Below are 113,075 nucleotides of genomic sequence, written 5' to 3'. Positions count from 1 at the left end.
GTTGACGATGGCGGCGAGCATGTCCAGTTCATCGCGGCGATTGGACAGCGGCAAGCGGTGCGTCAGGTCACCGGCTACGATGGCCTGCGCGCTGTTCTGGATCGCGCGGATGCGCTGCAACGGTCGACGCCGCAGCAGATGCCAACCGGCGACCCCGGGAATAATCGTCAGCGACACCCCCCAGAACAGCGCGTGCAAAATGATCCGCGTCACCGCGAACAGCGAACCGTTGTCACGCAGCAGCACCAGCCAGCGCCCGTCACGGGTTTGCGTGGCCACGGCATCGCAGCTGTCGCTCGGCAGGGTCGGGTCATCGGAATCGGCGCACTCGGCGAGCATATGGATCTTGCCATCCAGCGGCAGTCCTTCGGGAATTTGCTGGAGCGCGCCGCCCAGGTAAACACCGTCAGCGCTGAACAGACCATAGGCGTCGATACCGCGAATATCGAAGGTCATGCTGGCCGCGAGGGCGTCTTCGAGTTGCTCGCCGCGAAAATGCGAGAACAGGTGCTGACGTTGCATCAACGAATGTTTGGCCAGTTTGTCGAGGTAGCCGGACACCTCGTAATACATGACCCCCATGAGGATCGCGCTCCACGCCACGAACAGCGAACTGTACAGTGCCAGCAAGCGGCTGCTGGAGGAGCGCCAGCCGTCAGACGGGTTCGGCAATGACATAGCCCGAGCCCCGTACCGTGCGGATCAGCGGAACGTTGCCGGCTGCGTCGATCTTCTTGCGCAGACGGCCGATGTGCACGTCGATGAGGTTGGTGCCCGGGTCGAAGTGATAACCCCAGACCTCTTCGAAAATCATCATCCGCGAGAGAATCTGGCCGCTGTTGCGCATCAGAAACTCGAGCAGTTTGTATTCGGTGGGCAACAGCGTCAGCACCTGCTCGGCGCGGCGGGCTTCGTGGCTGATCAGGTCGAGTTCGAGGTCGGCGACTTTCAGCGTTGTGGCCTGGATGGCGACGCTGTTCTGCCGGCGCAGCAACACTTCAACCCGCGCGGCCATTTCATCGGTGGCGAACGGCTTGGTCAGGTAGTCATCGCCACCCGCGCGCAAGCCGCGTACGCGCTCATCGACGTCGGAGAGGGCGCTGATCATCAGAATCGGCGTCGCCACGCCCATGGTGCGCAGGGTGGTGACGATGGCCAGACCATCAAGCTCGGGCAGCATGCGGTCAAGGGTGATCAGGTCGTAGTTGCCGCTCACGGCGCGGTCGAGGCCTTCGCGGCCATTGTCGACCCAGTCGACGTCCAGCCCGTGGCTGCTCAGTTCGGCAACGATTTCCCGCGCGGTCACGGCGTCGTCTTCGATGGTCAAGATACGAGTCATAGGCAGGCCTGCTGATCGGTTCAAACGGAATGGCAGCATTTTGCCAAGAATTTGCCGTGACGCTTTAAATTAACTTTCATCTTCGTCGCCTGGTGAATCAGAACTGATCGGATTTGCCACGCTTTGGTTAATGCAGAAAACCCGCAATCGGATGCGCTTTATTGCAAGTTGCACGGTCCGAGGAAGTTCAAGTTTTGTAACTCATTGAAAGAAAAGGGGTTATTAAAAGTGTTTGACTGGCACGGTCACTGCAATTCCTCACCCGACGACTTGTAACACCATTTTTCATGCCTGGAGCACTACAACAATGAATAGATCCCCTGATGGCTATTATCCTGCCTTGGAAGAGTCGAGCAGCGTGTCAGGCGTGTCCTGGGGCGCGATCTTCGCCGGTGCTGCGGCTGCCGCCGCGCTGTCGATGATTCTGGTGCTGCTCGGGTTTGGCCTGGGCTTTTCGGCTGTATCACCGTGGGCCGGAGAAGGCGTCAGCGCCAAGGGCCTGGGCATTTCAACGATCGTCTGGCTGGCGGTGACGCAGATCATCGCTTCCGGCATGGGCGGCTACATTGCCGGCCGTCTGCGCGTTAAGTGGGCCAACATGCACGGTGACGAAGTCTACTTCCGCGACACCGCCCATGGTTTCCTCGCTTGGTGCGTCGCTACTTTAGTGACCGCTGTGCTGGTGGTCGGTTCGGTCAGCAGCGTCGTCAGTGGCGGTGTGCAGGCGGGTGCCAACGTCGTCGGCGGTGCTGCCGGTGCGATGAGCCAGGCCGCCGGCTCTGCCGCAGCCAATACTGACAGCGATCAGTACGGCTACTTCGTCGACAGCCTGTTCCGCGATGATCGTCCTGCTGCCGTCAGCGATGACGCTGCACGCGGCACTGTGACCCGCATCTTCACGCAAAGCCTGGCCAACGGTCAGCTCAGCGCCGAAGATCGCACCTACCTCGCACAACTGGTATCGCAACGTACCAACCTGAGCCAGGCCGATGCTGAACGTCGTGTCGACGAAATCTACGCCAACACCCAGAAAGCCATCGCTGACGCGAAACTGAAAGCTCAGCAAGCGGCCGATACCGCCGCCAAAGTCGCTGCCTACACCTCGCTGTGGATGTTCGTCGCGCTGCTGGCCGGTGCGTTCTTCGCCAGCCTGGCAGCCACCTTCGGCGGTCGTCGTCGCGATGCAGTCGAGTACGTTGAAGTCGACACCTACACCACTACCACTCCGGTCCGTTAAAAAGGAGAGTCACCATGCGCTCATTACTGCTGTTTTTCCTCGGCGTACCGATCCCGATCATCATCCTGATCGCCCTGTTCGTACACTGATCCCTCTGAGGCAGGATGCCTCTGCCGCTTTCATCTTCGGGTGAAAGCGGCTTTTTGCTTTCTGCGGGGCCAGTTCGTTTTCTCCAACTAACCGTTTCCATCCCGCCATTTTCACTGGCCTGGATCAATATTTCGTCTGGCGATATCGCCTACCGTAAATGATCCAGGCCTTTGCTGAGGTATGAGCTACAGTGCTTGTCGCGCACCTTGTTGCGCTGACGAAGTATCCGCGTCGACGTTGAAAACACAGCAATAAAAAGCGTCGACGAGGCGTAGTGCAGCAAGGAGCTGTCACAACCTCAACTGAATCTTCACGGACGAATACCGTAATGAACTGCCTAGAAAGAACCTTCGATATCCAGCCCTTGGTGCAGGCGGACATGACCGTGCACATCAATGGCCAAGCGGTCAGCGCCGCCATCGGTGAAACCGTTCTGAGCGTCATCCAGTCCCTCGGCGTGCGCCAGATCGCACGCAACGATCACGATCAAATCAGCGGCGCCTATTGCGGCATGGGCGTTTGCCAGTGCTGTCTGGTGAAAATCAACGGTCGGCACAAGCGCCGCGCCTGCCAGACCGTAGTGCGCGACGGCATGCTGATTGAAACCCGAGTCAACCGCGTCGTCGGGCAGGAGGTTGTATGAGCCTGCAACCGTTGATTGTCGGCGGCGGGCCGGCGGGAATGGCGGCGGCCATCGAACTGGCGCGCCACGGCGTGCGCTGCACCTTGCTCGAAGAGGCTTCGCGCCTCGGCGGCGTGGTCTATCGCGGGCCGCTGCGTGATGGTGTGCAACTGGATTATCTCGGCCCGCGTTATTCCGAAGCACTGGACAAACTGCACGGTGAATTTCAGCAGCAGTCAGGGCTGATCGACGTGCGCCTCAACCATCGCGTGGTCGGCGCTGAAGGCACTCGCGCTCTGGTGGTGCTCGATGGCGATGAACAGCTGCACGAGATCGCTTATCCGCAACTGCTGCTGGCCGCCGGTTGCCATGAACGCAGCGTACCGTTTCCCGGCTGGACGTTGCCGGGAGTGATTCTGCTCGGTGGTCTTCAATTGCAGATCAAGAGTGGCGTGGTCAAGCCGCGGGGGCCGGTGATCATCGCCGGCACCGGGCCGTTGCTGCCGCTGGTTGCGACCCAGTTGCATGCCTCCGGCGTGCGTGTCGCTGGCGTCTACGAGGCGTGTGCGTTCGGCAAGATCGCCCGCGAGAGTCTGGCGCTGCTGAACAAACCGCAGCTGTTTCTCGACGGCTTGAGCATGCTCGCTTATCTGAAGCTGCACGGCATCCCGATGAACTATGGCTGGGGCGTGGTGGACGCCCACGGCGAGGGCGAATTGAAAAGTGTCAGCGTCGCGCCGTATTCGTCGACGTGGGAGGCGGATCTGTCGCGGGTCGAGCGTTTCGAAGCGCAGACGCTGGCGGTGGGTTACGGTTTTATTCCGCGCACGCAATTGAGCCAGCAGATGGGCCTTGATCACGGCTTCAGCGACGATGGCTACCTGCGTGCCAACGCCAATGTCTGGCAGCAAAGCAGCGTGGCGCATGTGCATCTGGCCGGTGACATGGGAGGGATCCGCGGCGGTGAAGCGGCGATGCTGGCCGGCAAGATCGCCGCCACTTCGATCCTCCTGCAACGCGGTGTGCTCGACGCCGAGCTGGCCCGGGTGCGCCGCGATCGTTACGCGAGCAAGCTCAGAGCCATCGTGCGCTTTCGTGCGGCGGTGGATCGCTACACCGAGCGCGGCGTCGGTCAGACTGCTTTGCCCGCAGCCGACACGGTGATCTGCCGCTGCGAACATGCGACCCGCGCCGATATCGATCTGGCGCTGGAGCAGGGTGTGCAAGACATCGCCAGCCTGAAAATGCGCACCCGCGTGAGCATGGGCGATTGCCAGGGGCGGATGTGCGTCGGCTATTGCAGCGATCGCCTGCGCCAGGCCACCGGACGTCAGGATGTCGGTTGGTTGCGCCCGCGCTTCCCGATTGATCCGGTGCCGTTTTCCGCGTTCCAGTCCCTCGGCAAGGAGGGCGCTTGCCATGAGTAAGTTCTACGACGTGGTCATTGCCGGTGGCGGAGTGATCGGCGCCTCCTGCGCCTACCAATTGTCCAAGCGCAAAAATCTGAAAGTTGCGCTGATCGACGCCAAGCGCCCCGGCAACGCGACCCGCGCTTCGGCTGGCGGTTTGTGGGCGATCGGCGAGTCGGTCGGCCTCGGCTGCGGGGTGATTTTCTTTCGCATGATGTCGGCCAACCGCAAGCGCGAAACCCAGGGCGCAGCGGTGGCGGTCGACGCCAGTACGCCGCATATCTTGCCGGCGTCGTTTTTCGATTTTGCCTTGCAGTCCAACGCGCTCTATCCGGCGTTGCACCGCGAGTTGAAAGACAATCACGGCATGGATTGCAAGTTCGAGAAGACCGGGCTGAAATTCGTGATCTATGACGATGAAGACCGGCTCTACGCCGAGCACATCGTCGGCTGCATTCCGCATCTGGCTGATCAAGTGCGCTGGCTCGATCAGGCGGCGTTGCGCGCGGCGGAGCCGAGCGTCAGCCATGAGGCGCGCGGGGCGCTGGAGTTTCTCTGCGACCATCAGGTCAGCCCGTTCCGCCTCGCGGATGCCTACATGGAAGGCGCGCGGCAGAACGGCGTCGATATCTTCGTCAACACCAACGTCACCGGCGTGCTGCATCACGGCACTCGCGTGACGGGTGTGCAGACGGCGGAGGCGGGGGTGTTCCACTGCAAGACGCTGATCAACGCCGCCGGTGCCTGGGCGGCGGATCTGAGTGAGTGGGCCACGGGGATTCGCATTCCGGTGAAACCGGTGAAAGGGCAGATTCTGCTGACCGAACGCATGCCGAAAATCCTCAACGGCTGCCTGACCACCAGCGATTGCTACGTGGCGCAAAAGGACAACGGCGAAATCCTTATCGGCAGCACCACCGAAGACAAAGGCTTCGACGTCACCACCACCTACCCGGAAATCGCCGGGCTGGTGCAGGGCGCGGTGCGCTGTCTGCCGGAGCTGGCGGACGTCAACCTCAAGCGCACCTGGGCGGGATTGCGCCCGGGCTCGCCGGATGAGTTGCCGATCCTCGGGCCGATGCGTGGGGTAGAAGGGTATCTGAATGCTTGCGGGCACTTCCGCACCGGCATTCTGACCTCAGCGATTACCGGTGTGCTGCTGGATAAACTGGTGAATGACGAGCCCTTGCCGCTGGATATCACGCCGTTTCTGGCGGATCGGTTTGCAGTCACAGCCGTCGAGCCTGCGCCCGCGTTGGAACTGGTCTGACCCAATCCCCTGTGGGAGCGAGCCTGCTCGCGAATGCAATCTGTCAGTGAAGTATTGGGTGACTGACACGACGCTTTCGCGAGCAGGTTCGCTCCCACAGTTGGTTCTGGGCAAGGCACGATCAGGATTTTCGGGCTTCCTCTTCGAGCTGATCCGATTCAAACAATTTGGCCAGTTCCGCCCGGGCTTCCTGGGCGGTCTGCAGGACTTTGGCGGCATCGTCGTAGACGGCGTGTTGCGCCTCCAGCACCTGTTCGTCGTGATGCTTGAAACGCTTGATCCGCGCATCGGCCTGGGCTTGGGTCAGACCGAGGCCGACCAGCGTGCGCCGGCTCATTTCCAGGCTCGAGTAATAGGTCTCACGAATCGCTTCCGCGCCGACATCCACCAGGCGATGCACGTGCTGACGGTTACGCGCGCGGGCGATGATTTTCATGTGCGGATACAGCTTGTGCACCACTTCGGCAGTCTTGATGTTGGTCTCCGGATCGTCCGTGGCGATGACGAAATATTCCGCCTCGCCGACCTTCGCCGCGTGAAGGATTTCCGGGCGCATCGGGTCGCCGTAGAACACCGGTACGCCGCCGAAGCTGCGTGACAGTTCGATGGTTTCCACCGAAGTGTCCAGCGCAACGAACTTGATGTTCTGCGCGCGCAGAATCCGCGCCACGATCTGGCCCATCCGGCCCATGCCGGCAATCACCACGCGCGGCGCTTCGGTGTCGATTTCGCGGAATTTCTCCGGCACTTCCACCGGCTGCACTTTCGGGCTGACCAGACGCGCGCAGATCAACAGCAACAACGGCGTCAGCGCCATCGACAGGGTGATGGTCAGCACCAGCAAATCGTACAGACGCGGCTCGAACAGGCCCTGATCGCGGCCGATCTTGAACACCACGAACGCAAACTCACCGCCGGCGGCAAGGACGATGCCGAGGCGGATTGCGCTGATCTTGTTCAATCCTCCTGCCAAGCGCCCAACCACGAACAGCAGCGGCAATTTCAGACCGATCAGCAACAAGGTCAGGCCCAATACGGTGATCGGCGCGCTCAACAACAGGCTGAGATTGGCGCCCATGCCGACGCTGATGAAAAACAGCCCGAGCAGCAGGCCCTTGAACGGTTCGATCTGCGCTTCCAGCTCATGCCGGTATTCCGAATCCGCCAGCAGCAGACCAGCGAGAAACGCACCCAGCGCCATCGACACACCGACCAGATCCATCAGCCACGCCGTGCCGATCACCACCAGCAACGCGGTGGCGGTGGACACTTCCGGCAGACCGGTTTTTGCCACCACGCGGAACACCGGACGCAGCAGATACCGTCCGCCGATCACCACCACGGCAATGCCGCCGAGCACCTGCAAGCTGTGACGAATATCGTCGGCGGTGCTGGTGTGATGATCGACGCCGGCGAGCATCGGCACCAGGGCGATCAATGGAATCGCGGCGATGTCCTGAAACAGCAGAATCGCAAACGCGAGACGCCCGTGGGGGCTGGTCAGTTCCTTGCGTTCGGCAAGGCTTTGCAAGCCAAAGGCAGTGGAGGACAGCGCCAGACCGAGGCCCAGCACAATCGCGCTGTTCAGCGGCTGGCCGAACACCGCCAGTGCCAGCACGCCGATCACCGACGCGGTCAGCAGCACCTGCGCCAGACCGACGCCGAACACCGATTTGCGCATCACCCACAAGCGCCGCGGCGACAATTCGAGGCCGATGATGAACAGCAGCAACACCACGCCCAGCTCGGAAATATGCGCAACGCTTTGCGGGTTGCCGATCAGACCGAGCACCGACGGGCCGATGATCACCCCGGCAAACAGATAACCGAGCACCGCGCCCAGTTGCAGACGTTTGGCCAAAGGCACGGTGAGCACGGCCGCGAACAGAAACACGACGGCGGCTTGCAACAAATTGCCTTCATGGGGCATGGAACGACTCCTGACTACGGCTACGGCGGGGGTGACGAGGATAAAGGTTACGCGGTCTCCAGACCATTCGAGAACCAATGTGGGAGCGAGCCTGCTCGCGAATGCGCTGGGTCAGCCACCTATCCATTGACTGATGCCCCGCGTTCGCGAGCAGGCTCGCTCCCACAAGGGCAGCTTCCATCAGGTCTGTAATAATTTGCATCAACTGGTTACATTTATAACCCCTGCGCATCAATTTCCGGAAACGCCATGGCCATCAACTTCGACCTAAACGACCTGCAAGCCTTTCGCGCGGTGGTCGAGCAGGGCAGTTTTCGCAAGGCTGCCGACACTGTGCGCCTGTCACAACCGGCGCTGAGTCGGCGCATCGAAAAGCTCGAAGACGCCCTCGGCGTGAAACTGTTCGAGCGCACCACGCGCAAGGTCAGCCTGACCCAGGCCGGGCGCGGCTTCATGCCCAGCGTCGAGCGCTTGCTGGATGATCTCGACATTGCCTTGCTCGGCATCAGCGAAGTCGCCTCGACCCGTCTGGGCCATGTCACCGTCGCCTGCGTGCCCTCGGCGGCGTACTACTTCATGCCCCGCGTGGTCGCGCGCTATCACCAGCAGTTTCCGCGGATCAAGGTCAAAGTCCTCGATTCCAGCGCTCACGATGTGTTGAGTGCGGTGGTCAATGGCGAGGCGGATTTCGGTTTGAGTTTTCTCGGCACGCAGGATGCCAAAGTCGAGTTCGAACCGCTTGTGCAGGAGTGCTACGTTGTCGCCTGTCGTCGCGATCATCCGCTGGCCGGGCGCAGCAGCGTCAGTTGGGACGAGTTCTATCAGCAGGATTACATCGCGCTGGACAAGACCTCGGGTAATCGCTTTCTGCTCGATCAGGCCTTGGGCGGGGTGGTGCCGCAGCGTCAGAGCATCTGCGAGACGCGGCATGTGACAACGATGATCGGTCTGGTAGAGGCGGGTCTGGGCGTGGCAGCGGTGCCGTTGATGGCGATGCCCGGGCCGGATCATCCGATCCTGACGCGGGTGCCGCTGATTGAGCCGCAGGTGATGCGCAGTGTCGGCATCATCAAGCGCCGGGATCGCACGTTGACCCCGGCGGCACTGGAACTGGAGCGGCTGGTCGTGGAGATGCGCGTCCAGCCGCCAGCGATCAACGCTTGACCGAATCCAGCCCGGTGGCCTGTACATCAGCCTGAGCGGCCGGTGCAGCGAGGTAGGCGAGCAGGGCTTTGGCCTCTTCCGGATGCTCGGCCTTGACCGGGATGCCCGCGGCAAAACGCGTCACCGACTGCACCGATTCCGGAATCTTCGCGACGAAGCTTACGCCCGGCACCGGCAGCAATTCGCTGACCTGCTGGAAGCCCAACTGATAGTCGCCAGTGGCAACCACCGAACCGACCGGGATCCTGGCGATCATCTTGGCTTTCGGTTTCAACTGATCTTCGATGCCGAGTTTCTTGAACAGCTGCTGCTCGATGTACACGCCGCTGGCGCTGTCGGAGTAGGCCACCGACTGCGCATCAAGCAGGGTTTTCTTCAGGCCGTCGACGCTGCTGATGTCCGGTTTCGGCGCGCCTTCACGCACTACCATGCCGATCCGCGAATCCGCCAGTTCAACGCGGGAGGCCGGGTCGACCTTGCCTTGTTTGATCAGCTCATCGAGGGCGTAACCGACCATGATCACCACGTCGGCGTGCTCACCGCGTGCCAGACGATTGGGAATCGCTTCCGGCGCCTTGCCCATCGACGGGCCGAGACTGGTGGTTAGCGTGTTGCCCGTTGCGGCGGCGAATTTCGGCCCGAGGATCTTGTAGGCGGCAGTGAAACCACCGGAGGTCATTACGCTGAGTTCTTCGGCCTGGGCCGCGAAGTTGAACGCGAGACCGGCGAGCAGGGCGGTGACAGTAAAGAGTTTTTTCATGGCGAGTATTCCTCAGGCCGCGACAGGTTGCAGACGACCACCGGCACGGCGGTACAAGTAAAGAGTGGCGCACAGAGCGCACAGGGCACCGATGCTCATCCAGTAGCCTGGCGCGGCTTTGTCGCCGGTGTACTGGATCAGGAAGGTCGACATCGCCGGGGTGAAACCGCCGAAGATCGCCGTGGCCAGGCTGTAGGCCAGGGAGAAACCGGCGACGCGCACTTCCACCGGCATGATTTCGGTCAGCGCCGGAATCATCGCGCCGTTGTACAAGCCGTAAATGAAGGACAACCACAGCAGCGACAGCAGCATGTTGGTGAAGCTCGGCGCCTGCACCAGGAACGACAGCGCCGGATAAGTCGTGGCCAGTGCCAGCACGGCCATGCCGATCAGCACCGGACGACGGCCGATACGGTCGGACAACGCGCCGCCGATCGGCAGCCAGAAGAAATTCGACACACCCACCAGCAGCGTCACTAGCAGCGCGTCGGAAGTGCTCAGGTGCAGCACGGTTTTGCCGAAAGTCGGCGCGTACACGGTGATCAGGTAGAACGCGGTGGTAGTCAGCGCGACCATCAACATTCCGCCGAGTACCACGCCCCAGTTCTGGCCGAGGGTGCGGAACACTTCGCGCATGCTTGGACGGTGTTTGCGTGCGGCGAACTCTTCGGTTTCCGCCAGGTTACGGCGCAGGAAGAAGATGAACGGGACGATCATGCAGCCGACGAAAAACGGAATGCGCCAGCCCCAGGCGGCCACGGCTTGCGGCTCCATCCACTGGTTCAGACCGTAGCCCAGCGCAGCCGCGACGATGATCGCCACTTGCTGGCTGGCCGACTGCCAAGCGGTGAAAAAGCCTTTGCGGCCCGGCGTAGCGATTTCGGACAGGTAGACCGAAACGCCACCGAGTTCCGCACCGGCCGAGAAGCCTTGCAGCAGCCGCCCGATCAGTACCAGTGCCGGGGCGAACAGGCCAATGGTTTCGTAGCCGGGCACCAGCACAATCAATATCGTGCCGCTGGCCATGATCGACAGGGTGACGATCAGACCTTTGCGCCGGCCGACGTCATCGATGTAGGCGCCGAGCACAATGGCGCCCAGCGGACGCATCAGGAAACCGGCGCCGAATACCGCGAAAGTCATCATCAGCGAGGCGAACTCGCTGCTCGCCGGGAAGAACACCGCCGCGATCTGCGTGGCGTAGAAGCCGAACAGAAAGAAGTCGAACTGTTCGAGGAAGTTGCCCGAGGTCACCCGGAAGATGGCACCGGCCCGCGAGCCGTTGGTTGGGATTGAGGCTGTCATAGAAAAGTACTCCACCGCTTTTATGACGTGCGCTACGGAGAAGCGGCGCACGGTTTTTATTGAGGTGGATGGTGGCGCAGATGTAACAATCTGTTAATTGCATTGTTGGCATGGATTGATGCGTGGGGCGGATCAATGGATTCAGTGCTTGGCGCATTTGTGGGAGCGAGCCTGCGTCGTGTCGGGCGATGATTTGGTCTGGCTGACCGGGTACATATCCGTTGCTGCGGTCATGGCCGCTTAGGGTTTCGCCCTGACGGCGAGTCACCTTTTCCAAACGCCGAAAAGGTAACCGAAAAGGCTTGCTCCTGCGTTCGGCCCTCGCAGGCTCGGGTTCCTTCGCTGCGGGATCGATCCGGGCGCAGCGGCTACGGTTTGCTTCGCTGCACCTCCTTGCGCTGTGTCTGGCTGCGCCAGACGGTCGCTGCGCTCCCACCCCCGGATCAATCCCTCCACTCAGCCTTCCGACGTCGCCGGTGGGTCAAAATCAAAAGCAGTACTCGAGCTTGCGCTCATTGTTGAGTGGGGCGGCTTCGCCGCGGGCAGTTGCGCTGCTTTGCTTTTCTGGTGGGGGCGAGCCTGATCGCGACGACGGCCTGCAGGTGAACCCGTTTCCATCGAATTCACGCGATCCAACTGTAGGAGCTGCCGAAGGCTGCGATCTTTTGATCTTGCTTTGCTTTGCTTGGTTTTGTAGGAGAGGACCGGAGCTCAGGTCAATAATTGCGCTGTAATACAAAACCCTGCGGGAGCTGGCTTGCCAGCGATGGTGGTCTGATGGGCAAAGCCTTCTAACGGCCACCTCCGGCAAAAAACAAGGAATGTTTCCCGCGCCACGCAGTCGGAGTTCAGGTACTACCCATCTGAAAGAGGTTCACCGATGAACAGCAAAACCCTAATCGCCAGCCTGGCCCTCGTTGCCGGCATTGCCGGGATCACGCCCGTTGTTCAAGCGGCGCAAACCTCCAGCGAACCCGCCGTGCAATCGCCGACCAGCGACCGCCAGTTGAAGGTCAACGACCGCGCACCGGAAATGTACCAGCGCGAAGACAAGGCGCTGAAAAACTGGAAAGCCAAAGGTCTGAAAGCGCCGATCGAGCAGGCGCAGTGGGTGCAGATCAATGACAAGTACGTGATGGTGATGATCACCAATGGCACGATTGTCGAGATGCAACCCGTCGAGCGATAGATCAGGTTTACAATTGGCCACGGATGGCTGATTGCATTCGAACGCCGTTCCAGTAAAACAGCGGATGTCTGGATGAGGAACAAGGGATTGGACAAGAAACCGCTCTATCGCAAAGTGAACACTCGTACGTGGGGTGTTCGTCGCCACGAATCAGTTGCGCATTATCGCGATCAGCGCAACAGCAAAGCTGCAAGCCGTGACGAAGGCATGCGAAGTTCGATGCACGCAGGCAAACAATACGGGCGAGATTACACGCCGTTGTTTCGCTTCCTGCTGTCTCGGGTTGGCGGTTCTTGGGATGCCATTTTCAGCGAAGCTGTGGCCCGACTGGATCAATCAGCGCCGGTTTTCTGGATGGTTGCCATCCATGAGAAGGATCGCGATGAAGTCGTGCGACTGGGTGAGTCCAGTTATTTCAACGGGCTTTATGTCGACGAGAAAAATCTCCTGCAAATGGTCAATCCGAAGCTGCAGGCGCAGGACATGACGCCGCGCTGCGAGTGCTGTACGCACACATTCAACGGTGTCGTATTCGGCCAAACCGCAGGCTTTGGCCCACGCACATCGTCAGTTGTCGACGCAGAAGAGCCGGCAGCATGAATCAGAGCAGCTCCCCCTTGTCCCAAAGCTGCACCAGCTCCCCAGGCGCACGATCCTCTGGCACCTTCAACACCATTTCCCCGGACTGATAGCGCACTTCAATCTGGTAGAAGCGCTGATCCCCACCGCCCGATTCGCTGCTATCGAGTGGCAGGCAACCCTCAAGCACCGAGCATATTCTCGAACGCTGACTGATGTCGCATTGCGCGAATTCGATTTCCCGTGGGCGGCTCAGGCTGTGAATCGCTGCAACGCCACCCTGGCGAGATACGCGCAAAACGGAATCTTTATCCAGCTCGGGTAGCGTTTTCATACGGTCTCCTCGGATTATTCGATACCGACCTGTGCCCAGGCTTGCTGCACTGTGTCGGCTGCTTCGGCGCCGAAGCGCTGGTCAGCATGGTCGATCGTCAGTTTCGCGAACGCGTCGAATGTTGCGTCCTGTTTCAAACGGTCATCACACAGCGTGTCGTACCAGATGTGTCCGGCCTTTTCCCAAGCGAAGCCGCCAAACGCTCGCGCTGCCAGGTAAAACGCGCGGTTGGGAATGCCGGAGTTGATGTGCACGCCGCCATTGTCTTCGCTGGTGATGACGAACTTGCGCATGTGATCCGGTTGCGGATCCTTGCCCAGCATCGGGTCGTCGTATGCCGTGCCGGGGTGCGACATTGAGCGCAGGCCCTTGCCTTGGATCTGTGGCATCAGCAGGTCGGCGCCGATCAACCAGTCTGCCTGCTCGGTGGTTTGGCCGAGGATGTATTGCTTGATCAACACGCCGAATACATCCGAGAGCGACTCGTTCAGCGCGCCGGACTGGTTGGCATAAATCAGCCCGGCTTCGCTTTCGGTGACGCCGTGGGCCAGTTCATGGCCGATGACGTCGAGCGAGCGGGTGAAGCGCTGGAAGATCTCGCCATCGCCGTCACCGAAAACCATCTGCGCGCCATTCCAGAATGCGTTTTCGTAGGCTTGCCCGTAATGCACGCTGCCGATCAGCGCGAATCCCTGATTGTCGATCGAGTCGCGACCAAGCACCTTCCAAAAGAAATCATAGCTGGCGCCCAGCGCATCGTAAGCCTCGTCGACCGCCGGATCCCCCGACGCCGGCTGGCCCTCGAGGCGCACCGGCATGCCCGGCAAGAGCATTTTGTTCTGCGCATCATGCACACTGCGCCGCGCCAGGCCAGGCTTGCTCGCTTCCGGCAGAATCGCGCGCGCCGGCGGCTGCGAAGGGCGGCCGGGGTTGGGCAGCAGGCTGCGCACATGGTTGAGCGTCTGCATCGCGGCGTTGCGCTGCGGCTCGGAACCGTGGGCGATGATGCGGTTGAGGATGTAGGGCGGGATGAAACTGCGCAGCAATCGAGAGTCGGTCATCTAAGCATCCTTGTCGTCATACGATGTCGATACACATGTGAGCGGCAAGGCGCGTTTTCGGTTCCATGGATTGCCATCGACGCCGGATTCTGCGAAAAACGCCGCCTGCGAACATCTCGAGAGCCAACGACATGACAGACGAACTGCAAATCATCGACCTGCAACCGGGCGACGGCAAAGCCGCGGTGAAAGGCGCGCTGATCACCACCCAATACACCGGCTGGCTGGAAGACGGCACTGAATTCGATTCGTCCTGGAGCCGAGGCAAACCGTTTCAGTGCGTGATCGGCACTGGCCGCGTGATCAAAGGCTGGGATCAGGGGCTGATGGGCATGCAGGTCGGCGGCAAACGCAAATTGCTGGTACCGGCGCATCTGGGCTACGGCGAGCGGACCATGGGCAAGATCCCGCCGAATTCGAATCTGGTGTTTGAAATTGAGTTGCTGGAGGTTTTGACGCGGGAGGATTGAAGGGGGGAATCATCCAGCGGAACTCCTGTGCAGCTGGATGATGTCGATGGTTAACTGCGAAGTTGAATGCTATTCAACTCCCTCGATTTCAAAACTCGGAATGCAGGGTGGACATTGCCACGCAAAGCCAGCGTCAGGCCCATTGCAACGGGCCTGACGGAAAGCAAATGTCCACCTCCAGCCTTGCAGCAGCTGACAGGTTGACCAATGCATCGAGCGAGAATTTGTCGATTTTCCCGTTGAGTACATCATTGAGGCGCGGCTGCGAGATTCCCAATCTCTGTGCCGCGTCCTTTTGAGGGAGCTCCCACGCTCGAATGGTCTCGCAAAGCGAACGCATGAGCTTGGCTCGCAGACGCATGTTGGCAGCTTCCTGAGGCGTGTCCTCCAATGCATCCCATACACTGGAAAATCGTTGGGATGAGTCTTGATGTTCCTTCATGGCTTAACCTATTTCCTGATATCTGGCCCGGGCCAGTTCGATGTCTCTAATTTCCGTTTTACGTGTGGTTTTGTGCATGGCGTGAAGCACATAGATTGCTTCAGGTCGATTGACTACATAAAACACGCGAAACGCCCCTGAGTCCTCGGTGATCCTGATTTCGTTAACACCGCGTCCTACGGTTTTCATAGGGCGCCAATCGAGTGGGGCATCACCCTGTTGCAACAGGTCCAGCTGAAACCCCGCCGCTCTTCGGGCATCAACCGGGAAAGCTTTGAGATCTTTCAACGCGCTCCCCACGAACACCACATCCTTGTGTTTCGGCATCGGCTTGTCCTGTGTCAAAAGGAAAAGCGTAATAGCTGAACGTAAGCGGCGACGGTGAGTTTTATTGCAAGAAATGCCAGTGCCGTTTGATTTTCAGGTTATATCAGAATCAATATAAAGCAAGCCGCATTTTCCGTTTCACAATTTTCACCGCGAGCGTTTCTGCCGGCCTCGCCGTCAACGTCAGCGCTTAAAACGCTGCGGGATGGAGCGAAAGCTTGTTGCTTCGCCCAAACCGCTCCCGATAAACCGACGGCGGTACACCCACCACGCTGCGGAATGCCACACGAAAACTTTCCACCGAGCGATAGCCGCAGCGCTGGGCAATTTGCTCAGTGTGATGGTGGGTGCTCTCGAGCAGCTCCCGCGCTCGCGCCAGGCGTTCATGTTGCAGCCAGGCTTTCGGCGATTGCCCGCTGGCTTCGGTGAAGCGCCGCAGAAACGTGCGCTCGCTCATTGCCGCTTCGCTGGCCAGATCGCGGACTTCCAGTGGTTCGTGCAGGCGTTCGCGGGCCCATTGCATGACGCGCGACAGGTCGCTGCGGGGTGTCGGGCTGACCGGGGTGGGGATGAACTGGGCCTGGCCGCCGGTGCGTTGTGGCGACATGACCAGTCGCCGCGCGACGGCGTTGGCGACCTGCGTGCCGAAGTCACGTGTCACCAGATGCAGGCAGGCGTCGATGCCGGCGGCGCTGCCGGCGGAGGTGATCAGTTGACCGGCGTCGACGTAGAGCACGTCCGGATCGACCTCGATGGCCGGGAAGCGTTGCGCCAGTTCACCGGTGTAGCGCCAGTGCGTGGTAGCGCGGTGGCCGTCGAGCAGGCCGCTGGCGGCGAGGACGAACACGCCCGAGCAGATCGACAGCAACCGCGCGCCTCGGTCATGGGCCTGACGCAACGCGTCGATCAGCGCAGGCGGTACCGGGGCGTTGCGGTCGCGCCAGCCCGGAATGACGATGGTGCGCGCTGCGGCGAGCAATTCCAGGCCGCCATCGGCCAGCACCTGAATGCCACCCATGGCGCGCATCGGGCCTGGATCGACTGCGGCAATCGCATGCTCGTACCAAGGGAAATCGAACTCTGGTCGGGCCAGGCCGAAGATCTCCACGGCAATGCCGAACTCGAATGTGCAGAGGCCATCGTAGGCCAGAATGGCAACCAGATTGGGCTGAGTGAGCATTTGGCGGAAAACTCCCGGTCGGTGTCTTGCGCGCCACTGTAGCGGCAAGCGCCGTCTCGATAAAGTCTGTTCATCCCCCACAGACAAAGGAGCAACACAACATGACCAGCCTGGTTCGCGAAATCCCCGTCGCACCTTCGGCGATTGCCCTGATGCATTTCAGCAATCGTCTGACCTTCGAAACCGATTGTTCCGATGTATTCAGTAGCCACGAGGCCGGGGAGGTCGATTTTGTTCTGGTGGATGTGCGCGGCCCATTGGCGTTCGAGCGCGGCCATGTGCCCGGCGCGATCAATATCCCGACACGCTTGCTCACGGCGGAGCGCTTGGCCGATTACCCGAAACACACTTTGTTCGTAGTCTATTGCGCCGGGCCGCATTGCAATGGGGCGAACAAGGCTGCGGTGAAGCTGGCGGCATTGGGCTATCCAGTCAAGGAGATGATCGGCGGCGTCACCGGATGGCTCGATGAAGGTTTCGAACTGAGCGCGGCGTCAGTCGCCAATACTCCTGTCGCCTGCGAATGCTGACGTTTCTGTAGGAGCTGCCGGAGGCTGCGACCTTTTGATCTTGATCTAAAAAAAACAAGATCAAAAGATCGCAGCCTCCGCCAGCTCTACGGGGGATCGGCGTTTCTTGCTCTGAAAACAGTCTTGTCCTACATCCTTCGCACCAACACGGCGCACGCGTTTACTCTCGTCAAAGTGATCGCCGATGTTCTGTAAGTATTTGTCGCTTAAAAACAATTGCCTCCGTGCGCGCCGCCATAGACTGCCGGCCACTTCGGTTTTTGCCGTTAGAACGCCATGACCGAACGCTGACTCGAAAGCTGCCAATAAAAGCCTCCGCACGGGAGTAATAAATGAAAAAGCTAGTGATGTTCGGTGCCCTGGCACTGTCGATGTTGTCCCTGACCGCTGTGGCCAAAGACGACAAGCCGATCCGCATCGGTATCGAAGCCGGGTACCCGCCATTCTCGATGAAAACCCCTGACGGCAAACTCACTGGTTTTGACGTGGACATCGGTGACGCACTGTGCACGCAGATGAAAGTCAAATGCACGTGGGTCGAGCAAGAGTTCGATGGCCTGATCCCGGCACTCAAAGTGAAAAAAATCGACGCGATCCTGTCGTCGATGACCATCACTGACGATCGCAAGAAGAACGTCGACTTCACCATCAAGTACTACCACACCCCGGCACGCTTCGTGATGAAGGAAGGCTCCGGCGTGAAAGACCCGCTGACCGAACTCAAGGGCAAGAAAGTCGGCGTGCTGCGTGCCAGTACCCATGACCGCTACGCGACCGAAGTGCTGGTTCCGGCCGGGATCGAACTGGTGCGCTACGGCTCGCAGCAGGAAGCCAACCTCGACATGGTTTCCGGGCGTATCGACGCGATGCTCGCTGACTCGGTCAACCTCAGCGATGGTTTCCTGAAAACCGACGCCGGCAAAGGCTTCGAATTCGTCGGCCCGACCTACGAAGACGCCAAATACTTCGGCGGCGGCGCTGGCATTGCCGTGCGCAAGGGCGATACCGCACTGGCCGAGCAGTTCAACAAAGCCATCACCGAAATCCGCGCCAATGGCGAGTACAAGAAAGTCCAGGACAAGTACTTCGACTTTGACGTATACGGCCATTAATACGCCGTGAAAAAAAGTGGCCCCGTTTGCGCGGTGGCCACTTTTTTTATGCTTTTTTATTTATGGAAATTCTCTGTAGGAGCGAGCCTGCTCGCGAATGCGGTCTGACATTCGATATCGTCATCGTCTGACCTGACGCATTCGCGAGCTGGCTCGCTCCCACAGGGTTTTACGTAACCCAGCTATTCAGGAGTTTTTCATGCAACGCATCGACCACGTTCTGCCCTGGAGCCACTTGGGCAGCGAGCGCTCCCTCAGCGTGTTCCGCTACGGCGCCGGCAGCCGCAAGGTGTATATCCAGGCCAGCCTGCACGCCGATGAACTGCCGGGCATGCGTACCGCGTGGGAACTCAAGCTGCGCCTGAACGAACTGGAACGGCAGGGCCGTTTGCAGGGTGTTATCGAATTGGTGCCGGTGGCCAATCCGATCGGCCTGGATCAGCATCTGCAAGGCAATCACATGGGCCGCTTCGAACTGGGCAGCGGCAAGAATTTCAACCGCGCGTTCGTCGAACTCAGCGCCCCGGTGGCAGCGCTGGTGGGCGAGCGTCTGGGCGCGGATGCCGAGGCCAACGTCGCGCTGATTCGCCAGGCCATGGCTCAAGTCTTCGAAGAATTGCCGGCACCGGCCTCGCAACTGGAGGCCTTGCACCGCTTGTTGCTGCGCCACGCCTGCGACGCCGACATCACCCTCGATCTGCATTGCGACTTCGACGCTGCGATTCACCTCTATGCGCTGCCGCAACACTGGCCGCAGTGGCAATCGCTGGCGGCGCGGCTGAAGGCGGGCGTGGCATTGCTCTGCGAAGACTCCGGTGGCAGCTCGTTCGATGAGTCCTGCTCGACGCCATGGTTGCGTCTGGCCAAAGCATTCCCGAACGCGGCGATTCCGGCGGCGAATCTGGCGACGACGCTGGAGCTGGGCAGTATGGGCGACACCCGCGTCGAACAGGCTCAGGCCAATTGCGAAGCGATTCTGGGCTTTCTCGCCGAGCAGGGTTTCATCAGCGGCGAATGGCCGGCGGCGCCGAGCGAATGTTGTGAAGGTCTGCCGTTTGAAGGCACCGAATACCTGTTCGCCCCGCACCACGGCGTGGTCAGTTTCTTGCGCAATGCCGGCGAGTGGGTAGAGCAGGGCGATGCGCTGTTCGAGGTTGTTGACCCGTTGCAGGATCGCGTGACCACCGTGCGCGCCGGCATCAGCGGGGTGCTGTTTGCGATTGATCGCGGGCGTTATACCGAGCCGGGGATCTGGCAGGCGAAAGTGGCGGGGCGGGTGCCGTTTCGTACGGGCAAGCTGACCAACGACTGACAGGTTGCGGTGAACGTGCGGGCCTCTTCGCGAGCAGGCTCGCTCCCACAGGGGGAACGCATTTCAACGGTGGGAGCGAGCCTGCTCGCGAAAGGGCCATCAGCCACTCCACAAAATTTGGATCCTCAGCCGAGAATGTTAGGCTCCCCCGCGAACCCGACACTCTGTGAAGGAACGCTGCAATGCTGAAATTGTTCGCCCTGCTGACCCTGCTCGCATCCACCGCCGTCCACGCGCAAACCACCCTGCAATCCGATCTGCCACTCAAGTACCTCGAACAGGTCCACGCCGACGCTGAACCACGTCCGCTGGTGATTTTCCTGCACGGTTACGGCAGTAACGAGGCCGATCTGATCGGCATGAAATTTCAGCTGCCGGCGCAGTACAACTACCTTTCCGTGCGCGCACCGATGACGTTGGGTGAAGGACGTTTCCAGTGGTTTCGCAAGAAAGGTGAAGGCGCCTACAACGGCGAGACCGATGATCTGAAGGTCAGCGGCCAGAAGCTGCGCGACTTTATCGCCCAGGCGGCGAAGAAATATCACGCCGCGCCGGACAAGGTGTACCTGATCGGCTTCAGCCAGGGCGCGATGATGAGCTACGAAGTGGGCCTGCGCGCGCCAGCGGTCGTGGGCGGGTTTGCCGCGTTGAGCGGGCGCTTGTTGCCGGTGCTCAAAGCCGAACTCAAGCCTGGGCAAGCGCCGCTGCCGCTGAGCATTTTTATCGGCCACGGCACCGCTGATGATCCGGTGCCTTACCGTCACGGCACCGAGGCCAACGCGCTATTGCAGAAACTCGATTACAAGCCCGAGTTTCACGCTTATCCGGGCGTCGGCCACAGCATCAGTGCGGCCGAATTGCGCGATCTGAATGGCTGGTTGCAGCGGCTCAATCCTTGACGATGGCTTTGATCAAGGCATCGTGAGCTTTCTTGTCGCTGGCGCGGGAAATCACCTGCACCAGCGCCATCTTCGTCCCCGAGCCGGCCAGCAGCGTGGTGTTCAGGGTTTGGCCACCGCCCTGAGTGGCGGTGCTGTCAACCTGACGCAGCCCCAGGCCGGTGCCTTTCTGGGTCAGGCTTTTCTCGCTGAGCTTGTTGAAGTCCGGCAGGGCCTTGCGCTGATCGTCGATGAAACTCGACACGCTGCCGTCGAGAAACTCACCGTCGTTGTCCTTGACGTTCTGCCCAGCCGGGATCTGGTTTTCGGCGGCGATGACCACGGTCTTGGTGGTCTGGTTGGTGTACATCGTGCCCTTGGCACCGCTCGGGCTGGCGGGCAGCGGGTCGGCGACAAAGCCTTTGGGCAGGACAAAGGCAAACTTGCCGTCGAGCAGCGAGACCTTCTCGGTTTTGACTTTTTCCTTGGCGGCGTGCGCGTTGATCGCGGCGAAACCAGCGACGGCCGCCAGCATCAGAACAACGGCTTTTTTGCTCAACAATGACATGTGAATCTCCGGTGAATGGTCGCGCGAGGCGGGCGATCATCCCACGGAGCGTGCCGGCCGTTCCAGCGCGATTCGTCCAGGCGGTTATTGTGCTTGCGCCTTGGCCACTGGCCGCGCCAGCAGACGCCGGGTCACCCCGAGCATCGCCACCGACACTGCCACTCCCACTGCGAAGCCGCTGAGGCCCATGGTCGGCAGCGTCCAGGCCGACACCAGGCAGAACGCCGAGAACGAATACATGCCGGTTGCCGTTGCGCGCAATAACGCAGCGGTAAACGCCGGGCCGCGGGTTTGTTGCGAGAACACCGCCATGACACTGCCGAGCACCGGGAACACCGCGAGAAGGCCGCTCCAGCGTTCGCCGACGGTGCTGGCGAGCATCGTCACCACCAGCGTCAGCGCCGCACCGGCGATCATCCGCCAGATCAGTTTGTCCGACTTCGGTGCTGGCCCGTTCAATACTGGATGCACCTCAGGGAACAGATAAGGCGAAGCGAGCAGTGCCACCGCTGCCGCAATCACCGAGAACGGCAAGGACGCCGGGATCACCGACAAGACTGCCGCCAGCGCGGCCCACACCGCCAGTGAAATGGTCAACGCCCACGGCCAGTTCGCCCGCTGCGCCACCTGCGCATAAGTGATGCAGAAAGCGATCATCGCGAACATTGCCGACAGCGCCGCGACCGCTGATTGCGCGGCAAACTGCGGCCCTTGTTCGATCGCCAGAAAAAACAGAATCGGCCCGACCACCACCGGCAATCCCGACAGCCACCCGGCCACGCTCGGCCCCCAACGTTTGCCCGCCAGGGAAATCAGCAGGAGAAAACCGGGAATCAGCAGCAATTTCAGGATCAGCACGCGGGTGTCTCCATCGGGTCAGGATGAGCCACGTTAGCACTGCCGATTGAAGATTGCTGCCTATGTTCGCAATTTTTGTATACAAAAATTCAGGCGCGAATCCGTCTATGCTTTGATCATCAGAATGCAGCGGAGACGATACGGCGATGAACAGAACACCCAAGCTCGTTCGGGGCTGTTGTGGCATCGGTTTATGGGCGCTGTTGCTCACACCGACATGGGCCAATTGGCAGGACGCAGTCCCGGGCGCGCAAATTATCGGCAGCGGCGATTTCAGCGTGTTCGGCTTCGACGTTTACAGCGCGCGCTTGTGGAGTGCCGCGCGGCCTCTGGCGGATGGCCAGCCGTTTGCTCTGGAGCTGATCTACCGGCGCAAAATCTCGCGAGACGATCTGGTCAGCACCAGCGTCGATGAGATCAAACGCCTTGCCGGTCCCCGGGTCACTTCAGCGCAATTGGCCGGCTGGCAGACGCAGATGCAGCAATCGTTTGTCGACGTTCAGGCCGGCACGCGGATTACCGGCGTGTATCTGCCGGGGCAGGGCGCGCGGTTTTTTGTCGGCCAGAAGCTCCAGCATGAGATTGAGGATCCACAGTTTGCCAAGGCGTTTTTCGATATCTGGCTGGATCCGCGAACACGCAGTCCCGAGTTGCGCGAGCAGTTGCTGGGGGTGAACCCATAGGTTCAGTGATCTTTGCGCTTCAAGGCATCAGGCGAAACGACTAAGCTGCCGGGCTCCCGTTTTTGTTTCTGGATGTGTGCGTGAAATTCAGTCTGCCCAAAATCGCCACCGCGCCGTTTTGCCCGCCGGAAGTGGCCGGCAGTGTCGCGGTTGATCCGACTGCCTCGTTCTTCAAACGTGTGCTGCGTTTCGCCGGTCCCGGTTTGCTGGTGTCGATCGGCTACATGGATCCGGGCAACTGGGCGACCGCGATCGAGGCCGGTTCGCGTTTTGGCTACAGCCTGTTGTTCGTGGTGTTGCTGGCGAGTCTGGCCGGCATGGTCGTGCAATGTCTGTGCTCGCGGCTGGGCATCGCCACCGGGCGCGATCTGGCGCAGTTGTCCCGCGAGCGCTACAGCACCCCGACAGCGCGCCTGCAATGGATACTGGCGGAGATCTCGATCATCGCCACCGACCTCGCCGAAGTGCTTGGCTGCGCTCTCGCGTTTCACTTGCTGCTCGGTTGCTCGCTGACCTTCGGCATCGCCCTGACGGCGTTCGACACGTTGCTGGTGCTGGCCCTGCAAAACCGGGGCTTCCGCCGTCTCGAAGCGATCATGCTGGTGCTGGTCGCGACCATCGGCGTGTGTTTCTTCGTCGAGTTGTTGTTGATCAAACCGTACTGGCCAGACGTGGCGCTGGGCTTCAAACCTTCGCTGGCGGCCATCGGCGATGCCGCGCCGCTGTATCTGGCCATTGGCATCCTCGGCGCCACAGTAATGCCGCATAACCTTTACTTGCACACCTCGATCGTGCAGACGCGGATGATCGGCAAGGATCTGGCGAGCAAGCAGGACGCGGTGAAACTGGCACGTATCGACACCATCGGTTCGCTGGCCCTGGCGCTGCTGGTCAACGCGGCGATCCTGATTCTCGCGGCGGCGGCGTTTCACCAGTCCGGGCATACCGATGTGGTCGATATTCAGGACGCCTATCACCTGCTCGACCCGCTGGTTGGCGGTGCGCTGGCCAGTGTGCTGTTCGGCGTGGCGCTGCTCGCGTCGGGGCAAAGTTCGACCTTCACCGGGACCATCGCCGGGCAGGTCATCATGGAGGGCTATCTGAACCTGCGCATCCCGTGCTGGCAGCGGCGTTTGATCACTCGCGGGCTGGCGCTGATTCCGGCGTTCATCGGCGTCTGGCTCATGGGCGATAACGCGATCGGCAAGTTGCTGGTGTTGAGCCAGGTCGTGCTCAGCCTGCAACTGCCGTTTGCCTTGTACCCGCTGATTCGCATGACCAACGACCGGCAGTTGATGGGGCCGTTCGTCAACCGCTGGCCCACGCGGGTGCTGGCTTGGGGGCTGTTTGTGTTGATCAGCGGGGCGAACAGCTGGTTGATATTGCAGTGGGCGGTTTGATCACTGAGTTGCGGTGACTGGCAGGGCCTCTTCGCGAGCAGGCTCGCTCCCACAGGTTTTCGCGGGCGGCCACAATTCAGCTGGCCAGCCGACGAGGGGTCATCCATCAACTTGTTTCGCGGCGGGCGAGCCTATACTGTATATGCACACAGTAAAGAGTCCGTGCCATGCAAATCATCGACAAGCTCAGCATCCTCGCCGACGCCGCCAAGTACGACGCCTCTTGCGCCAGCAGTGGTGCGCCCAAGCGCAGCTCCGAGGGCAAGAGCGGGCTCGGTTCGACGGATGGCATGGGCATCTGTCACAGCTACACGCCGGACGGGCGCTGTGTGTCGTTGCTGAAAATCCTGCTGACCAATTTCTGCCTTTACGATTGCCAGTACTGCGTCAACCGCCGTTCCAGCGATGTGCCGCGTGCGCGCTTCACCCCGGAAGAAGTCGTGACGCTGACCATGGATTTCTACCGGCGCAACTGCGTCAGCGGCCTGTTTCTCAGCTCCGGGATCATTCGCTCGGCGGACTACACCATGGAGCAACTGGTGCGGGTGGCGAAGTTGCTCCGAGAAGAGCACGAATTTCGCGGCTACATCCATTTGAAGACCATTCCGGAAGCCGATCCGGCCTTGATCGAAGAAGCCGGGCGTTACGCCGACCGCCTCAGCGTCAACATCGAACTGCCCACCGATGCCAGTCTGCAGACGCTGGCGCCGGAGAAGGACATCACCTCGATCAAGCAAGCGATGAACACCATCTACACCGGCGTGCAAACAGTGTTGAACGAGCCGCGCTCGGCGAAATTCGCCCCGGCCGGGCAGAGCACGCAATTGATCGTCGGTGCCGATGACACCGACGACAGCACCATCCTCCACAGCGCCCAATCCTTGTACGGCAACTTCCGTTTGCGCCGGGTCTATTACTCGGCGTTCAGCCCGATCCCCGACAGCCCGAAAAGCGTACCGCTCGCCGCGCCTCCGCTGATGCGCGAGCACCGTTTGTATCAGGCTGATTTCCTCCTGCGCAGCTACGGCTACAGCGCTGACGAACTGCTCAAAGGCCCGGGAAATCTGGCGCTCGATATCGACCCGAAGCTGGCTTGGGCGCTGGAAAATCGCGAAGTGTTCCCGCTGGACCTCAATCGTGCCGACGCGACGTTGATCGCACGCATCCCGGGCATTGGCTTGCGCACCACCGAGCGCCTGGTCGAGTTGCGCCGTCAGCGGCGAATCCGTTACGAAGACGTGGCGCGGATGCGCTGCGTGCTGGCCAAGGCGAAGCCTTTCATCATCACCAGCGATTACCACCCGCAACAGGCGGAAGTCACCAGCCACATGCTCTATCAGCAATTGCGCGACCGACCGATGCCGCAGCAGATGGGGTTGTGGGGATGATCAGTCTTGATTGCGATGACCTGTTCGACACATGGCGTCAGCAGGCGCGCTGGTTGCTCAGCCATGAAATCGATCCGAGTCTGGTGAGCTGGGCGGCGGAAGGGGTGGGCGATCTGTTTGCCAGTGATGAGCACGTGCCCGAGGGGCAGGGGCCGTTTCAGGCGCGTATTCCCCGCGCGCTGCTCGACACCCTCGAACAAGCGGCGCGCTATCGCGGCGAGCAACGCTGGAGCCTGTTGTATGAAGTGCTCTGGCGCGTCAGTCACGGCGACCGCACGGCGATGATGGCAGGCGACAAACTCGGCAGCGAGTTGCAGCGGCGCATCAAGCAGGTCAGTCGCGAGGCCCATCATCTGCATGCATTCGTGCGTTTCATCGAGCGGTCGAAGGATCTGCCCGGTCCACAATACGTGGCGTGGCACGAGCCGGCGCATGACATCCTGCACAGCGCCAGCGAGCACTTTATCGGGCGCATGGGCCAGCATCGCTGGTTGATCGCCACACCGCGTGACGGCGTTTATTACGACGGTGAGCAATTGATTCACGAGCGGCAGTGCCCGATTGAGTGGCAGCAACTGGCGCAGAACGTCGACGATCCCCACGGCGATTTGTGGTTGACCTACTACAGCCACATCTTCAACCCGGCGCGGTTGAACCCGAAGGTCATGCAAGGGCATCTGCCGGTGCGGTTCTGGAAGAATCTGCCGGAGGGGGAGTTGATACCGGGATTGATCACCCAGGCGCGGATGGGCAAGCAGCAGAATGGGCAGGCGAGCGGGATTTCGGATCGGACGGGCAAGCGCATTGCCTCCAAAAATCAAAAGCAATCCCTCACCCCAGCCCTCTCCCGGAGGGAGAGGGAGCCGACCCAGGTGTTCTCCCGTACTACACCGACCTGAAAGTTCGCGTCGAACTCGGGTTTTGAAAAGCACAAAAATCGGCTCCCTTTCCCCCTCGCCCCCTTGGGGGAGAGGGCTGGGGTGAGGGGGAAAAGATCTCCAGCCCTACACAAAAAAAACCAACAACCACAATCAAAAAAGCCCCCCACCAATCACTCGGTGGAGGGCTTTTGAGCATCAGCAGTCGTCAGATCAAACCTTGACGATCCAGCCCGCTGGCGCTTCGATGTCGCCGGTCTGCACGCCAGTCAGCTCTTTGTAGAGCTGCTGGGTTACCGGGCCTACCTCGGTTTCGCTGTGGAACACATGCAGGTGGTCGTTGTAGCTGATGCCGCCAATCGGCGTGATCACCGCAGCGGTACCGCAGGCACCGGCTTCCTTGAAGTCCGACAGCTTGTCGATCAGCACGTCGCCTTCAACCACTTCCAGGCCCAGACGCGATTTGGCCAGTTCGATCAGCGACAGGCGGGTGATGCCTGGCAGGACCGATGGCGAGTTCGGGGTGACGAACTTGTTGTCGTGGGTGATCCCGAAGAAGTTGGCCGAACCGACTTCCTCGATCTTGGTGTGGGTCATCGGATCGAGGTAGATCGCGTCGGCGAAGTTGGCCTTCTTGGCTTTCGAGCCCGGCATCAGGCTGGCGGCGTAGTTGCCACCGACCTTGGCCGCACCGGTGCCTTGCGGGGCCGCGCGGTCGTAGCTGGAGATCTGGAAGTTGTGCGGGGTCAGGCCGCCCTTGAAGTAGGCGCCGACCGGGATGCAGAAGATCGAGAAAATGAATTCGGGCGCGGTGCGTACGCCGATGTTGTCACCCACGCCGATCACGAACGGGCGCAGGTACAGCGCGCCGCCGGTGCCGTACGGCGGGATGAAACGCTCGTTGGCGCGAACCACGGCTTTGCAGGCTTCGATGAACTGCTCGGTGTCGACCGTCGGCATCAGCAGACGCGCGCAGCTGCGTTGCATGCGCAGGGCGTTCTGGTCCGGGCGGAACAGGTTGATCGAGCCGTCCTTGCAGCGATAGGCCTTCATGCCTTCGAAGCACTGCTGACCATAGTGAAGGGCGGTGGAGCCTTCGCTGATGTGCAGGACGTTATCTTCGGTCAGGGTGCCTTTGTCCCACTCGCCATCGCGAAAGTACGACAGATAGCGCTTGTCGGTCTTGATGTAGTCAAAACCCAGCTTGTCCCAATTGATGCTTTCGTTACCCATGACACCCTCTATCACTGAACAACCGCCGAAACGGTTCAAGGCTTCTGACGTTTTTTTGGATGGGCACAACAATACTTCATTCTTGAGCGGTTTCGCAGCCCGGACTATCGGATGACACACAGATAAATCGTGTTGCCCTCCAGAATTCGCGAGCAGGCTCGCTCCCACATTTGAAATGCATTCCCATTGTGGGAGCGAGCCTGCTCGCGAAGGGGCCATCACTGCCACCGCACATCACATATGCAGCGCATGCCCCAGCGCCCGCAACGCCGCTTCCTGCACCGCTTCGCCCAAGGTTGGGTGCGCATGAATGGTGCCGCCGATGTCTTCCAGTCGCGCGCCCATTTCCAGGCTCTGCGCAAAAGCCGTCGACAGTTCGGAAACCCCAACGCCCACCGCTTGCCAACCGACAATCACATGATTATCCCGACGAGCAACCACGCGCACGAAGCCGCTTTTCGATTCCAGGGTCATCGCCCGGCCGTTGGCGGCGAACGGGAAGCTGGAAACGATGCAGTCCAGCCCCGCAGCCTTGGCCTCGTCCGGGGTTGTGCCGACCACCACCAGTTCCGGGTCGGTAAAGCACACGGCGGCGATGGCGGTCGGGTTGAACTCACGGCTCTTGCCACTGATCAACTCGGCAACCATTTCGCCCTGAGCCATGGCGCGGTGGGCCAGCATCGGTTCGCCGCTTACGTCGCCAATAGCGTAGACGTTGCGCATGCTGGTCTGGCAACGGCTGTCGATCTTGATCGCCGAACCGTTCATGTCCAGATTCAGCGCTTCGAGATTGAAGCCCTGCGTATTGGGTTTGCGACCGACGGCAACCAGTACCTGGTCGGTTTCCAGATTGAGGGTTTCGCCTTCGGGATCGCGCACCTGCAACGTGCCGTCGAAACCGAGCACGCTGTGCTTGAGGTACAGCTTCACGCCCAACTGCTTCAGCGCGTCGTGGACCGGTTGTGTCAGTTCTGCGTCATAGGCCGGCAGAATCCGGTCCTGCGCCTCGACCACGCTGACTTCGGCGCCGAGCTTGCGATAAGCGATGCCCAGCTCCAGGCCGATGTAACCACCGCCGACCACCACCAGACGTTTCGGCACAGACGTCGGTGCCAGCGCTTCGGTGGAGGAGATGATCGGCCCGCCAATCGGCAGGATCGGCAGGTTGACGCTGGTCGAACCGGTGGCCAGCACAAGATGTTCGCACTGGATGCGCGTATCGCCGACTTCCACGGTTTTGCCGTCGATGATTTTCGCCCAGCCATTGATGACCTGGACCTTGTTTTTCTTCAGCAGCGCGGCGACGCCAGTGGTCAGGCGATCAACGATGCCATCCTTCCACTCGACGCTTTTGCTGATATCCAGAGTCGGCGCGGCAACGCTGATGCCCAACGCCGAATGCTGGCTGTGATGTTGCGTCTGATGAAACTGCTCAGCCACATGAATCAGCGCTTTCGACGGAATGCAGCCGATATTCAGGCAGGTGCCGCCCAACGACTGGCCTTCGACCAGGATGGTCGGAATACCCAATTGCCCGGCGCGGATCGCGGTGACGTAACCGCCGGGGCCGCCGCCGATGATCAGCAGCGTAGTGTTCAGAGATTGCATTCGGGCTTACTCCACAAACAAGGTAGCGGGTTGTTCGAGCAAGCCACGAATGGCCTGAATGAAGAGCGCCGCGTCCATGCCGTCGACCACGCGGTGATCGAAGGAGCTGGAGAGGTTCATCATCTTGCGGATCACCACTTGGCCTTTGACCACCATTGGCCGTTCGACAATTTTGTTCACGCCGACAATGGCCACTTCCGGCAGATTCAGCACCGGCGTGCTGACAATGCCGCCCAATGCGCCGAGGCTGGTCAGAGTGATGGTCGAACCGGACAGCTCATCGCGGCTGGCCTTGCCATTGCGCGCGGCGTTGGCCAAACGCGAAATTTCCGCGGCGCTGTCCCACAGGCTGCGCGCTTCGGCGTGACGCACGACGGGCACCATCAGGCCGACATCGCTTTGCGTGGCGACGCCGACATGCACCGCACCGAGGCGAGTGATGACTTGCGCTTCGTCATCGTAACGGGCGTTCATCTGCGGGAAGTCGCGCAGGGCGACGACCAGCGCGCGAACGAGGAACGGCAACAAGGTCAACTTGCCACGGCTGGCGCCATGTTTTTCATTCAGATGCGCGCGCAGTTCTTCGATTGCGGTGACGTCGATTTCCTCGACATAACTGAAGTGCGCGGCACGCTGAGTAGCATCCTGCATGCGCTGAGCGATCTTGCGGCGCATGCCGATCACTTGAATCTGTTCTTCGTCGTGGCGCTGGGCATAAGCGGCAGCGGCCGGCGCCGAAGCGTTCGACTGACCTTGCGCCAGATAGGCCTCCAGGTCGTCATGCAACACACGACCGGCCGGGCCGGTGCCGCGAACCAGACGCAATTGAATACCCAGATCCAGGGCATGTTTGCGCACGGCTGGCGAGGCTAGCGGGCGTTCATCCGCTTCGCGAGCGACCATCGGGCCCTGGCAAACGGCAGCCGGACGTGGTGCGGCGGCTGCGGCGGGCTTGCTTTCGACAGCAGTCTCAACGTTCGGCGCAACCGGTGCTTCTTTGACCGGCGCGGGTGCGGCGGACTCTTTCAAGTTACCGGCACCTTCAACCTCGATGCTGATCAACACACTGCCAACCGCCATGACTTCACCCGGCTGACCACCGAGCGCAATCACTTTCCCGTGTACCGGCGACGGAATATCGACCATCGCCTTGTCGGTCATCACATCCGCCAGCACCTGGTCTTCAACCACCAGATCGCCAACCTTGACGTGCCACTGCGACAGTTCTACTTCTGCGATGCCTTCGCCGATGTCCGGCATCTTGATAACGTGCGTGCCCATTCAGACCTCCATGACCCGTTTCAACGCCGCGCCCACGCGGGACGGCCCTGGGAAATACGCCCACTCCTGCGCGTGCGGGTAGGGAGTGTCCCAACCGGTGACGCGTTCGATCGGCGCTTCCAGGTGATGGAAGCAGTGCTCTTGCACCAGCGATACCAGCTCGGCGCCGAAACCGCAGGTGCGGGTGGCTTCGTGTACCACCACGCAGCGGCCGGTTTTCTTCACCGACTTGACGATGGTTTCCAGGTCCAGCGGCCACAGGCTGCGCAGGTCGATGACTTCGGCATCGACGCCGGATTCTTCGGCAGCGACTTGCGAGACGTAGACGGTGGTGCCGTAGGTCAGCACGGTCACGTCCTTGCCCGGGCGAGTGATCGCGGCAACGTCCAGCGGCACGGTGTAGTAACCGTCCGGCACCTGGGCTTGCGGATGTTTCGACCACGGGGTTACCGGGCGGTCGTGATGGCCATCGAACGGGCCGTTGTACAGGCGTTTCGGCTCGAGGAAGATCACCGGGTCATCGTTTTCGATGGAGGCGATCAGCAAGCCTTTGGCGTCGTACGGGTTGGACGGCATCACCGTACGCAGACCGCAGACCTGAGTGAACATCGCCTCGATGCTCTGGCTGTGGGTCTGGCCGCCGTAGATGCCGCCGCCGCAAGGCATGCGCAGGGTCATCGGTGCGGTGAACTCGCCGGCCGAGCGATAACGCAGACGCGCCGCTTCGGAGATGATCTGGTCGGAGGCGGGGTAGACGTAGTCGGCGAACTGGATTTCGGCGACCGGGCGCAGTCCGTAAGCGCCCATGCCGACAGCCACGCCGACGATGCCGCTTTCCGAAATCGGCGCGTCGAACACCCGCGAGGTGCCGTACTTGGTCTGCAGGCCTTCGGTGCAGCGGAACACACCGCCGAAGTAACCGACGTCCTGGCCGAAGACGACGACGTTGTCATCACGCTCAAGCATCACATCCATGGCCGAGCGCAGGGCCTGGATCATGGTCATGGTGGTCGTGGTCATGGCGGTTTCCAACTGAATATTGTTGTTGTGATCGTTCATGTCAGATCCCCAACTGCTGACGCTGGCGCTTCAAGTGCTCCGGCATCTCTTTGTAGACGTCTTCGAACATGGTCGCGGCGCTTGGAATCTGGCCACCGGCGAGGGTGCCGTACTGTTCGGCCTGTTTCTGCGCGGCAATCACTTCGGCTTCGAGTTCAGCGCTGACGGCGCTGTGCTCTTCCTCCGACCAGTGGCCAACCTTGATCAGGTGCTGTTTCAGACGCGCGATCGGATCGCCGAGGGGGAAGTGGCTCCAGTCATCGGCAGGGCGGTATTTTGATGGGTCGTCGGAGGTCGAGTGCGGGCCGGCGCGGTAGGTGACCCATTCGATCATGGTCGGGCCGAGATTGCGCCGGGCGCGTTCGGCAGCCCAGGCGGAAGCAGCGTAGACCGCGTAGAAATCGTTGCCATCGACACGCAGCGAGGCGATGCCGCAACCGACGCCGCGTCCGGCGAAAGTCGTGGCTTCACCGCCGGCTATGGCCTGGAAGGTGGAAATCGCCCACTGGTTATTCACGACATTGAGGATCACCGGCGCCCGATAAACGTGGGCGAAGGTGAGGGCGGTGTGGAAGTCCGATTCGGCGGTGGCGCCATCGCCGATCCACGCCGAGGCGATTTTGGTGTCGCCCTTGATCGCCGAGGCCATGCCCCAGCCGACGCCCTGAATGAATTGGGTGGCGAGGTTGCCGGAAATGGTGAAGAAGCCGGCGTCCTTGACCGAGTACATGATCGGCAACTGGCGGCCCTTGAGCGGATCGCGCTCGTTGGACAGCAACTGGCAGATCAGGTCGACCAGCGGCACATCACGGGCCATCAAGATGCTTTGCTGGCGGTAGGTCGGGAAGCACATGTCGTCGATGTTCAGCGCCAGAGCCTGAGCGCTGCCGATGGCTTCCTCGCCAAGGCTCTGCATGTAGAACGACATCTTTTTCTGCCGCTGGGCGACAACCATGCGGTTGTCGTAGATGCGCGTTTTGAGCATCGCGCGCATGCCTTTGCGCAGGATCTCGACCGGCACGTTTTCGGCCCACGGGCCGAGGGCGTTGCCCTGATCGTCGAGCACGCGAATCAGGCCACGGGCGAGGTCGGCGGTATCGGCAGGTTCTACATCGACAGGGGGTTTGCGCACCGTACCGGCATCGGTCAGATGCAGGTAGGAAAAATCGGTTTTGCAGCCGGGACGGCCCGAGGGTTCAGGGACGTGCAGGCGCAGCGGTTCATACGCTTGGGTCATGGCTTCTACGCTCGATCTTGTGAATTTCTTGTAGTGAGCTGGCAGTCATTCCCGGGTAGGGGAAATCTTGTCCTACAACAATCATAGGCGTGGCCAAGAAGAATATTTCTCTGTGTTTCGTTGCGCTGGCGACCATTTGCAGATAGAAATTCTGCATAAACATAAAAAACAGGTGGTTTTGTCTCATGCGCAAACTGGACCGTACCGACATCGGCATTCTCAACAGCCTTCAGGAGAATGCGCGGATCACCAACGCCGACCTCGCCCGTTCGGTGAACCTGTCGCCGACGCCGTGCTTCAACCGGGTCAAGGCCATGGAAGAATTGGGCCTGATTCGCGAGCAGGTCACGCTGCTGGATGCCGATCTGCTGGGGCTGCATGTGAATGTGTTCATTCACGTCAGCCTGGAAAAGCAGGTGGAGGAAGCGCTGCAGCACTTCGAGGAAGCGATCTCCGATCGGCCAGAGGTGATGGAGTGCTATCTGATGGCCGGCGATCCGGATTATCTGATCCGTGTGCTGGTGCCAAGCATTCAGTCGCTGGAACGCTTCATGATGGATTTTCTGACCAAGGTGCCGGGGGTGGCGAACATCCGCTCCAGCTTTGCGCTGAAGCAAGTGCGTTATAAGACCGCGTTGCCGTTGCCGGCTAATGGATTGACGTTGGGAACCTGAAGATCAAAAGATCGCAGCCTTCGGCAGCTCCTACAGTTGCACCGTATTCCAAATGTAGGAGCTGCCGAAGGCTGCGATCTTTTGACGTTAAAGTTTGTTGAGCGGAATCTTCAGGTAAACCACGCCGTTGTCCTCAGGCGCCGGCATATTCCCCGCCCGTACATTCACCTGAATCGCCGGCAGCAGCAACGTCGGCATCCCTAGCCCAGCGTCACGTGTCGTGCGCATCTCGACGAACGCCGCTTCATCGATCCCGTCATGCACATGAATATTGCTTTTGCGCTGTTCGCCGACAGTGGTCTGGCACTGCGAGGCGCGGCCCTCGGGCGGATAGTCGTGGCAAACGTAAAGCTTCACGCTGGCCGGAAAAGCCAACAGCTTCTGAATCGACTTGAACAACTGCTGCGCATTGCCGCCAGGGAAATCACAGCGCGCGGTGCCGACATCGGGCATGAACAGCGTGTCGCCGACGAGGATCTGTTCGCCGTCGATCAGGTACGCCATGTCCGCTGGCGTATGGCCGGGGACGTGTAGGGCGGTAGCCTTGAGGTTGCCGATCATGAACGACTCGTTCGGCGCGAACAGATGATCGAACTGCGAGCCATCGACGCAAAATTCCGGCTCCAGATTGAACAGTGCCTTGAACACACTCTGCACTTTGCTGATCGATTCACCGATGGCGATCTTGCCGCCCAGTTCACGACGCAGATACGGCGCGGCGGAGAGGTGATCGGCGTGGGCGTGGGTTTCCAGCAGCCATTGCACTTGCAGCCGGTGCGCACGCACGAAAGCGATGATCTTGTCCGCCTGCGCCGTGCCGGTGCGCCCGGCAGCGCCATCGTAATCGAGCACCGGGTCGACGATCGCGCACTGGCCGCCGTCGGCTTCGTAGACCACGTAGCTGTAGGTCGAGGAGGCGGGGTCGAGGAACGCTTCAATCAGGGCGGGCATGGCGAAAACCTGTGCTGGGTAATTTCGGGTTGCAACACTTTATGTAAAAACATAATGTTCGCAGCTTAAGTGACCTTCAAGGCCTCGTGCAAATGCAATCCAGTCTGACCGAATGTGAAGTCGCCCAACTGCGCGCCTCGGCGTCCAAAGCCTGCGCGCTGCTCAAGGCTCTGGCCAATGAGGATCGCCTGTTGATCCTCTGTCAACTGACCCAGGGCGAGCGCAACGTCGGCGAGCTGGAAAAAATGACCGCCGTACGCCAGCCGACGCTGTCCCAACAACTGGGCATCTTGCGCGATGAAGGCCTGGTCGCGACCCGCCGCGAAGGCAAATACATTTTCTATGGCCTGGCCAGTCACGAAGTGATCCAGGTGATGAAAACCCTCTCGGGGCTGTATTGCGGAGCGGTACTCAAGAGCTGGGAACAGCCATAAATGCCAGCCCTCACAAACATCTCCTGTGGGAGCGAGCCTGCTCGCGAAGGCGGCGTGTCAGCCGACGAATAGTTGACTGAGCCACCGCTTTCGCGAGCAGGCTCGCTCCCACATTGGTTGTTGTGGTGAGCCAAAAAATCCTTGCGTGCAGCAAAAGGAACAAGCAATGAACGATCAACACTGGGGCCTATCCATCAGTGCGGACATCGTGGTCATCGGCGGTGGCACGGCCGGCATCGGTTTTGTCGCCAGCCTGCTCAAGCGTGACCCGCAGCTCCAAGTCACCGTGATCGAACCGAGTTCGCAGCATTACTATCAACCGGCGTGGACGCTGGTCGGCGGTGGTGCGTTTGATGTGAAAGACACCGTCAGGCCGATGAGCAAAGTCATGCCGCGTCAGGCGACGTGGATTCAGGCCAGTGTCAGCGCCATCGACCCGCAAAGCCGCCAACTCACCCTCGACGACCAGCGCACCGTCAGCTATCAGAACCTGATCGTCTGCCCCGGCCTGCGCCTGGCCTGGGAGAAAATCGAAGGCTTGCAGGAAAGCCTCGGTCAGCACGGCGTCACTTCCAACTACAGCTATCAACACGCCCCGTACACCTGGGATCAAGTGCAGAAACTGCGCGATGGCCGGGCGCTGTTCACCCAGCCGGCGATGCCGATCAAATGCGCCGGCGCGCCGCAAAAAGCCCTGTACCTGTCTTGCGATCACTGGCGCAAATCCGCCGTGCTGAAAGACATCAACGTTGAATTCAATCTCGCTGGCGCTGCGCTGTTTGGCGTGCCGACCTTCGTGCCGCCGTTGATGAAGTACATCGAACAGTACGACGCGCAACTGGCGTTCAACTCGAATCTGGTCAAGGTCGACGGCCCGGCAAAAACCGCGTGGTTTGAAGTCAAGGACGCCGACGGCAATGTCAGCCGGGTCGCGAAAACCTTCGACCTGCTGCACGTCGTGCCGCCACAAGTCGCGCCGGATTTCATCGCACAGAGTCCGCTGGCCGATGCCGGCGGTTGGTGCGAAGTCGATCCACACAGCTTGCAGCATCCGCGTTATCCCGACGTGTTCGCACTGGGCGATATCTGCGGCACCAGCAATGCGAAAACTGCCGCAGCGGTGCGCAAGCAGGTTGTCGTCGTTGCGCAAAACCTGCTGGCCGCGCGCAAACAACAGCCGCTGCCGCTCAAGTACGACGGCTACGGTTCCTGCCCGCTGACGGTGGAGAAGGGCAAGGTGATCCTCGCCGAGTTCGGCTATGGCGGCAAACTGCTGCCGACTTTCCCGCTGAACCCGACCGTGGCCCGCCGTTCGGCATGGTGGCTGAAGGCGACGCTGCTGCCGTGGTTCTACTGGCACGGCATGCTCAAGGGCCGCGAGTGGCTGACGCGTCTGTCCAGGGTCGACTGAGAAAACTCCTATGTTGCTGGCAAGTCTGTTTGGCGTGGTGATGGGTTTGGTCCTCGGCCTGACCGGCGCGGGCGGCGGGATTCTCGCGGTGCCGGCGCTGGTGCTCGGGCTCGGCTGGACGATGACGCAAGCGGCGCCGGTGGCCTTGTTTGCGGTCGGCAGCGCGGCAGCGGTCGGTGCGATCGATGGTTTGCGCCATGGCCTGGTCCGTTACCGCGCGGCGCTGTTGATCGCCGCGTTGGGCGCAGTGTTTTCGCCGCTGGGGATCTACTTCGCGCATCAGTTGCCGGAAAAGATTCTGATGATTCTGTTCAGCCTACTGATGGTCCTGGTCGCCTGGCGAATGTTCAGAAAGGACCGTCAGCAAGCGGGGCCGAGCGATCACGGCCACGCCAGTTGGGGCCAGAAAAACTGCATGCTCAACGAGCAGACCGGGCGCTTCGACTGGACCGCCAAATGCACCGCCACCCTGGCTGCATTGGGTGCGATCACCGGTGTGGTCTCGGGCTTGCTTGGCGTCGGCGGCGGCTTTCTGATCGTGCCGGCGTTCAAGCAACTGACCGATGTGCAGATGCGCGGCATCGTTGCGACGTCGTTGATGGTGATCAGTCTGATTTCCGCGATCGGGGTGATCGGCGCGTTTCATGCGGGGGTGCGCATTGACAGTCAGGGTGCGGCGTTCATTGTCGCCAGCATCGTTGGCATGATCGTCGGTCGCAGGCTGTGCGCGCAGGTGCCGGCGCGGGCGTTGCAGGTGGGGTTTGCCAGTGTCTGTCTGGTGGTCGCCGGGTACATGCTGGTGCGGGCGTGAAGATCAACAGATCGCAGCCTCGTTGCACTCGACAGCTCCTACAGGGGTATGCGATTCCTGCAGGAGCTGCGATCTTTTCAGCGGGTTACAACACCAGGTGCGGCAGCCACAGCGAAATCGCTGGAACGTAGGTCACCAGCAGCAGCACCAGGAACAGCACGCCATAGAACGGCAGCAGCGCTTTTACGGTGCTTTCGATACTGACCTTGCCCACCGCCGAGCCGACGAAGAGCACAGCGCCCACCGGCGGTGTTATCAATCCGATCCCCAGGTTGACCAGCATGATCATGCCGAACTGCACCGGATCGACACCGATGCCCATGATCACTGGCATCAGGATCGGCGTGAGGATCAGGATCAGCGGCGCCATGTCCATCACCGTGCCCAACAGCAGCAACATCACGTTGATGCACATCAGGATCACGTAGCGGTTGTCCGACAGGGTCAGGAACAGCGTGGTGATCTTCGCCGGGATCTGCATCAGGGTCATGATGTAGCCGAAGCTGGCGGCGAAACCGATCAGGATCATCACAATGGAGATGGTGCGCACCGTGCGGTGCATCAGCTTGGGCAGCTCGCTCCATTTGTAGTCGCGGTAGATGAACATGGTCACGAAGAATGACCACAGCACCGCGATGGCCGCCGATTCAGTGGCGGTGAAAATACCCGAGAGAATGCCGCCGAGGATGATCACCATCGCCATCATGCCCCACAGGGCTTCGCCGACGATCTTCAGCGCCTGGCGCATCGGGATCACTTCGCCCTTGGGGTAGTTGCGCTTTTTCGCGAAGATCAGGCACAGCACCATCAGGCAGGCGCTCATCAGCAGGCCCGGGACGATGCCGGCCATGAACAGCGAAGCGATCGACACCGTACCGCCAGCGGCCAGCGAGTAGAGCACCGAGTTATGGCTTGGCGGCGTCAGCAGGGCTTGCACCGAACCGCTGACGGTCACAGCGGTGGAGAAGTCGCGCGGATAACCCTTGCGCTCCATCTCCGGAATCAGCACCGAACCCACCGATGCCGTGTCGGCCACTGACGAACCGGAGATCGCACCGAAGAAGGTCGATGCCACGATGTTGACCAGTGACAGGCCACCACGGACGAAACCTACCAGCACGCCGGCACACGCCACCAACCGCCGGGACATGCCGCCCTCGGCCATGATCGCGCCGGCCAGGACGAAGAACGGAATGGCCAGCAGCGAGAATTTGTTCACCCCCGAGGCGACCTGGATCATCACCGCCTGGAAGGGAATGTCGATCCACCATGCGCCGATCAGCGCAGCGGCGCCCAACGCGTAGGCGACCGGCATGCCGATCAGGATCAATACGATAAAACTGCCCAGCAGAATCAGAGCGTCCATTAAGCGGCACCTTCACTTTCTTCAACCAGGTCGAACTGCACGACCCGCCGTTTGCTCTGGTCACCGAGCAAGAGTTTTTCCAGAACAAAAATCAGCGTCAGCAGGCCGCCCACGGGGATCGGCAAATACGTTACGCCAACGCGCAGATCGGGCAGGGCGGCCATGAACTGGTTCCAGGTGGAGATGCACAGCTTGGTGCCCCAGATGGTCATGAAGATGCAGATGGCCGCCATCAGCAGTTGCGAAAAAATCGCTGCTGCGGATTTCAGCTGCGGTGGCATGCGGTCGGTGAGCATGGCCACGGCCATGTGCGCACCGGCGCGGTAACTGGCGGCGGCGCCGATGAAGGTGAACACCATCATCAGCAGGATCGCCGTCGGCTCTGGCCAGCTCGAACCGGTGCCGAGCACGTAGCGGGCGAAGACGCCCCAGGGAATCATCAGGGAAATCGCCAGGACGGAAAGGCCGGCGACCCAGATGCACGTCATGTAGATCTTGTCGTTGATACGCAGCAGCAGATTCTTCATCGGGTTCCACCGTAACCGGGCGCGCCTGAACCGCTGGCGCGCCGGGCCTTTTTCATGAGTACGGAGCGGGAGGTGTTACTGAACGGCTTCGATCTTTTTGATCAGATCTGCGTACTTCGCACCGTACTTTTCACGTACCGGAGCGGTGGCGTCGTAGAAGGGTTTCTTGTCAACGGTGATGAACTCGACGCCGGCGGCCTTGAGTTTTTCTTCACTGGCGGCGGACTTCTTGTCCCACAACACGCGTTCTTCAGCCTGGGCAGCTTTGGCCGCCGTTTTCACCATCTTCTGTTGATCCGGAGTGAGTCTTTCCCAGGTGATTTTCGACATCACGATCGGCTCTGGCAGGATCAGGTGACCGGTCAGGCTGTAGAACTTGGCGTTCTGGAAGTGGTTGTGTTCGAGCAGGGTCGGCGGGTTGTTTTCCGCGCCGTCGATCACGCCGGTTTGCAGGGCGCTGAAGATTTCGCCGGTGTCCATGGCGATGCCGTTACCGCCCATGGCGTTCATCATGTCGATGAACATCGGGTTGCCTTGTACGCGGATTTTCATGCCCTTGAGGTCTTCGAGCTTGCGCACCGGTTTCTTGGTGTAGATGTTGCGCGTGCCGCCGTCCATCCACGCCAGGGCCACCAATTTGAATTCGGAGTTGGTGATCTTGTCGAGAATCTCATCGCCCACCGGGCCATCGATGACGTTACGCATGTGTTGCTGGTCCCGGAAAATGAACGGCATGTTGAACACGTTCACATCCGGCACCACGGGGCCGACGATACCCAGGCTGACCCGGGACATCTGTATCGCGCCGACTTGCATCTGCTCGATGACTTCCTTCTCGGAACCGAGCACTCCGCCCGGGAAGTACTGGAAGGTCAGTTCGCCGTTGGTTTCCTTGGTCAGGGTCTTGCCCATGTTTTCTTCGGCCACCACGGTTGGATAACCGGCGGGGTGGATGTCAGCGAATTTGAGTTTTATTTCTGCCTGAGCGGAACCAGCGAAGGTGAAAATTAGCGGAAGTGCAGCGGCGAGCAAGGTGCGTTTGAAGTTCATGAGGGGTGAGTCTCCAGTCTTGTTATTTTTGTGTTCAAGGCGCAGCGGTGCAGCAGAGGGTCTAAAGCAAATCGTTGAATTGCGGTTCGGCGAGGCCCTTGACGCCTGGCTTCAGGGCGAACACGCCGCCGGCCAGGGATTGCGGGTCGTGGTCATCGCCGGGACGAATCGAGGCGACAAACAAGGTGTCCAGGTTGCTGCCGCCGAAAGCGCACATGGTCGGTTTCTTCACCGGTACTTCCAGCGAGAAATCCAGTCGGCCATCCGGGGCGAAGCGGTGGATCAGGCCGGCGTCGTTGGCGCAGATCCAGTAACAGCCTTCGGCATCCACGGCAGCGCCATCGGGGCGGCCGGGGAAGTGATTCATGTCGACGAAGATTCGGCGATTCGATGGCGTGCCGGTCTCGGTGTCGTAATCGAAGGCCCAGATCAGTTGCACGTTGGGGTGCGAGTCCGACAGGTACATGGTTTTGCCGTCGGGGCTGACGGCGAGGCCGTTGGGCACGATGAAGCCATCCAGCTGCGCTTCGATCACGCCCGTCTGCCCGGCGCCGTAGCGATAGAGCCGGCCTTCAGGCGCGTTCAGGCCCATATTCAGCACCATGCTGCCGGCCCAGAAACGCCCTTGGCGATCGCAGCGACCGTCGTTGAGGCGCATGTCCGCGCGGCTGTGCCCGACGGTGGCGAGCAATTCGCTGTCGAGGCTGCCGTCGCTGTGCGGGTGCAGGCGATAGAAACCGCTTTCCATGCCGGCGACCCAGCCGCCACTGCGGTGGCGGGTGATGCAGGCGAGCATTTGCGGGGCTTTCCACGAGGCGACGTGCCCGGTGTCAGCGCTCCAGCGTTGCAGCCCGCCGTTGGGGATGTCGACCCAGTACAGAGCGTTTTCCTGCGGCACCCAGACCGGGCTTTCACCGACCGCGTTGCGGGCGTCGACGATCAATTCGGCTTGCATACTCATTCCCTTGGTTTTTATTGGAGGGGGATCAAGTCGAGCGATCAATCGCCAAACGGGCCTGCTGCGACGAAGGCGCCGCCCTGATAGATCCGCGCCGGATCATCGTCGGCTGGCATCGGTTGCGCTTCGACCTTTTCGCGGAAGATTTCCGAGGTGTCCTTGGCTTCGAAACCGAGGTGGTTGGCGTAGCGGTTGTCCCACCAGACGTCTTTGTTGGCGGACATGCCGTAGACCACGGTGTGGCCGACGTTCGGTGTGTACAGCGAGCGTTCGAGCAGTTGCGTGAGGTCGTCGAAGCTCAGCCAGGTGTGCATCATCCGGCGGTTCTGCGGTTCGGGGAACGAGGAGCCGATGCGGATGCTGACGGTTTCGATACCGTAGCGATCGAAGTAGAAACTGGCCATGTCTTCGCCGTAGGACTTGGACAAGCCGTAGTAACCGTCGGGGCGGCGTGGAGATATGGCGTCGAGTTTCTCGTCCTGTTTGTAGAAACCGATGACGTGGTTGGAGCTGGCGAAGATCACCCGTTTCACACCGTGCTTGCGTGCCGCTTCGTAAATGTGGAACACGCCGCTGATATTGGCGCCGAGGATTTCTTCGAACGGCCGCTCGACCGAAACGCCGCCGAAATGCAGGATCGCATCGACTCCTTCGACCAGTTGATGCACGGCTTGCTTGTCGGCGAGGTCGCAGAGCACGACTTCTTCGTGGTCATCGACGGCCGGGGCGAGGGCGGCGATGTCGGACAGGCGCAGCACATTAGCGTAAGGGCGCAGGCGTTCGCGCAGGACTTTGCCCAGGCCTCCGGCGGCACCGGTCAGCAGCAGGCGGTTGAAAGGAGCGCGGGGGGTAGAAATAGACGTCATGGCAATCCCTGAACACATTGTTATTAGGTTTGTTGTAGGTTGTCGTATGACTGCGCTGAAGTATCGGTAGGGTTTCCGGATCTTGTCAACGCGACTTTTGGTGTAGATGACGGAAGGGGCGATTCATTTTCTCAACACCCTATACCTGACTTGCAATGCAATCCCCTTGTGGGAGCGAGCCTGCTCGCGAAGGCGTTGTGCCAGTCAGAACAAGTCGACTGGTCCGGCGCTTTCGCGAGCAGGCTCGCTCCCACAGGGCAAACCGCCAACCCTTACAACAACGAAATCGGATAGCTGATAAAAATCCGGTTCTCGTCAAATTCGTTGGTGCTGAAGTCCCGGCGAATGGTCGCGTTGCGCCATTTCACGTTGAGGTTCTTCAGCGGGCCGCTCTGCACGGTGTAGGCCAGTTCCGATTCGCGGCCCCATTCCTTGCCGTCGTTGGTGGTGGCGGTGTGCACGTTATCGCCGCTGATATAGCGGTTCATCAGGGTCAGGCCAGGCACGCCCAGCGCAACGAAGTTGTAGTCGTGACGCACCTGCCAGGAGCGCTCTTTGGCGTTGTCATAACTGGCGTTGTAACTGTCGTTGGCCAGGGTGCCGCCGCTGGTGCCGTTGACGCGCATCCAGGCATCGTCGCCGGTGAGTTTCTGCAGGCCGACGTAGAAGGTGTTGCCACCATATTTCGCCGAGAGCAGGGCGAACGCGGTCTTGTTGTCGAGGTCGCCGGCCTGAGCGCTGCCGTCTTCCTTGCCGGTGAAGAAACCGAGGTTGGCGCCCAGCGTCCAGTCGCCCATCGGCTGGCTGTGGCTGAGGTTGAAATACTGCTGCTGATAGATGTCGGTGAGCTCGGCGTACCACACGCCGACCATCGTGCGTTTTTCGTTGAAGCTGTATTCGCCGCCGCCGAAGTTGAAACGATCGGAGGTGAACGCACCGCGGCCGTTCATCGACATGTCTTCCATGCTCGCGTCGTTGCGCGGGCTGTTGCCACGGAACTGGCCGCCGTACACGGTCAGGCCGTTGATTTCAGTGGACGTGATCTGGCCACCGCGAAAGGTCTGCGGCAGGGAGCGGCCATCGTCGGAGCGCAGGATCGGCAGCACCGGCATCCATTCACCGACTTTCAATTCTGTCTTCGAGACTTTGGCTTTCAGCGCCACGCCGAGGCGACCGAAATTGTCGGCCGGGCGCCCGTCATCATGGATCGGCAACAGTTGCGTGCCGCCAGTGCCTTTGCCGCCATCGAGCTTTTGCGAGTACAGCCCGAGTACATCGAGGCCGAAGCCGACGGTGCCTTGGGTGAAGCCGGATTTGGCGTCGAGAATGAAGCTCTGCGTCCACTCTTCAGCCTTGCCCTGCGGATAGGCCGGGTTGACGAAGTTGCGGTTGAAGTAGGCGTTGCGCAGGTTCAGCGTGGCTTTGCTGTCGTCGAGAAAGCCTTCGGCATCAGCGCTCATGGGCAGGGCCAGGACTAGGCTGCTGCAACCGATCAGGCTGAGGGTCGAACGCGGCTTGAAATGGGCAAAACGTGAAGGGCGGACGGAATTGCGGGCGAGTGGGCTCACTGTGACGCTCCCTGAATCGTTTGTTGTTTTTATTATTTGTCATACGTCGTCGTACAACATCGATGCGGATATTTCCCAGATTTTCAGGGATTGTCAACTGGAAGTTATACGATGACCTCCCATGCGACGCCGAACCCATGTGGGAGCGAGCCTGCTCGCGAATGCGGACTTTCAATCAATGAAGTTGTCGACTGACACAGCGCTTTCGCGAGCAGGCTCGCTCCCACAGGGTTCCTTGGTGTCTGTCGAGTCGTGTGTTGCCCGTGAAATTGCGGCAAACTTCCCTCACCCCCAGCACCAGGCCGATTCATGGATAAATACGCCCCGCGCAACTGGCAACCCCACGAAAAGCCCAGCCTGCCCGGTTCTCCGTCGACACCGCTGCACTCCACGCCCAAGCGCCTGGCGTACGCGGCGGTTGGCGTGCTGGTGGCGGTGACCGGTGGGTTGGGCAACTCGCTGGTGGTTGCCAACCTGCCTTACCTGCAAGGCTCGCTCGGCGCGACCACGGCGGAGATGGCCTGGCTGCCGGCGGCCTATGTGATGACCAACGTGTCGATGAACCTGCTGTTGGTGAAGTTTCGCCAGCAGTTCGGCTTGCGCGCGTTCACCGAAGTGTTTCTGGTGCTGTATGCGCTGGTGACCTTCGGCCATTTGTTCGTCAACGATCTCAACTCGGCAGTGGCGGTGCGGGCTGCCCACGGCATGGTCGGTGCGGCGCTGAGCTCGCTGGGTCTGTATTACATGGTGCAGGCGTTCCCGGCGAAGTGGCGGCTCAAAGCGCTGGTGCTCGGCCTCGGCACGTCGCAACTGGCGTTACCGCTGGCGCGGCTGTTTTCCGAAGACCTGTTGCAGATCGCCGAATGGCGCGGTCTGTACCTGTTCGAATTGGGCATGGCCCTGCTGTCACTCGGCTGTGTGTTGCTGCTGAAGCTGCCGCCCGGTGACCGCTTCAAGACCTTCGAAAAACTCGACTTCCTGACCTTCGCCATTCTCGCCACCGGTGTGGCGTTGTTGTGCGCGGTGCTGTCGCTGGGGCGCATCGACTGGTGGCTGGAGGCGGACTGGATCGGCGTGGCGCTGGCCTGTTCGATCGCGCTGATCATTATGGGCCTGGCCATTGAGCACAATCGCAGCAACCCGATGTTGATGACCCGCTGGCTGGGCAGCGGAACGATGATTCGCCTGGCGCTGGCGGTGACCCTGATTCGCATGGTCACCTCGGAGCAATCCACCGGCGCGGTCGGTTTCATGCAGAACCTCAACATGGGCTATGAGCAGTTGCACAGTCTGTATGTGGTGATGCTGATCGGCAGTATCGCCGGGCTTGCCACCAGCGCACTGACCATCGACCCCAAACACTTGCTGATGCCGTTGATCATCTCGCTGGCGCTGATGGCCACCGGTTCGGTGATGGACAGTTTTTCCAACAACCTGACCCGCCCGCAAAATCTCTACTTCAGCCAGTTCCTGCTGGCGTTCGGCAGTACGTTTTTTCTCGGCCCGACCATGGTCTTCGGCACGCGCAACGTGCTGACCAATCCGCGCAACCTGGTGAGTTTTTCCGTGCTGTTCGGGATCTGCAACAACCTCGGCGGGCTGCTCGGCGCGGCGTTGCTTGGCACTTTTCAGATCGTGCGGGAGAAGTACCATTCCAGCCACATCGTCGATCATCTGGTGATGTCCGATCCGTTGGTGGCGGCGCGCGTGCAGAGCGGCGGTTCGGCCTACGGCGGTTTGCTCGCCGACCCGAGCCTGCGCAATCTGGCCGGCATGCGCAGTCTCGCCAATGCGGCGACACGCGAAGCGAACGTGCTGGCCTATAACGATGTCTTCATGCTGATCGCGGTCATTGCCGTCCTGACCATGATCTGGCTTTCGATTCGCGCGTTGTGGCTGATGAGCACCACCAAAGCCATTGAGCCGACACCTTCCGTACCACCCAGCGGTGCCACTTCTTCATGACCGAACCGACCACCACAACCACCAATGCCATCGCCGCCACGCCTGAAGGGGAAGCGCCGCCATCGTCGCCGAACACTGCGCCGCGTTCGCTGCGGGTGCGGATCATATCTTCGCTGGGCTTTGCCGCAATCGCCATCGTCGGTGTCCTGATCGTGCTGTATGCGTGGCAACTACCGCCGTTCAGCAGTGCGGTCGAAACCACCGAAAACGCCTTGGTGCGCGGGCAGGTGACGATCATCGGCCCGCAGCTCAGCGGCTATGTGTTCGAGGTGCCGGTGCAGGACTTCCAGTACGTCAAGGCCGGGGATCTGCTGGTGCGTCTGGACGACCGCATTTATCAGCAACGCCTCGACCAGTCCCTGGCACAACTGGCGGTGCAGAAGGCCGGGCTGGCCAACGTCGTGCAGCAACGCAACAGCGCTGAAGCGACGATCAAATTGCGCCAGGCGGTGTTGGCCGACAGCCAGGCGCAGTTGCGCAAGAGCGAGGCCGATCTGCGGCGTAATCAGGAACTGGTGCGCGACGGCTCGGTGTCCAAACGCGAGTTCGACGTGACCCTTGCTGCCAACGCGCAGAGCACGGCTTCTGTGGCGCAGGCCAAGGCCAATCTGGAAATTGCCCGGCAGGATCTGCAAACGGTCATCGTCAATCGCGGCTCGCTGGAAGCCGCCGTGGCCAGTGCTGAAGCAGCGGTGCAACTGGCGCGGATCGATCTGTCGAACACGCGGATTGTCGCCCCGCGCGACGGCCAGCTCGGGCAGATCGGCGTGCGCCTCGGCGCCTACGTCAACTCCGGCGCGCAGTTGATGGCGTTGGTCCCGGACCAGAAATGGGTGATCGCCAACATGAAGGAAACCCAGATGGCCAACGTACGTGTCGGGCAACCGGTGCGCTTCACCGTCGACGCCTTGAACCACCGCAGATTCACCGGCCATGTGCAGCATATTTCGCCGGGCACCGGCTCGGAATTTGCCTTGCTGCAGGCCGACAACGCCACCGGCAACTTCGTCAAGATCGCCCAGCGCGTGCCGGTGCGCATCACCATCGATCCCGATCAGCAGGAAGCAGAACGCTTGCGGCCGGGGATGTCAGTTGTTGTCAGCATCGACACCGCCGCCGGCGACACCCAACCCCACTGATCAATGCATAACCCTGTGGGAGCGAGCCTGCTCGCGAAAGCGTCGTATCAGTAACATTTCTTTATCTGACACACCGCTTTCGCGAGCAGGCTCGCTCCCACAGGATTAGTGCTCACGGGGCTCTATTCATTCGGGCGAGGGGGTGACCCGGCAACTTTTGCGGTTGCGGATCTGCTCGTCGCTGGGTCTCTCGCGAACGAATTCGAAGCGCGGTTCGCCTTCGCTGTAATGCACCAGCCAGCCCCATTCCAGTTCGCTTTCGTCCTGTCCGGGATGCGGTGGCCGGGCCCACCAGGGTTCTTTGCTGAGGATCTCGCGCATGGCAGCCTCCGGTTGATGGCAATCCTTGAACTATAGCTTCCTGTCGCGAGTCGTCAGAACAGGCTGTGTAGAATCGGCGCGATCATGACGATATGGGGGGCAGGGCGATGATGGATGAAGTGCGCAGGGATGAACCGTCGAAACGGCTGTTTTTCGCTTTGGACTGCCCGCCAGCGCAGCGCAAGGCAATCGCCCAGTGGCGCGCGGAACTGGGCCTGCGCAGCGGCAAACCGGTGCCGGCGGATAACTTTCATCTGACCCTGCTGTTTCTTGGAGCGGTGCCGCTGGCGCAGATTCATGGCATCTGCGAAGCAGCGGGCAGTGTGCGTATTCCCGGCGAAACGTTGCGCATTGCGCTGGATCGTTTGCAGGTCTGGCATCGCGCCGGTGTGCTATCGCTGGCACCGGAACAGGCGCCGCCCGCGTTGTTGCGCCTGGTCTACGCGCTGGAGCAGGCGATGCTGCCGTTCGGTTTTGACGAGCCCACCCACGAGTTCCGCCCGCACCTGACGCTGGCCCGCGAGTACCGCGCGCCGGAGCCGGAAGCGCGCACGCCGCCGGAGTTTTTCCTGCGCGCTGAACGCTTCGGCTTGTTCGAATCGCACAAGGGTCGCTATCGGGTTGTTCAGGATTGGCCGCTGATCTGAACGGACAAAAAAAGGCGCCCGAAGGCGCCTGCAAATTCACCCGAGCCGAGGGAGCCGGGTGAGGCCGTTCAGAGCAGGGTGCAGCGGTGGTAAGGCGCTGCGTGAACGGAAAATTTTCAGCACTGCATTGCTTCATTGTGGGAGCGAGCCTGCTCGCGAAAGGGTCGGCACATGCGGCATCTCAATCGCCTGACACGACGCCTTCGCGAGCAGGCTCGCTCCCACATTTTGATCATCGGTGTTTTTATTTACCGAGCTTCACCCGCGTCCAGCCGCGCGTCATGATCCGCTGTGTGGCAATCGGCTGATCCGGCACTGCATACAAAGTCGCCATCACCGCTTGCGAGGGATACGAGCCCGGTTCGTTGCGGATCGCTTCGTCCACCAATGGCGTGGCCGCTGCGTTGGCGTTGCTGTAGCCGATGCTGTTGGTGACTTCGGCGATGATGTCCGGGCGCATCAGGAAATCCATGAACAGGTAGGCGTTGTCGACGTTCGCCGCATCACGGGGGATGGCGACCATGTCGTAGAAACTGCCGGCGCCTTCCTTGGGTATGCTGTAGTCGATCACCACCTTGTTGCCCGATTCCACCGCGCGGGCCTTGGCCTGCAGGACGTCGCCGGAGTAACCCACCGCCACGCAGATGTTGCCGTTGGCCAGATCGGAGATGTACTTCGAGGAATGGAAATACGCCACGTAAGGGCGGATTTTCATGAACAGCGCTTCGGCTTCGGCGATGTGCGCCTTGTCCTTGTCGTTCACCGGATAGCCCAGGTAGTGCAGGGCGGCCGGGAGCATTTCGGTTGGCGAATCGAGGAAACTGATGCCACAGGCTTTGAGTTTTTCCGCGTTCTCCGGTTTGAACAGCAAGTCCCAGGAGTTGGTCGGGGCGTTGGCGCCGAGCACTTCCTTGACCTTCGCCGGGTTGAAACCGATGCCGATCGAGCCCCACATGTACGGAAAGGCATGGGCATTGTCCGGATCACTGGCGGCGGCGTTTTTCAGCAGCACCGGGTTGAGATTCTTCCAGTTCGGCAGCTTCGATTTGTCCAGCGGCTGGTAGACGCCGGCTTTGATCTGCTTGGCCAGAAAACTGTTCGACGGCACGACGATGTCATAGCCGGATTTGCCCGCGAGCAGGCGCGCTTCCAGAGTTTCGTTGCTGTCGAAGACGTCGTAGGTCACGCGAATGCCGGTCTCGTCTTCGAACTTTTTCACGGTGTCCGGCGCGATGTAATCGGACCAGTTGTAAACACGCAGCACCTTGTCGTTGGCCTGGGCGCCCATGACCATTGCGCCCATTAAGGACAGTGTCAGCAGAGTCCTGCCAAACATTTTCATCGGTACAACTCCCTTCTTCTTATTCAAAAACACAAAAGCTCGGTGCACTTGAACCTTGTGGCGAGGGGATTTATCCCCGCTCGGCTGCGTAGCAGTCGCAAAACCTGAATACGGAGTCTTCAGGTAGAACTGCAGGGGCCGCTTCGCAGCCCAACGGGGATAAATCCCCTCGCCACAGTCGTTCATCGGTGTTGCTCAGGCAGTCGCCGTTGCCGGCTGTTGCCACGACTCGTTTGCGGTCTGATCCATCGCTTCCTGAATCGCCCGTTTGCGGTTGGCTTCGGCCTTGCGGCCGAAGTACCAGACCAGGAAAGTCACCAGCGATACCGCCAGCAGAATCAGGCTGGCGACGGCGTTGATCTCAGGCTTCACGCCCAGGCGCACCGCCGAGAACACTTCCATCGGCAGCGTCGTCGAGCCCGGCCCGGAAACGAAACTCGCCAGCACCAGATCGTCCAGCGACAAGGCAAACGACATCATTCCGCCGGCGGCCAGCGACGGCGCGATCATGGGAATGGTGATCAGGAAAAACACTTTGAATGGTTTGGCGCCGAGATCCATCGCCGCTTCTTCGATCGACAGATCCAGCTCGCGAAGGCGCGCGGAGACTACCACCGCGACATAGGCTGCACAAAACGTGGTGTGGGCGATCCAGATGGTGACGATGCCGCGCTCCTGCGGCCAGCCGATCAGTTGCGCCATCGCCACGAACAGCAGCAACAGCGACAGACCGGTGATCACTTCCGGCATCACCAACGGCGCGGTCACCAGGCCACCAAACAGCGTGCGGCCCTTGAAGCGCGTCACCCGCGTCAGCACGAACGCCGCCAGCGTCCCCAGTGCCACAGCGGCAATCGCGGTGTAGCAGGCGATCTCCAGCGAGCGCAGCACCGAGCCCATCAGTTGCGTGTTGTCGAGCAGGCCGACATACCACTTCACTGACCAGCCACCCCACACCGTCACCAGTTTCGAGGCGTTGAACGAGTAGATCACCAGAATCAGCATCGGCAGATAAATGAACATCAAGCCGAAGATCAGCATGAATTTGGAAAAGTTGAAGCGTTTCATCCCCGTGCCTCCATCTCTTTGGCCTGGCTGCGGTTGAACAGCAGAATCGGCACAATCAGGATCAACAGCATCACCACCGCCAGCGCGGAAGCCACCGGCCAGTCGCGGTTATTGAAGAACTCCTGCCACAGCACGCGACCGATCATCAGCGTCTCCGGGCCACCCAGCAGTTCCGGAATCACGAACTCGCCGACCACCGGAATGAACACCAGCATGCAGCCGGCAATGATGCCGTTCTTGGCCAGCGGCACGGTGATCTTCCAGAAGTTGTTGAAGTTACTCGAACCCAGATCCTGCGCGGCTTCCAGCAGGCTGTTGTCGTGCTTGACGAGGTTGGCGTAGAGCGGCAGAACCATGAAGGGCAGATAGGCGTAAACCACACCGATATAGACGGCAGTGTTGGTGTTGAGGATCTCGATCGGGTGGTCGGTGAGCCCGGTCCACATCAGAAACCCGTTGAGCAGACCGTTGTTGCTGAGGATGCCCATCCACGCATACACGCGGATCAGGATCGCCGTCCAGGTCGGCATCATGATCAACAGCAGCAGGACATTTTGCGTTTCCTTGCCGGTCTTGGTGATCGCGTACGCCATCGGGAAACCGATCACCAGGCACATCAGCGTGCTCAATGCCGCGACTTTCAGCGAGCCGAGGTACGCCGACAGGTACAGCTCGTCTTCGCCGAGCAGGGTGTAGTTGCCGATGTTCAGCAGCAGCTGGAATTTCTGTTCGGCGAAGGTGTAGATCTCCGAGTACGGCGGGATCGACAGCGCGGCTTCCGAGAAGCTGATCTTCATTACCAGAAAGAACGGCAGCATGAAGAACAGGAACAGCCAGATGAACGGAATGCCGATCACCAGTTTTCGTCCGCTGGGCACCAGGCGCAAGAATTGCTGATTGAAAGTTCTCATGAGCGCAGCACCACGCCGCTGTCGTCTTCCCACCAGACGTAGACCTTGTCGTCCCAGGTCGGCCGCGCGCCACGCCGCTCGGCATTGGCCATGAACGACTGAACGATCTTGCCGCCGGGCAGCTCGACGTAGAACACCGAATGGCCGCCGAGGTAGGCGATGTCGTGGACCTTGCCTTCGGACCAGTTGTAGCGGAACTCCGGTTGGGTGGTGCTGACGAGCATTTTCTCCGGGCGGATGGCGTAGGTGATCGATTTGTCCTGCACCGACGTGCTGACGCCGTGACCGACATAGATCTTCTGCTGCAAGTCGGGGCTGTGAATGATCGCGTGGCCTTCCAGATCTTCCACCACGGTGCCGTCGAAAGCGTTCACGTTACCTATGAATTCGCAGACCATGCGGCTGACCGGCGCTTCATAAATGTCCACCGGGCTGCCGATCTGCGCGATCCAGCCCAAGTGCATGATCGCAATGCGCTGGGCCATGGTCATGGCTTCTTCCTGGTCGTGGGTGACCATGACGCAGGTCACGCCGACGCGCTCGATGATCTCCACCAGCTCCAGTTGCATCTGCGAACGCAGCTTTTTATCCAGCGCGCCCATCGGCTCGTCGAGCAGCAACAGTTTCGGCCGTTTGGCCAACGAGCGGGCGAGGGCCACGCGCTGACGCTGGCCGCCGGACAACTGGTGCGGGCGGCGCTTGGCGTATTGGGTCATGTGCACCAGCCGCAGCATTTCTTCGACGCGGGCATCGATTTCGCTGGCCGGCAAACGATCCTGTTTGAGGCCGAAGGCGATGTTCTGCGCCACGGTCATGTGCGGGAACAGTGCGTAGGACTGGAACATCATGTTGATCGGCCGCTCGTACGGCGGCATGTCGGTGATGTCCACGCCATCGAGCAGAATCCGCCCCTCGGTCGGCCGCTCGAAACCGGCGAGCATGCGCAGCAGCGTCGATTTGCCCGAACCGGAACCGCCCAGCAGCGCGAAGATTTCGCCCTGATGGATCTCCAGGGACACATCGTCCACGGCCACGGTTTCGTCGAACTTCTTGGTGACACGATCGACTTTCACCAACACCTTTTTCGGTTGCTGATGACCTTCGAGTGCCTTGCGGTAAGTGCTGGAGGCGTTTGCCATGTGAAACTCCCAACAGGTGTCGTGTGCCTGGCCAATGTGGCCGGGCTTAAGTGGATTGCGGAACGGTCCGGAATGCCTGTCAGCTCCCACAGAACCTGTGGGAGCGAGCCTGCTCGCGAATACGGAGTGTCAGTCGACATCATCGTTTGCTGATACACCGCTTTCGCGAGCAGGCTCGCTCCCACAGGGGATATGCGTTGACCTGAGTGGCCTTTGTCCGTACCGATCCGGCTTGTTCGGCGCCGCCGTCCTGGCTGCCTGGGTCGTACTTGTTGTTATCACGGGTGTTGCGGTTCACGACTGGCAGATGTGCAAACGCACACCCGCCAGCCGTGGGGGCAGTAAATCGTTATCGAGTCTGGGATTGCGTCAGCGCTGACTGCGCTTCGCCGCCCGTTGCCGGCACGCTGCGCCGAACGCCTGGAAAATCTTCAGGTAGCTCGGGTTGTCCAGCACCTGCCATTCCGGATGCCATTGCACGCCGAGGGCGAAGGTCAGGCTGTGCTCGACCGAGATCGCTTCGATCAAACCGTCCGGTGCCACGGCTTCAGCACGCAGGCCGGGAGCGAGGCGGTCGATGCCCTGGCTGTGAATCGAATTGACCTGAAATTCGTCGGGCAGCTCCAGCGCTTCGAACACGCCGCCAGCGATCACGCTGACCGCATGGGCTGGTGCGTATTGCACGGCCACATCCGGGCTGTCGGCTTCACGGTGGTCGAGCATGCCGGGCAGCTCGTGCACCTTTTGATGCAGGCTGCCGCCGAAGGCCACGTTCATTTCCTGGAAGCCACGGCAGATGCCGAGCACCGGAACGCCCGCCGCGATGGCTGCACGCAATAAAGGAAGGGTGGTGGCGTCGCGGGCCGGATCATGATCCGTGCCGGGGGCGCTGGCCGGGCCTTGATAGTGGAAGGGCTCCACGTTCGAGGGAGAGCCGGTGAGCAACAGACCGTCGAGCTGACCGAGCAGGTCATCGATTTCAGTCAGGTTGCCGAGGGAAGGAATGACCACCGGCAACCCTTGAGCGCCAACGCTGACAGCACGTACGTACTTGTCACCGCTGATGTGATAGGGGTGCAGGCCAATCTGTTTGACGCACGCAGTAACGCCGATCAATGGCTTGAATGCCATTTTTATTCACCTCGAAGTCTGTCACTTGAACGAGCTTTTCCGGAGCTTAGCCTCGTTGATTTTAATTAACAACTGCCATGTAAAAAATTCTAAACGCCATTCATCAAATCACTCAGGTTTACCGGGGTTTGCCGGCGGATATGGCACGAGAGTGTTAAGAAAAGCCCGAAAAATAAAGGCTGCAGGGCAGGGTGTTCGCTATTGACTTCACTTTGCCTTTCGGATTGACTGGCTGCGCAACACAGTGGTGAACATAATAATTAACAGCTAAATAGGTGCATCATGTCGGTCCCTCTGCGTACCGTTCAACTCAACGAAGCCAACGCATTCCTTAAGAAATATCCTGAGGTTTTGTACGTCGACCTTCTGATTGCGGATATGAACGGTGTGGTGCGCGGCAAGCGCATCGAACGCACCAGTCTTCATAAGGTGTACGAAAAAGGCATCAACCTGCCGGCGTCGCTGTTCGCGCTGGACATCAACGGCTCGACGGTGGAAAGCACCGGCCTGGGCCTGGATATCGGCGATGCCGATCGCATCTGCTACCCGATCCCCGGCACCCTGAGCATCGAGCCGTGGCAAAAACGCCCGACCGCACAACTGCTGATGACCATGCACGAGATCGAAGGTCAGCCGTTCTTCGCCGACCCGCGTGAAGTGCTGGCCAACGTGGTGCGCAAATTCGACGACCTCGGCCTGACCATCTGCGCGGCGTTCGAACTCGAGTTCTACCTGATCGACCAGGACAACGTGAATGGCCGTCCGCAATCGCCACGTTCACCGGTATCCGGTAAGCGTCCGGTGTCGACCCAGGTTTACCTGATCGACGATCTCGACGAATACGTCGATTGCCTGCAAGACATCCTCGAAGGCGCGAAAGAGCAGGGCATCCCGGCGGATGCCATCGTCAAGGAGAGCGCCCCGGCGCAGTTCGAAGTCAACCTGCATCACGTCTCCGACCCGATCAAGGCGTGCGATTACGCGGTCCTGCTCAAGCGTCTGGTGAAGAACATCGCCTACGACCACGAGATGGACACGACCTTCATGGCCAAGCCTTATCCGGGCCAGGCCGGCAATGGTTTGCACGTGCACATTTCGATTCTGGACAAAGAAGGCAACAACATCTTCGCCAGCGAGGATCCCGAGCAGAACGCCGCACTGCGTCACGCGATCGGCGGTGTGCTCGAGACCCTGCCGGCGCAAATGGCGTTCCTCTGCCCGAACGTCAACTCCTATCGCCGCTTCGGCGCGCAATTCTATGTGCCGAACTCGCCGAGCTGGGGCATCGACAACCGCACCGTGGCCGTGCGCGTGCCGACCGGTTCAGCGGACGCCGTGCGCATCGAGCACCGCGTCGCCGGTGCCGATGCCAACCCGTACCTGCTGATGGCGTCGGTGCTGGCCGGTATCCACCACGGGCTTACCAACCAGATCGAGCCAGGCGCCCCGGTCGAAGGTAATAGCTACGAGCAGAACGAGCAGAGCCTGCCGAACAACCTGCGCGACGCCTTGCGCGAACTCGACGACAGCGAAGTCATGGCGCGCTACATCGACCCGATGTACATCGACGTATTCGTCGCGTGCAAGGAAAGCGAGCTGGCCGAGTTCGAGAACTCGATTTCTGACCTTGAGTACAACTGGTATCTGCATACGGTCTGAAGATCAAAAGCCCCTCACCCTAACCCTCTCCCGGAGGGAGAGGGGACTGACCGCGTCGTCTGGAGATATCCGGCGACCTGAACGATCCAGTCGATGATGGATTCGGCAAAGATTTTTCAGGTCGGCGCAGTTACCAGGCATCCCCCGATCGGTCCCCTCTCCCTCTGGGAGAGGGCTAGGGTGAGGGCAGCGATTCCCGGCCAGACAAAGCAACCAGACCAACCCCCAAATTCCCCCTTGTCGAGCTCAAAACAATGACCACAACCCGCAACGACTGGGAACAACGCTTCCAGTCTCTGTCCATCGAATCCCGCGCCTTCATTAACGGTGAATATCGCCCGGCAATCAGTGGCGACACCTTCGAATGCCTGAGCCCGGTCGACGGCCGCTTTCTTGCCGCCGTCGCCAGCACCGATGAAGCCGACGCCAACCTCGCCGTAGAAGCCGCGCGCCAGTCGTTCAACTCCGGCATCTGGGCGAAAAAAGCCCCGGCCGAGCGCAAGCGCGTCCTGATCCGCTTCGCCGATCTGATCCTGCAACACCAGGAAGAACTGGCACTGCTGGAAACCCTCGACATGGGCAAACCGATCAGCGATTCGATGAGCATCGACATCCCGGCGACCGCCAACGCGATCCGCTGGAGCGCCGAGGCCATCGACAAGATCTACGACGAAGTCGCCGCCACGCCGCACGACCAACTTGGCCTCGTCACCCGTGAGCCCTCGGGTGTGGTCGCCGCCATCGTGCCATGGAATTTTCCGCTGATCATGGCCAGCTGGAAGTTCGCCCCGGCGCTGGCGGCGGGTAATTCGTTCATCCTCAAGCCTTCGGAAAAATCACCGCTGACCGCTATCCGCATCGCGCAACTGGCGCTGGAGGCGGGTATTCCGAAGGGCGTGTTCAACGTGCTGCCGGGCTACGGCCACACCGTCGGCAAGGCGCTGGCGTTGCACATGGACGTCGACGTGCTGGCCTTCACCGGCTCCACGGCGATCGCCAAGCAGCTGATGATCTATGCCGGCCAGAGCAACATGAAACGCGTCTGGCTCGAGGCCGGCGGCAAGAGCCCGAACGTGGTGTTCGCCGACGCACCGGACCTGCGCGCGGCAGCCCAGGCAGCAGCCAGTGCCATCGCCTTCAACCAGGGCGAAGTCTGCACTGCCGGCTCGCGTCTGCTGGTCGAGCGCTCGATTCGCGAGCAGTTCATTCCGCTGCTGGTGGAAGCGCTGCAAGCGTGGAAACCGGGGCACGCGCTTGATCCGGCGACCACCGTCGGCGCCGTGGTCGACCAGCGTCAACTGGACAACGTGCTGCGCTACATCAGCATCGGCCGCGAGCAGGGCGCCGAGTTGATTGCCGGCGGCCAACGCACCCTCGAAGAAACCGGCGGCCTCTACGTGCAGCCAGCGATTTTCGACGGCGTGACCAATGCGATGACTATCGCCCAAGAAGAAATCTTCGGCCCGGTGCTGTCGCTGATCACCTTCGACACTGCCGAAGAAGCCCTGCAGATCGCCAACGACAGCATCTTCGGCCTCGCCGCCGGGGTGTGGACCAGCAACCTGAGCAAGGCGCACACCTTCGCCCGCGGCCTGCGCGCCGGCAGCGTCTGGGTCAACCAGTACGACGGCGGCGACATGACTGCGCCATTCGGTGGCTTCAAACAATCGGGCAACGGCCGCGACAAATCGCTGCACGCGTTCGACAAGTACACCGAACTGAAAGCGACCTGGATCAAGCTCTGACTCTTATACAGCGGCGGCCGCCCCTGGTTGGCGGCCTTCGGAGAAACCTATGAAACAGCAACACGTAAACAGCTACTACGCCGCCACTCGCAACGAAGTCATCGACTTCCCGATTCTCGAAGAAGCGCTGGACTGCGACGTCTGCATCATCGGCGCCGGCTACACAGGCCTGTCCTCGGCACTGTTCCTCAGCGAAGCCGGCTACAAAGTCACCGTGCTGGAAGCGGCGAAAGTCGGCTACGGCGCCAGCGGTCGCAATGGCGGGCAACTGGTCAATTCCTATAGCCGCGACGTCGATGTCATCGAAGAGCGTTACGGCGACAAGACTGCCGAAATCCTCGGCAGCATGATCTTTGAAGGCGCCGATATCATTCGTTCGCGCATCAAGGATTACGACATCAAGTGCGACTATCGCCCGGGCGGCATCTTCGCGGCGATGAACAAGAAACAACTCAATGGCCTGGCAGAGCAGAAGCGCAACTGGGAACGCTACGGCAACCGCAATCTGAAGATGCTCGATGCAGCGGATATTCGTCGCGAAGTCGGCTCCGACGCCTACGTTGGCGGCTTGCTGGACATGCAGGGTGGCCACGTTCATCCATTGAATCTGGCGCTAGGGGAGGCCGCTGCCATCGTGCGTTTGGGCGGCAAGATCTACGAGCAATCGGCGGCGGTGGAAATCACCTACGGCGAGCCGATCACCGTGCGCACTGCCAAAGGTCTGGTCCGCGCCAAATATTTGCTGATCGCCGGCAACGCTTATCTGCCGCAAGGCCTCGACAATCGCGTCACCGCGAAAAGCATGCCGTGTGGTTCGCAGATCGTCGTCACCGAACCGCTGACCGAGCAGCAGGCGCGCAGCCTGATCACCAATAATTACTGCGTCGAGGACTGCAACTATCTGCTGGATTACTACCGCCTCACCGCTGACAACCGCCTGCTTTACGGTGGTGGTGTGGTCTACGGCGCGCGGGAGCCGGACGATATCGAGCAGCTGATCCGGCCGAAGATCCTCAAGACCTTTCCGCAGCTCAAGGACGTGAAGATCGACTACCGCTGGACCGGCAACTTCCTGCTGACCATGTCGCGCATGCCGCAATTCGGCCGCATCGAAAAGAACGCCTACTACATGCAGGGCTACAGCGGCCACGGCGTCACCTGCTCGCACCTGGCCGGCAAACTGATCTCGGAAATGATCCGCGGCGACGCCGAACGCTTCAACGCCTTCGCCTCACTGCCGCACATGCCAATGCTCGGCGGCCGCACCTTCTCCGCACCGCTTACCGCTCTGGGCGCGGTCTACTACTCCCTGCGCGACCGCTTCGGCGTCTGACTTACCTCCCGGCGGCGGTCCGAAAGACCTCGCCGGTTTTTCACTTATGCAAAACCACTGATGTCCACTGTGGGAGCGAGCCTGCTCGCGAAGAGGCCATATCAGGCGACATCGATTCGCCAGACACTACGCTTTCGCGAGCAGGCTCGCTCCCACAGTGGCTGTATTGCCAAGGCCAACAGGACTTTTGCCGCACCATCCATCGAACCTGCTGAGCAACACCGGCAAACGTGATTTAATAGCCGCCTTTCACTGTTCCGGGACACGGGAGCAACGTGATCCGCGCGACCTGCGCGTCACCCGCCACCCACCCCCATTACCCTTAAGTACCTCAACATAAGGCTGTCATGGATACGGGTTCTCGACTCAAACTAGTACGCGAAAGCTACAAACTCTCCCAGCGCGAGCTCGCCCGGCGTAGCGGCGTGACCAACGCGACCATCTCGCTGATCGAACAGAACCGCGTCAGCCCCTCCGTCAGCTCGCTGAAAAAGCTGCTCGAAGGCATACCGATGTCCCTGGCCGACTTCTTCACCTTCGACCAGCCCCCGCGCGAACACCAATACGTGTTCCGCGCCAACGAACAACCCGACCTCGGCCGCCACGGCCTGCGCCTGCTGCTCATCGGCGCCTCCGTCCCTAGTCGGCAGATGCGCCTGCTCCGCGAACAATATGCCCCCGGCGCCAGCTCCGGCGAAGAGCCGATCGTGCATGCCGAAGGCGAAGAGTGCGGCTTGGTCACGCGCGGCACGGTGGAATTGACCGTGGACGGGCAGGTGAGTGTGCTGAGTGCGGGGGACGGGTATTACTTTCCGACGACGTTGCCGCATAAGTTTCGCAATATCGGCGCGGATGAGGCTGAGATTATCAGTGCGAATACGCCGGCGAATTTCTGATCGGATAACGCATATTGTTTGTTGACCCGGCATCTTTTAGGGGGTGTCGGGTTGTTTGTTCCTGCCATTCGTCACCCCTTCCGCATTTTCCCCGCGCACGCGCTTCCAATGCATAACTCACCCCCGCAGAGGAACCGCCGACATGCATAAATCCAGTCTCGCAGCATTCACCTTGGCCACGCTGTTATCCGCCACTTCGCTCTATGCAACAGCCGCCAGCGATACCCCGGCACCCACCGCTAACGACGGCAATAGCCAAACCAATCCGAGTGCGCCGGAAGACATTCATTCCAATGGCGCCACCGTGCCCAAAGGCACGCAGGGCAACACCACCAACAATGACGGCTCTACACCTTCGGGTTCCAAGCCCAGTGGTTCGAAGCAATCGAACGACAGCGGCACGAGCAGCGGTGCAGGTGAAGGTTGAAGCTGTTTGCAGATGCAGCAAGCCCGGCATCAAGCCGGGCTCTCTGTCAGGCAATCCTCGATAACCGAGACTATTTAGCCTTCCAGTTCCCGCCACTGTTTTCGCAATCAATCTTCGCCTGCGCCAAGTGCTCACCGTTGTAGTAATACGTGGTGACTTTGGCGTTGTCGGGCATGTTCAGCGGTTTGGCGCTTTTGTCTTTGCTGGTCGAGTGCGGGTTGGCGAGGGATTCCTGGGTGAGGCGAGCGTTGCAGGTGGCTTGGTAGTGGTCGTCGCAGCGTTGGACTTTCTTCTTGGTGGCGTTGAGGGTGTCCTTGGTTTCGTTGCTGCATGACCAGTTGATGGAGTCCACCGGCATGCCTTCGTATTCGTAACAGCTATGGGTTTCCACGGCGGGCACTGCGGCGCTGGAGGAGCGGGTCTGGACGTCGCAGCCTTCGGCCATGACGCAGGTGGGGATGATGGCGAACGTGGCGATCAGGAGCAGCAGTCGGGTTTTCATCGGCAATTCCTCTCCAATGGCGCCGCGTCTGATCGGTGATTTGGCGCTTGTCTGGTTTCGAGGCGGCGAGGGCGGGCAAGGTTCAATCGGTTTGCGCCGAGCGATCTTCGCGTACACTGCGCAACAATCAGAAACATTCAGCGCAGGATTCGATTCCCATGGCCCAAACCCTCGAACGCGCTATTGCCATTGCCGCCACGGCCCACACCGGGCAGGTGGACAAGGGCGGGGCGCCGTACATTCTGCATCCGCTGAAAGTCATGTTGCGCATGCACACGCTGGAAGAACGGATCGTCGCTGTGCTGCACGATGTGGTCGAGGATTGTGGGGTGAGTCTGGATGATTTGCGCGGGGAAGGATTCAGCGAAGAGGTGCTGGCGGCGATTGCGGCGGTGACCAAAGTGTCCGGTGAGTCCTACGAGGATTTTGTCGACCGCGCCGCGCAAAACCCGATCGGCCGGGTGGTGAAGCTGGCGGATCTGGAAGAGAACAGCGATATCTCGCGGATCGCCTCGCCGAGTTGGGAGGATCTGGAGCGGATCGAGAAATATCGGCGGGCGATTGCACGCTTGCGTATGTAAGACGTATTGGATTCTTGTGGGAGCGAGCCTGCTCGCGAAGGCGATAGATCAGTTATTTATCTGTGACTGGCAGGACGCTTTCGCGAGCAGGCTCGCTCCCACAAGTGGAATGGTGGTGTGTCAGATAAATAGCCAGGAAGGCGAACCATGAAATCCATTGTGTGCTTGTTGATTGCGGCTGGTTTTGGCGCGTTGTTGCAGTTTGAAGGCGTACCCCACGGCTTGCTGCTGGGCTCGATTGTCGTTACCGCGTTGTTTGCCAGCAAAACCGGCATCGCCCCGGCAACTCCTTATGGCTTGGGCTACATCCAGGTCACGCTGGGCATCGCCACCGGGCTGATGTTCGAAGCATGGGACAGCGAAACGGCGACGACGATGCTGCCCAGCCTTGGCGTGTTGCTGATCTGCCTGACCGTACAAATTGCACTCGCCGGATGGTGGCTGACACGCGGTGCCGGATGGAATCGCACCAATGCACTGCTGGCGGTGTATCCCGGCGCATTGGCCGCAGTGTTCGATTTGCTTGAGTCGGAAAAGGCTTCGAGCAAAGTCATCATCGTGCATCTGATGCGGCTGCTGTTGATCACCGTACTGGTGAGTTTGCTCATTCCCGGGCAAGCAGCGGTGGCTGAAGTGGCCAGCGATCCGTTGACCACAGGCATGGCGCTGACCGCGTGCTCAGTCATCGCTTTGAGCGTATTGCTCGGCCGCCTGTTGTTGCTGGTCGGCGTCCCGGCACCATTCATGCTTACCGCGATTCTCATAACCGCTGTATTTGTGAAGTCGGGATGGCTGCACGGTTTTCACATGCCGGAGTGGAGCCTGAACCTGGCCGCACTGATTCTCGGCGTGCGCATCGGCTCACGTTTTCAGGGACTCGGCATCGCAGAGCTGGCGCGGCATGGGCGCACGGCGTTGGTCTCGGTGGGTTTGATGATCGTCGTTGCAGCGGTGTTTGCCGAGGTGGCTGCGCGCTGGCTGGGCGGTGATCCGCTGTCCCTTTGGCTGGCGTACATGCCGGGCGCGATCGAGACGATTGCGATTGTCGCGTTTGGCGGCGGGCTGAATGTGGTGTTTATCCTGACGCATCATCTGAGCCGGATGGTGCTGCTGCATTTTGCCCCGGCGTTGTTGGTGCAGGTCAGGCGTGGCCCAAGGCAATCGCGAACGACACGACGATCATGCAGGCGAAGGCGAAATTGAGATTCATGGGCTGTTCATCCTGAGCTTTTGAGAGTGGGGCCATTGTGAACAGGCGCAACGCAAAGAAAAAATTCGCCGTGTTGATTCCAATGATCGAAAGCATTGATAGCCGCTGCGTTTGTATTTGCCCGAGACTTTCGCTAGTGTCGCTGAAACCTGCAACTACAAGCACAAACAGGCACAACCATGCACGATCACTCCATCGCTGAATTGCCGTCCCTGCGTCGGCAGAAAATCCTTTTGCTTCTCGAACGTGACGGCAAGGTCATGGCTTCCGAGCTGAGCCAGCATTTCGCGGTGTCCGAAGATACTATCCGCCGCGACCTTGCCGAACTGGACAACGCCGGGCTGGTGCAGCGCGTGCATGGCGGGGCGTTGCCGCGACCGAAGGACTCGGGCAAGGATTACTTCACGCGTCTGGATGAGACCGACGAGGTCAAGGTGCGCCTGGCGCAATTGGCGGCGCAGCACATCGAGGACGGGCAGATTGTGCTGTTCGATTCCGGCTCGACCACCTTGCAGGTGGCGCGCGCGCTACCCGCCAACATCCGCATCACCGCCGTGACCGCTTCCCCACTGACGGCGATTGCCTTGTCCGAATATAAAGGTGTGAAAGTGATTCTGGCGGGTGGTGAATTGAATCCGCATTCGATGTCGGCCAGTGGTCAGGAAGCGCTGCGACTGTTGGCCGGAATCAAGGCGGATCTGGCGATTACCGGGGTGTGTGCGATTCATCCCGAGGTCGGGATTACCTCGCTGCATTTCGATGAAGTGCCGATCAAACAGGCGATGCTAGACAGTGCAGCGCGGGTGATTGCAGTGACTACGGCAGACAAGCTGGGTGCGGTGGAGCCGTTTGTGGTCGCGCCGTGCACGCGCCTGCATAGGTTGATTACCGAGCGGCATCCCGGGTCGGGGAATGTCGAGGATTATCGGCGGTTGGGGATTGTGGTGGAGCAGTTGCCGGATTGAATTTTGTGTGGGGTTTGAGGGCCTCTTCGCGAGCAGGCTCGCTCCCACAGGGTGTTGTGTCGTGCACAAATCCAATGTGGGAGCGAGCCTGCTCGCGATAGGGCCAGTGAATTCAGCGCAACCGCTCAAGCATCTGGTAATACCACATCCCCGCCGCCAGCAACGGATTGCCCAGCAGGTCGCCCATTGGCACGCGGATGTGCTGGCACGCGGCGAAGGTGTCGAATTGCTCCATTTGCCCGGTGATCGCGCGGCTCATGATCTCGCCCATGATGTGCGTGGTGGCGATGCCATGTCCCGAGTAGCCCTGGCAATACCAGACGTTGTCCGAGAGCTTGCCCAGTTGCGGGATGCGGTTGATGACGATGCCCATCGCGCAGCTCCACTGGTAATCGATCGGCACGCCTTTTAGCGCCGGGAACGTGCGTTCGATACACGGGCGCAGTTCCGCAGCGATGTCGCGCGAATCCTTGCCGCTGTAGTTGGCGCCGCCGCCGAACAGCAAACGGCCGTCGGCGGTGAGCCGGTAGTAATCGAGGACGAAGCGGCAGTCGTACACGGCGAGGTCTTCGGGGTTGATCTGTTGCGCCAGATCACCGAGCGGCGCGGTGGTGACGATGCCGCCCATGGCCGGGAAGATCTTGCCCTTGAGCTGACCCGGTTCGAGCTTGTGATAGACGTCACCGGCGAGCATCACCTGATTGGCGTCGATCTGACCGTGAGCGGTGCGCACGCCAGGTGTGTCGCCGTGAATGATCTCCAGCACTTCACTGTTTTCGAAGATCTGCGCGCCCAGGCTTTCGGCTGCGCGTGCTTCGCCAATGCACAGGTTGAGCGGGTGCAGGTGCATGTTGCGGGTGTTCTTGATGGCGCCGTGGTAGAGCTCGCTTTGCAGCAGGTCGCGAACCTGGCTGCGGTCGAGCAGGCTCACTTCATCGCCCAATCCGCGACGCACGGCTTCGTCGTAATCCTTGCGCAGATCGACCATGTGGCTCGGCTTGTACGCCGCGTGCAAGTGGCCGTGTTTGAGGTCGCACTGGATCGCGTATTTGTCGACGCGCTGGCGGATGATTTCATGCCCGCGCCAGCGCAGATGCCAGATGAAATCGTCCACATCATCGCCAAGTTTCGCGCGCATCTGTTTGCGCATCGCGCCGTCGCCGGAAAGGCTGCCGGTGACTTGCCCGCCATTGCGCCCGGTGGCGCCCCAGCCGATCTTGTGGCTTTCGACGATGGCGACTTTCAGGCCTTTTTCCGCCAGCTCGACGGCAGTGGCGACGCCAGTGAAACCGCCGCCGATGATCACCACATCGACCTTGTGCCGGCCTTGCACGGTCGGGTAGTCGGTGTCGTGGTTGAGTGTGGCGGTGTAATAGGAATTGCAGCGAATGGTCATGTCAGGGTCCACAAAAAATTCAGGTTCGAAGTGCATTCCCTGTGGGAGCGAGCCTGCTCGCGAAAGCGGTGTGTCAGTCACCCAAAATGTTGAATGTGATGACGCCTTCGCGAGCAGGCTCGCTCCCACAGGTTCGGTGTTGGATCTTTAAGCCTCGGTCAGATACCACCGCCAATCCTGCTCACCCACTTCAGCCATGAACTGCCGATACTCGGCACGCTTTACCGCCAGATACACCCCAAGGAATTCCTGCCCCAATGCCTCCCGTGCCCACGTGGAATTTTCCAGCGCCTGCAACGACGTCAGCCAATCGGTCGGCAGCAGTTCTTTCGCCTGGGCATAACCATTGCCCTCGACCGGTGCCCCCGGATCCAGCTCTTCACGAATGCCACGATGAATGCCGGCGAGGATCGCCGCCGCTGCCAGATACGGGTTGGCGTCGGCGCCGCAGATGCGGTGTTCGATGTGTCGCGTAGGGGCCGGGCCACCGGGTACGCGCAGGCTGACCGTGCGGTTGTCGACGCCCCAGGTCGGCGCCAGTGGCGCATAGCTGTTGGCCTGGAAACGCCGGTAGGAGTTGGCGTTGGGGCAGAACAGCAGCAGCGAATCGAGCAGCGAGGCGAGCATGCCGCCAATCGCCGTGCGCAACAGTGGTGTGCCGGCCGGGTCTTCAGAAGCGAACAAATTACGCCCCTCGGCATCGGCCAGGCTGACGTGCATGTGCATGCCGGTGCCGGCCAGATCATCGAACGGCTTGGCCATGAACGTCGCCTGCATGCCGTGCTTGTGCGCCACGCCTTTGACCAGACGTTTGTAGCGCACCGCCTGATCCATCGCCTCCAGCGCATCGCCGTGTTCGAGGGTGATTTCCACTTGCCCCGGGGCGTATTCGGAGATCGCCGTGCGCGCCGGAATACCGTGCAGTTTGCACGCGCTGTAGAGGTCGGCGAGGAATGGCTCGATCTGCTCCAGCTCGCGCAAACCGTAGACTTGCGTGTGTCGCGGTCGTCCGCCGTCAGCGTCCAGCGCCGGTTGCGGGCGGCCGTTGTGGTCGCGTTTGGCGTCGAGCAGATAGAACTCCAGCTCGCAGGCCATGATCGGGTGATAGCCCTCGGCCTTGAGCCCGTCGATCACCTTGATCAGCAGGTGCCGAGGGTCAGCGATGCTCGCCGGCATGCCCTCGCTCGGGTGCATGCTGACCTGCACCGCAGCGGTTGGAATCTGTCGCCACGGCAGGCGCACCAGACTGCCTTGCAGCGGATAGGCGCGGCAGTCGATGTCGCCGACGTCCCAGACCAGTCCGGAGTTCTCGACGTCCTCGCCTTGTACGGTCAGGCCAAGGATGGTGCTCGGCAGCGGTCGACCGCTTTCGTATACGGCGAGCAGTTCTTCGCGGTGCAACAGCTTGCCGCGCGGCACGCCGTTGGCGTCGAGGATGAACAATTCGATCATGTCGATATCGGGGTTCTGTTCGAGGAACAGGCGTGCGTCTTCGATGGCTGCGAATTTCATGGCAAATCACTCACGATGGCGCCGCACAGGCGCGCAGATTCGGCCGGACACGACGCGACAAAAAGGCGTAAGTGTCCCGGCAGGGATATCAGGAAAATCGGGAAATTGACTGTCGCGGTTTCAGCTCACGCGATCAGACGGGAGCGGCGATATCCGGCGGGCGTGCGGAGTGACGCAGCTTGGAGCGGCGCAGGGCCATGGGCAGATTGACGATGCGGTTCATACGCGGCCCCTGTTGCAGTGGGCGCGTACAGCAGAGACGTACAACCTTTGGGGTTGTTGTGGTGACGTACTCATAACGCGTGTTTCCGTTGGCGGAAAGCGTCGGCGGCAGGGCAGGCCCGGCGACCGGTGTGCCCGGATAGTAAGGGGGAATTCGCGCGCGTGTAAACGGAAGATTCGTCGGTGGCGCTTTCCGGCGTTTGGTCTGATTGACCGAGTTGCCTTTTTCGCGAGCAGGCTCGCTCCCACAGGAGAATGCATTTCAACTGTGGGAGCGAGCCTGCTCGCGAATGGCCGCACCTCGGTCCCGAGCGGACGCGCCGGGCCATCTCGTCGTTTGCCGCTGAGCCATTCAGCGCAGCACGTAGTCGTCCGGCTCCGGCGCGGGGGGCAATGGCGAGACGCCCAGTTCGTACAGCACATCGCGCTCCAGGGTGCGCACCAGTGCATCGGTCGGCAGATCGTTTTCATCGCGCCCGAACGGGTCTTCGAGTTCATCGGCAATCGCGTCGAAGCCGAAAAAGGTGTAGCTGACAATTGCCGTGAACAGCGGCGTCAACCAACCCAGCGATTGCGCCATGGCGAACGGCAGCAGCAGGCAGAACAGGTAGATGGTGCGGTGCAGCAGCAGGGTGTAAGGGAAGGGCAGTGGTGTGTTCTTGATCCGGTCGCACACCGCTTGGGCCTGGCTCAGACAGGTCAGGTGATTGGCCAGCAATTGATAACGCCATGGCGACAGCACACCGGCCGTTTCCAGCTCGGAACACTGGCGCCCGAGCTGATGAAGGATCTGTCCGCAGTGATCCGGCGCAGCCCCATCGATCGGTGGGCTGACCCAGTCGGCACTGGCCTGCTCCTCACTGTCTCCACGCAACCGCGCATTCAACGCGTGGGCGAAACCGCACAGGTTGCGCAACAGTTGCCCACGCAGGCGGGTGTCATCGAGGCCTTGGGTTTCGCGCATCACCGCGCGCACCCGCAACAGCACCTCGCCCCAGGCCTTGCGCCCCTCGTACCAACGGTCGTAACAAGCGTTGTTGCGAAAGCTCAGGAAAATCGACAGCGACAGGCCGAGCAGGGTGAACGGCGTCGAATTGATCTGGGCGAAGTAGCTCGGCACCAGAAGTTCGATCAGCACAATCGCCGCCGCCAGCAGTGTCAGCATCAAGGTGCGCACGGCGATGCGTTTGGCGATCGAGCCTCTAAGGGTGAACAGCACGGCGAACTGATTGGGTCTCGGTCTGACGATCATCTCGCGGTCCCGGTTGCGCGGCGAATCAGCCGCCGGTCATGTTCATGAAACGCACCACTTGCACGTCGTCGTTGACTTCGAAATTGTGTCGATACGGCTTGAGTTTCATCGCCTCGATGATCGCGTTTTCCAGGCGTTCCGGGTGGCCGGGATGGGCGCGCAACACCGCTTTGAGGTCCATCGAATGCTCGTTGCCCAGACACAGCAGCAAGCGACCTTCGACGGTCAGGCGCACGCGGTTGCACGTACCGCAGAAGTTGTGGCTGTGCGGCGAAATGAAGCCCAGACGAATGTTCGGCGCCTCGGCCACGCGCCAGTAGCGCGACGGCCCTTGCGTCGATTCGGTCGAGTCGATCAGGGTGAAGCGTTCGGCGATGCGTTCGCGCACTTGCGCGCTGGAGTAGAAGGATTCGGCGCGGCTGTGTTCGGCGATCGCGCCCAGCGGCATCTCTTCGATGAAGGAAATATCCAGATCACGCTCGATGGCGAAACTGACCAGATCGTTGATCTCGTGATCGTTGCGGCCCTGCATCACCACGCAATTGAGTTTGGTGCGGGTGAAACCGGCGGCACGGGCGGCATCGATGCCGTCGATGACCTGCGCCAGATCGCCGGTACGGGTCAGCTCTTTGAAGCGCTGCGGATCGAGGCTGTCGAGGCTGATGTTGAGGCGTTTGACCCCGGCGTCGAACAGCGGCCTGGCCAGTCGGCCCAATTGCGAGCCGTTGGTGGTCAGGCACAGCTCGCGCAGGCCGGGCAGGGCGGCGATCTGTTCGCAGAGTTGCACAACGCCGGGGCGGATCAGCGGCTCGCCACCCGTGAGGCGGATCTTGCGCGTGCCGAGGGCGACGAAGCTTTGCGCCACCTGGAACAGCTCTTCGAGGGTGAGGATCTGCTGGCGCGGCAGGAACTGCATGTCCTCGGCCATGCAATAGACGCAGCGAAAATCGCAGCGGTCGGTGACCGACAGGCGCAGATAATCCACGCGGCGGTTGTGACCATCGATCAATTCACGCTGTGTCATGGGCTCGCCTCGTGGATGTGGAACGCCGTCAGCGGGCGCAGATCGCGCAGGGTAGGCTGCGCTCGCCACGCCGTCCAATCACTCTGGCTGACCGAGTGATTGACGGCGTCGATGATGCCTTACGGTGCGCCAAACATTGCCGTCCAGTAAATGCCGGCGTTGCTTTTCGGATCGGTCGCGTAAGCGGCGCCCAGTTCCTGATATTGCGGATTCATCAGATTGGCGCAATGGCCTGGGCTGGCGAGCCAGCCGTCAACGACCTTGCCGACGGTGTCTTGCCCGGCGGCGATGTTTTCACCGACCAGTTGTCCGCTGTAACCGGACAGTTCGGCGCGGTCGCCCGGCGTGCGGCCGTCGCGGTCCTTGTGGTCGAGGTAATTGTTGTTGGCCATGTCGCGGCTGTGGTCCTGAGCGACCGTGCCCAGCGTGGCGTTCCACGCCAGCGGTGCTGCCGCCGCGAAGGACTGGCCGCCGCACTGGCGCGCCTGGCTGCGCGCGGTATTGAGTTGCGCCAGCAGCTTTTGCCCTTCGCTTTGTGCATCGCCGAGTTTCGCCGTCAGCAACGGCCGCGCGAGGACGATGCGCCAGTCGCGGTCAACGCGGTTGACACCGATATCGACAAACTGCGGATCGAGCACCACCTGACAGAAGCTTTCCTGAATCGCCTTCATTGCTGACGCCGCATCGCGGGGGCCGTTGAGGGTGATCGCCTGCACGTTGACCATCGGGTAGTGGGCGCTGGTCATGGCCTGCTGCAGATCAACCGCGCCGCTGGCCGGCAGGCGCAGCCGTGGATCGGCCGACAGCGGTGGCAACTCGTTTGACGCCTGCGTGCCGCAACGCTGGGGCTGGCTGCGATAGCTGTTGATCGACTCGATCAATTGCAGTTCATCGGCGGCCAGCGCCGAGGCGGCGAACACCACGCCCAGCGACAATGCGGCATAACGCAAAACGGACGGCATGAAGCGCATGGAAATCTCCCTTGAGCTGAATGCGCCCATGATGCGCGAAAGGCCCCCGGTGAGTGAATGTGTTTTTCTTTGCGGCGGATTTTTTTCTGCGCTGGTGTGCCCGTGCATTTGCTCGCTACACTCTGCGAAGACCCCGCAAACCGGGCGTCTCACCGACGTAACATCTTGCCCCGGACGGGCGCTGACGGAAGAATCGACATGGGATCGAAAGGCTTGGCGGGCGGTTTGTTGTGGATCTTTTTGACCGGCGCAGCATGGGCCGGGTCGCAGGCGCCGATCGAGGCCAAGGCCGAACAGAAAGCCGAGGTGCTTGAAGAGAAAGCGGCGGATAAAGTCAGCGCTGCCCCGGCGCCGAAATCCGAGGCGATCACCCCGACCGAAGCGCAGGCGGTGGACCCGGCCGGCGCCGCGCCGCTAGACGATCCGCTGACCTGTCTGGCGCGCAGTATTTACTGGGAAGCCAAGGGCAAGGACACCCCGGAAATGGAAGCCGTCGCCAGTGTGGTGATGAATCGCCTCGGCCACGACGGCTTTCCCGACACGGTATGCGCGGTGGTCAAGCAAGGTTCGGAAAGCGGCAACTGCCAGTTTTCGTGGTGGTGCGACGGCAGGCCCGATCAGGTCAAGGAAGACGCCGAATACGCGCTGGCCAAGGAAATTGCCGGCAAGGCGTTGAACCGTCAGCTCAAGGACCGCACGCGCGGTGCCCTGTATTTTCATGATCGCGGCGTGCACCCGAGCTGGGCCAAGGCCTATCGCAACACGGCGCAGACCGGCAGGTTCCTGTTCTACAAACCCGCCGGAGGCGACGCGCGTTAACTGGCGTGGGTGTTGAGAATGCTCGCCACCTGCTGCGGCTGGCAGTTCAGATACGGTGACTTCTGCAACCAGCGTTGATCCGGATACCAGGAAAACATGAACTGGCCGTTCTTCAGGCGATCGATCACCTGTTTGGCGATCTGCGGCCGCACGGCGGGGCAACCCTGACTGCGGCCGATACGCCCCTGACGCTTGCTCCACAGCGGGTTCACGTAACTGGCAGCATGAATCACGATCGCGCGATCACGGGCCAGATCATTGAAACCGGGCTCCAGGCCGTCCATGCGCAGCGAATAGCCGTGAGTACCTTCGTAGCTTTCCTGAGTGCGGAACAGGCCAAGGCTGGACTGATAACTGCCTTCGCGATTGGAAAACTGCGTGGCGAAGTTTTCCCCGGAGTTGGAACCGTGGGCAACCAGATCACGCAGCACCAGCTTCTTTTTGCTCAGATCGAAGATCCACAGACGGCGTTCGGTGGACGGTTGCGAGTAATCGATGATCGCCAGATGCCGCGAGGGTTTCGCGCCGTTGTTGACCGCGCATTGCATGGCGTTCAATGCACCTTTGAGCGCTTGGGGATTGAGTTCCGGCGCGGCGTGGGCGAGGCTGTTGTAGAGAACCGGCGATGGCTTGCCGGCGGCAAATACTGGGCTGGTCACGGCGACAAGGGTCGCGGTGCTCAACAGAAGTCGGCGCAAAAACGTCAACATTTTATAAAGTGTCCTCAACTTGCTACATAAACGGCACTTTGGCTCCTGACTCCCAGTCAATACCCGCAGGCTCGCGGTTCGAGCCTGACTGTTCAGCGCACCTGATGTAAGGTTGACCGTCATCTGGACGGCCATGGATTGGAGTAAAGCAGTTGTTCAAAAAGTACGCATGCTACTTGAGCATTTGTTTGCTCGCTGCGCCGTTTGTCGCTTGCGCCGATGAGCCGCTGCCCCCGCTCGAAACCCTGCCGACGCCTGAAACGCAATTGCCGGTCGAGCCGCGCAGCCCGTTGCAGGCAGTTTTGATCAGCCTGGCGCAGTCGTGCCCGGCCATTGCACCGCGCCTCAATGGCCCGGCGTTGAGCCAGTTGCAGGCGTTTTATGAGCAGCAGGACTGGATGCCGGTGTGGGCAAGTGAGTCCGCACGCTTGCCGGCATTGCGCGCGCAATTGCAGCTGTTGGCCGACGACGGGCTAAATCCGAATCGCTATGCGGTCGCGACGACACCGCCGCAGGATGGCGAGTTGTGTGCCGACATCGACATCAGCCGCAACTATCTGCAGGCCTTGCAGGATCTGCATTACGGCCGTCTGTTGCAATCGCATTTCGAACCGCTGTGGCGTGTCGACGGCCCGCCGACCGATCGTCAGGCGCAATTGCTCAGCATTGCCGTGCCGGGCATGAACGATATCGCTGCGGCGTTCAACCTGGCGCGTCCGCATCTGCCGCAATATCAGAGCCTGCGTCAGCTGTATGCCGCGCAACGCTTGCAAGCCTTGCCGCAATGGCAGCCGGTGGGCAACGGCCCGTTGCTGCGTCCGGCGATGGAAGACCCGCGCGTTCCGGAACTGGCCCGACGCTTGTACAGCGAAGGCTATCTCGCACATGCACTGGTGACGCCGGACAACGCCTACGATGACGTGCTGGTGGAGGCAGTGAAACACTTTCAGGCCAGCCATTCGTTGCAGGCTGACGGCGTGGTCGGGCCGGGCACCATTGCCGAGCTGAACATCAGCCCGCTGACCCGCCGCGATCAGTTGCGCGTCAATCTCGAACGTTTCCGCTGGATGGCCCAGGACATGGAGCCCAGTGGCCTGGTGGTCAACGTGGCCGCCGCTGAGCTGACGCTGTATCAGGGCGGTCAGCCGGTATGGCAGACCCGCACCCAGGTCGGCCGCGCCGAACGCCAGACGCCGCTGCTCAAATCCCGCGTCACCCGCCTGACGCTGAACCCGACCTGGACGGTGCCGCCGACTATCTGGAAGGAAGACAAGCTGCCGGAAATCCGCAAGGACCAGACCTTCCTCAGCCGCCAGAATCTGCAAGTGCTCGACGCCAACGGCCAGCCTCTGGCGGCGGCGGATATCGACTGGGACAACCCCGGCAACATCCTCCTGCGCCAGGACGCCGGCCCGCGCAATCCGCTGGGGCAGATGGTCATCCGTTTCCCCAACCCGTTTTCGGTGTACCTGCACGACACGCCGAGCAAGGCGCTATTCGACAAAGGCCCACGGGCGTTCAGTTCCGGTTGTGTGCGGGTCGAGCACCCGCTGCAACTGCGCGATCTGCTGCTGTCCCCGGCGGAAAAAGCTCGCACCGAGACTTTGCTGGCAACCGGCACCACCCATGAATTTCGCCTGTCGGCGCCGGTGCCGATCCTGATGACCTACTGGACGGCGCAAGTCGACAGCAGCGGCCAGGTGCGTTATGCGCCGGACATCTACAGCCACGACAGCGCATTGCTGGCGGGGCTGGATCGGGCGCATTGAGTCCGGCACCAGCACGGCAGTCAAAGATCTGAGTTCGATGAGTGATTTCAGGTCGACGAATCCCGTACAAACACCTCGGTCAGTCCCCTCTCCCTCGGGAGAGGGCTAGGGTGAGGGGCCGATTTCAAGCCGAACCCATTACTCAAAATCTCACCGCCTCAGCTCCTCCACCAACCACGGCAAAAGCTCCTCACACGAGCCTTCAATCTTCAAATCGAGCAGATCATCCGCCCGGGTCTTGCCCAGATTGATCGCCATCAACGGTTTGCCACGCTCGGCGATCACCCGACACAAGCGAAACGCCGAATACGCCATCAACGAAGATCCCACCACCAGCAACCCCGCCGCATTCTCGGCGGCGGCCAGCGCGCGTGCCGCTGTCGTCGGCGCCACGTTCTCGCCGAAGAACACCACATCCGGTTTCATCCGCTCACCCGCGCAATGCGGGCACTGCGGTACCCGGAAGCGCGCTTCAAATGCCGGGTCGAGCAAGGTATCGCCATCCGGCGCCTGCACCGCATCAACACCACTCAGGTAGGGATTGTGTGCCTCCATCTGCTGCTGGATCGCATCGCGCTCGCTGCGTTGCCCGCAATCCAGGCACAGCACCCGATGCAGACTGCCATGCAGCTCGATCACATCCTGGCTGCCGGCCTGATCGTGCAAGGTATCGACATTCTGCGTGATCAAATCGCTGATCCGGCCGCGCTGTTGCAACGCTGCCAGCGCCTCATGCGCGGCATTCGGTCGGGCCTTTCGCACGCGCGGCCAGCCGAGCATGGCTCGGGCCCAATAGCGCCGGCGTGATTCTGGGGCGGCGAGAAACTCCTGATACATCATCGGCTGCCGCCCACGACGCACGCCGTCACTGTCGCGATAGTCCGGAATGCCCGATGGCGTGCTGATGCCGGCGCCGGTCAATATCAGGAATTTATCGTCGGCCATGGCCTGCAACAGCGTATCGAGATGTTCGCGGATCGGGCTATCGAGCATGCTCAGCACTCCAGAATGGGCAGTGCCCGCAGGTTAGCATGCGATCCGCTCGGGTTACTTGCGCGCCTCCAGTATCAGGTTGAACGGTGTCTGCGTGGCGCGACGGAACTGCTTGAACCCGGCCTCGACAAAAACTTTGCGCAGGCGCATTTCCCCAGCCTGCGCACCGAGCCCCAGGCCGACTTCCTGGGACAGCGAATTGGGCGTGCAGATAAACGTCGAGGCGGCGTAGAACAGGCGCCCGACCGCGTTGAGATTGTCGTCCAGTTTGTCGTTGGCGAACGGTTCGACCAGCAACACCGTGCCGTCGTCTTTCAGCGACTCATAAGCGTGGCGAGCGGCGCCGACCGGGTCGCCCATGTCGTGCAGGCAGTCGAAAAAGCAGATCAGGTCGTAGTCGCCGCCGGGATAGTTTTTCGCCGTGCCCTCGAAGAATCTGGCGCGGTTGCCCACGCCGCCTTCTTCGGCCCGTTGCGTGGCGACGGTGACTGACGGCTCGTGGAAGTCGAAGCCGACAAACTGCGATTTTGGAAACGCCTGGGCCATGATCACCGTCGAGGCGCCGTGGCCGCAGCCGATGTCGGCAACTTTGGCGCCGCGTTCCAGCTTCGCCACCACGCCGTCCAGAGCCGGAAGCCATTCGGCAATCAGGTGACCTTTGTAGCCGGGGCGGAAGAAGCGTTCGGTGCCGCTGAACATGCACGGATGGTGATCGCCCCACGACAAGGCGCCATTGCCGCGCATGGCCTTGACCAGTTTGTCCTTGTCATGGAAAAACGACGCCACCACGCCGAGACCGCCAGCGACGTACACGGGGGATTCCTCCACGGCCAGCGCCAAGGCCTGCTCTTCGGGCAAGCGAAACTGACCGTCAGAGTGTTCCATGTAACCGGACGCGGCATGGGCGCTGAGCCATTCGCGTACCAGGCGCGGATTGCAGGTGGTTTTTGCTGCGAGGGCTTCGGGGCTGATCGGTTGGCTGTCGGCCATTGCCCGGTACAGACCGAGTTCTTCGCCGACAATGACATTGGCCAGCATCGCCGCGCCGCCCATGTCGTTGACCAGTTTGCCCATGAATTCGTTGAGCTTCGCCTCATTCATCACGTGTGCTCCTGAAACAGGATCACCGTCCGGCGGCGTTGAATGTCGAGGCAGGCGCCACCGGGCGGTGGTCACGGATTGGGGCAGGGCACAGCAGACGTCCTGCGGCCCCCTCGACTGGGTAATGAATGAGTCTAGTCGGTGTTTTTCTCAGCGTGGCAGCGGCAACTTCAGTTCAGCGCACAACCCGCCACCTTCACGATTGCTCAACAGCAGCGAGCCTCCCAGCGCCATCGCCAATTGCTGGGCGATCGCCAGCCCGAGCCCGGTGCCGCCGGTGTCGCGGTTGCGCGAATTTTCTACGCGGTAGAACGGTTCCAGTACCTGCGCCAACTCGGCCTCGGCGATGCCCGGGCCGCGATCGAGGACTTTCACCGACAGGCTGTTGCCCTGCGCTTCGACCTGCAATTGCGCGGCGCCGGCGAATTTCAGGGCGTTGTCGGTCAGGTTCACCAGGACCCGGCGCAGGGCCTGCGGGCGGGTTTCGATTACCGCCTTGCTCTTGCCGCCGAGCTGCACGTCCTTGCCCATGTCCTGATAGTCGAAGACCAGGCTGTCGAGGAACGAGTCGAGATCAGTACGCCGGCTCTCTTCGGTGGCGCCGTGAACGCTGCGGGCGTAGGCCACGCCTTCGCGCACCAGATGCTCGATTTCGCCGAGATCGCTGCTCAGTTTGTCTTTTTCGACCGAGTCGTCCATGAACTCTGCGCGCAATTTCATCCGGGTGATCGGCGTTTGCAGGTCGTGGGAAATCGCCGCGAGCAGTTGCATGCGTTCTTTCAGGTAGGCGGCGATGCGCGTTTGCATGGCGTTGAACGCCCGCGCGGCGTGGACCACTTCGGTCGGCCCTTGCTCGTCGAGTTTGATCGGATGGGCGTTGGGGTCGAGGGTTTCCACCGCATTGGCGAGGCGGGTGAGGGGGCGAATGGCGATGCGCACGGCGAGCCAGGTGCAGAGGATCAGCAATGCCAGTTGGCCCAGCAGCACCACCGGCAACCACGGTGACAGCGGCACCATCGCCGGACGGATATCGATGGTCACCGGGCTGCCGTCGCTCAGGCGCAGGTGGCCCTGGAAGTGTTGTCTCGGACCGCCGGGAACTTCGGTAAACACGATTGGATAAGTGTCGCCGATGGCCGCCGTAATCGAGGCAATCGCGACGGACTTTTCAGCCGAGGTCACCGGCATGCCCGGTTCGCCCTCGTTGAGCAGGTAGCCGTAATTGCGCCGGGCCAGTCGCGGCAGCCAGGCCTCGCGCTCGGCGGCGGGCAGGCGATCGAGGATCGCCATCGAAGTCGAGACGTCGGTTTCGAGGTTGCCGAGCATGGTGCTTTTCGCGCTCTGGTAACGCTCGTAATACTGCGCGCCGAACGACAGGCCCTGCGCCAGAATCAGTCCGATCAGAAAAATCAGCGACAGGCGCGAGGCGAGAGTGCGTGGCCATTGCAGCTTGAGTTTCATGCCGAAGCCCCAAGCAGTTCGACCGGCAGCGAGAACACATAACCTTCACTGCGCACGGTCTTGATATAAGCCGGCTCGCGAGCATCGTCCAGCAGGCGTTGACGCAGGCGACTGACCAGCAGATCGATGGAGCGGTCGAACAGATCGGCCTCGCGCCCTTGGGTCAAATTGAGTAACTGATCACGGCTGAGCACCCGTTGCGGATGGTCGAGGAACACCCGCAGCAAGCGGTACTCGGCACCGCTGAGGGCAACCATGGTGCCGTCGCTGTCGAGCAGGTGCCGGGCCGAGGTGTCCAGCTGCCAACGACCGAAGGCCAGCAGGCGACCGGCTTCGGTGACCACCAGGTTCGGCGGCAACATGCGGGTACGGCGCAACACGGCGTTGATCCGCGCCAGCAGCTCGCGGGCGGCGAAAGGTTTGCTCAGGTAATCGTCGGCGCCCATTTCCAGACCGATGATGCGGTCGGTCTCATCGTTGCGCGCGGTGAGCATCAGCACCGGCGTGGCCTTGTGTTTGCCTACACGCAATTCGCGGCACAACTGCAGGCCATCGTCGCCGGGCATCATGATGTCGAGCACGATCAGGTCGACAGTGTTGGCATCAAGGAAGCTGCGCATCTGTCGGCCATCGGCGACCACTGTCGTGCGCAGGCCGTTCTTCTTCAGGTAGTTGCCTACCAGTTCACGGATCTCGCGGTCGTCGTCGACGATGAGAATGTGATCGACATGTTCCATCGGTTCAAGCCTCTGTCAAAGGGGGAATGCCGTGCAGTCTATAGCGCCGTTGACCGCACGCCTGCCTGCCTTTGTATTGCAGTGTATCTGCCGCAGCGGCGGATACACACCGACGCAAAATCACGATTTTTTCGGGGTTTTGTATCGCTGTGTATCTACACATGGCGTGGATACACAACGAGTGATTCTCGTCCTTTCCTGACACAGACGCGATACCTCAAGCGCCTCAAATAGGCTCCATCGAGGCACACACAGACCGCCTCGGCTCAAACCCACTGAAGCCTTGAGGACAACACCATGAACAACAAATCCGTATTCGCCGCCTGCCTGTTCGCCGCTCTGAACATCTGCACCCTTTCGGCCCACGCCGAAGCTGACGTCAGCCGGCAAACCTACACCTACGGCACCCATCTGGATATCCAGAAAGTGCTGTCGATGACCGAGGACACTTCGGTGACCTGCGGCATCACCGAGGCGCGCATGACCTACCTCGATTCCGCCGGCAAAACCCGCGAGCTGGATTACAGCAAATTCGCTGACGGCTGCAACAACCAGAACTGAGTCATCCCTACTTTTTCTGCAAGGAGTTTTGCCATGAACAACGTCTCGCGCTTTCTGACCGCAGCAGCCTTCGCCTTCACCGGTGCCGCCGCCCACGCCGACAGTGCTGTGGAGCAGAGCAGTTGCGCCAGCAGCACCTGCTTCCAGCTGACCACGGTCGCGAAGGAGGGCAGCGATGCACTGATCGCCGCTGACGGCTCCAGCCGCACGCCGCAGGGGCAGATGGTCGCCGCTGACGGGTCGAGCCGCACGCCGCAGGGCCAGATGGTTGCCGCTGATGGATCGAGCCGCACGCCGCAAGGCCAGATGGTTGCTGCTGACGGATCGAGCCGTACACCGCAGGGCCAGATGGTTGCCGCTGATGGTTCCAGCCGTACACCGCAAGGCCAACTGGTCGCGGAAAACGGTGCCAGTCGCACGCCTCAAGGGCAGCTGCTGGACGGCCAGACCGCATGAGCCACGGCGTAGATAAAGCAGGCTAGCGAGGGACGTTTCCCTCGCTGCCCGGTTGCGTGCCCAGCCCCCACATTCAAGGTGACCCCGTTATGTACCTCATCGCATTTCTCGGCGGTCTGCTGACCGTCCTCAGTCCGTGCATCCTGCCGGTGGTGCCGTTTCTGTTCGCTGGCGCCAACCGTACCCGTTCCTCGATCTTGCTGACCCTCGCCGGCATGGCGCTGACCTTTGCGCTGATCTCAAGCCTCGCGGTGGTCAGCAGCGAGTGGGTGATTCAGGCCAGCAACACCGGCCGCCACGTTGCCTTGTTGGTCATGGCGCTGTTCGCCCTGTCGCTGATCTCGGCCCGCGTCGGTGACTGGCTGACCAGGCCCTTCGTCGCCCTGGGCAATCGTCTCGATCAGGACACCCGTAAAAGAGCCGGACCGATGGGTTCGATCATGCTCGGCGTCGCCACCGGCCTGTTGTGGGCGCCCTGTGCCGGGCCGATCCTTGGGGTGATTCTGACCGGCGCAATGTTGCAAGGCGCCAATGCCCAGACCAGCCTGTTGCTGCTGGCTTACGGCGTCGGCAGTGCCTTGTCGCTGGGAACGTTGATCTTCGCCGGGCGCGGTCTGGTCAATCGGCTGAAACCGTCGATCCCGTTCAGCGGCTGGTTGCGCCGTGGTGCCGGGGTTGCGGTGCTTGCTACAGTTGCGGTGATTTCCACGGGCGCCGACAAGGCTCTGCTCGCCAATACCTCTTCCGAAGGCGTGGCCAGCGTCGAGAAAAACGTCCTGGAAAACGTGCCGAAAGTGGTCGACTACTTTGTCAGCAAGGTCCGCGCGGATTCGATGATGGACGAGGCGCGGGGCGCGATGCCGTCGCTGTCGGGCGCTGTGCAGTGGCTCAATTCACCAGAGCTCAGCGCCGAATCCCTGCGCGGCAAAGTGGTGCTGGTGGACTTCTGGACCTACGACTGCATCAACTGCCAGCACACCCTGCCGTACGTCAAAGACTGGGCGAAGAAATACGAGAAGGACGGCCTGGTGGTGATCGGCGTGCACACACCCGAGTATGGCTACGAGCGCATCATCAACAACGTCAAGGATCAGGTGAAAAAACTCGGTATCACCTACCCGGTGGCGATCGACAACGACTACGCAATCTGGCGCAACTTCGACAATCAGTACTGGCCGGCGCATTACCTGATCGACGCCAAGGGCCAGATGCGTTACAGCCACTTTGGTGAAGGTCGCTATGCGGAGCAGGAGCAGATGATCAAGCAGTTGCTGGAAGAGGCCAAGGCACCGGCCGCCTGAGTGTTTCATGCGCTTGACAGATCTTCACCACTCATCGGCAAAGTGCCCGGTTTACGGGGTTGCCGGACGATTGGCAGGGACGCCGGGCAGCCTCGGCGCGATAGTGACCAAGCACAGTCTGCGCCGCCGACTGTGCATTCTCTCTGCCACGGAGCTCGCTGTCATGAGTACCCCGCTTGACCTCACTGCCCTGAAGGAACGTCAGAAAGTCGCTTGGGCCAGTGGCGACTACGCCGTGATCGGCACCACCTTGCAAATTGTTGGGGAAAACCTCGCCGAGGCTTGCGATCTGCGTTGTGATGAACAGGTGTTGGATGTCGCTGCCGGCAACGGCAATGCAACCCTGGCAGCGGCGCGGCGCGGGTGTGTAGTGACTTCGACGGATTATGTGGCGGCACTGCTGGAGCGTGGTCAGGATCGCGCCCGGGCCGAGCATCTGGAGGTGATTTTTCAGGTGGCCGATGCCGAGGCTTTGCCTTTTCCCGATGAAAGCTACGACGCCGTGTTGTCGACGTTCGGCGTGATGTTCGCGCCTGACCAGGTCACCGCCGCTGCTGAACTGGGGCGGGTCTGTCGTCGCGGCGGACGGATCGGTATGGCGAACTGGACGCCGGAGGGCTTCGTCGGCCAGATGTTCAAGACTCTCGGCCAGCATCTGCCACCGCCAGCGGTTGCACAGCCTCCATCGAACTGGGGCTCGGATGCGTGGCTGCACAAGCATTTCGATGACCGCGATTTTGTCGTGCGCGTGACCCGCAGCCACTTCAATTTCCGCTACCGCTCGGCGGCGCATTTCATTGACATTTTTCGGCACTGGTATGGGCCGGTGCACAAGGCTTTTGCAGTGTTGTCGGCGGAAGCGGGGCAGGCGTTGGAGGATGATCTGACGGAGCTGCTCAATCGATCGAATCGGGCGGGGGAGGCATCGCTGGTGGTGCCGAGCGAGTATCTGGAGGTGGTGATTACCAAGCGCTAGTCCCCATCGGATCTCCTGATCGATGAAGATCTCTGTGGGAGCGAGCCTGCTCGCGAAAGCGGTGTGCCAGCCAACCTTGATGTTGATGGAACGACCGCATTCGCGAGCAGGCTCGCTCCCACAGGGAATGTGCTTATTTCAAATGGCCGCGATCAAACCACTCCAGCGCCGTGCGCCAGATGCAGATCCCCAGGAAATAAGCCGACATCAGCAACCACAAGCCCATCACCAGCGGGTTGATCACCGGGTGATTGAGCACCAGTGACAGGCTGCACAACAGCCAGATCGCCGTCACCGCAATATTGATTGGCATGAAACGCCGCACGCGAAACGGGTGCAGGAACTTCATCCGCGTCACCGTCAGCAGCGCCAGCCCGATCACGGTGAGAAAGGTAATCCAAGGCCCCGGGCCAATGATGTACAGGCACAGCGCTACCACGTTCCAGGCCGCCGGGAAGCCGACAAAATAGTTGTCCTTGCTCTTCATGTTGACGTTGCAGAAGCAGAACAGCGACGACACCAGAATCACCGACACCGTCAGCAACAGGGTGTAATCGGGCAGGGGAATGTAGCGGTAGATAAACAGTGCCGGGATGAATACATAAGTCAGGTAATCGATCACCAGATCGAGGATCGAACCGTCGAAACTCGGCAGCACCGATTGCACATTGACCTTGCGCGCCAGTGCGCCATCGAGGCCGTCGACGATCAGCGCCACGCCCAGCCACATCAGGCAATGAATCGGCTGGTTTTCCAGCAGCGCGAGGGTGGCAAGGAAGGCGGTCACCACGCCGGTCGCGGTAAAACCATGGGCGCCCCATGCTTTCAGCCTGGCGATGTGTACGGTTGATATCACGGGGGCGTTCTCCAGAAAGTGAAGCAAGCCGGTTATCGCCCATCATCAGAAAGGGCGTCGGCAAACCGGGTCGGGTTGCAGCTATCGACCGGTTTGGCCGGGATAAGGTTCACCACCCCTGAATCTTAGCTGGCTGGCGAAAATTTTCTCGCGTGGCGATTCAACGGTGATCGGGCGTCAGCCCAACGGTGCTGGCGCTATGGCTGCGTCGGTCTATCGTTGCCTGACGCGATCGGGCCGTGGCCTCGGAGGATAACGTCATGAACACCAGCGATTTGCTTGAACAACTGCTGCGAGGCCAGGCCTCGGCGGGACAACAACGCGGAGCTTCGGCCGGTGACGGCCTGGGCGGTTTACTTGGTGGACTGTTGGGCGGCGGCAGTCAGTCCGGAGCGGGTGGCGCGGCTGCTTCGGGTGGCCTCGGCGGCCTGGGTGGTTTGCTCGGTGGCTTGCTCGGCGGCGGTGGCTTGGGAAGCGCCCTCGGTGGCGGTAGCAGAAGCCGTACCGGCGGGACCAGTTACGCGGCGCTCGCATCGCTGGGCATGATGGCTTACCAAGCGTACCAAGCCTGGCAACGCAGCCAGGCCAGTAACGCGCCGCAGGAGCTGCCACAAACCGCCGACCTGCTCGCCGGCCCGCAAATCGAAACCCACAGCCACGCGGTACTGCGCGCCCTTATCGCCGCCGCCAAGGCTGACGGCCGCATCGACGACGCAGAAAAGCATCTCATCAGCAGCGAAATCGGCAAACACACCGCCGACCCGCAGTTGCAGCAATGGCTCGACGCCGAAGTCGCCAAGCCGCTGGATGCCCGCGAAGTGGCGCAATCCGCTAACGGCGATCCGGCCGTAGCCGCCGAAATGTACCTGGCCAGCGTCATGCTGGTAGACGATCAACAGGACGCCGAACGCAGCTATCTCGATGAGCTGGCCGCCGCCTTGAACATCGATCCCGACTTGCAGGTGCATCTGGAACAGCAGGCGAAAGGGCAAGCCTGACCCGCTGTAAAAATCCCTGACACTGCCAGCCCCGGCCGCTCCATCCGTCCGGGGCTTTTTTACCTCGATTGAATTTTTCCGCCGCCGTGTCGCTCTTCTGCATAACAGAACCCGTCTGCCATCGGTGTGCTCATGAACAGGAACCTCGACGATTACAACCGCATGCGTGATTTTTCCGCGACGTCGGAACCGGCCGCAGTCAAGCGCTCGGGCCGTAAGTCGGCCAAGGATCATGCCTTGCAGTTCTGCATCCAGAAGCACGACGCTTCGCACCTGCATTACGACTTTCGCCTGGAACTCGACGGCGCCCTGAAGAGTTGGGCGGTGCCGAAGGGGCCGTCGCTGGACCCGTCGGTCAAGCGTCTGGCGATTCATGTCGAGGATCATCCGCTCGATTACGCGACGTTCGAAGGCAGCATTCCCGAGGGGCATTACGGTGCCGGTGATGTGATCGTCTGGGATCGCGGCGTGTGGATTCCGCTGGAGGATCCGCACAAGGCCTATGCCAAGGGCCGGCTCAAGTTTGAGTTGCAAGGCGAGAAGCTCGGCGGCGTGTGGAATCTGGTGCGCACGCACATGCCGGGCAAGAAGGAACAATGGTTCCTGATCAAGCATCAGGACAACGCCGCGCGCCCGCAGGATGATTTCGACGTCCTGGTCGCCGAGCCCGACAGCGTGCTCAGCGAGCGCACGATTGTCGGCAAATCGGCGGCTGCTGCCGATAAAGCCAAACCGGTGAAAAAGGCCCCGGCCAAGCCGCGCAAGCAGGCGTCCGGGCAGCTTACCGGCGCGCGCAAGGCCAAGCTCCCAGCGCTGATCAAGCCGGAACTGGCGACGCTGGTCGACAGCGCGCCCGAAGGGCAGTGGAGCTACGAGATCAAGTTTGACGGCTACCGGATCATGGCGCGGATCGATCACGATGAGGTGCAGCTGTTCACCCGCAACGGCCATGACTGGACGCACAAACTGCCGCAGCAGGCCAAAGCGCTGGCGGCGCTGGGTCTGGAATCGGCCTGGCTCGATGGCGAAATGGTCGTGGCCAACGAGCAAGGCGTGCCGGATTTTCAGGCGCTGCAGAATGCCTTCGATGCCGGGCGCAGCGGCAATATTGTTTATTACCTGTTCGACGTGCCGTATCTCAATGGCGTCGACCTGCGCGACGTGCCGGTGGAAGAACGCCGCGCCGCGCTGAGCACCATCCTCGGCGCGCAGAAAGAATCGTCAACGCTGCGCTTCTCCGAAGCCTTCGAAGAAACCCCCGATGCGCTGCTCAACAGCGCCTGCCAGATGCAGATGGAAGGACTGATCGGCAAGCGGCTCGGCTCGCCTTATGTGTCGCGGCGCAGCGGTGACTGGATCAAGCTCAAGTGCAAGCATCGCCAGGAATTCGTCATCGTCGGCTACACCGATCCGAAAGGTGCGCGCAGTGCTTTCGGCGCGTTGCTGCTCGGCCTGCACGACGCTGACAGTGGCGAGTTGCGCTACGCCGGCAAGGTCGGCACCGGGTTCAACGAAACCACATTGAAAAGCATCCTCGCCCAACTCAAGCCGTTGCAGACCAAAACCTCCGCAGTGGTCAATCCGCCCAGCGGTTTCGAGGCCAAAGGCGTGCACTGGCTCAAACCCAAACTGCTGGCCGAAGTGGCATTCGCCGAGATGACCAAGGACGGCTCGGTGCGCCACGCCGTGTTCCATGGTTTGCGCGATGACAAACCGGCCAAGGACATTACCGAAGAGCGAGCGAAGCCTGTGAAAGCTGCCAAGCCCGAAAAAACCGAAAAAACCGAAAAGACCGAAAAGACCAAAACCGCCGAAAAGCAGCCGGCAAAGAAAACCGCCGCCAGCAAAAAAGCCGAAACCGCGCCTTCGCAAGCAGGTCTGGCCGGCGGCAAGGTACGCATCACTCACCCCGATCGAGTGATCGATGCGGTCAGCGGCACGACCAAGATGCAACTGGCGCAGTATTACGCCAGCGTTGCCGAACACATCCTGCCGCAACTCAAGGATCGTCCCGTGGCCTTAGTGCGTGCACCGGACGGCATCGCCGGCGAACTGTTCTTCCAGAAGAACGCCGATCGCCTGGCCATTCCCGGCATCACCGCCCTGGACAAGGACGTCACCGGCCAGCCAGTGATGATGATCAACAATCCCGAAGCGCTGGTCGGCGCGGTGCAGATGAGCACCGTCGAACTGCACACTTGGAACGCGACGAAGGTAGATCTGGACAAGCCCGATCGCTTCGTCCTCGACCTCGACCCGGATCCTGCGTTGCCATGGAAAAGCATGGTTGAAGCCACCGCGCTGACCCTCACTGTGCTCGATGAGCTGGGCCTCAAAGCCTTCCTGAAAACCAGCGGCGGCAAAGGCATTCACTTGGTGGTGCCATTGACGCGCAAGCATGGCTGGGACGAAGTGAAGGACTTCAGCCACGCCATCGTCAGCCACATGGCCAAGTTGCTGCCGGACCGGATTTCAGCGGTGTCCGGGCCGAAAAACCGCGTCGGGCGGATCTTCATCGATTACCTGCGCAACGGCCTCGGTGCCACCACCATTTGCGCCTACGCCGCACGGGCGCGGGAAGGCATGCCGGTGTCGGTGCCGCTGTACCGAGAGGAAGTCGCTGAAATCAAGGGCGGTAATCACTGGAACATCTACAACGTTCACGAGCGTCTGACCGAAGTCGGCGATGAGCCTTGGGCGGACATGAAGAAAACCCGTCAGACCATCACCGCCGAGATGCGCAAGCGCGTCGGCATGAAAAAGTGATCAGGTGTCGCGCAGCAAGTCGTGGGCGTTGAGCAGTTCGAAGGCGATTTGCGGGTGGTTTTCCAGGCCCTTGCGAATCGCCGCCGGGATTGCCGCGCGAGTCTTGCGACACAGGCCTGGCAGCTCGTCGATCTGAATGGCGATGCCGCGCATGGTGCGCACTTCATTGAAACCGGGGGCGACGTCGACACGGATGCCGAGTTGCTCGTACATGCGCTGTTGCAGGCGTTTGAGGTCGTCGAGGTCTTTGAGTTGTTCCAGGCGCGCCAGAAGAATTTTTTCCTCAGCGCGGGTCAAGCGCAGGATGCGCAGATCGGCGCCGGGCGTTTCCAGCAACGGATCGCGCCCGCAGATGCAGGCGCCGGGAGGGCAGGGTGAGCGCAAGGGCACGGTCGTCGTCATGGCCTCCATCATAGAGGCCGTCGGACATGTTTGCCTATGTGCACTCAGCGGCCGTCCATCGGCCGCTGCTTCCCTCGTGACTACTGCTGCACGCCTTCGTATTGCACCAGAATGGCGTTGGCCAGGTCTTCATCACTGGCGTTCAAGCCAGGGTTGGCCTGGCGCACCTGTTGCAGTACCGACTCAAGATAAACCCCACGAATGGCCCCGCCGCTTGCAACGAACGCAGACACGTCGTCACGGGCCGGAATCACCATTTTGTCGTCCTTGAAGGTCGAGTACAGCGACGCGGAGACACCTGCCGAGGTGGCGACGTCACCCGCGTCAACGCGGGCCAGCGCCGAACCGACCGGCAGGCAAAGCATTAAAGAAGAAATCAGGACTAACTTGCGCATGACGTGTTCCTCCACAAGCGCTAAGCAAAAAGGGAAGGGACTACATAACGTCAGAGGTGAACGGCGCGCGGGAGTTCCGTGAGCGGTGAAAAGCCGTGAGTCAGAGTTTTCACCGCTCAGTCGGTTCAGATCACCCCACAGGCCATGCGATCGCCGCCACCGCCCAGTGGCTTGGGCATGTCGGAATGGTTATCGCCGCCGGCGTGAATCATCAGGGCGTGGCCCTTGATCTCGGAAATCTTCTTAAGGCGCGGTGCCAGCACCGGATAGTTGGCGACCCCGTCAGCCGTCACATACACCGCTGGCAGATCACCCAGGTGCCCGTCGGCGTAAGGGCCAAGGTGCTTGCCGGTTTTCGCCGGATCGAAGTGTCCGCCAGCGGCCAGTGCTGCGCCTTTGACGCCATCCTTCATGCCCGCTTCGCAGCTGCCGTTTTCATGGACATGGAAACCGTGAATGCCGGCCGGCAATGATTTCAGCTCGGGTGTGAACAGCAGGCCGTACGGCGTTTCGCTGACAGTGACAGAGCCGATCGCCTGCGGCGCACCGTCGGCGCTGACCAGATTGATTGCGACTTTCTCCGTTGCTGCCTGTGCGGTGCCGATTGCCAACGTGCCGAGCAGACCAAACCACAGTGCGCGTTTCATAAGCGTTTCCTTCAGCTGCATGAATGTTCGTAGCCATGGATTGATAGCCTGCCGGGGTTAACCGGCGATGAAGGCATTATCCAGCGGCGCTGCAATGTGTGACCGGGTTCGCGTTTGAAAAGTTTTGCCGGATTCAAGTCGCCGCTGACATCAGCCGATACGCTCTGTGTCGGCAGTTCCCTGCACATAGGCTTAACTGAAATCCGACAAGCGCAATCCAGCGTGCCCACGGGAGATTCCACGGTGTCGATCAAACTGCGTTTGGTGTTGCTGATTGCGACCAGCCTGCTGACGGCGCTGATCGTGAGTCTGGTCAGCTACGTGGGCAATCTGCGGATGGCCACGGCGGTCGGCGATAACACGGTGAGCATGAGCGCGCTGCGCAATCACATGGAAGCGGACATGATGCACGACGCCCTGCGCGCCGATGTCTATTCGGCGATGCTGGTCGGCCTGGGCAAAAGCACCGCCACCGCCACCGAGGTGCGCGATTCGCTCACCGAGCACGCCGGGCATTTTCGTGAAGTGCTGGATGACAACCTGAAGCTGCCGATCAACCCGCAGTTGCGTACGGCGCTGGAGCAGATCAAGCCGAGCCTCGATACCTACATCAAATCCGCCGAGCAGATCGTCGGCGTCGCGCTGGACAATCCGGATGCCGCCCAACAGCAGCTCGGCACGTTCAATAGCGCCTTTGCTCAGCTCGAAGAGCAGATGGGCGCGCTCAGCGAACTGATCGAAAACAATACCCGGCACACCAGCGAAGGCACCGAAGCGGCCATCCGCCACGCCAATCTTGCGCTGGCAGTGGTGCTGGTCGTCAGTCTGTTGCTGCTGCTGATTCAGGGGCGCTGGGTGATGCGCAGCATCCTCGGGCCGCTGCAGTCCGCCAGCCGCATCGCCGAAAGCATTGCCCATGGCAATCTCAGCGAACCGATTGTCGAGCCCGCCGGCAAGGACGAAGCCAGCGTTTTGATCCGTACATTGGCGACCATGCAGCGTGATCTGCGCAACATGATCGACGTGGTCCGGCGCAACGCTCACGGCGTCAGTGGCATGAGCGAGCAGCTCAGCCACGGCTGCCATCAGGTCGCCGACAGCAGCCAGCAGCAAAGCGTTGCCGCCGGCACCATGGCGGCCGCCGCCAGCCAGATGACCGCCAGCATCGAGGAAATCACCCGCCACGCCGAACGTGCGCTGAGCATGGCCAATCAGGCGGAAACTCTAGCGAAGGAGGGCGGCGGGGTGATTCATCAAGTGGTCAGCGACATGGACGACATCGCCCGCTCGGCACAGCAGTCGGCGCAGGTGATTCGCACGCTGGATCAGGAATCCGAGGCGATCTTCAACATCATTCAGGTGATCAAGAGCATCGCCGACCAGACCAACCTGCTGGCCCTCAACGCCGCGATCGAGGCGGCGCGGGCAGGAGAGCAGGGCCGTGGCTTTGCCGTGGTCGCGGATGAAGTGCGCAGTCTGGCCGCACGCACCAGCGCCTCGACCCAGGAAATTGCCGCAATGGTCGCGCGCATCCAGAGCAGCACGCGCGAGGCGGTCACCAGCATGGAGGCCGGCGTGGCGCAGGTCGACAAGGGCATGGCGGTGACGGCGGAAGTCGAGCGGGCGATTCGGGAAATCCTCGACGCCACGCTGAACACCACGCAACTGGTCAACGACATCACCCGCACGATTGGCGAACAGAGCCAAGCCAGTAACGAGATCGCCCATCAGGTGGAGATGATTGCCGGGATGAGCGAAGGCAACAGTCGGGTGATCGGGCAGACCGCGACGACCACCGATGAATTGTCGAATCTGGCGGGGCAGCTGGCGCGGTCGGTGGATCGGTTTCGGTTGTGATAGCGGTAGGACTGGTGTCTATCACGGCCTTATCGCTGGCAAGCCAGCTCCCACAGGGTCTGATGTTGTGAATGCAACGGTGTGCACACCATCATCCACTGTGGGAGCGGGCTTGCCCGCGATTAGGCCAGCTCGGGCAACACTGAATCAAGCCTATGTGCCCTTAATCAGAACCTGAACGCCTGCCGCCCCACCAACAACCATTTCCCGCCCTGTTTCTGCCAGATCTGGAAATTCTCGATCTCGGTCGGAATCACCTCAGTCCCTTTCAACGCCTGCGCGGAGAAGTGGTGGCGCACCAATGCGGTATCGCCAGACAGAGTAATGGTCTGCTTCTGCATCTCCAGGGTCTTGAATGCGCTGCGGCCGGTCTCGATGTCGGCGATGAATTCCTGCTTGTCCTGAATCTTGCCGCTGGAGTGGCCGTAGGTCAGGTTCGGCGCGGTCAGAGCGTTCAGTTCGGCGATGTCTTTGTGCAGCATCGCCTGGGTCAGGTGATCCACCGCTTGGGCCACTTCCTTTTCCGCCGGGGCAGGGGCGGCCATGGCGCAGGCGCTGAAGGCGCAGAACAAACCGATGAGGAGGCGGGATTTGGTCATGTTGTTTCCTTGTTGTTATTGGGTCGGAATGACTGGCTTAGTTTGTCAGTCATCGTACAACGTAGCAGGTTATTTTCTGCTTGAACAACGAGCCGTTCGCAATGATTTATCAAGTTGCGATGTGTATCGCGCAAAAAACTTTGCAGGCCAATGCCTGATCACGGTCATGTTTGGTGGCCCATGGCCGATAAGCCCCAGAGCGGAAAAAGACTTTCAAGTCGGGAACAGACGCGCGGGTTCGCCCTGACGTGATATTCTCCGCGCCAAATTTGCTTTGACTTAATTCGGTTGGCTGGCCTTTCGGGCGGGCCGACGGGATCCCTGTCGCTCAAGCAGCTGAAGCCAATAACGATAAGAAGTCAGTTCAGAAGGGACATTAACTGAGGTCGATGCCACATGTCGGCCTTGTGTGCCCACCCGTCAATATTGAAGTGTGCCGGATTGCGCGACGCCAGCCTGAGCGTCAGCAAAGCGCAACGCAGACTGATAACAACGACGGGCGGAAGGCGTTTTATCATAGGTGCAACAGATGTTTAAGAAAGTGAACACAGCCTTGCTCGGTCTGGCTTTGGCGATGGGGATGTCGTCTGCCAATGCTGCCGAAGCCAAGAAAGTTGACGTCCTGCTGATCGGCGGCGGCATCATGAGCACCACCCTGGGTGTGTGGATCAATGAGCTGGAACCGACCTGGTCGATGGAAATGGTCGAGCGCCTCGATGGCGTCGCCCTGGAAAGCTCCAACGGCTGGAACAACGCCGGTACCGGTCACTCGGCTCTTGCCGAGCTGAACTACACCCCGGAAGACGACAAGGGCAACGTAACGATCCCGAAAGCTGTCGAGATCAACGAAGCGTTCCAGGTTTCCCGTCAGTTCTGGGCGTGGCAGGTTCAGCAGGGCGTGCTGAAGAACCCTCGTTCGTTCATCAACACCACTCCGCACATGAGCTTCGTGTGGGGCGATGACAACATCAAGTTCCTGAAAAAGCGCTACGAAGCGCTGCAGGCGAGCCCGCTGTTCGCTGGCATGCAGTATTCCGAAGATCCGGCTGTGATCAAGAAGTGGGTACCGCTGATGATGGAAGGGCGTGACCCGAACCAGAAAATCGCGGCCACCTGGAGCCCGCTGGGTACGGACATGAACTTCGGCGAAATCACCCGCCAGTTCGCCGCTCACCTGCAAACCAAACCCAACTTCGATCTGAAACTGTCGAGCGAAGTTGAAGACATCACCAAGAACGCCGATGGCACCTGGCGTGTGAGCTACAAAAACCTCAAGGACGGTACCAAGACCGAAACCGACGCCAAGTTCGTGTTCATTGGCGCTGGCGGCGGTGCTCTGCACCTGCTGCAGAAGTCGGGCATTCCTGAAGCCAAGGAATACGCAGGCTTCCCGGTTGGCGGCTCGTTCCTGGTGACCGAGAACCCGACGATTGCCGAGCAGCATCTGGCCAAGGCCTACGGCAAGGCTTCGGTTGGCGCGCCACCGATGTCGGTTCCGCACCTGGACACCCGTGTTCTGGATGGCAAGCGCGTCATTCTGTTTGGCCCGTTCGCGACCTTCAGCACCAAGTTCCTCAAGGAAGGTTCGTACTTCGACCTGCTGACCAGCACCACCACCCACAACATCTGGCCAATGACCAAGGTCGGCATCAAGGAATACCCGCTGGTCGAGTACCTTGCCGGGCAGTTGATGCTGTCGGATGAAGACCGCCTGAACGCGCTGAAGGAATACTTCCCGAACGCCAAGGCCGAAGACTGGCGTCTGTGGCAAGCCGGCCAGCGCGTGCAAATCATCAAGCGTGATGAAGCCGCTGGCGGCGTGCTGAAACTGGGCACCGAGATCGTTGCTTCGCAAGACGGCTCGATCGCCGGCCTGCTGGGCGCATCGCCAGGCGCGTCGACTGCTGCACCGATCATGCTGAGCGTGCTGCAGAAAGTCTTCAAAGACAAAGTCGCAACCCCTGAGTGGCAGACCAAGCTGCACCAGATCGTGCCGAGCTACGGCACCCAGCTGAACAGCGATCCGGCCAAAGTGGCTGCTGAGTGGGCTTACACCGCGAAAATCCTCGAACTGCCGACGCCTCCAGCGATCGGTCAGGTAGCTGCTCCGGCGGCACCTGCGGCTGACAAAGCCGTAGCGCCGAAGGAAAACGCTGCACGTGACATGGCTCTGTAAGCAGAACCCTGACACACAAAACCCACTGAACCGGCGACGGTCAGTGGGTTTTTTTATACGCCGGACCTGTAGGAGCTGACGAGTGCAACGAGGCTGCGATCTTTTGATCTTGATCTTCAAACGTCAAAGTCAAAAGATCGCAGCCTCGTTGCACTCGTCAGCTCCTACATCGGTAGGGTCAGGCTTTCGCGTTCGCCAGGTAGGCCCCCAGGCGCCGACCCATTTCTTCGCCCAGTGCTTGCAACCCGCTCAGCGGCCGCACCATCACTTCAAACTCGACAATCTTGCCGTGTTCATCGAAGCGAATCATGTCGATGCCTTTGAGTTCCTTGCTGCCGACCCTGGCGCTGAATTCGAGAATCACGTTCAGGCCATCCGCCGTCGCCAACTCGCGGTGATAGGCGAAATCTTCGAAGACTTCAAACACGGTGTTGAGGATCATCGCCACCACCGGCGCGCCGGGGTAGGGCGTGTGGGCCATGGGCGAGCGGAACACAGCTTGCGGATCAAGCAGTTCAGGCAGGGCTTTGAGATTGCCGCTGCGGATCATCTCGTGCCAGCGCGCGAGGGATGCGGCGACGTTGGGCTGCAAGGCGAGGTCGGGCATGGTCACTCCGGTTTTTATTGTTGTCGGTCGGCAATGACTGTAGATCAACCGCGCCGAAAGTGAATCCCCAAGTCTCAGGCTGAATATCTGTTCATGCCCGAAGCGGATCAGATGCGCATCTGATCCGTATTTTTCTGTTTCATCTGCCTCTGTATTCAGTACAGCCACAGGCTCAGAATGCCCCGGCAGTGCGGCCAATCACCCTCCGACCTCATTCCGAAGCGTCCGGTGCACCGCACACCCCGCATCAAGGAGCGCGACATGTACAAGATGGCAATTTTTCTCGGCGGTTTTCTGACCTTGACCATTCTGATCGGCGTGCTGGCGACGATCTCTCCAGTCTGATCCGCGCGCATTTTTTCGAACTCCGCCGTTCTCCTGCTTTCAGTTGCAGAACAGGGCCAGCATGCGCCCGTTACTGAAGTTCGAGGAGTGAAACATGCGTACGACAACCTCGCAGGGACGTTGGGTTCCCATTGGTTTGATGGTCGCCGCGCTGACTGGCTGCGCGATGAGCAACACCGAGTCACCGGTGCAGACACCGGGTCAGGCCAAGGCCTCCGATACTGAAATGCTCGAAGTCGGCGCGCAGTGGTTGCAGGACAAACCGCCGATCCGCGCGTTGAACATGTACCTTGATGGCTTTCATTTTTACAACGGTCATCCCGGCGCGCAGATGGAAGCGCACCATTACTGCTCGGCGCTCAATGAGGAAGTGTTCCAGTGCGTGATCTACGACGGCAACACGGCTGAAGCGAAGTTGATGGGCGTGGAATACATCATCAGTCAGCGTCTGTTTACGCAATTGCCGGCAAAAGAAAAAGCCTTGTGGCACAGCCATGCCCACGAAGTGACTTCCGGCCAGTTGGTCGCGCCGGGCATCCCGCAAGTGGCGGAAAAGCGACTGATGGAAAAACTCGCCAATACTTATGGCAAGACTTGGCACACTTGGCACACCGATCAGGACAAGCAACTGCCGCTGGGCGTGCCGCAGTTGATGATGGGCTTTACCGCTGACGGTCAGGCCGATGCACAAATGGTCCGCCAGCGCGATCAGCGCCTGGGCATCGACAGTGCCGAGAAGAAGACCGCTCGCGCCGGGATCAAACCGGCGCCTGTCGCAACGGGGGCTGATGCGTGGCAGAAGGGCAACGCCGTGCAGCTCAACGACCCGACCGGGCATCAGCACGTCACGCCGCGCTCGGCCACCTCTGGCGATGAAAATGCCCGGAGCGGCAGTCAGCCTTAGCTTTGGACAGTAGCTGGAAATGGTGTTGTCTGTACCGGCGTCATCGCGAGCAGGCTCACTCCTACATTTGAAATGCGTTCCCCCTGTAGGAGTGAGCCTGCTCGCGATGGCGTCCGTTTGATCGCTACATCCTTCAGCGATTCAACACATCCACAATCCACTGCAAATATTGCTCGCGCTCGGAAATCGAGTTATGCCCCGAGTCCGGCACCACCTTCAGCGTCGCCACGCCCGCAGGAAAACGCTCGAACAGCCGCTGCGTACTGCTGCGTCCAATCACTTCGTCATCACTGGCCGCCAAGAGCAACGTCGGTGCGCGAATATGCGCCGCGTATTTGCCTGATTCGAAACGATCCTTGAGCAACCACTTCACCGGCACCCACGGGTATTGCCGTTCGGCGATTTCCTCAAGGCTGTTGAACGGCGTCACCAGGATCAGATTCTGCACCGGCCGCTGACTGGCCAGGCGCACCGCCACCCCCGAACCGAGGCTGCGTCCGATGACTGCAATCTGCGGGTGGCTGGCATACACCTGATCGAACAGCGCCAGCGCATCTTCGGCAATCGCGGCTTCCGATGGCGAGCCGGTGCTGCCACCAAAGCCCCGGTAATGCAGGAAATACAGCGCGTAGTCGGGAAACGCCTCGGCGAATTCCGGCAGATTTCGCGAGACGTCCTCGGCATTGCCGCCGAAATAGATCAGCGCCCGCGTTCCGCTGCGCTCTCGGTCAGTCACCCAGACCTCGGCATCCGGCATCGACAGTTTCAATCGCGAATCCGCTGCAACCACGGCGGCAGGCTGGGGAAACCAGATCAGCGAGCGCTGAAACACGAACAGCGCGGCGCACAGCACCAGGTAAACGGCAACAATGAAAACGACGAGTGACATCAGGGTTCGGGACATTCGGCTACTTTTAACGGGGAGAGAGGTTGGCTGTGGCAGTGTAGTTCAGCGACTGTGCCTGACAGCCGGCGCACACACCATGCAACAGATCCGCGCAGCAGGAGGACTCGCATGCGCCACACTGAGGGTTATTCCCGCCGCCGCTTGCTCACCCTGGCTGCCCAGGCTGCGGCGCTGTTCACCATTGATCGGGCGTTGGCCAGCAGCGTACCGCCGACCGTCACTGCGCCGCCCACGGCAGGAGACCAGACCATGCAGACCCGCGCCATCCCTTCGAGCTCCGAGGCACTGCCCATGGTCGGATTGGGCACCTATCGCGGTTTCGACGTCGCGCCGGGCGATCCGGTTTACCGGCAGTTGCCCGCCGTCCTCGAAGCGCTGTTCAGAAAGGGCGGCACGCTGATCGACAGCTCGCCCATGTACGGCCGCGCCGAGCAGACCACCGGTGAACTGCTGTCGATCCACGAACCACGTTCGCCGGCTTTTCTCGCCACCAAGGTGTGGACGCGCGGGCGCAAGGAGGGTATCGCGCAGATGGAGCAGTCCTTCAGTCTGCTGCAAACCGAACGCATCGACCTGATGCAGATTCACAATCTGCTCGACTGGCAAACCCACTTGCCGACCCTGCGCGAATGGCAGGAGCAGGGGCGGATTCGCTACATCGGCATCACCCATTACACCTCGTCGGCCTACGACGAGGTCGAGGCCGTGCTGAAAGCCGAAAAGCTGGATTTTCTGCAGATCAACTACGCCCTCGATGATCGCGCGGTCGAGAAGCGCATCCTGCCGCTGTGCCGTGAGCGTGGGGTGGCGGTGATTTGTAATCGGCCGTTTGGCGGCGGCGATTTGCTCGCCCGGCTCAAGGGCAAGCCGCTGCCGGCGTGGGTCTCGGATGTACAGGTCAACAGTTGGCCGCAACTGGCACTGAAATTTCTCCTGGCGCACCCGGCGGTGACCTGTGTGATTCCCGGGACCAGCAATCCGCGCTACATGGCTGACAACGCCGGAGCCGGTTTTGGGCCGATGTTGACCGATGCGCAACGGCATCAGTTGATTGCGTTGCTGGGCTGAGCCGGGTCAACCGCGATAGCGCAACGCCTCCAGCAACAACGCAAACGCCGGCGCCGCCTGGCGTCGGCTCGGGTAGTACAGGTGATAACCGGAAAATGCCGGGCACCAGTCTCCCAGCACCTGGACCAGGCGACCGTCCGCCAGAAACGGCGCAACGACGTTTTCCGGGATGTAGCTCAAACCGAAACCGTCCAGCGCGGCGTCGAGCAATGGGTACACGCCATTCAGGGTGACCTGGCCGGAGACGCGCACTTTCAGGCTTTCACCATCCTTTTCGAACTCCCACGAATACAGTCCGCCATTGGTTGGCAGGCGCAGGTTGTTACAGGCGTGGTCGGTCAGGTCGCGCGGGGTTTGCGGTGCAGGGCGCCGGGCGAAGTAGGCGGGGGAGCCTACCACCGCCATGCGCATGTCCGGGCCAATGCGAGTGGCGATCATGCCTTGGGCGACGTCTTCGCCCAGGCGCACACCGGCATCGAAGCCTTGGCCGGCGATGTCGACGAAGCCATAGTCACAGCAAACCTCGACGGACACATCCGGGTACTGCGGCAGGAAATCCTGCAACACCGGACGCAGGATCCAGTTCAGCGAATGGTCGGTGGCGCTGATGCGGATCTTGCCCGCCGGGGTTTCGCGCAGGTTGCTCAGGGCGGCCAGTTCCACTTCGATTTCGTCGAAGCGCGGGCCGATGGTTTGCAGCAAGTGTTCGCCGGCCTCGGTCGGCGACACGCTGCGCGTGGTGCGGGTCAGCAGGCGCAGGCCGAGTCGCGCCTCGAGACTGCGAATTGTGTGGCTGAGCGCCGATTGCGACACGCCGAGTTTGGCTGCGGCCTTGGTGAAACTGCGTTCACGGGCGACGGCGAGAAAGGCGAGCAGGTCGGTGGCGTTTTCCCGGAGCATTGATGATCGTCCTGCATAAGTTTTTTCGGATTCTAGTCGATTATCCAAAGAGTGCGGATCGCTACAGTGCTTGCATCATTTATTGGAGGAAAAGCCATGAACCCGATTGCTGCTTCTGCACTGACGCTTTCGCTGCTGGCTGGCGAGGTGTATGCCACTGAAAATCCGCGTGTCACGGTCACACCGAATGGCTCGCAACCGTCGGCCAAAGGCCCGGCTGACTGGTTTACCGGCACGGTGCGGGTGGATGCGCCGTTCAAAGGTACCGACGAGGCGCGGGTCAGTGGCGCGACCGTAACGTTTGAGCCTGGCGCGCGAACGGCGTGGCATACCCATCCGCTGGGGCAGACACTGATCGTCACCTCGGGGGCAGGGTTCGTGCAGGAGTGGGGGCAGCCAGTGCGGGAAATCCGGCCGGGCGATACCGTGTGGATTGCTCCGGGCGCCAAGCATTGGCACGGGGCAGCGCCGACGACGGCGATGAGTCATATCGCGATTGCCGAAGTGCTGGATGGCAAGGTGGTGGACTGGATGGAGCAGGTCGGTGATGAGCAATATCCGAAGACCGAGTGAAACCGCGCCCCTCACCCCAGCCCTCTCCCGAGGGAGAGGGAGCCGATTGGGGGATGCTCGAGACGTTCGGCATTCTGCAAACGTGGTGGTGAATCCACTCGACCCCTAGCACCCCATGCAGGTGCGCTAACAGCATGCGACTCACCCCAGGCGTCTCCCGGGGGAGTGGGAGCCGACCGAGGTGTCTTGCGATGTGCATCGACCTGAACTTGCCGTTGCGATTATGGATACACAGAAAGACTTTCACGTCGCTGCACATCCTGAATATACCCGGATCGGTCCCCTCTCCCTTTGGGAGAGGGCTAGGGTGAGGGGCTTTTCGCTTCAGATCATCTCCGGCAACGAATCAAGAATCTTGTCCAGCGTAATCGGATACTCCCGCACCCTCGCGCCGGTGGCGTTGTAGATTGCATTCGCCACCGCCGCGCTCACGCCGCAAATCCCCAATTCACCTACGCCCTTGGCCTTCATCGGCGACGAAATCGGGTCGGTTTCTTCGAGGAAGATCACTTCCTGATGCGGAATGTCGGCGTGCACCGGCACCTCATACCCGGCGAGGTCATGGTTGACGAAAAAGCCCAGACGCTTGTCCACCGCCAGTTCTTCCATCAACGCCGCGCCGACGCCCATGGTCATCGCGCCGATGACCTGACTGCGCGCCGACGTCGGGTTGAGGATCCGCCCCGCAGCGCACACCGCGAGCATGCGTCGTACGCGAACTTCGCCAGTGGCGGCGTCGACGGCGACTTCGACGAAATGCGCGCCGAAGGTCGATTGCTGATATTTCTCGGCCAGATCACCGAACTCGATGCTGTCCTCGCCGACCAGTGCACCGCCTTCAGCCGCGTTGCGCAGCGGCAGGCTCTTGCTGCCGACGCGCACCTGACCATCGGCGAACTCCGCCTGATCCGCCGCCAGCCCCAGCTTCTGCGCCACCGCTTCGCGCAATTTCACGCACGCAGCGTAGACCCCGGCGGTCGAGCAGTTGCCGCCGAACTGGCCACCGGAACCGGCCGACACCGGGAAGTCCGAATCGCCCAGGCGCACCACCACATCACTGAGACCAACGCCCATCATCTCGGCAGCGGTCTGCGCGATGATCGTGTAGCTGCCGGTGCCGATATCGGTCATGTCGGTTTCGACGACGACCTTGCCGTCACGCTCCAGGCGCACACGGGCACCGGACTTGACCAGCAGGTTGTTGCGAAACGCCGCCGCCACACCCATGCCGATCAGCCAACGGCCTTCACGACGGCTGCCCGGTTGCGCCTTGCGCTGATCCCAGCCGAATTTCTCCGCGCCGATCTGCAGGCATTTGACAAGTTGACGCTGGGAGAACGGCCGCTCGGTTTTCACCGGGTCGACTTGAGTGTCGTTAGCGATGCGGAACAGCACCGGGTCCATCTTCAGTTGTTCGGCCATTTCATCCATGGCGATTTCCAGCACCATCAGCCCCGGCGCTTCACCCGGCGCGCGCATGGCGTTGCCTTCGGGCAGGTCGAGCGGGGCGAGGCGCATGCTGACGCGGCGGTTTTCTGCGGCGTAGAGCAACTGGCTCGGTTGCGCGGCCAGTTCAACCTTGCCGTCAGCAAGGTTGCCTGACCAGCCTTCATGGGCGATGGCGGTCAGCTTGCCGTCCGCCGTGGCGGCCATGCGGATGCGCTGAATCGTTGCCGGGCGATGGGTGGTGTTGTTGGCCATTTGCGGGCGGGCGAGGGCGACTTTCACCGGCCGCCCCGCCATGCGCGCGCCGAGAGCGGCGAGGATCACGTCGGCGCGAATAAACAGTTTGCCGCCGAAACCACCGCCGATGTACGGCGAGACCAATCGGACTTTTTCCTTCGGCAGGCCGAGGGTTTTCGCAATGTCACCGACACTCCAGGCGACCATCTGGTTCGATGTCCACACGGTCAGTTGATCGCCTTTCCACGCGGCCAGTGTGGCGTGCGGTTCCATCATCGCGTGGGACTGGTCTGGCGTGGTGTAGGTCTGATCGAACTGCACCGGTGCGGCGGTGAAGGCCTTGTCGAAGTCGCCGTGATTGACGTCGGGCAGCTCGTCTTTCGGCTCGACGCCGAGGTCTTTGACGCTGGCCAGATCGAACTTGCCCTCGGTGGTTTCGTAATCGACCTTGACCAATTGCGCGGCGGCGCGGGCCTGTTCGAAGGTCTCGGCAACCACCAATGCAACGGCTTGCTGGTAATGCTGCACTTCGGGACCAGCGAGCAGATGCGCAGCGTTGTAATCACCCTTGTCGAGCTTGCCGGCATTCTCGGCAGTAACGATCGCGAGCACGCCGGGCGCCGCTTTGGCCTCGCCCAGATGAATGGCTTTGATCCGCCCTTTGGCGATCGCCGAATCGACCATGAAGCCGTAGGCCTGATTGGCCGCCGCTTCATGTTGTTCGTAGGCGTAAGTGGCCTGGCCGCTGGTTTTCAGCGGGCCTTCGACGCGCTCGGTGGGCTGGCCGACGACCTTCAGGCGGTCGATGGGATTGGTGGTGGCGGGCGTGTCGAATTTCATGCGGTTTCCCTCGCTTGCGCCAACACCGAGGCCAGCGTGCGCTCGACCAGTGTCAGTTTGAATTGGTTGTCATCGGTGGGCGTCGCGCCTTCAAGCAGGCGTTCACTGACTGCTTTGGCACCCTTGGGCAGCAACGCTTCAGCGGCTTCGACCCGCCACGGTTTCGGCGCAATGCCGCCGACGGCGACGCGGCCGGTGCCGTCCTTTTGCAGGATCAGACCGACCGAGACCAGGGCAAACGCGTAAGACGAGCGATCCCGCACCTTGTGATAAATGTGCGTGCCGCCAACCGGCGCCGGCAGGCTCACGGCGGTAATGAATTCGCCGGGCGTGAGGCTGGTTTCGATGTGCGGCGTGCTGCCCGGCAACTGATGGAAATCGGCCATGGGAATGCTGCGCGTGCTGCCGTCAGGCTTGACCGTTTCGATCTGCGCATCCAGCGCGCGCATGGCGATGGCCATGTCGCTCGGGTGGGTGGCGATGCAAGCGTCGCTGACGCCGATGATCCCCAACTGCCGGGTGACCCCGCCGATCGCCGCGCAGCCGCTGCCCGGATTGCGTTTGTTGCACGCCTGGTGGGTGTCGTAGAAGTACGGGCAGCGGGTGCGTTGCAGCAGGTTGCCGGCGGTGGTCGCCATGTTGCGCAACTGTCCGGAAGCCCCGGCGAGCAAGGCGCGGGAGAGCAGGGCGTAGTCCTTGCGCACGCGCGCGTCGGCGGCCAGATCGGTGTTGCGCACCAGCGCGCCGATGCGCAGCCCGCCCTCGGGGGTGGCCTCGATCTGGTCCAGGCCGAGGTGGTTGATGTCGATCAGGTGCACCGGGGTTTCGATGTCGAGTTTCATCAGGTCGAGCAGGTTGGTGCCGCCGGCGATGAACTTGGCGCCTTCGACGTGCGCAGCCTGGGAAGCGGCTGCGGCAGGTGAGTCGGCGCGGCTGTAATTGAAGGCTCTCATGCCGGCACCTCCGCGACTTCAGTGATGGCTTCGATGATGTTCGAGTAAGCGCCACAGCGGCAGATATTGCCGCTCATGCGCTCCTGCAGTTCGGCGGCGATCAGCTTCGGCGGCTCGGTCAGGCTCGGGCTGACGTGGCTGGGAATGCCGTCGCGGATTTCCTTGAGCACGGCGACCGCCGAGCAGATCTGCCCCGGCGTGCAATAGCCGCACTGATAACCGTCGTGCTTGATGAACGCGGCCTGCATCGGGTGCAGCTTGTCCGGCATGCCGAGGCCTTCGATGGTGGTCACCTCACTGCCGTCGTGCATCACCGCCAGGGTCAGACAGGAGTTGATCCGCCGACCGTCGGCGATCACCGTGCAGGCGCCGCACTGGCCGTGGTCGCAGCCTTTCTTGGTGCCGGTCAGGTGCAGGTGTTCGCGCAAGGCGTCGAGCAGAGTGGTGCGGGTGTCTACTTCGAGGGTTTGCGGTTTACCGTTGACTTGCAGGGTAACTTGACTCATGGCCGGTTGCTCCAGACTGGCCGCGTAGGCCTTGAGGCTGATAAAGGGGGGCATAGCGAACGCCGTCGCGGTTACGGCGCCGAGGATCATGAAATTGCGTCGGGAAATCGGCATGGTTCGATTCCTTTTCTCTCATCGGGCGGCAGGATTGCAAAAGGCCCAAACGGGCGCGCCGGCATGCATGCCAGTCTCGTAAAAGGAGTGACCGCCGGAGAGGGGAAAAGGTTTTGTCGGATTTGCGCTATAGAGTTATGTGCTGAACTCATCAATTGGCCTGTGGGAGCGAGCCTGCTCGCGAAAGCGTCGGGTCAGACCCAGCCGCTGCTGGATCTGCCGACCTCTTCGCGAGCAGGCTCGCTCCCACAGTGGAGTTGTGTTTTGCAGTTATGGCCCACCCACCACCATCGAGGTAAACGGTGCGACATACGCCTGCAACGTCACCAGCCCGCCGACCAGAATCGCCAGCACGATCGAGTGGAAGAACACGTAACGCAGGATCTCGCCCTCATGCCCGTACCAACGGGTCGCGGTGGAGGCGACAACGATCGACTGCGCGTCGACCATTTTGCCCATCACCCCACCGGAACTGTTCGCTGCCGCCATCAGCACCGGACTGATACCCAGCTGTTCCGAGGTGACCCGTTGCAATCCGCCAAACAGCACGTTTGACGCGGTATCGGAACCAGTCAGCGCCACCCCCAGCCAGCCGAGCAGCGTGCCGAACATCGGGTAGAAAATCCCCGTCGCCGCAAACGCCAGGCCCATGGTCGCATCCAGTCCCGAATAGCGGGTGAGGAAGCCCAGCGCGAGCATCGCCGCAATCGTGATCAGTGAAAACCGCACCACCCACAATGTGCGCAGGTACTGCTTGATCAATTGCGGGATCGAATAACCCATCAGCAAGCCGCCAACGATCGCCGCCAGCAAGATCCCGCTGCCGGTCGCGGTCAGCCAAGTGAATTTGTAAATCGCTTCCTCGGCTTTCGGCGCCGCGACCACGGGCGGCACTTTTTCTATTTGCAGATGCAGACCGGTGAAGGGCACCGCCGGGGCGAAGATCGGATTGGCCTCGCGCACCGGTTTGCCTTGCGGGTCGAGCTTGGCCGATTGCGTGACCGGGTCGATCACCGGGCGCGTATCGAACATGTTCTTGAAGCCCTGGGTGCCCCAGGCAAACACGAACACCGTGAGAATGATCCACGGCATCCACGCGCGCATCACTGCCGGGCGCGCCTGATCGCTGAACGCGGCGCTGGCGGTGACTGTTTCTTCGTCGACCTTGGAGTTGTCGACGCGCCCGGACAGCGCCGCCGAGGTATGGATCGTCGCCGGTTTCCACACCTTGAGGAACAGCGTCAGACAGGCCATGGAAATCAGCGCAGCGATGACGTCCACCAGCATCGGCCCGTGGTAGTTGGACACGAGAAATTGCGGGATGGCGAAACTCACCCCGGCCACCAGAATCGCCGGCCACACCTCGAGCATCTTGCGCCACCCGGCAAAGGCCCAGATCAACCAGAACGGCACCAGCACCGAGAAGAACGGCAACTGCCGCCCGACCATCATCGACAGCTCCATCTCGTCCAGCCCGGTGACTTTGGCCAGGGTGATGATCGGCGTGCCCAGCGCACCGAAAGCCACTGGCGCAGTGTTGGCGATCAGCGCCAGGCCCGATGCGGCCAATGGCGAAAAACCCAGGCCGATCAGAATCGCACCGGTCACCGCCACCGGCGTGCCAAAGCCTGCCGCGCCTTCGAAGAACGCACCGAAACAGAAGGCGATCAGCAGCAATTGCAGACGTCGATCATCGGTGATGCGCGCGAGGGAATCCTGCAACACTTTGAACGAACCGTTTTCGGTGGTCAGGCGATGCAGAAAGATGATGTTGAGGACGATCCAGCCGATCGGCAGCAAGCCATTCGCCGCGCCGAACAGCGCGGCCGAGCCGGCCATGCCCGCTGGCATGTCGAAGGCGAAGATCGAGATCAGCAGGGCGGACGCGAGCGCCAGCAAGGCTGCCAGATGTGCCTTGACGTGAAAGAACGCCAGCGCCGCGAGCATCACCACCACCGGCACCGCGGCCATCAGCGTGGAGAGCACCGGGTTGCCGAACGGGTCGTAGATTTGCTGCCAGACCATGGTCCACCTCTGCTTATTGTTATTGAGGGCGCAGATCCATTGCATGGGGGTTGGTTGCAAGCAGTATAGGTGGCATTCCGCCGCCGTTCGGGCATGGCGAACGGGCCGACCAACGGTCGATAGTGGCCACTGAATCAACGTGCTTTTGCCCGGTCGTATCTGCGGCTGCGCGCACTGCGTCCCGAAGACGCGGGCAGCGTGGCGATTTCCGTCGTCAAGACCTTGGGTTTTAGGGAAGTGTTGAATGAAGCAAGCGACAACGATGCTGCTCACTGTGACCGCCGCCGTATTGCTGAGCGGCTGTATTGCGGATTTTGATGATGACCACCGGCATGGCCGGCACTACGACCGCGACCACGGCCGCTATTACGACCATGACCGGCGTTGGGACGACCGCGATGACGACCGCCGCGATGGCCGTCGTTATCACCGTGATCGCGATGATGACTGATTGAAAGCAGAGGGCGTTCCCGTTAAAGGAACGCCCTCTGTGCATCAGCCTTCAGTTGAAAAAACGAGCGTTCGCCTGGACGCGGGATCGCGCAGGCACCGGGGCCTCGTGATCGAGCAGATGGGTGGCGAGTATGTCGCTCAGAAAACGGAACTGATTGTTGAGGCCGACCACTTCATTGCTGAAATGATTGCTGGCGGCGGGCATCAGCAGATCGTCGAAATCTTCGTTGAACACCAGTGTCTGCGCCTTGCGCGGCACGACGTGCTGTTGGTAGTAGTTGCTGCCGAACACCGGGAAACTCACGGAGAGGGTGACTTGGGTGTGGATCATGATGTGAACGCCTCGTTGTGTTTCGGATGAGTCAATCGTGCCTTTCATCATGGGAGGGCGGAAGGCAATCGTGGCGATGGTGGATATCGATGGTGGTGATGGTTGAGGTTTGCGGTGCTGCTGATGGCGCCTTCGCGAGCAGGCTCGCTCCCACAGGTGCAACACATTTCAAATGTGGGAGCGAGCCTGCTCGCGAAGAGGCCGGAACCTTCAGCATCGGAATCGACTGACCTGCCTATACTCAAACCTGCACCTCCCCAAGCCAAAGGACACCACCACCGTGAACCCACGCGCGCTGGTCGTCGCCGCACTGTTTCTGCTGGCCGGCTGCGCCTCCTCGGCTCGGGCGCCGGTGAGCGCGCCGCAGGCGGTGGTGGTGTCGGCGCAAACCTGGCAGCAGATCGACCGCGAGATCCTCAGCGCATCGCAACAGGCCACCGAGCAGGTCAAGCTGTTCGCCCGTGGCTCGATGGAACATTGGCGCACTCGGGTCTATCAGCAAACTGAAGAAAATTTCATCCCTTGGTTCAGCAGCTACTGGACCCAGGAATGGCTGTCGATGAAGGTCAGTTGGTACACGATCAGCGCCGGCGGTGAGCAGGATGCTTCGGCGAAACGGCTGGCGGCGTATCTGCTTGAGCAATATCAGGAAAAAGTCCTCGCGCCGGTAGCAGTGGAGATCGATCCGGATGCGATTCTGGCGCAGGCCACGGCGTTCTATGCGCAGTTGATGGCGCAGCAGATGCCGCTCATCGCCCAGCGTCACGGTGTGCCGATTGCGCAGCTCAACGGACGCTTGCAGAAGATCCCGGCCATCGCCCTCGGCCCGCCGCCGGCGCGGGATGCTTCGCTGTTCAAAGTCATCAGCACCGAGCCGCTGAACACCCTCCCGGCGTACGCCGCGCTGATCGACAAGATCCACACCGACGGCGGCGCCAAGGGCATCTCTTCCACCGAAGCAGCCATGGCCCCGGTGGCCAAGCGCGCCAGCCAGCGCATCGAAGCCGAAATGGCCCCGCGCGGCGCCGCCAGTGCGGTGGCGGCAGCGGCGGGGAAACTGGCCGGGGCGATGATTTCGGTCGGCGTGGCCGGCATACGCGCAATCATCCAGGCCAACGACCGCCCTGACAGTGAAGCGCTGATTCGCAGCAGCCTCGGCAACACCTTCGACAAGGCCTGGCAGAAGCTGCTGCAAAATCCGACCACGGGCGTGATGGCCGGCACGTTGCACATGGCCGGGCAGGTCGAAGGCAATTTGGGCGTGAGTGAACCAACGCCTATCGGTGTGAGCGCTGTGCCATAGCGCCTGCACCTGTGAAGTTTTGTTGGCGGCGGTCGCGCCCGGATCAGAGCGGATGCTAGTCTTGCGCAACGCTGTTGTCAGGGAGCCCACATGGGCAATCACAAGATCGAGATTCGCCGCAGTAACGTCGAGAAAATCCTGCTAGCGGCGGAAAAGGTTTTCGCCGAAAAAGGCTTCGGCAGCACCGCCATGGCGGACATCGCTGCCGAAGTGCAGTTGCCGCGTTCCAATCTGCATTACTACTTCAGCACCAAGAGCGAGCTGTACAGCGCAGTGCTGTTCGATCTGCTGGAAGTGTGGAAGCAGGACGCGCTGTGCTTCGAGATGTTCGACGACCCGCGCGTGGTGCTGAGCAGTTACATCCGCGCCAAGATGAATCATTCGCGCAGCCGGCCCTATGGCTCGAAAGTCTGGGCCAACGAGATCATCCACGGCGCGCCGACCCTGGGCGAAGCGCTGGATGCGAGCCTGTATGACTGGGCGAAGATGAAGGAGGCGAAGATTCGCCAGTGGGTCGAGGACAAGCGGATCCTGCCGGTGGAGCCGTCGGGTTTGCTGTACATGATCTGGGCGTCGACCCAGCACTACGCCGACTTTGATCATCAGGTGAATATTCTCAATGATCACCAGCCGTTGTCGGATATGCAGTTCGAGCGTGCGGTGCAGACCGTGACAGGTGTGATTTTGCGCGGGATCGGGCTGGAGCCTTGAAGAGCACCATCAAGGGCTTACCCTCACCCCAGCCCTCTCCCAGAGGGAGAGGGGGCCGACCGAGGTGTATTGAGAGGTACATCGACCTGAAAGACCGTGTCGATTATGGATTTGATCGTTCCCACGCTCCGCGTGGGGACGATCAATTAAACCGCGACGTGGTAGGGATTGCGCGGATCATGATTCCAGTCCAGAAACGGCTTGCCCGTTTCCATCGGTACCATCTCGATGCAGTCGGCCACGGGGCAGGTGATCTGGCACAGATTGCAGCCCACACATTCCTCATCGATCACTTCATATTTATGCGTACCGTCGGCCTGTTTCAAACTGCCGATCGCCTGGTGTGACGTGTCTTCGCAAGCAATGTGGCAACGCCCGCAACCGATGCACGCCTCTTGGTCGATCTTCGCGATCACCTGGTAGTTGATATCGAGGTACTTCCAATCCGTGGTGTTGCCCACGGCGCGCCCGGAAAACTCGGCGATATTGGCGTAACCCTGGCTGTCCATCCACCGCGACAAGCCGTCCTTCATCTCGTCGACAATGCGAAAACCATGCAGCATCGCCGCCGTGCACACCTGCACCGCGCCGCTGCCCAGCGCCATGAACTCCGCCGCGTCGCGCCAGCTGCCGATGCCGCCGATGCCGCAGATCGGCAAGCCCTGGGTCTGCGGATCACGGGCGATTTCCGCGACCATGTTCAGCGCAATCGGCTTGACCGCCGAACCGCAATAACCGCCGTGGGTGCTTTTGCTGCCGACGGTGGGCAGGGCGACCATATGGTCCAGGTCGACGCTGGTGATCGAGTTGATCGTGTTGATCAGCGACACCGCATCGGCGCCACCACGATGCGCCGCACGGGCAGCGACGCGGATGTCGGTGATGTTCGGGGTGAGTTTGACGATCACCGGCAGCGAGCAGTATGTCTTGCACCAGCGCGTCACCTGTTCGACATACTCCGGCACTTGGCCGACCGCCGCGCCCATGCCGCGTTCGGGCATGCCGTGGGGACAGCCGAAGTTGAGTTCGATGCCGTCGGCGCCGGTGGCCTCGACCAGCGGCAGGATGTGTTTCCACGACTCCTCGACACACGGCACCATCAGCGACACGATCAGCGCGCGATCCGGCCAGTCCTTCTTCACCTGGGTGATTTCGCGCAGGTTGATTTCCAGCGAGCGGTCGGTGATCAGTTCAATGTTGTTGATGCCCAGCACTTCGCGATTGGCACCGTAATGCGCCGAATAACGCGAGGAAACGTTGACCGCCGCCGGATCCTCACCGAGGGTTTTCCAGACCACGCCACCCCAGCCCGCTTCGAAGGCGCGGACCACGTTGTAGGCCTTGTCGGTGGGCGGCGCGGAGGCCAGCCAGAACGGGTTGGGCGCTTTGATACCGGCGAAGACTATCGAGAGATCGGCCATTTACGCAGCCTCCACGTTGAGCATCAGTTGAGCGTTGATCGCCTCGGCGGCGCGTTTGCCGTGCTGCACTGCTTGCACGGTGAGGTCCTGATCGAGACTGGTGCAGTCGCCGCCGGCATACACGCCGGGGACGCTGGTGCGCAGGTTTTCATCGACCGCGATGCGTTCGCCCTGACGCTTGAGTTCGCGCGCCAACGGATCGCTGAGGGTGCTGTCATCGAAGCTCTGGCCGATCGCTTTGAAGATCGCATCGGCAGCCAGCTCAAAGGTTTCTCCGGTGGTTTGCAGACGCCCTTCAACCAGATCGGTGCGGGCGAAACGCATGCCGCGCACGCGGCCCTGATCATCGAGCAACACCTGCTCCGGCTGCGCCCAGGTCAGCAATCGCACCTGATTGGCTTTGGCGATGTCCTGCTCATGGTGGGTGGCGCCCATGTCTGCCGCACCACGGCGATACACCAGATTGACGTCGCGCGCGCCGAGGCGGGCCATCTGCACGGCCATGTCGATCGCGGTGTTGCCAGCGCCGAGAACGATGCAGCGTTCGGCCAAGGGCAACTGCGTGAGGTCATCGGCCTGGCGCAGTTCGCGGATGTAATCGGTGGCGGCGAGCAGGCCCGGCGCGTCTTCGTGGGCCAGACCGAGTTGCTTGCTGGCATTCAGGCCGAGGCCGAGGAATACCGCGTCAAACTGCTGATGCAGTTCGCTGAGGGTGAGGTTTGCGCCGAGTTTCTGGCCGTGGCGGATTTCTATCCCGCCAATCTGCAGGAGAAAGTCCAGCTCCTTCTGCGCGTAGTCATCGACCAGTTTGTACTTGGCGATGCCGTACTCGTTGAGCCCGCCGGCCTTTTCCCGTGCTTCGAAAATCACCACATCATGCCCGTGCATCGCGCTGCGATGGGCGCAGGACAACCCGGCCGGCCCGGCGCCGACCACGGCGATACGTTTGCCCGTGGCCGGGGCGCGCTGGAACGGATGCTCGGCGAAATGCGCGTTGTCCACGGCATAGCGTTGCAGCAAACCAATCAGCACCGGCGCGCATTCCTGCGCGTTGTTGCGCACGCAGGCCTGCTGGCAGAGGATTTCCGTCGGACAGACCCGCGCGCAACTGCCGCCGAGGATGTTTGCCGACAGGATTTTCTGCGCCGCGCCTTGGACGTTGTCTTGATGGATGTTGCGGATGAACGACGGGATATCGATTTCGCTGGGGCACGCATTGACGCAAGGCGCGTCGTAGCAATACAGGCAGCGCGAGGCTTCCAGATGCGCCTGCCGGGTATTGAGCGGCGGCGCCAGATCAGTGAAATGGCCGGCGAGGGCGGCCGCGCTTTCGTGCGGGTGGGGGAGGTGGTTCAGGGTCTCGATCACGGTTCATGGCCTCATGGCTAATTGAGGTGCTGCCTCTGGTGGGCAGTGGTTGATCGTTCCCACGCTCTGCGTGGGAATGCCTCAAGGGACGCTCTGCGTTCCAATGGGACGCAGAGCGTCCCGGGCTGCATTCCCACGCAGAGCATGGGAACGATCACTAGGGGTCAGCGTTTAACGGCAGTCGGTTTATGCAACTCCGCCCGCTTGCTCAACAAATCAAACACCGCCGGATAGGCCGGCCGTTCGATGTAGCGTCCGGCGCCGCGTTCGGCGCGCAGGTCGCCGTCGGCCCAGACCACGCGGCCCTGGCTGACGGTGTGGCTCGGCACGCCGCGCACGGTCTTGCCTTCGAAGATGTTGAAGTCCACCTGCTGATGGTGGGTCTTGGCGGAAATGGTCCGTGTGCCTTGCGGATCCCACAGCACCAAATCGGCATCGGCGCCCACGCGGATCGCACCTTTGCGTGGATAGAGATTGAAAATCTTCGCGGTGTTGGTGGAGGTCAGCGCGACGAAATCCTGCATCGACAATCGTCCGGAGTTGACGCCTTCATCCCACAACACTGCCATGCGGTCTTCGATGCCGGCGGTGCCGTTGGGAATCTTGCTGAAGTCGTCGCGCCCGGCGGCTTTCTGCTCGGCGCAAAAGCAGCAGTGGTCGGTGGCGGTGGTGTGCAGATTGCCGTTCTGCAGCCCGTGCCACAGCGCCTCCTGATGGCCGCGCGGACGGAACGGCGGGCTCATCACGTAGCCGGCGGCGGTCTGCCAGTCCGGGTGTTGATAGACGCTGTCGTCGAGCAGCAGATGCCCGGCCAGGACCTCGCCGTAAACCGGCTGGCCCTTGCTGCGTGCGTAGGTGATTTCGTCGAGGGCTTCCTTGGTGGAAACGTGCACCAGGTACAACGGCGTGCCGATGGTTTCGGCGATACGGATCGCCCGGCTCGCGGCTTCACCTTCGACCTGCGAAGGTCGCGACAGCGGATGCGCTTCCGGCCCGGTAATGCCCTGAGCCATCAGCTTGCGTTGCAGGTGATAGACCAGCTCGCCATTTTCCGCGTGCACGGTCGGCACCGCACCGAGTTCCAGGCAGCGCTCGAAACTCGCCACCAGAGTGTCGTCGGCGGCCATGATCGCGTTCTTGTAGGCCATGAAATGCTTGAAGCTGTTGATGCCGTGGTGGCTGACCAACTCGGCCATTTCCTCGCGCACCTGCTCGCTCCACCAGGTGATTGCGACGTGGAAGCCATAGTCCGACGCGGACTTTTGTGCCCAGCCGCGCCACTGATGAAACGCTTCCATCAGCGATTGCTGCGGATTGGGAATGACGAAGTCAATGATCGAGGTAGTGCCGCCGGCCAGACCGGCAGCGGTGCCGCTGTAGAAATCTTCGCTGGCAACGGTGCCCATGAACGGCAACTGCATGTGCGTATGCGGATCGATGCCGCCGGGCATCAGGTACTGGCCACTGCCGTCGAGCACTTCTGCGCCGGCGGGAATGTCGAGGTTTTCACCAATGGCTTTGATCACGCCGTCAGCGCAATAGACGTCGGCGCGGTAACTTTCATCATGGGTAACAACGGTGGCGCCACGGATCAACAGAGACATTCCGGATTCCTCGCAGGCATGACCGACTTGTGCCGGTTCTAAATGTTTTATTGAAGTACAGCGGCGCAGTTCGTATTCCTGTCATCGCTGTCAGGAATAGAAACTAGTCGCGATTTCAAGAATGATCAAGAATATTTTTTATAAGCTTATAGCTGTTTCAAGCTATTGATAAATAAAGATAAAAACGAGAAATCACCAAAATGGGTAGGGCGCTCACCATTTTGACGCACTTGACAGGATGGAAATATGAGCAAGATTTCCTATGTGAAATCAGCCGCTTGAAGTTGTGCTGCGGTTGCGGGTTCACCGACAAAAATAAATGCAGTGCACCAGTTTGAGTCCTGACACTTCGGACAACTTGCCCGACGTTTAGCCTGAGCGTTCAGACAAGTTTTCCCGGACTCAGCGAATATTCAATTAAAACTGATGAATATCAGAAAGTTGCAAAGCGTGCAGTGCACCGCCCAAGCGTTCAGCGCCAGACCCGGCACGTTTATTGATGCCGCCGCTGACACCATGGCCGGTGCGTGAAAGTTGTCAGTTCCTCCGGCCATCGTCCGGCTGGCGCCGTATGCGCTCGCCGCCTGATGAGCAAAAAATAATCAGAAGAACAGTGGAGCGGCCATGCAACAGACCAGATCACAAGTGACCGAGCGCGACGGCTTGTTCGAGCTCGAAGCCGGCAACGACGTCCTCGACAGCCCCCGTTACAACCACGACATGGCACCGACCAAGGTGCGCGAACGCACCTGGAACAAATGGCACATCACCGCGCTGTGGGTCGGGATGTCGATTTGCGTGCCGACCTACACCCTCGGCGGCGTGCTCACCGCGTATTTCGGCTTGAGCGTCGGCGAAGCGCTGCTGGCGATTCTGTTTGCCAACGTCATTGTGTTGATTCCACTGACCCTCAACGCCTTCCCGGGCACCAAGTACGGCATTCCGTTTCCGGTGCTGCTGCGCTCGTCGTTCGGCATTCTCGGTTCCAACGTGCCGTGCCTGATTCGCGCGTTGGTGGCGTGTGGCTGGTTCGGTATCCAGACCATGTTCGGCGGACTGGCGATCCACCTGTTCCTCGGCTCGGTGTTCGAGGGCTGGAAATCCCTCGGCGGCACCGGCGAGGTGATCGGTTTCATGGTGTTCTGGGCGCTGAATCTGTGGGTGGTGATTCGCGGCGCCGAGTCGATCAAATGGCTGGAAACCTTGTCGGCGCCGTTGTTGGTGGCGGTGGGCATCGGCCTGCTGGTGTGGGCGATGCCCAATGTGTCGATGACTGAGTTGCTGGCGATCCCGCCCAAGCGTCCGGAAGGCGCCAGCGTGGTCAGTTATTTCGCGGCAGGGCTGACGGCAATGGTCGGCTTCTGGGCCACGCTGTCGCTGAACATTCCCGACTTCAGTCGCTACGCCAAGAGCCAGAAGGATCAGATCCTCGGGCAGATTTTCGGTCTGCCGCTGACCATGTTTCTCTTCGCTGCGCTGGGCGTGGTGATGACCGCCGCATCGGTGAAACTGGTCGGCGTCACCGTGTCCGACCCGGTCACGCTGATCGGGCATATCCAGAGCCCGGTGTGGGTGGCGGTGGCCATGGCGCTGATCATCGTTGCCACACTGTCGACCAACACCGCCGCCAATATCGTCTCGCCAACCAATGACTTCCAGAACATCGCGCCGAAGGTGATCAACCGCACCAAAGCGGTGTTGCTCACCGGTCTGGTCGGGCTGGTGCTGATGGGCCATGAACTGCTGAAAAAGCTTGGCCTGATCGTTTCCGACATCAGCCTGGAAACCGTGTACTCAAACTGGCTGCTGGGCTACTCGAGCCTGCTCGGGCCGATCGCCGGGATCATGGTGGTGGATTATTTCCTGATCAAGAAACAGCGACTGGACCTCGCCGGGCTGTACCGCGATGACGTGTATCCGGCGTGGAACTGGGCCGGTTTTCTCGCCTTTGGCGTGCCGGTGGCGCTGACTCTGCTGTCGCTGGGCAGCGACGCGTTCAGCTGGTTCTACAGCTATGGCTGGTTCACCGGCTCGGCGTTGGGCGGAATTATTTATTACGGGTTGTGCGTGATGCGGGCGCAGCCTTCTGCCGTGAAAACAGCGGTGTGAGCAAGGCCTTTTCGCGAGCAGGCTCGCTCCCACATTGGAAATGCATTCTGACTGTGGGAGCGAGCCTGCTCGCGAAGGAGATGCTCCATACACCGCCGAAACTGATCGTTCCCACGCTCTGCGTGGGAACGCAGCCCGGGACGCTCTGCGTCCCAACAGCGGACGCAGAGCGTCCATGGATGAATGCCCACGCAGAGCGTGGGTACTATCGGCATCAGCATTGAGGAGATCCCCATGAACGCAGCCGTAGACGTTCTGCAATCCACCCATCAGCACATCAATCGCGATCGCCTCTGGGCCTCGCTCATGGAACTGGCGAAACTCGGCGCCACGGTCAAGGGCGGCGTCTGTCGCCTGGCCCTGACCGACCTCGACCGCCAGGCGCGCGACCTGTTCGTGCAGTGGTGCAAGGACGCCGGTTGCAACGTCACGGTCGATGCCGTCGGCAACATTTTCGCCCGGCGTGCCGGGCGCAACCCGAACCTGCCGCCGGTCATGACCGGCAGCCACATCGACACCCAGCCCACCGGCGGCAAGTTCGACGGCTGCTTCGGCGTGCTCGCCGGCGTCGAAGTGCTGCGCACCCTCAACGACCTTGGCGTGGAAACCGAAGCGCCGCTGGAAGTGGTGGTCTGGACCAACGAAGAAGGCTCACGCTTCGCCCCGTGCATGATGGGTTCCGGGGTCTTCGCCGAGAAATTCACCCTCGAAGAAACCCTCGCCAAGGTCGATGCCGACGGCGTCACGGTCGGCGAAGCACTGAATGCAATCGGCTATGCCGGCCCGCGCAAGGTCAGCGGGCACGCGGTCGGCGCCTATTTCGAAGCGCACATCGAGCAAGGCCCGATTCTCGAGGACGAAGAGAAAACCATCGGCGTGGTACTCGGCGCGCTCGGGCAGAAGTGGTTCGACCTGAAATTGCGCGGCGTCGAAGCCCACGCCGGTCCGACGCCGATGCACCTGCGCAAGGACGCCCTGGTCGGCGCCTCGGTGATCGTCGGCGCCGTCAACCGCGCCGCCCTCGGCCATCAGCCCCACGCCTGTGGCACGGTCGGCTGCCTGCAAGCCTATCCCGGCTCGCGCAACGTGATTCCCGGCGAAGTGCGCATGACTCTGGATTTTCGCCACCTGGAGCCGGCGCGGCTGGATTCGATGATTGCCGAAGTGAAACAAGTGATCGAGGCGACCTGCGAAGAGCACGGCCTTTCTTACGAATTGACCCCGACCGCCGACTTCCCGCCGCTGTACTTCGAAAAAGGCTGCGTGGAAGCGGTGCGCGGCGCAGCGAAAGGGCTGGGTCTGTCGCACATGGATATCGTCAGTGGCGCCGGGCATGACGCGATTTTCCTCGCCGAGCTCGGCCCGGCGGGAATGATTTTTGTGCCATGCGAGGGCGGGATCAGCCACAACGAAATCGAGAATGCCGCGCCGGATGATCTGGCAGCGGGGTGCGCGGTGTTGTTGCGGGCGATGCTCGCGGCGTCGGCGATGGTGGCGGCCAGCGAGCGTGCCGCCTAAGGTAAACACACCCAGTAAACCTGTGGGAGCGAGCGTGCTCGCGAATGCGCCGGGTCAGTCACCGAATGGTCTGTCTGACCCAGCGCTTTCGCGAGCAGGCTCGCTCCCACAGGGGTTTTTTGGCGATTTTGGGGTTGTGGCACGATCCCGATCCGCTGCGGTCGTACTCTTCACCTAGCCGCATCACAGTGTGGAGATCCAATGAGCCAGGAAGTCCTGACCACCGAAACCAACCGTCGCCAGTTGCAGCAGATCATCGCCGGGCTGTCGGACGGGGTGATTCTGCTGGAACTCGACAAAAGCATTCTCTGGGCCAACGAAGCGGCGCTGACCATGCACGGTGTCAGCACCATCGGTGATCTGGGCAGCAACGCCGACGAGTACGCCAAACGCTTTACGCTGCGCTATCGCAACAATCATGTCTTGCCGCCGGACAACTACCCGATCAGCCGCGTTGCGCGCTGCGAGGCGTTCAATGATGTGCTGATCGAAGTCTCGTCCGTGGACGACCCGGAGCGGGTCTGGGTGCACAGCGTGCGCAGCAT

The 113,075-nt window shown here is 61.0% G+C and carries 107 protein-coding genes and 1 pseudogene (2 of these 108 cut by a window edge); 51 read left to right on the top strand and 57 right to left on the bottom strand.

The window, feature by feature from the left end; translation table 11 throughout:
- On the bottom strand, window positions 1-678 hold the beginning of the coding sequence (locus NF676_RS16595) for a sensor histidine kinase (protein ID WP_041477024.1). It extends 717 nt beyond the left edge of the window; only the first 678 of its 1,395 coding nucleotides appear in the window; the start codon lies at window positions 676-678; its stop codon lies beyond the left edge, outside the window.
- Window positions 656-1,339 (bottom strand): response regulator transcription factor, encoded by a 684-nt coding sequence (locus NF676_RS16590; RefSeq protein ID WP_252886410.1) that lies wholly within the window; start codon window positions 1,337-1,339, stop codon window positions 656-658. The genes NF676_RS16595 and NF676_RS16590 overlap by 23 nt, the downstream gene beginning before the upstream one ends.
- A gap of 307 nt (window positions 1,340-1,646) precedes the next feature.
- On the opposite strand from NF676_RS16590, the gene NF676_RS16585 reads away from it, so the two are divergent.
- The 4 genes from NF676_RS16585 (at window position 1,647) to hcnC (ending at window position 5,967) form a co-directional block, all read left to right on the top strand.
- Window positions 1,647-2,576: a hypothetical protein gene (locus NF676_RS16585; protein ID WP_056788998.1), complete on the top strand. Its 930-nt coding sequence runs from the start codon at window positions 1,647-1,649 to the stop codon at window positions 2,574-2,576.
- Between the two features lie 418 nt (window positions 2,577-2,994).
- Window positions 2,995-3,309: a (2Fe-2S)-binding protein gene (locus NF676_RS16580; RefSeq protein WP_130927315.1), complete on the top strand. Its 315-nt coding sequence runs from the start codon at window positions 2,995-2,997 to the stop codon at window positions 3,307-3,309.
- Complete coding sequence (gene hcnB, locus NF676_RS16575) at window positions 3,306-4,715, top strand: cyanide-forming glycine dehydrogenase subunit HcnB (protein WP_252886409.1); 1,410 nt, start codon at window positions 3,306-3,308, stop codon at window positions 4,713-4,715. The genes NF676_RS16580 and hcnB overlap by 4 nt, the downstream gene beginning before the upstream one ends.
- A complete protein-coding gene (gene hcnC, locus NF676_RS16570) occupies window positions 4,708-5,967 on the top strand; it encodes a cyanide-forming glycine dehydrogenase subunit HcnC (RefSeq protein ID WP_252886408.1) in 1,260 nt (419 codons plus the stop codon). Before hcnB ends, hcnC begins: the two co-directional genes overlap by 8 nt.
- Window positions 5,968-6,088: 121 nt before the next feature.
- Here hcnC and NF676_RS16565 read toward each other — a convergent pair whose 3' ends face one another.
- On the bottom strand, window positions 6,089-7,897 hold the full coding sequence (locus NF676_RS16565; protein ID WP_095182026.1) for a monovalent cation:proton antiporter-2 (CPA2) family protein: 1,809 nt from the start codon (window positions 7,895-7,897) through the stop codon (window positions 6,089-6,091).
- Window positions 7,898-8,146: 249 nt separating this feature from the next.
- Between NF676_RS16565 and NF676_RS16560 the strand changes: the two genes are divergently transcribed.
- Window positions 8,147-9,061, top strand: coding sequence for a LysR family transcriptional regulator (locus tag NF676_RS16560; RefSeq protein WP_150741110.1), 915 nt, complete (start codon window positions 8,147-8,149; stop codon window positions 9,059-9,061).
- Here NF676_RS16560 and NF676_RS16555 read toward each other — a convergent pair.
- Both NF676_RS16555 and NF676_RS16550 read right to left on the bottom strand, forming a co-directional pair.
- A complete protein-coding gene (locus tag NF676_RS16555) occupies window positions 9,051-9,821 on the bottom strand; it encodes a substrate-binding domain-containing protein (protein WP_252876540.1) in 771 nt (256 codons plus the stop codon). The two genes, NF676_RS16560 and NF676_RS16555, sit on opposite strands and share 11 nt — an antisense overlap.
- Before the next feature lie 12 nt (window positions 9,822-9,833).
- Complete coding sequence (locus NF676_RS16550; protein ID WP_041477012.1) at window positions 9,834-11,126, bottom strand: MFS transporter; 1,293 nt, start codon at window positions 11,124-11,126, stop codon at window positions 9,834-9,836.
- 880 nt (window positions 11,127-12,006) lie between these two features.
- Between NF676_RS16550 and NF676_RS16545 the strand changes: the two genes are divergently transcribed.
- On the top strand, window positions 12,007-12,315 hold the full coding sequence (locus tag NF676_RS16545) for an RcnB family protein (protein WP_252880463.1): 309 nt from the start codon (window positions 12,007-12,009) through the stop codon (window positions 12,313-12,315).
- An 87-nt stretch (window positions 12,316-12,402) separates the two neighbouring features.
- Window positions 12,403-12,915 (top strand): hypothetical protein, encoded by a 513-nt coding sequence (locus tag NF676_RS16540; RefSeq protein WP_252886407.1) that lies wholly within the window; start codon window positions 12,403-12,405, stop codon window positions 12,913-12,915.
- A 1-nt stretch (window position 12,916) separates the two neighbouring features.
- On the opposite strand, the gene NF676_RS16535 is transcribed toward NF676_RS16540, so the two are convergent.
- Window positions 12,917-13,228: a protealysin inhibitor emfourin gene (locus NF676_RS16535; RefSeq protein ID WP_252886406.1), complete on the bottom strand. Its 312-nt coding sequence runs from the start codon at window positions 13,226-13,228 to the stop codon at window positions 12,917-12,919.
- A gap of 14 nt (window positions 13,229-13,242) precedes the next feature.
- Entirely contained in the window at window positions 13,243-14,289 is a 1,047-nt protein-coding gene (locus NF676_RS16530; RefSeq protein WP_252886405.1) for a M4 family metallopeptidase, read from the bottom strand.
- Between the two features lie 131 nt (window positions 14,290-14,420).
- On the opposite strand from NF676_RS16530, the gene NF676_RS16525 reads away from it, so the two are divergent.
- Window positions 14,421-14,759 carry an FKBP-type peptidyl-prolyl cis-trans isomerase gene (locus tag NF676_RS16525; RefSeq protein WP_041477007.1) on the top strand — a complete coding sequence of 113 codons (339 nt, stop codon included), beginning with the start codon at window positions 14,421-14,423 and terminating at the stop codon, window positions 14,757-14,759.
- 133 nt (window positions 14,760-14,892) lie between these two features.
- On the opposite strand, the gene NF676_RS16520 is transcribed toward NF676_RS16525, so the two are convergent.
- The 3 genes from NF676_RS16520 to ftrA form a co-directional block, all read right to left on the bottom strand.
- Window positions 14,893-15,201: a helix-turn-helix domain-containing protein gene (locus tag NF676_RS16520; protein WP_016775213.1), complete on the bottom strand. Its 309-nt coding sequence runs from the start codon at window positions 15,199-15,201 to the stop codon at window positions 14,893-14,895.
- A 3-nt stretch (window positions 15,202-15,204) separates the two neighbouring features.
- On the bottom strand, window positions 15,205-15,528 hold the full coding sequence (locus NF676_RS16515) for a type II toxin-antitoxin system RelE/ParE family toxin (protein WP_024013362.1): 324 nt from the start codon (window positions 15,526-15,528) through the stop codon (window positions 15,205-15,207).
- A 190-nt stretch (window positions 15,529-15,718) separates the two neighbouring features.
- On the bottom strand, window positions 15,719-16,708 hold the full coding sequence (ftrA, locus tag NF676_RS16510) for a transcriptional regulator FtrA (RefSeq protein WP_236168601.1): 990 nt from the start codon (window positions 16,706-16,708) through the stop codon (window positions 15,719-15,721).
- Between the two features lie 101 nt (window positions 16,709-16,809).
- Between ftrA and NF676_RS16505 the strand changes: the two genes are divergently transcribed.
- From NF676_RS16505 to NF676_RS16490, 4 genes are all read left to right on the top strand, one after another.
- Window positions 16,810-17,238 carry a rhodanese-like domain-containing protein gene (locus NF676_RS16505; protein ID WP_236168602.1) on the top strand — a complete coding sequence of 143 codons (429 nt, stop codon included), beginning with the start codon at window positions 16,810-16,812 and terminating at the stop codon, window positions 17,236-17,238.
- Window positions 17,239-17,570: 332 nt separating this feature from the next.
- Entirely contained in the window at window positions 17,571-18,350 is a 780-nt protein-coding gene (locus tag NF676_RS16500) for an ABC transporter substrate-binding protein (protein ID WP_056789026.1), read from the top strand.
- A gap of 199 nt (window positions 18,351-18,549) precedes the next feature.
- Entirely contained in the window at window positions 18,550-19,662 is a 1,113-nt protein-coding gene (locus NF676_RS16495; RefSeq protein WP_252886404.1) for a succinylglutamate desuccinylase/aspartoacylase family protein, read from the top strand.
- 182 nt (window positions 19,663-19,844) lie between these two features.
- Window positions 19,845-20,561 (top strand): alpha/beta hydrolase, encoded by a 717-nt coding sequence (locus tag NF676_RS16490; RefSeq protein WP_150634982.1) that lies wholly within the window; start codon window positions 19,845-19,847, stop codon window positions 20,559-20,561.
- On the opposite strand, the gene NF676_RS16485 is transcribed toward NF676_RS16490, so the two are convergent.
- Both NF676_RS16485 and NF676_RS16480 read right to left on the bottom strand, forming a co-directional pair.
- Window positions 20,551-21,108: a DcrB/PsbP domain-containing protein gene (locus NF676_RS16485; protein ID WP_095182014.1), complete on the bottom strand. Its 558-nt coding sequence runs from the start codon at window positions 21,106-21,108 to the stop codon at window positions 20,551-20,553. The genes NF676_RS16490 and NF676_RS16485 overlap by 11 nt on opposite strands.
- An 84-nt stretch (window positions 21,109-21,192) precedes the next feature.
- Window positions 21,193-21,966, bottom strand: a complete 774-nt coding sequence (locus NF676_RS16480) for a hypothetical protein (protein ID WP_252886403.1) — start codon at window positions 21,964-21,966, stop codon at window positions 21,193-21,195.
- Between the two features lie 146 nt (window positions 21,967-22,112).
- On the opposite strand from NF676_RS16480, the gene NF676_RS16475 reads away from it, so the two are divergent.
- The 4 genes from NF676_RS16475 (at window position 22,113) to NF676_RS16460 (ending at window position 26,336) form a co-directional block, all read left to right on the top strand.
- Window positions 22,113-22,649 carry a chalcone isomerase family protein gene (locus NF676_RS16475; RefSeq protein ID WP_252886402.1) on the top strand — a complete coding sequence of 179 codons (537 nt, stop codon included), beginning with the start codon at window positions 22,113-22,115 and terminating at the stop codon, window positions 22,647-22,649.
- Between the two features lie 80 nt (window positions 22,650-22,729).
- Window positions 22,730-24,049 (top strand): Nramp family divalent metal transporter, encoded by a 1,320-nt coding sequence (locus NF676_RS16470; RefSeq protein WP_236168605.1) that lies wholly within the window; start codon window positions 22,730-22,732, stop codon window positions 24,047-24,049.
- Window positions 24,050-24,216: 167 nt separating this feature from the next.
- Complete coding sequence (locus NF676_RS16465) at window positions 24,217-25,437, top strand: putative DNA modification/repair radical SAM protein (protein WP_024013352.1); 1,221 nt, start codon at window positions 24,217-24,219, stop codon at window positions 25,435-25,437.
- A complete protein-coding gene (locus NF676_RS16460) occupies window positions 25,434-26,336 on the top strand; it encodes a TIGR03915 family putative DNA repair protein (protein ID WP_252886401.1) in 903 nt (300 codons plus the stop codon). The genes NF676_RS16465 and NF676_RS16460 overlap by 4 nt, the downstream gene beginning before the upstream one ends.
- A gap of 192 nt (window positions 26,337-26,528) precedes the next feature.
- On the opposite strand, the gene NF676_RS16455 is transcribed toward NF676_RS16460, so the two are convergent.
- From NF676_RS16455 to NF676_RS16435, 5 genes are all read right to left on the bottom strand, one after another.
- A complete protein-coding gene (locus NF676_RS16455) occupies window positions 26,529-27,548 on the bottom strand; it encodes a branched-chain amino acid aminotransferase (RefSeq protein ID WP_016775201.1) in 1,020 nt (339 codons plus the stop codon).
- A 234-nt stretch (window positions 27,549-27,782) separates the two neighbouring features.
- A complete protein-coding gene (lpdA, locus tag NF676_RS16450) occupies window positions 27,783-29,156 on the bottom strand; it encodes a dihydrolipoyl dehydrogenase (RefSeq protein ID WP_252886400.1) in 1,374 nt (457 codons plus the stop codon).
- Window positions 29,157-29,162: 6 nt separating this feature from the next.
- Complete coding sequence (locus tag NF676_RS16445; protein ID WP_252886399.1) at window positions 29,163-30,437, bottom strand: dihydrolipoamide acetyltransferase family protein; 1,275 nt, start codon at window positions 30,435-30,437, stop codon at window positions 29,163-29,165.
- On the bottom strand, window positions 30,438-31,496 hold the full coding sequence (locus tag NF676_RS16440) for an alpha-ketoacid dehydrogenase subunit beta (protein ID WP_003224000.1): 1,059 nt from the start codon (window positions 31,494-31,496) through the stop codon (window positions 30,438-30,440).
- Window position 31,497: 1 nt separating this feature from the next.
- Window positions 31,498-32,733 (bottom strand): 3-methyl-2-oxobutanoate dehydrogenase (2-methylpropanoyl-transferring) subunit alpha, encoded by a 1,236-nt coding sequence (locus tag NF676_RS16435; RefSeq protein WP_024013347.1) that lies wholly within the window; start codon window positions 32,731-32,733, stop codon window positions 31,498-31,500.
- Between the two features lie 185 nt (window positions 32,734-32,918).
- On the opposite strand from NF676_RS16435, the gene bkdR reads away from it, so the two are divergent.
- Entirely contained in the window at window positions 32,919-33,407 is a 489-nt protein-coding gene (gene bkdR / locus NF676_RS16430) for a Bkd operon transcriptional regulator BkdR (protein WP_039762201.1), read from the top strand.
- 87 nt (window positions 33,408-33,494) lie between these two features.
- On the opposite strand, the gene NF676_RS16425 is transcribed toward bkdR, so the two are convergent.
- Window positions 33,495-34,358 carry an MBL fold metallo-hydrolase gene (locus tag NF676_RS16425; RefSeq protein ID WP_252886398.1) on the bottom strand — a complete coding sequence of 288 codons (864 nt, stop codon included), beginning with the start codon at window positions 34,356-34,358 and terminating at the stop codon, window positions 33,495-33,497.
- A gap of 92 nt (window positions 34,359-34,450) precedes the next feature.
- Between NF676_RS16425 and NF676_RS16420 the strand changes: the two genes are divergently transcribed.
- The 3 genes from NF676_RS16420 to NF676_RS16410 all read left to right on the top strand — a co-directional run bounded on the left by NF676_RS16420 (window position 34,451) and on the right by NF676_RS16410 (window position 37,014).
- Window positions 34,451-34,792, top strand: coding sequence for an ArsR/SmtB family transcription factor (locus tag NF676_RS16420; RefSeq protein ID WP_252886397.1), 342 nt, complete (start codon window positions 34,451-34,453; stop codon window positions 34,790-34,792).
- 166 nt (window positions 34,793-34,958) lie between these two features.
- The gene (locus NF676_RS16415) at window positions 34,959-36,203 is read left to right on the top strand and encodes an NAD(P)/FAD-dependent oxidoreductase (protein WP_252886396.1); all 1,245 of its coding nucleotides are present in this window, start codon (window positions 34,959-34,961) and stop codon (window positions 36,201-36,203) included.
- A 10-nt stretch (window positions 36,204-36,213) separates the two neighbouring features.
- Window positions 36,214-37,014: a sulfite exporter TauE/SafE family protein gene (locus NF676_RS16410; RefSeq protein ID WP_150634990.1), complete on the top strand. Its 801-nt coding sequence runs from the start codon at window positions 36,214-36,216 to the stop codon at window positions 37,012-37,014.
- 85 nt (window positions 37,015-37,099) lie between these two features.
- Here the strand turns inward: NF676_RS16410 and NF676_RS16405 are convergent, their stop codons facing one another.
- The 6 genes from NF676_RS16405 to NF676_RS16380 form a co-directional block, all read right to left on the bottom strand.
- Window positions 37,100-38,380 (bottom strand): TRAP transporter large permease, encoded by a 1,281-nt coding sequence (locus tag NF676_RS16405; RefSeq protein WP_016775191.1) that lies wholly within the window; start codon window positions 38,378-38,380, stop codon window positions 37,100-37,102.
- Window positions 38,380-38,907, bottom strand: coding sequence for a TRAP transporter small permease (locus tag NF676_RS16400; protein WP_056789065.1), 528 nt, complete (start codon window positions 38,905-38,907; stop codon window positions 38,380-38,382). The genes NF676_RS16405 and NF676_RS16400 overlap by 1 nt, the downstream gene beginning before the upstream one ends.
- A 75-nt stretch (window positions 38,908-38,982) precedes the next feature.
- On the bottom strand, window positions 38,983-39,957 hold the full coding sequence (locus NF676_RS16395; protein ID WP_095182005.1) for a TRAP transporter substrate-binding protein: 975 nt from the start codon (window positions 39,955-39,957) through the stop codon (window positions 38,983-38,985).
- A 61-nt stretch (window positions 39,958-40,018) separates the two neighbouring features.
- Window positions 40,019-40,912: an SMP-30/gluconolactonase/LRE family protein gene (locus NF676_RS16390; protein WP_252886395.1), complete on the bottom strand. Its 894-nt coding sequence runs from the start codon at window positions 40,910-40,912 to the stop codon at window positions 40,019-40,021.
- Window positions 40,913-40,956: 44 nt separating this feature from the next.
- Window positions 40,957-41,781: an NAD-dependent epimerase/dehydratase family protein gene (locus NF676_RS16385; RefSeq protein ID WP_252886394.1), complete on the bottom strand. Its 825-nt coding sequence runs from the start codon at window positions 41,779-41,781 to the stop codon at window positions 40,957-40,959.
- Between the two features lie 272 nt (window positions 41,782-42,053).
- A complete protein-coding gene (locus NF676_RS16380; protein ID WP_431078062.1) occupies window positions 42,054-43,349 on the bottom strand; it encodes an OprD family porin in 1,296 nt (431 codons plus the stop codon).
- Between the two features lie 309 nt (window positions 43,350-43,658).
- On the opposite strand from NF676_RS16380, the gene NF676_RS16375 reads away from it, so the two are divergent.
- Together NF676_RS16375 and NF676_RS16370 are read left to right on the top strand one after the other, a co-directional pair.
- On the top strand, window positions 43,659-45,314 hold the full coding sequence (locus NF676_RS16375) for an MFS transporter (protein WP_056789076.1): 1,656 nt from the start codon (window positions 43,659-43,661) through the stop codon (window positions 45,312-45,314).
- A complete protein-coding gene (locus NF676_RS16370; RefSeq protein ID WP_041480937.1) occupies window positions 45,311-46,453 on the top strand; it encodes an HlyD family secretion protein in 1,143 nt (380 codons plus the stop codon). The genes NF676_RS16375 and NF676_RS16370 overlap by 4 nt, the downstream gene beginning before the upstream one ends.
- A 126-nt stretch (window positions 46,454-46,579) precedes the next feature.
- On the opposite strand, the gene NF676_RS16365 is transcribed toward NF676_RS16370, so the two are convergent.
- On the bottom strand, window positions 46,580-46,774 hold the full coding sequence (locus NF676_RS16365; protein WP_024013337.1) for a hypothetical protein: 195 nt from the start codon (window positions 46,772-46,774) through the stop codon (window positions 46,580-46,582).
- Window positions 46,775-46,881: 107 nt separating this feature from the next.
- On the opposite strand from NF676_RS16365, the gene thpR reads away from it, so the two are divergent.
- Window positions 46,882-47,421 (top strand): RNA 2',3'-cyclic phosphodiesterase, encoded by a 540-nt coding sequence (thpR, locus tag NF676_RS16360; protein ID WP_252886393.1) that lies wholly within the window; start codon window positions 46,882-46,884, stop codon window positions 47,419-47,421.
- Between the two features lie 244 nt (window positions 47,422-47,665).
- Here the strand turns inward: thpR and NF676_RS16355 are convergent, their stop codons facing one another.
- From NF676_RS16355 to NF676_RS16335, 5 genes are all read right to left on the bottom strand, one after another.
- Complete coding sequence (locus NF676_RS16355; protein WP_016775183.1) at window positions 47,666-48,763, bottom strand: polyamine ABC transporter substrate-binding protein; 1,098 nt, start codon at window positions 48,761-48,763, stop codon at window positions 47,666-47,668.
- Window positions 48,764-48,958: 195 nt separating this feature from the next.
- The gene (locus tag NF676_RS16350) at window positions 48,959-49,831 is read right to left on the bottom strand and encodes an ABC transporter permease subunit (RefSeq protein WP_056789082.1); all 873 of its coding nucleotides are present in this window, start codon (window positions 49,829-49,831) and stop codon (window positions 48,959-48,961) included.
- Window positions 49,828-50,742: an ABC transporter permease subunit gene (locus tag NF676_RS16345; RefSeq protein WP_024013334.1), complete on the bottom strand. Its 915-nt coding sequence runs from the start codon at window positions 50,740-50,742 to the stop codon at window positions 49,828-49,830. The genes NF676_RS16350 and NF676_RS16345 overlap by 4 nt, the downstream gene beginning before the upstream one ends.
- On the bottom strand, window positions 50,739-51,881 hold the full coding sequence (locus tag NF676_RS16340) for an ABC transporter ATP-binding protein (protein WP_039763289.1): 1,143 nt from the start codon (window positions 51,879-51,881) through the stop codon (window positions 50,739-50,741). Before NF676_RS16340 ends, NF676_RS16345 begins: the two co-directional genes overlap by 4 nt.
- A 369-nt stretch (window positions 51,882-52,250) precedes the next feature.
- Window positions 52,251-53,012: a gamma-glutamyl-gamma-aminobutyrate hydrolase family protein gene (locus NF676_RS16335; protein WP_236168618.1), complete on the bottom strand. Its 762-nt coding sequence runs from the start codon at window positions 53,010-53,012 to the stop codon at window positions 52,251-52,253.
- Between the two features lie 282 nt (window positions 53,013-53,294).
- Between NF676_RS16335 and NF676_RS16330 the strand changes: the two genes are divergently transcribed.
- From NF676_RS16330 to NF676_RS16310, 5 genes are all read left to right on the top strand, one after another.
- The gene (locus tag NF676_RS16330; protein ID WP_007918694.1) at window positions 53,295-54,671 is read left to right on the top strand and encodes a glutamine synthetase family protein; all 1,377 of its coding nucleotides are present in this window, start codon (window positions 53,295-53,297) and stop codon (window positions 54,669-54,671) included.
- Between the two features lie 254 nt (window positions 54,672-54,925).
- Window positions 54,926-56,416, top strand: coding sequence for an aldehyde dehydrogenase (locus NF676_RS16325; protein WP_041480929.1), 1,491 nt, complete (start codon window positions 54,926-54,928; stop codon window positions 56,414-56,416).
- A gap of 49 nt (window positions 56,417-56,465) precedes the next feature.
- Window positions 56,466-57,749: an NAD(P)/FAD-dependent oxidoreductase gene (locus NF676_RS16320; protein ID WP_024013330.1), complete on the top strand. Its 1,284-nt coding sequence runs from the start codon at window positions 56,466-56,468 to the stop codon at window positions 57,747-57,749.
- A 347-nt stretch (window positions 57,750-58,096) separates the two neighbouring features.
- The gene (locus NF676_RS16315; protein WP_011333561.1) at window positions 58,097-58,645 is read left to right on the top strand and encodes a cupin domain-containing protein; all 549 of its coding nucleotides are present in this window, start codon (window positions 58,097-58,099) and stop codon (window positions 58,643-58,645) included.
- Window positions 58,646-58,787: 142 nt separating this feature from the next.
- Window positions 58,788-59,072 (top strand): hypothetical protein, encoded by a 285-nt coding sequence (locus NF676_RS16310; RefSeq protein ID WP_217849279.1) that lies wholly within the window; start codon window positions 58,788-58,790, stop codon window positions 59,070-59,072.
- A gap of 70 nt (window positions 59,073-59,142) precedes the next feature.
- Here NF676_RS16310 and NF676_RS16305 read toward each other — a convergent pair whose 3' ends face one another.
- Window positions 59,143-59,574: a hypothetical protein gene (locus tag NF676_RS16305; protein ID WP_252886392.1), complete on the bottom strand. Its 432-nt coding sequence runs from the start codon at window positions 59,572-59,574 to the stop codon at window positions 59,143-59,145.
- Window positions 59,575-59,732: 158 nt separating this feature from the next.
- Here NF676_RS16305 and NF676_RS16300 point away from each other — a divergent pair, with 158 nt between their 5' ends.
- From NF676_RS16300 to NF676_RS16290, 3 genes are all read left to right on the top strand, one after another.
- A complete protein-coding gene (locus NF676_RS16300; protein ID WP_236168622.1) occupies window positions 59,733-60,155 on the top strand; it encodes an HD domain-containing protein in 423 nt (140 codons plus the stop codon).
- Window positions 60,156-60,302: 147 nt separating this feature from the next.
- Window positions 60,303-61,358, top strand: a complete 1,056-nt coding sequence (locus tag NF676_RS16295) for an AbrB family transcriptional regulator (RefSeq protein ID WP_252867821.1) — start codon at window positions 60,303-60,305, stop codon at window positions 61,356-61,358.
- Window positions 61,359-61,544: 186 nt separating this feature from the next.
- Window positions 61,545-62,330 carry a DeoR/GlpR family DNA-binding transcription regulator gene (locus tag NF676_RS16290; protein WP_252867820.1) on the top strand — a complete coding sequence of 262 codons (786 nt, stop codon included), beginning with the start codon at window positions 61,545-61,547 and terminating at the stop codon, window positions 62,328-62,330.
- Between the two features lie 112 nt (window positions 62,331-62,442).
- Here the strand turns inward: NF676_RS16290 and NF676_RS16285 are convergent, their stop codons facing one another.
- From NF676_RS16285 to NF676_RS16265, 5 genes are all read right to left on the bottom strand, one after another.
- Window positions 62,443-63,726, bottom strand: a complete 1,284-nt coding sequence (locus NF676_RS16285) for an NAD(P)/FAD-dependent oxidoreductase (protein WP_252886391.1) — start codon at window positions 63,724-63,726, stop codon at window positions 62,443-62,445.
- A 147-nt stretch (window positions 63,727-63,873) separates the two neighbouring features.
- Window positions 63,874-65,238, bottom strand: a complete 1,365-nt coding sequence (locus NF676_RS16280; protein ID WP_252886390.1) for a glutamine synthetase family protein — start codon at window positions 65,236-65,238, stop codon at window positions 63,874-63,876.
- A gap of 574 nt (window positions 65,239-65,812) precedes the next feature.
- A complete protein-coding gene (locus NF676_RS16275) occupies window positions 65,813-66,712 on the bottom strand; it encodes a bestrophin family protein (protein ID WP_150741085.1) in 900 nt (299 codons plus the stop codon).
- 25 nt (window positions 66,713-66,737) lie between these two features.
- Window positions 66,738-67,736, bottom strand: a complete 999-nt coding sequence (moaA, locus tag NF676_RS16270; protein WP_041480911.1) for a GTP 3',8-cyclase MoaA — start codon at window positions 67,734-67,736, stop codon at window positions 66,738-66,740.
- Window positions 67,737-67,855: 119 nt separating this feature from the next.
- Window positions 67,856-68,707, bottom strand: coding sequence for a CAP domain-containing protein (locus tag NF676_RS16265; protein WP_252886389.1), 852 nt, complete (start codon window positions 68,705-68,707; stop codon window positions 67,856-67,858).
- A gap of 198 nt (window positions 68,708-68,905) precedes the next feature.
- On the opposite strand from NF676_RS16265, the gene NF676_RS16260 reads away from it, so the two are divergent.
- Window positions 68,906-69,526, top strand: a complete 621-nt coding sequence (locus NF676_RS16260) for a cell wall hydrolase (RefSeq protein ID WP_252886388.1) — start codon at window positions 68,906-68,908, stop codon at window positions 69,524-69,526.
- On the opposite strand, the gene NF676_RS16255 is transcribed toward NF676_RS16260, so the two are convergent.
- On the bottom strand, window positions 69,523-70,236 hold the full coding sequence (locus NF676_RS16255; protein ID WP_016775166.1) for a murein L,D-transpeptidase catalytic domain family protein: 714 nt from the start codon (window positions 70,234-70,236) through the stop codon (window positions 69,523-69,525). The two genes, NF676_RS16260 and NF676_RS16255, sit on opposite strands and share 4 nt — an antisense overlap.
- A gap of 152 nt (window positions 70,237-70,388) precedes the next feature.
- Here NF676_RS16255 and NF676_RS16250 point away from each other — a divergent pair, with 152 nt between their 5' ends.
- A complete protein-coding gene (locus tag NF676_RS16250; RefSeq protein ID WP_252886387.1) occupies window positions 70,389-72,005 on the top strand; it encodes a L,D-transpeptidase family protein in 1,617 nt (538 codons plus the stop codon).
- A 150-nt stretch (window positions 72,006-72,155) separates the two neighbouring features.
- Here NF676_RS16250 and NF676_RS16245 read toward each other — a convergent pair whose 3' ends face one another.
- The 4 genes from NF676_RS16245 to NF676_RS16230 all read right to left on the bottom strand — a co-directional run bounded on the left by NF676_RS16245 (window position 72,156) and on the right by NF676_RS16230 (window position 76,297).
- Window positions 72,156-72,998: an NAD-dependent protein deacetylase gene (locus tag NF676_RS16245; RefSeq protein ID WP_252886386.1), complete on the bottom strand. Its 843-nt coding sequence runs from the start codon at window positions 72,996-72,998 to the stop codon at window positions 72,156-72,158.
- A 54-nt stretch (window positions 72,999-73,052) separates the two neighbouring features.
- Complete coding sequence (locus NF676_RS16240) at window positions 73,053-74,099, bottom strand: class I SAM-dependent methyltransferase (RefSeq protein ID WP_252876511.1); 1,047 nt, start codon at window positions 74,097-74,099, stop codon at window positions 73,053-73,055.
- A 150-nt stretch (window positions 74,100-74,249) separates the two neighbouring features.
- The gene (locus NF676_RS16235; protein ID WP_110645568.1) at window positions 74,250-75,560 is read right to left on the bottom strand and encodes an ATP-binding protein; all 1,311 of its coding nucleotides are present in this window, start codon (window positions 75,558-75,560) and stop codon (window positions 74,250-74,252) included.
- On the bottom strand, window positions 75,557-76,297 hold the full coding sequence (locus tag NF676_RS16230; protein ID WP_024013314.1) for a response regulator: 741 nt from the start codon (window positions 76,295-76,297) through the stop codon (window positions 75,557-75,559). Before NF676_RS16230 ends, NF676_RS16235 begins: the two co-directional genes overlap by 4 nt.
- Before the next feature lie 297 nt (window positions 76,298-76,594).
- On the opposite strand from NF676_RS16230, the gene NF676_RS16225 reads away from it, so the two are divergent.
- The 4 genes from NF676_RS16225 (at window position 76,595) to NF676_RS16210 (ending at window position 79,591) form a co-directional block, all read left to right on the top strand.
- Window positions 76,595-76,858 carry a DUF2790 domain-containing protein gene (locus NF676_RS16225; protein ID WP_016775158.1) on the top strand — a complete coding sequence of 88 codons (264 nt, stop codon included), beginning with the start codon at window positions 76,595-76,597 and terminating at the stop codon, window positions 76,856-76,858.
- A gap of 147 nt (window positions 76,859-77,005) precedes the next feature.
- A complete protein-coding gene (locus tag NF676_RS16220; protein WP_435406607.1) occupies window positions 77,006-77,314 on the top strand; it encodes a hypothetical protein in 309 nt (102 codons plus the stop codon).
- Window positions 77,315-77,403: 89 nt separating this feature from the next.
- Window positions 77,404-78,615: a cytochrome c biogenesis protein DipZ gene (locus NF676_RS16215; RefSeq protein WP_252876510.1), complete on the top strand. Its 1,212-nt coding sequence runs from the start codon at window positions 77,404-77,406 to the stop codon at window positions 78,613-78,615.
- Window positions 78,616-78,778: 163 nt separating this feature from the next.
- Window positions 78,779-79,591: a class I SAM-dependent methyltransferase gene (locus NF676_RS16210; RefSeq protein ID WP_252867814.1), complete on the top strand. Its 813-nt coding sequence runs from the start codon at window positions 78,779-78,781 to the stop codon at window positions 79,589-79,591.
- A gap of 133 nt (window positions 79,592-79,724) precedes the next feature.
- Here NF676_RS16210 and pcsA read toward each other — a convergent pair whose 3' ends face one another.
- A complete protein-coding gene (pcsA, locus tag NF676_RS16205; RefSeq protein WP_039762346.1) occupies window positions 79,725-80,447 on the bottom strand; it encodes a phosphatidylcholine synthase in 723 nt (240 codons plus the stop codon).
- Between the two features lie 260 nt (window positions 80,448-80,707).
- Here pcsA and NF676_RS16200 point away from each other — a divergent pair, with 260 nt between their 5' ends.
- Both NF676_RS16200 and ligD read left to right on the top strand, forming a co-directional pair.
- On the top strand, window positions 80,708-81,445 hold the full coding sequence (locus NF676_RS16200) for a tellurite resistance TerB family protein (protein WP_252876508.1): 738 nt from the start codon (window positions 80,708-80,710) through the stop codon (window positions 81,443-81,445).
- Between the two features lie 132 nt (window positions 81,446-81,577).
- Window positions 81,578-84,211, top strand: a complete 2,634-nt coding sequence (gene ligD / locus NF676_RS16195) for a DNA ligase D (RefSeq protein ID WP_252886384.1) — start codon at window positions 81,578-81,580, stop codon at window positions 84,209-84,211.
- Here ligD and NF676_RS16190 read toward each other — a convergent pair whose 3' ends face one another.
- The 3 genes from NF676_RS16190 to sodC all read right to left on the bottom strand — a co-directional run bounded on the left by NF676_RS16190 (window position 84,212) and on the right by sodC (window position 85,655).
- Complete coding sequence (locus NF676_RS16190) at window positions 84,212-84,613, bottom strand: hypothetical protein (RefSeq protein WP_038861845.1); 402 nt, start codon at window positions 84,611-84,613, stop codon at window positions 84,212-84,214.
- 80 nt (window positions 84,614-84,693) lie between these two features.
- Complete coding sequence (locus tag NF676_RS16185) at window positions 84,694-85,008, bottom strand: DUF2388 domain-containing protein (RefSeq protein ID WP_016775151.1); 315 nt, start codon at window positions 85,006-85,008, stop codon at window positions 84,694-84,696.
- A gap of 125 nt (window positions 85,009-85,133) precedes the next feature.
- Entirely contained in the window at window positions 85,134-85,655 is a 522-nt protein-coding gene (gene sodC / locus NF676_RS16180; protein WP_056789153.1) for a superoxide dismutase family protein, read from the bottom strand.
- Between the two features lie 222 nt (window positions 85,656-85,877).
- Here sodC and NF676_RS27780 point away from each other — a divergent pair.
- Together NF676_RS27780 and NF676_RS27775 are read left to right on the top strand one after the other, a co-directional pair.
- A pseudogene (locus NF676_RS27780) lies at window positions 85,878-86,606 on the top strand (MCP four helix bundle domain-containing protein); the annotation flags it as partial.
- 42 nt (window positions 86,607-86,648) lie between these two features.
- Complete coding sequence (locus tag NF676_RS27775) at window positions 86,649-87,512, top strand: methyl-accepting chemotaxis protein (RefSeq protein WP_431078556.1); 864 nt, start codon at window positions 86,649-86,651, stop codon at window positions 87,510-87,512.
- A gap of 167 nt (window positions 87,513-87,679) precedes the next feature.
- Here NF676_RS27775 and NF676_RS16170 read toward each other — a convergent pair whose 3' ends face one another.
- Window positions 87,680-88,111 (bottom strand): nuclear transport factor 2 family protein, encoded by a 432-nt coding sequence (locus NF676_RS16170; RefSeq protein ID WP_095181976.1) that lies wholly within the window; start codon window positions 88,109-88,111, stop codon window positions 87,680-87,682.
- A gap of 529 nt (window positions 88,112-88,640) precedes the next feature.
- Between NF676_RS16170 and mqo the strand changes: the two genes are divergently transcribed.
- A complete protein-coding gene (gene mqo, locus NF676_RS16165) occupies window positions 88,641-90,287 on the top strand; it encodes a malate dehydrogenase (quinone) (RefSeq protein WP_041480875.1) in 1,647 nt (548 codons plus the stop codon).
- Between the two features lie 178 nt (window positions 90,288-90,465).
- Here mqo and NF676_RS16160 read toward each other — a convergent pair whose 3' ends face one another.
- Window positions 90,466-90,894, bottom strand: coding sequence for a nuclear transport factor 2 family protein (locus NF676_RS16160; RefSeq protein WP_095180270.1), 429 nt, complete (start codon window positions 90,892-90,894; stop codon window positions 90,466-90,468).
- A gap of 439 nt (window positions 90,895-91,333) precedes the next feature.
- On the opposite strand from NF676_RS16160, the gene NF676_RS16155 reads away from it, so the two are divergent.
- On the top strand, window positions 91,334-92,143 hold the full coding sequence (locus NF676_RS16155) for an OBAP family protein (RefSeq protein ID WP_431078060.1): 810 nt from the start codon (window positions 91,334-91,336) through the stop codon (window positions 92,141-92,143).
- Between the two features lie 133 nt (window positions 92,144-92,276).
- Here NF676_RS16155 and NF676_RS16150 read toward each other — a convergent pair whose 3' ends face one another.
- Window positions 92,277-93,047: an alpha/beta hydrolase gene (locus NF676_RS16150; protein WP_056789165.1), complete on the bottom strand. Its 771-nt coding sequence runs from the start codon at window positions 93,045-93,047 to the stop codon at window positions 92,277-92,279.
- Window positions 93,048-93,158: 111 nt separating this feature from the next.
- Between NF676_RS16150 and NF676_RS16145 the strand changes: the two genes are divergently transcribed.
- Window positions 93,159-94,118, top strand: coding sequence for an aldo/keto reductase (locus NF676_RS16145; RefSeq protein ID WP_252876501.1), 960 nt, complete (start codon window positions 93,159-93,161; stop codon window positions 94,116-94,118).
- Window positions 94,119-94,124: 6 nt separating this feature from the next.
- Here the strand turns inward: NF676_RS16145 and NF676_RS16140 are convergent, their stop codons facing one another.
- Entirely contained in the window at window positions 94,125-95,018 is an 894-nt protein-coding gene (locus NF676_RS16140) for a LysR family transcriptional regulator (RefSeq protein ID WP_056789167.1), read from the bottom strand.
- A gap of 96 nt (window positions 95,019-95,114) precedes the next feature.
- Between NF676_RS16140 and NF676_RS16135 the strand changes: the two genes are divergently transcribed.
- The gene (locus tag NF676_RS16135) at window positions 95,115-95,591 is read left to right on the top strand and encodes a (R)-mandelonitrile lyase (protein ID WP_056789169.1); all 477 of its coding nucleotides are present in this window, start codon (window positions 95,115-95,117) and stop codon (window positions 95,589-95,591) included.
- 324 nt (window positions 95,592-95,915) lie between these two features.
- On the opposite strand, the gene paoC is transcribed toward NF676_RS16135, so the two are convergent.
- From paoC to NF676_RS16115, 4 genes are all read right to left on the bottom strand, one after another.
- On the bottom strand, window positions 95,916-98,114 hold the full coding sequence (gene paoC, locus NF676_RS16130) for an aldehyde oxidoreductase molybdenum-binding subunit PaoC (protein WP_252886382.1): 2,199 nt from the start codon (window positions 98,112-98,114) through the stop codon (window positions 95,916-95,918).
- A complete protein-coding gene (locus tag NF676_RS16125) occupies window positions 98,111-99,067 on the bottom strand; it encodes an FAD binding domain-containing protein (RefSeq protein ID WP_252886381.1) in 957 nt (318 codons plus the stop codon). Before NF676_RS16125 ends, paoC begins: the two co-directional genes overlap by 4 nt.
- Entirely contained in the window at window positions 99,064-99,687 is a 624-nt protein-coding gene (paoA, locus tag NF676_RS16120) for an aldehyde dehydrogenase iron-sulfur subunit PaoA (RefSeq protein WP_041480864.1), read from the bottom strand. Before paoA ends, NF676_RS16125 begins: the two co-directional genes overlap by 4 nt.
- 270 nt (window positions 99,688-99,957) lie before the next feature.
- A complete protein-coding gene (locus NF676_RS16115) occupies window positions 99,958-101,712 on the bottom strand; it encodes an L-lactate permease (protein WP_252886380.1) in 1,755 nt (584 codons plus the stop codon).
- A gap of 244 nt (window positions 101,713-101,956) precedes the next feature.
- Here NF676_RS16115 and NF676_RS16110 point away from each other — a divergent pair, with 244 nt between their 5' ends.
- On the top strand, window positions 101,957-102,163 hold the full coding sequence (locus NF676_RS16110; RefSeq protein WP_016775135.1) for a hypothetical protein: 207 nt from the start codon (window positions 101,957-101,959) through the stop codon (window positions 102,161-102,163).
- Between the two features lie 51 nt (window positions 102,164-102,214).
- On the opposite strand, the gene NF676_RS16105 is transcribed toward NF676_RS16110, so the two are convergent.
- Window positions 102,215-102,496 carry a hypothetical protein gene (locus NF676_RS16105; RefSeq protein WP_252886379.1) on the bottom strand — a complete coding sequence of 94 codons (282 nt, stop codon included), beginning with the start codon at window positions 102,494-102,496 and terminating at the stop codon, window positions 102,215-102,217.
- Between the two features lie 280 nt (window positions 102,497-102,776).
- Here NF676_RS16105 and NF676_RS16100 point away from each other — a divergent pair, with 280 nt between their 5' ends.
- Window positions 102,777-103,799: a hypothetical protein gene (locus NF676_RS16100; RefSeq protein WP_236168641.1), complete on the top strand. Its 1,023-nt coding sequence runs from the start codon at window positions 102,777-102,779 to the stop codon at window positions 103,797-103,799.
- 90 nt (window positions 103,800-103,889) lie between these two features.
- A complete protein-coding gene (locus NF676_RS16095) occupies window positions 103,890-104,510 on the top strand; it encodes a TetR/AcrR family transcriptional regulator (RefSeq protein WP_024013291.1) in 621 nt (206 codons plus the stop codon).
- Window positions 104,511-104,656: 146 nt separating this feature from the next.
- Here the strand turns inward: NF676_RS16095 and preA are convergent, their stop codons facing one another.
- The 3 genes from preA to hydA all read right to left on the bottom strand — a co-directional run bounded on the left by preA (window position 104,657) and on the right by hydA (window position 108,903).
- On the bottom strand, window positions 104,657-105,931 hold the full coding sequence (preA, locus tag NF676_RS16090; protein ID WP_252876496.1) for an NAD-dependent dihydropyrimidine dehydrogenase subunit PreA: 1,275 nt from the start codon (window positions 105,929-105,931) through the stop codon (window positions 104,657-104,659).
- Window positions 105,932-107,299, bottom strand: coding sequence for an NAD(P)-dependent oxidoreductase (locus NF676_RS16085; protein WP_252886378.1), 1,368 nt, complete (start codon window positions 107,297-107,299; stop codon window positions 105,932-105,934).
- A 164-nt stretch (window positions 107,300-107,463) separates the two neighbouring features.
- Entirely contained in the window at window positions 107,464-108,903 is a 1,440-nt protein-coding gene (gene hydA / locus NF676_RS16080; protein WP_150741059.1) for a dihydropyrimidinase, read from the bottom strand.
- A 624-nt stretch (window positions 108,904-109,527) separates the two neighbouring features.
- Between hydA and NF676_RS16075 the strand changes: the two genes are divergently transcribed.
- From NF676_RS16075 to NF676_RS16065, 3 genes are all read left to right on the top strand, one after another.
- The gene (locus tag NF676_RS16075) at window positions 109,528-111,012 is read left to right on the top strand and encodes an NCS1 family nucleobase:cation symporter-1 (RefSeq protein WP_252867800.1); all 1,485 of its coding nucleotides are present in this window, start codon (window positions 109,528-109,530) and stop codon (window positions 111,010-111,012) included.
- Window positions 111,013-111,246: 234 nt separating this feature from the next.
- Window positions 111,247-112,530: a Zn-dependent hydrolase gene (locus tag NF676_RS16070; RefSeq protein WP_252886377.1), complete on the top strand. Its 1,284-nt coding sequence runs from the start codon at window positions 111,247-111,249 to the stop codon at window positions 112,528-112,530.
- A gap of 201 nt (window positions 112,531-112,731) precedes the next feature.
- Window positions 112,732-113,075, top strand: partial view of a helix-turn-helix transcriptional regulator gene (locus NF676_RS16065; protein WP_252886376.1) — the 5' portion only. Its footprint extends 1,153 nt past the window's final position; the window shows 344 of its 1,497 coding nt (coding positions 1-344); the start codon lies at window positions 112,732-112,734; the stop codon falls past the right edge of the window.

This window comes from Pseudomonas siliginis (assembly GCF_024072275.1).
Taxonomy (GTDB): Bacteria; Pseudomonadota; Gammaproteobacteria; order Pseudomonadales; family Pseudomonadaceae; genus Aquipseudomonas; species Aquipseudomonas siliginis.
Note: the sequence above shows the minus strand (reverse complement) of the source record. Positions and strands in the feature narration are given on the sequence as shown.

Excerpts from the sequence above, each read along its gene's own strand:
- NF676_RS16590 (WP_252886410.1), bottom strand. The coding sequence starts at position 1,339 with ATGACTCGTATCTTGACCATCGAAGACGACGCCGTGACCGCGCGGGAA.
- NF676_RS16585 (WP_056788998.1), top strand. The coding sequence starts at position 1,647 with ATGAATAGATCCCCTGATGGCTATTATCCTGCCTTGGAAGAGTCGAGC.
- NF676_RS16580 (WP_130927315.1), top strand. The coding sequence starts at position 2,995 with ATGAACTGCCTAGAAAGAACCTTCGATATCCAGCCCTTGGTGCAGGCG.
- hcnB (WP_252886409.1), top strand. The coding sequence starts at position 3,306 with ATGAGCCTGCAACCGTTGATTGTCGGCGGCGGGCCGGCGGGAATGGCG.
- hcnC (WP_252886408.1), top strand. The coding sequence starts at position 4,708 with ATGAGTAAGTTCTACGACGTGGTCATTGCCGGTGGCGGAGTGATCGGC.
- NF676_RS16565 (WP_095182026.1), bottom strand. The coding sequence starts at position 7,897 with ATGCCCCATGAAGGCAATTTGTTGCAAGCCGCCGTCGTGTTTCTGTTC.
- NF676_RS16560 (WP_150741110.1), top strand. The coding sequence starts at position 8,147 with ATGGCCATCAACTTCGACCTAAACGACCTGCAAGCCTTTCGCGCGGTG.
- NF676_RS16555 (WP_252876540.1), bottom strand. The coding sequence starts at position 9,821 with ATGAAAAAACTCTTTACTGTCACCGCCCTGCTCGCCGGTCTCGCGTTC.
- NF676_RS16550 (WP_041477012.1), bottom strand. The coding sequence starts at position 11,126 with ATGACAGCCTCAATCCCAACCAACGGCTCGCGGGCCGGTGCCATCTTC.
- NF676_RS16545 (WP_252880463.1), top strand. The coding sequence starts at position 12,007 with ATGAACAGCAAAACCCTAATCGCCAGCCTGGCCCTCGTTGCCGGCATT.
- NF676_RS16535 (WP_252886406.1), bottom strand. The coding sequence starts at position 13,228 with ATGAAAACGCTACCCGAGCTGGATAAAGATTCCGTTTTGCGCGTATCT.
- NF676_RS16530 (WP_252886405.1), bottom strand. The coding sequence starts at position 14,289 with ATGACCGACTCTCGATTGCTGCGCAGTTTCATCCCGCCCTACATCCTC.
- NF676_RS16525 (WP_041477007.1), top strand. The coding sequence starts at position 14,421 with ATGACAGACGAACTGCAAATCATCGACCTGCAACCGGGCGACGGCAAA.
- NF676_RS16520 (WP_016775213.1), bottom strand. The coding sequence starts at position 15,201 with ATGAAGGAACATCAAGACTCATCCCAACGATTTTCCAGTGTATGGGAT.
- NF676_RS16515 (WP_024013362.1), bottom strand. The coding sequence starts at position 15,528 with ATGCCGAAACACAAGGATGTGGTGTTCGTGGGGAGCGCGTTGAAAGAT.
- ftrA (WP_236168601.1), bottom strand. The coding sequence starts at position 16,708 with ATGCTCACTCAGCCCAATCTGGTTGCCATTCTGGCCTACGATGGCCTC.
- NF676_RS16505 (WP_236168602.1), top strand. The coding sequence starts at position 16,810 with ATGACCAGCCTGGTTCGCGAAATCCCCGTCGCACCTTCGGCGATTGCC.
- NF676_RS16500 (WP_056789026.1), top strand. The coding sequence starts at position 17,571 with ATGAAAAAGCTAGTGATGTTCGGTGCCCTGGCACTGTCGATGTTGTCC.
- NF676_RS16495 (WP_252886404.1), top strand. The coding sequence starts at position 18,550 with ATGCAACGCATCGACCACGTTCTGCCCTGGAGCCACTTGGGCAGCGAG.
- NF676_RS16490 (WP_150634982.1), top strand. The coding sequence starts at position 19,845 with ATGCTGAAATTGTTCGCCCTGCTGACCCTGCTCGCATCCACCGCCGTC.
- NF676_RS16485 (WP_095182014.1), bottom strand. The coding sequence starts at position 21,108 with ATGTCATTGTTGAGCAAAAAAGCCGTTGTTCTGATGCTGGCGGCCGTC.
- NF676_RS16475 (WP_252886402.1), top strand. The coding sequence starts at position 22,113 with ATGAACAGAACACCCAAGCTCGTTCGGGGCTGTTGTGGCATCGGTTTA.
- NF676_RS16465 (WP_024013352.1), top strand. The coding sequence starts at position 24,217 with ATGCAAATCATCGACAAGCTCAGCATCCTCGCCGACGCCGCCAAGTAC.
- NF676_RS16460 (WP_252886401.1), top strand. The coding sequence starts at position 25,434 with ATGATCAGTCTTGATTGCGATGACCTGTTCGACACATGGCGTCAGCAG.
- NF676_RS16455 (WP_016775201.1), bottom strand. The coding sequence starts at position 27,548 with ATGGGTAACGAAAGCATCAATTGGGACAAGCTGGGTTTTGACTACATC.
- lpdA (WP_252886400.1), bottom strand. The coding sequence starts at position 29,156 with ATGCAATCTCTGAACACTACGCTGCTGATCATCGGCGGCGGCCCCGGC.
- NF676_RS16445 (WP_252886399.1), bottom strand. The coding sequence starts at position 30,437 with ATGGGCACGCACGTTATCAAGATGCCGGACATCGGCGAAGGCATCGCA.
- NF676_RS16440 (WP_003224000.1), bottom strand. The coding sequence starts at position 31,496 with ATGAACGATCACAACAACAATATTCAGTTGGAAACCGCCATGACCACG.
- NF676_RS16435 (WP_024013347.1), bottom strand. The coding sequence starts at position 32,733 with ATGACCCAAGCGTATGAACCGCTGCGCCTGCACGTCCCTGAACCCTCG.
- bkdR (WP_039762201.1), top strand. The coding sequence starts at position 32,919 with ATGCGCAAACTGGACCGTACCGACATCGGCATTCTCAACAGCCTTCAG.
- NF676_RS16425 (WP_252886398.1), bottom strand. The coding sequence starts at position 34,358 with ATGCCCGCCCTGATTGAAGCGTTCCTCGACCCCGCCTCCTCGACCTAC.
- NF676_RS16420 (WP_252886397.1), top strand. The coding sequence starts at position 34,451 with ATGCAATCCAGTCTGACCGAATGTGAAGTCGCCCAACTGCGCGCCTCG.
- NF676_RS16415 (WP_252886396.1), top strand. The coding sequence starts at position 34,959 with ATGAACGATCAACACTGGGGCCTATCCATCAGTGCGGACATCGTGGTC.
- NF676_RS16410 (WP_150634990.1), top strand. The coding sequence starts at position 36,214 with ATGTTGCTGGCAAGTCTGTTTGGCGTGGTGATGGGTTTGGTCCTCGGC.
- NF676_RS16405 (WP_016775191.1), bottom strand. The coding sequence starts at position 38,380 with ATGGACGCTCTGATTCTGCTGGGCAGTTTTATCGTATTGATCCTGATC.
- NF676_RS16400 (WP_056789065.1), bottom strand. The coding sequence starts at position 38,907 with ATGAAGAATCTGCTGCTGCGTATCAACGACAAGATCTACATGACGTGC.
- NF676_RS16395 (WP_095182005.1), bottom strand. The coding sequence starts at position 39,957 with ATGAACTTCAAACGCACCTTGCTCGCCGCTGCACTTCCGCTAATTTTC.
- NF676_RS16390 (WP_252886395.1), bottom strand. The coding sequence starts at position 40,912 with ATGCAAGCCGAATTGATCGTCGACGCCCGCAACGCGGTCGGTGAAAGC.
- NF676_RS16385 (WP_252886394.1), bottom strand. The coding sequence starts at position 41,781 with ATGACGTCTATTTCTACCCCCCGCGCTCCTTTCAACCGCCTGCTGCTG.
- NF676_RS16375 (WP_056789076.1), top strand. The coding sequence starts at position 43,659 with ATGGATAAATACGCCCCGCGCAACTGGCAACCCCACGAAAAGCCCAGC.
- NF676_RS16370 (WP_041480937.1), top strand. The coding sequence starts at position 45,311 with ATGACCGAACCGACCACCACAACCACCAATGCCATCGCCGCCACGCCT.
- NF676_RS16365 (WP_024013337.1), bottom strand. The coding sequence starts at position 46,774 with ATGCGCGAGATCCTCAGCAAAGAACCCTGGTGGGCCCGGCCACCGCAT.
- thpR (WP_252886393.1), top strand. The coding sequence starts at position 46,882 with ATGATGGATGAAGTGCGCAGGGATGAACCGTCGAAACGGCTGTTTTTC.
- NF676_RS16355 (WP_016775183.1), bottom strand. The coding sequence starts at position 48,763 with ATGAAAATGTTTGGCAGGACTCTGCTGACACTGTCCTTAATGGGCGCA.
- NF676_RS16350 (WP_056789082.1), bottom strand. The coding sequence starts at position 49,831 with ATGAAACGCTTCAACTTTTCCAAATTCATGCTGATCTTCGGCTTGATG.
- NF676_RS16345 (WP_024013334.1), bottom strand. The coding sequence starts at position 50,742 with ATGAGAACTTTCAATCAGCAATTCTTGCGCCTGGTGCCCAGCGGACGA.
- NF676_RS16340 (WP_039763289.1), bottom strand. The coding sequence starts at position 51,881 with ATGGCAAACGCCTCCAGCACTTACCGCAAGGCACTCGAAGGTCATCAG.
- NF676_RS16335 (WP_236168618.1), bottom strand. The coding sequence starts at position 53,012 with ATGGCATTCAAGCCATTGATCGGCGTTACTGCGTGCGTCAAACAGATT.
- NF676_RS16330 (WP_007918694.1), top strand. The coding sequence starts at position 53,295 with ATGTCGGTCCCTCTGCGTACCGTTCAACTCAACGAAGCCAACGCATTC.
- NF676_RS16325 (WP_041480929.1), top strand. The coding sequence starts at position 54,926 with ATGACCACAACCCGCAACGACTGGGAACAACGCTTCCAGTCTCTGTCC.
- NF676_RS16320 (WP_024013330.1), top strand. The coding sequence starts at position 56,466 with ATGAAACAGCAACACGTAAACAGCTACTACGCCGCCACTCGCAACGAA.
- NF676_RS16315 (WP_011333561.1), top strand. The coding sequence starts at position 58,097 with ATGGATACGGGTTCTCGACTCAAACTAGTACGCGAAAGCTACAAACTC.
- NF676_RS16310 (WP_217849279.1), top strand. The coding sequence starts at position 58,788 with ATGCATAAATCCAGTCTCGCAGCATTCACCTTGGCCACGCTGTTATCC.
- NF676_RS16305 (WP_252886392.1), bottom strand. The coding sequence starts at position 59,574 with ATGAAAACCCGACTGCTGCTCCTGATCGCCACGTTCGCCATCATCCCC.
- NF676_RS16300 (WP_236168622.1), top strand. The coding sequence starts at position 59,733 with ATGGCCCAAACCCTCGAACGCGCTATTGCCATTGCCGCCACGGCCCAC.
- NF676_RS16295 (WP_252867821.1), top strand. The coding sequence starts at position 60,303 with ATGAAATCCATTGTGTGCTTGTTGATTGCGGCTGGTTTTGGCGCGTTG.
- NF676_RS16290 (WP_252867820.1), top strand. The coding sequence starts at position 61,545 with ATGCACGATCACTCCATCGCTGAATTGCCGTCCCTGCGTCGGCAGAAA.
- NF676_RS16285 (WP_252886391.1), bottom strand. The coding sequence starts at position 63,726 with ATGACCATTCGCTGCAATTCCTATTACACCGCCACACTCAACCACGAC.
- NF676_RS16280 (WP_252886390.1), bottom strand. The coding sequence starts at position 65,238 with ATGAAATTCGCAGCCATCGAAGACGCACGCCTGTTCCTCGAACAGAAC.
- NF676_RS16275 (WP_150741085.1), bottom strand. The coding sequence starts at position 66,712 with ATGATCGTCAGACCGAGACCCAATCAGTTCGCCGTGCTGTTCACCCTT.
- moaA (WP_041480911.1), bottom strand. The coding sequence starts at position 67,736 with ATGACACAGCGTGAATTGATCGATGGTCACAACCGCCGCGTGGATTAT.
- NF676_RS16265 (WP_252886389.1), bottom strand. The coding sequence starts at position 68,707 with ATGCGCTTCATGCCGTCCGTTTTGCGTTATGCCGCATTGTCGCTGGGC.
- NF676_RS16260 (WP_252886388.1), top strand. The coding sequence starts at position 68,906 with ATGGGATCGAAAGGCTTGGCGGGCGGTTTGTTGTGGATCTTTTTGACC.
- NF676_RS16255 (WP_016775166.1), bottom strand. The coding sequence starts at position 70,236 with ATGTTGACGTTTTTGCGCCGACTTCTGTTGAGCACCGCGACCCTTGTC.
- NF676_RS16245 (WP_252886386.1), bottom strand. The coding sequence starts at position 72,998 with ATGCTCGATAGCCCGATCCGCGAACATCTCGATACGCTGTTGCAGGCC.
- NF676_RS16240 (WP_252876511.1), bottom strand. The coding sequence starts at position 74,099 with ATGAATGAGGCGAAGCTCAACGAATTCATGGGCAAACTGGTCAACGAC.
- NF676_RS16235 (WP_110645568.1), bottom strand. The coding sequence starts at position 75,560 with ATGAAACTCAAGCTGCAATGGCCACGCACTCTCGCCTCGCGCCTGTCG.
- NF676_RS16230 (WP_024013314.1), bottom strand. The coding sequence starts at position 76,297 with ATGGAACATGTCGATCACATTCTCATCGTCGACGACGACCGCGAGATC.
- NF676_RS16225 (WP_016775158.1), top strand. The coding sequence starts at position 76,595 with ATGAACAACAAATCCGTATTCGCCGCCTGCCTGTTCGCCGCTCTGAAC.
- NF676_RS16215 (WP_252876510.1), top strand. The coding sequence starts at position 77,404 with ATGTACCTCATCGCATTTCTCGGCGGTCTGCTGACCGTCCTCAGTCCG.
- NF676_RS16210 (WP_252867814.1), top strand. The coding sequence starts at position 78,779 with ATGAGTACCCCGCTTGACCTCACTGCCCTGAAGGAACGTCAGAAAGTC.
- NF676_RS16200 (WP_252876508.1), top strand. The coding sequence starts at position 80,708 with ATGAACACCAGCGATTTGCTTGAACAACTGCTGCGAGGCCAGGCCTCG.
- ligD (WP_252886384.1), top strand. The coding sequence starts at position 81,578 with ATGAACAGGAACCTCGACGATTACAACCGCATGCGTGATTTTTCCGCG.
- NF676_RS16190 (WP_038861845.1), bottom strand. The coding sequence starts at position 84,613 with ATGACGACGACCGTGCCCTTGCGCTCACCCTGCCCTCCCGGCGCCTGC.
- NF676_RS16185 (WP_016775151.1), bottom strand. The coding sequence starts at position 85,008 with ATGCGCAAGTTAGTCCTGATTTCTTCTTTAATGCTTTGCCTGCCGGTC.
- sodC (WP_056789153.1), bottom strand. The coding sequence starts at position 85,655 with ATGAAACGCGCACTGTGGTTTGGTCTGCTCGGCACGTTGGCAATCGGC.
- NF676_RS27775 (WP_431078556.1), top strand. The coding sequence starts at position 86,649 with ATGCAGCGTGATCTGCGCAACATGATCGACGTGGTCCGGCGCAACGCT.
- NF676_RS16170 (WP_095181976.1), bottom strand. The coding sequence starts at position 88,111 with ATGACCAAATCCCGCCTCCTCATCGGTTTGTTCTGCGCCTTCAGCGCC.
- mqo (WP_041480875.1), top strand. The coding sequence starts at position 88,641 with ATGTTTAAGAAAGTGAACACAGCCTTGCTCGGTCTGGCTTTGGCGATG.
- NF676_RS16160 (WP_095180270.1), bottom strand. The coding sequence starts at position 90,894 with ATGCCCGACCTCGCCTTGCAGCCCAACGTCGCCGCATCCCTCGCGCGC.
- NF676_RS16155 (WP_431078060.1), top strand. The coding sequence starts at position 91,334 with ATGCGTACGACAACCTCGCAGGGACGTTGGGTTCCCATTGGTTTGATG.
- NF676_RS16150 (WP_056789165.1), bottom strand. The coding sequence starts at position 93,047 with ATGTCCCGAACCCTGATGTCACTCGTCGTTTTCATTGTTGCCGTTTAC.
- NF676_RS16145 (WP_252876501.1), top strand. The coding sequence starts at position 93,159 with ATGCGCCACACTGAGGGTTATTCCCGCCGCCGCTTGCTCACCCTGGCT.
- NF676_RS16140 (WP_056789167.1), bottom strand. The coding sequence starts at position 95,018 with ATGCTCCGGGAAAACGCCACCGACCTGCTCGCCTTTCTCGCCGTCGCC.
- NF676_RS16135 (WP_056789169.1), top strand. The coding sequence starts at position 95,115 with ATGAACCCGATTGCTGCTTCTGCACTGACGCTTTCGCTGCTGGCTGGC.
- paoC (WP_252886382.1), bottom strand. The coding sequence starts at position 98,114 with ATGAAATTCGACACGCCCGCCACCACCAATCCCATCGACCGCCTGAAG.
- NF676_RS16125 (WP_252886381.1), bottom strand. The coding sequence starts at position 99,067 with ATGAGAGCCTTCAATTACAGCCGCGCCGACTCACCTGCCGCAGCCGCT.
- paoA (WP_041480864.1), bottom strand. The coding sequence starts at position 99,687 with ATGCCGATTTCCCGACGCAATTTCATGATCCTCGGCGCCGTAACCGCG.
- NF676_RS16115 (WP_252886380.1), bottom strand. The coding sequence starts at position 101,712 with ATGGTCTGGCAGCAAATCTACGACCCGTTCGGCAACCCGGTGCTCTCC.
- NF676_RS16110 (WP_016775135.1), top strand. The coding sequence starts at position 101,957 with ATGAAGCAAGCGACAACGATGCTGCTCACTGTGACCGCCGCCGTATTG.
- NF676_RS16105 (WP_252886379.1), bottom strand. The coding sequence starts at position 102,496 with ATGATCCACACCCAAGTCACCCTCTCCGTGAGTTTCCCGGTGTTCGGC.
- NF676_RS16095 (WP_024013291.1), top strand. The coding sequence starts at position 103,890 with ATGGGCAATCACAAGATCGAGATTCGCCGCAGTAACGTCGAGAAAATC.
- preA (WP_252876496.1), bottom strand. The coding sequence starts at position 105,931 with ATGGCCGATCTCTCGATAGTCTTCGCCGGTATCAAAGCGCCCAACCCG.
- hydA (WP_150741059.1), bottom strand. The coding sequence starts at position 108,903 with ATGTCTCTGTTGATCCGTGGCGCCACCGTTGTTACCCATGATGAAAGT.
- NF676_RS16075 (WP_252867800.1), top strand. The coding sequence starts at position 109,528 with ATGCAACAGACCAGATCACAAGTGACCGAGCGCGACGGCTTGTTCGAG.
- NF676_RS16070 (WP_252886377.1), top strand. The coding sequence starts at position 111,247 with ATGAACGCAGCCGTAGACGTTCTGCAATCCACCCATCAGCACATCAAT.